Consider the following 111159-nt stretch of genomic DNA (forward strand, 5'->3'; position numbering starts at 1 on the left):
CCTTCGGAAACTGGCCAAGATTTTTCCGGCACCGCAGCAAATGCGCAAAGCCTGACAAAAAAGGCGCTCGCGCGCCCTTCACCACCAAGTTTTCTGCGTCAGCAACACGGTGTTTTTCAACAGAATCGGTGGGAAGCCGTCATTCGCTGCAATGGCGAGGCGAATTTGTGAGCAAGGTGCGAGCCGACATTCAGATCTGCCCGTTAACGGCTTGCGCTCTGCGATGTCGCATGACTGCCACGCGCCCGGACTGGATCTAAATCTGCTCTCGCGGCCTGCTGATCATGCGCCACGGAGACCTCACCCGGAGGCATGGCCTCACATGAAGAAGTTCTTCGTCATATTCGGGCGTTGGTTTACAATGCCTTGATCGGAGAGCTGGGAAGGAGGATTCGCATGATCACAAAAACTTCAATGGCAGCCGTCTGTCTTGCTGCCTTCGCGTCTCCGGCTTTTTCAAGCTTGTGCGATCTAAATGCACAGGATGAGGAAGATGGGGGTTATGGCCATGTTCACGGCGAATCCAGGTCGACCCCACGAACGCATTTCCGGTGGGGCAGCGACGTCGATGATTATGATCTGCGCGGTATCCGGACCAGCCGCGCCTGGTACTACATCGAAAATCTGCACGACAAGAAACTGGCCTTCAATTGGCGCAAGCCGGGTGTCGAAATCATTGTCCGAAACGCTTTGCACGGCCGATCTTACGACCCGCCGTATGAAGACTGTCAGAAACGCTACGGCACCTTTGGTTTTGAAGCAACCGCCCCAATCTGGACAAGCAATGACGGTCGGAAACCCGCGTCTGCCTATGTCCCGATTGACCAAACCTTGGTTAGTCCAGCAGCCCCTTTCGAAGGAGACGCCCCGTCTGGCGGGAACGGCAGCAACTCGGAACCCGCCGTTTTTGGAACCGAGTTGGTGCATCCGGACGAGTTGCAGGAAGGCCGGTACGAAGGCGCCCGGGTCATCCTTGTCTACCGTGACGACGCACTGGAGCTCGAACTCGCATCAGGCCCGCGCGGTTACCTCGGATTTCAGCCGGAGGCACTTCACATCTCCGAAAAGCAGTTTCTGGCAGCCGCGAAAGAGCACGGCATAAAAGTCGTCGGAACACGAAAACTTCAAGACTTCTTTGAGACATACGAAAGCTTCTCGGAAGTCGTGGAGGAAGGCGTCCTCGCGGGAGTCGAGAACACGCAATTCTGGTTCGTCGACACTTCCGAAAATGTCGTACTCGAATTTCCGTACCGCACCGACACAATGGCAGCTTTCACAGCGATCTCTCCGGAACCGCCGAGCAAGAGTGCCATCTTGCTGGTGAATGAGGACATGCAGCTGATTTCTGCTGGACCGCTCGAGGCTCCCTTTTTTCAGTAGGAGCATATTTCTGTGCCTGCCATATTCGATCTCCTGAGTGGTCTTCCCGGCAAGCTTCTCCTTATTGGAAGCGTCGTATCGGCGATCCTGACGTTGTTGTTAAACTTCACAATTCCTGCTCTCGGTCTACAGTTCCTCGCAATCTCTGTGATCATCAGCCTCGTCACAAGTGCATGCGGTGCCTTCCTTTGGGTCCTCGCCGAACTGGGGAGGCCATGGATACGCGTGGTTTTCGGAGTTGTAGCTGTGATTGTGGTGGTGGTCTGTGTTTGGCAACTGGTTGAAGCTTCGGGTGCTGAACCTGGCGAGGGTCTGGAGGGCCGCCTTTATCTCATACTCGGCTTCTTCTTTCTTGGTTTCGGGGTCGTCGTAGAGGGCGGAGGGCTGCTGGTCAGCGGATCGCCTCGCCCTAATTGAGGTGGCGATGGCTTGCGGGAGCGGCGGCGAATAGCCCGCGTCGCCCGCCAAGTAAGTTCCCTCGGAAAGCCCATCTCGCCTCACGTTGATGGCCCGGCCTCTACCGACTCAATCCGGCCGTCATCGAATTGCCAGAGCCGCATGACCGGAAGTGCAGCGAAGTTGCCGCTTGCCCACTGAAAATGTCGCGGAACGCATAAAAAGGCCGGTCCGGCGAAGCCGCGGCGCAGCGCTGACGCATTGCATGAACGGCAGCTCAGGGCCGATAGCGGCCATACCGAACTCCCCTCGCCCGGAATCAAGGCGCGCTTTGCGCGCCGCCGGGCAGCGCCCGACCGCCCATCGCACCAGAGGTGCGCTGGTTAACGGCGGCGCGCCTTTGGCGCGACGGGCGGGCGCTTTTGCGGCGTTGTGCTTCGCGTGGACGTTCGACGGGTGTGGCGGGATAAAGTGCCACGTCCGGGCGTCGGTGCGCCCGCCCGTTTTGCCGGAGGCAAACCTTTGGTTTGACGGTCGGGCGCTGCCCGGCGGGGGTGGCGCTGCCCGGCGGTGGGGCGTGGTGGGCAGGATGCCCACCCTACGGGGGCGCCCTCACGCGCGCGCGCGCTGGGCGCCTTCCTTGATGGCGGCGCGGAGCTTGCGGTCGAGCGCGGTCTGCTTGGCCTCGGAGTAGAATTTCAGGCCGAACATGTCCTTCACGTAGAACGTGTCCACCACCTGCTCTCCATAGGTCGCGATCACGGCGCTGGCGATATAGACGTTGTTCGCCGCCAGCGTGCGGGTCAGGTCATGGAGCAGGCCGGGGCGGTCGCGGGTGTCGACCTCGATGATGGTGTAGATCTCGGACCCTTCGTTGTCGAAGGTGATGTGCGTGGGCACCCGGAAGGCGCGTTCGCGCTTGCGGATCTTGTCGCGCGATTCGATGGCGTCGCGCGCCACGACCTCGCCGGTGAGGGTGCGGAAGATGGTCTTGCGCAGGCGGGGCAGGCGGGCCTCCTCGAAGGGGCTGCCCTCGGCGTCCTGGATCCAGAACACGGCGGTGGCGTAGCCGTCCTTGGAGGTATAGGTGCGCGCGTCGACCACGTTGGCGCCCACCAGCGCCAGCGCCCCGGCGAGCCGCGAGAAGATGCCGGGATGGTCGGCCATCACGAAACAGGCGCGGGTGGCGTCGCGATCCTCGTCCGGGTGCAGGTCGATGCCGATCTCGTCCGTGCAATCGGGGCGGTCAAGGTCGCGCAGCAGGCGGGCGAAGATGGCGTGCGCGGTGACGTGCAGCCCCTGCCAGTAGGGCGGGTAATGGCGGGCGGTTTCGTGTTTGAGGGCCTTCGCGCTCCAACCCTTGAGCGCGGCGCGCAGGTTGCGCTTGGCGTCCGAGCCGCGCTGTTCGCGGTTGATGTCCTCGAGCCCGTTCTCCAGCGCGTGCAGCGTCTGGCGGTAGAGCGCGCGCAGAAGCGACGCCTTCCAGTTGTTCCAGGTGCCGGGGCCGACACCGCGGATATCGCAGACGGTGAGCACGCAGAGCAGGTCGAGCCGCTGCTTGGTCCGCACCGCCTTGGCGAAGTCGCGCACGGTGCGCGGATCGGCGATGTCGCGCTTCTGCGCCATGTCCGACATCAGGAGGTGATAGCGCACCAGCCATTCCACGGTGTCGACCTCGCGCGGCTTGAGCCCCAGCCGCGCCGCCACCTTGCGCGCGATCTGCGCCCCGAGGATCGAGTGATCCTCCGCCCGCCCCTTGCCGATGTCGTGCAGCAGGAGCGCGACATAGAGCACCCGGCGGTTCACCCCGCGCTCGAGGATCGAGGAGGCGATGGGCAGTTCCTCGACCAGCTTGCCGCGCTCGATCCGGCTCAGGTGGCTGATGCACTGGATGGTGTGTTCGTCCACCGTGTAGTGGTGGTACATGTTGAACTGCATCATCGCGACGATGGGTTCGAATTCCGGCAGGAACGCGGAGAGCACGCCGAGCTCGTTCATCCGCCGCAGGGCGCGTTCGGGGTTGCCGTGCTTCAGCAGCAGCCCGAGGAACAGCTTCGCCGCCACCGGGTCGGCGCGGAAATCGTCGTCGATCAGGTCGAGGTTCGCGGTGACCAGCAGCATCGCGTCGGGGTGGATCAGCAGACCGGTGCGCAGCCCCTCCTCGAAGATGCGCAACAGGTTGAGCCGGTCCGACAGGAATGCCGCGTCGTCGACGATGGCGAGCCGGCCGTTGACCTCGCTGTAGCCGTCCTTGAGCTTCTTCTTGCGGCGGAACAGGCGTTGCAGCAGGGGTTCGGATTTGACGTGCGCGGCCTCGAGCTTGGTCAGGAAGATGCGGGTGAGGTCGCCGACGGACGTGGCGTGACGGAAGTAGTCCTGCATGAAATGCTCGACCCCGCGGCGCCCGGCGCGGTCCTTGTAGCCCATGCGATCGGCGACCTCGACCTGGAGATCGAAGGTCAGCTTGTCATTGGGCCGCCCGGTGATCAGGTGCAGCTGGCAGCGCACCGCCCAGAGGAAATTCTCGGCCTCGGCGAAGAGATCGAACTCCTCGCGGGTGAACATGCCGAGCGCCACGAGTTCCGCCGAGGAGGTGACGCGGTGCAGGTACTTGGCGATCCAGAACAGCGATTGCAGGTCGCGCAAGCCGCCCTTGCCCTCCTTCACGTTGGGTTCGACCATGTAGCGCTGGCCGCCCTGTTTCTCGTGGCGGGCGTCGCGTTCCTCGAGCTTGGCCTCGGTGAATTCGCGCACGCTCGACTTGAAGAGGTCGTGCCAGAGCCGGTGGGTGAGCTCCCCCGCGAGCCGCGCGTCGCCGGTGACGCGCCGGTTTTCCAGAAGCGCCGTGCGGATGGTGAAATCCTCTTCGGCGAGGCGCAGGCAGTCGGGGATGGTGCGGCTGGCGTGGCCGACCGTGAGCCGCAGATCCCACAGGATGTAGAGCATCGATTCGATCACGCTCTCGGCCCAGCTGGTGATCTTCCACGGCGTGAGAAAGAGCAGGTCGATATCCGACTGGGGCGCCATTTCGCCGCGCCCGTAGCCGCCGACGGCGAGGACCGACAGACGCTCGCCCCCGGTGGGCGTCGGGTTCGGGTGCAGCCGCCCGGTCGCGAGCTCATAGGTGGCGCCGACGATGCGATCCATGAGCCAGGCGTAGCTGCGGATCGCGGCGCGCGCCGCGAGCGGGCGTTCGGCGAGCGCGGCGGCGATGGCGGCGCGGCCGCGCGCCATCTCGGCGCCGAGCACCTCGACAGCGTGCCGACGTATCGCGGCGGCGTCCGCGTCATCGTCCGGCGCGAGCTCCGCCGCGACCCTTTCGACGTCGAAAATGTCGGCGGCGGGGCGGATCAGGGTCGGCGCGTCTTCGGGAGGCGCGGGCGCGAGGGCGCGGTCGGCGGGCTGGGTCAGAACCCGGCTCCGCCGAAGCCCTTCGGCGCGGGGTCGAGGATCACCACGCGGTTATCGCGGATGGTGGCCACGGCCAGGCCGCGCTGGCTGGTCCCGTCCTTCCGCAGACGGAACACGCCGCCGGTGCCCTGGAAGCCGGCCGACTGGGTCAGGCTGGCGCGCGACAGGGCGTCGCGCCGCCCGCTCTTGGCCAATGCGCCGACGGCGGCGATCCCGTCATAGGCAAGCCCGGCGAGCGCGTGCGGATACCTGCCGTTGGCGGCCTGGAAGCGGGTTTCGAACGTCCGGGATTTCCCCTGGTCGGGCATCGCGAACCAGCCGCCCTGCACGCCGGGCAGTTCGAGCGTCTGGGGCGGTTCGTCCCAGCGCGAGAGGCCGATATACTGGATGTCGCCGGGCGCGAGGCCGTTCTCGGGGAGCATCTGCGTGAAGAGCGGCAGCGCCCCGGCGGTGTTCGCGGTCATGAAGAGCGCGTCCGCGTTGGCGCTGCGCACGGCGGACGTGACGCGCGGAACGGCGGCCACGACCCCCTCCTGCGAGAACTGGTAGGGCACGTTGGCGACGACGCTGGCGCCGGCGTCCGACGCGGCCTTGGCGATGGCGTCCCGGCCGAGTTCGCCGGCGACGTTGCTGGAATGGACGGTCACGACGCGCCGCTTGCCGTTGCGCACGGCGTAGTCCATCAGCCGGCGCGCGGTGTCGTCGAAGGTCTGGCCGAGCACGAAGAGATTGCCCCCCGCGACGGTCGGGTTGTTGGAAAAGGCCAGCACGTTCACGCCCTTGTTCGCGACCGCGACCGCCGCGACATTGGCGGATTGGGCGTGCAGCGGGCCGACGATGATCCGGGCGCCGTCGGAGACCGCGTCGAGCGCGGCCTGCTGCGCCCCCGCGGCCTGTCCGAAGGTGTCATAGACGCGCAGATCGATCCTGACCCCCTCGAGATCCGCCACGGCGAGACGCGCCGCCGCCTCGAGATCGCGCGCGAGCGCGGCCTCCTGCGCGCCGGAGGCCCCGAGCGGCGCCAGAAGCGCCACGGGCACGGGCGCGTCCGGCTGGATCGGCTGGCCGCCGCCGCCGCCGGTGTTCAGCGAGACGTCCCCGCAGGCGGCGAGGACGAGCGCTCCGAGCAGGAGGCACAGATGCCGGAGCAGCTTGCGGGGGGTGGGCAAAACAGCGAACATGTGGGAATTCTCACTTCTCGGGGTTGGGCGGATGGACCGCGTGGGGTTCTGGAAGGATAATAAACGTCATGCGATGCGGGTCCAGAGGTGATTGACGACAGGCGGAAACTGGCGGGCGGGCTCTATCTCGTGGCGACTCCGATCGGGGCGGCGCGCGACATCACGCTGCGCGCGCTCGACATCCTCGGGGCGGCGGATGTGCTGGCGGCGGAGGATACGCGCTCCTTGCGAAAGCTGATGGAGATCCACGGCGTCGCGCTTGGGCAGAGGCCGCTGATCGCCTATCACGATCACAATGGCGCGCGGGTGCGGCCCCGCCTGATCGAGGCGCTGGGCGCGGGAAAATCAGTCGCTTACGCCTCGGAGGCGGGCACGCCGATGGTCGCCGACCCGGGCTTTGACCTCGTGCGGGCGGCGATCGAGGAGGGTTATCCGCTGGTCTCGGCGCCGGGCCCGTCGGCGGCGATCACCGCGCTGACGCTGTCGGGCCTGCCGACCGACCGGTTCCTGTTCGCCGGGTTCCTGCCGGGCGCGGCGGGCCAGCGAAAAACCGCCCTGTCGGAACTGGCGGACGCGCCGGCGACGCTGGTGTTCTACGAATCGCCCAAGCGCGCGGCGGCGATGCTGCGCGACGCGGCCGAAGTGCTGGGGGCGGACCGGCAGGCGGCGCTGGCGCGCGAACTGACCAAGAAATTCGAGGAGGTCCTGCGCGGCACGCTGGGCGAGCTGGCCGCGGAGATCGCCGGCAATCCGCGCAAGGGCGAGATGGTCGTGCTGGTGGATCGGGCGGGGAAGGGGACTGTTAACTTCGATGATGTAGAACGGGCGCTGAAGGCGGTGATCGGTGATATGTCGGTGCGGGACGCGGCCGACGCGGTTTCGCGTGATCTGGGGCTGAAGCGGCGGCAGGTCTACCAGGCCGCGCTGCGGCTGAACGCCGAGAGGACGGAGAAGGATGATGACGATGGTGCTTCTTGATCCGGTTGACGGGCGGCGCGCGCCGCCCGTGGCGCGCCGCGCGCGCGGCAGGCGGGCCTATAACAGCGGCCTTGCGGCGGAGGAGCGCGCAGTCGCGCTCTACACGGCGGCCGGTTTGCGCCTGCTCGAGCGGCGCTGGCGCGGGGCGAGCGGGGAAATCGACCTGATCCTCGCGGATGGCGATGAGATCGTCTTTGCCGAGGTCAAGCAGGCCCGCACGCATGACGCGGCCATCGCCAGCCTGCGCCCGGAGCAGATGCGCCGCATCCACGCCGCCGGGTCGGAATACCTGGAGCGCTGCCCGAATGGCCAGTTGAGCGAGGTGCGTTTCGACCTGGCCGTGGTGGACGGCGCGGGGCGCTGCGATATCATGGAGGGCGCGTTTTCGCATTTCTGAATTGCGCCCGAACCGGCCTTGGCGCATGTAGGCGTGACAGGATTGCGGGGGAGACCCATGAAAGTTGCGTTCCAGATGGACCCGATCGGGCCGGTAGATATCGACGCGGACAGCACCTTCCGCCTGGCCGAGGAGGCGCAGGCGCGCGGGCATGAGATGTTCTATTACCTGCCCGAGCACCTGGCCTATGACGAGGGGCGGGTCACGGCGCGGGGGCGGCCGCTTCGGGTGCAGCGGGTGCGGGGCGATCACGCGATCCTGGGCGAGGAAACGGTTGTCGATCTCGGCGAGTTCGACGTGGTCTGGCTGCGCCAGGATCCGCCGTTCGACATGTTCTACATCACCACCACGCATCTGCTCGACCGGCTGGCGCCCGGCACGCTGGTGGTCAACGATCCGTTCTGGGTGCGCAATTTCCCCGAGAAGCTGCTGATCCTCGACTTCCCCGAGCTCATGCCGCCGACCACCATCGCGCGCGACCTGGACACGATTCGCGCGTTCAAGGACCGGCATGGCGACGTCATCCTGAAGCCGCTCTACGGCAACGGCGGGGCGGGGGTGTTCCTGCTGAGCGAGACGGACCGCAACCTCGCCTCGCTGCACGAGCTGTTCACCGGCTTCAGCCGCGAGCCGCTGATCGTGCAGAAATTCCTGCCGGACGTGGCGCGCGGCGACAAGCGGGTGATCCTCGTCGATGGCGAGGCCGTGGGCGCGATCAACCGGGTTCCCGCCAAGGGCGAGACGCGCTCGAACATGCATGTCGGCGGGCGCGCCGAGAAGATCGCGCTGAGCGAGCGCGACCGCGAGATCTGCGCGCGGATCGGCCCGCGCCTGCGCGAGAAGGGGCAGGTTTTCGTCGGCATTGACGTGATCGGCGACTACCTGACCGAGATCAACGTGACCTCGCCCACCGGCATACAGGAGCTCGAGCGGTTCGACGGGATAAACGTCGCCGCGAAGATCTGGGAGGCCATCGAGGCGCGGCGCGCATGAGCCGCCGCGCGGCGCTGCTGCGATTCTGGCTGCGGCGCACCGAAAAGCGCCGACTGCGCCGCGTGCAGGATCCCGCGCGCCTGCGCCGCGGTTTCGAGGCCAGGGCGCGGCTGTTCTTCCGCCCCGCGCGCGGCGCGCGGTATCGCGCGATCCGCCCCGGCGACGGGGTGGAGGCGCTCGAAGTGACGCCGGAGCGGTTGCGGGGCGAGGCGATCGTGCTGTTCCTGCACGGGGGCGCCTATGTCTTTGGCTCGCCGCATACGCACAAGGCGATGCTGTCGCGTCTCGCGGTCCTCGCGGGGGTGCGCGCGGTGTTGCCGTGGTATCGTCTCGCGCCCGAGCACCCGTTTCCGGCCGCGCTGGAGGATGCGCTGGCGGCCTATCGCGCGGTGATGGATCATCCCGGCGGGGTGGTCCTTGGCGGGGACAGCGCGGGGGGCGGGCTTGCCCTCGCGCTGCTGGCGCGGATCAGAGCGCTGGGATTGCCGTCGCCGCGGGGCTGTTTCGCGTTCTCGCCGCTGACCGACATGACCTTCGGTGGGGAGAGCATCCGCGCCAATGCCGAGAGCGACGTCCTGCTGCCCGCCGAGCGGGCGGGCGACATGGCGGCGATGTACCTGGCCGGCGCCCCGGCCGAAGATTCGCGGGCCTCGCCGCTCAACGCGGATTTCACCGGCGCGCCGCCGGTCTGGCTGACGGCGAGCGACAGCGAGATCCTGGCTGACGATACGCGCCGCATGGCCGCGCGCCTGCTGGAGCAGGGCGTCGACGTCACCTGCGTGATCGAGCGCGACCTGCCGCATGTCTGGCCCCTGTTCCAGACGTTCCTGCCCGAAGCGCGCCAGACCCTGGCCGAGCTGGCAGGCTGGATCACATCTCTTTCGCGCCTGTAATGCGGTAGCTCACGGCCTCGGCGACATGCGGGCGGCGCACCTCTGCGGAGCCGTCCAGATCGGCGATGGTCCGCGCCACGCGCAGCACGCGGTGGTAGCCGCGCGCCGAGAGGCCGAAACGTTCGGCGACCTTCAGCAGCAGCGCGCGCCCCTCCGCGTCGGGGCTGGCCACGCTGTCGAGCAGCGCGCCTTCGGCGTCGGCGTTGAGCCGCGCGGGCCCGGCGTCGGCGAAGCGTGCGGCCTGCACGTCGCGCGCCGCCGCCACCCGCGCTGCCGCCTCGGCCGAGCTGTCGCCCGAGGGGGGCAGGTCGAGGTCGGTGAACTCGACCGGCGGCACCTCGACGCGCAGGTCGATGCGGTCCATCAGCGGGCCGCTGACCCGCCCGAGGTAATCTTCGCCGCAGGCCGGGGCGCGCGCGCAGGCGCGGGTGGGATCGCTCAGGTAGCCGCATTTGCAGGGGTTCGCGGCGGCGATCAGCATGAAGCGGCAGGGATAGGTCACATGCGCGTTGGCGCGCGCGATCATCACCTCGCCGGTCTCAATCGGCTGGCGCAGGGTCTCGAGCACGGTGCGGGAAAACTCGGGGAATTCGTCCATGAAGAGCACGCCGTTATGCGCGAGGCTGATCTCGCCGGGCGCGGCGCGGCGCCCGCCGCCGACGATTGCGGCCATCGAGGCGGTGTGGTGTGGTTCGCGAAACGGGCGGGCGCGATTGATGCCGCCCTCATCCAGCAGCCCGGCGAGCGAGTGGATCATCGAGGTTTCCAGCGCCTCGCGCGCGTCCAGGGGGGGCAGGATGCCCGGCAGGCGCGCGGCCAGCATGGATTTGCCCGAGCCGGGCGTGCCGACCATCATTAGGTGGTGGCGCCCGGCGGCGGCGATCTCGAGCGCGCGCTTGGCGCGTTCCTGTCCCTTGACGTCGCGCAGGTCGCGTCCGCCGGGCAGCGGCAGCACCTCGCCCGGTTCGGCCGGGGGCAGGGGCGACTGGCCGGTATAGTGGCGCACAACGTCGGCGAGGCTGGCCGCGCCGATCACATGGGCGGCGCCGACCCAGGCCGCCTCGGCCCCCGAGAGATGCGGACAGAGGAGGGTGCGCTCCTCCGCGGCGGCGGCCATCGCGGCGGGCAGGGCGCCGACCACGGGGACCAGCGAGCCGTCAAGCGACAGTTCGCCCAGCGAGGTGGTGCCTTCGACGGCGTCCTTCGGGATGATCTCGAGCGCGGCCAGCAGGGCGAGCGCGATGGGCAGATCGAAATGGCTGCCCTCCTTGGGCAGATCGGCGGGGCTGAGATTGACGGTGATCCGCTTGCTGGGCAGGGCGATGGCCATCGAGGTCAGCGCCGTGCGCACCCGGTCGCGCGCCTCGCTCACGGCCTTGTCGGGCAGCCCGACGAGCGAGAAGGCCGGCACGCCGGCGGTGACGGCGCATTGCACCTCGACCTGCCGGGCCTCCACGCCCTCGAAGGCGACCGTGTAGGCGCGCGCCACCATGTCTTTTCTCCCCGGAGCCGATCAAGGTTAACGGTATCGCGGCAGAGATTTAGGAATGGTTAACGCCGGCGAGCGGGCGCGCTCAGACCATGCGGTCGACCATCATCTTCTTGATCTCGGCGATCGCCTTGGCGGGGTTCAAGCCCTTGGGACAGGTCTTGGTGCAGTTCATGATCGTGTGGCAGCGGTAGAGCTTGAACGGATCCTCGAGATCGTCCAGCCGTTCGCCGGTGGCTTCGTCGCGGGAATCGATGATCCAGCGATAGGCGTGCAGCAGCGTGGCCGGTCCCAGGAACCGGTCGGCGTTCCACCAGTAGCTCGGGCAGGCGGTCGAACAGCAGGCGCACATGACGCATTCATAAAGCCCGTCGAGCTTTTCGCGGTCCTCGATGGATTGCTTCCATTCCCGCTGGGGCGGGTTGGTCTCGGTCTGCAGCCAGGGCTTGATGGACGCGTGTTGCGCGTACCAATGCGTGAGGTCGGGGATCAGGTCGCGCACGACGGGCATGTGGGGCAGCGGGTAGATCTTCACGTCGCCCTTGATCTCGTCCATGCCGTAGATGCAGGCGAGCGTGTTGATCCCGTCGATATTCATCGCGCAGGAGCCGCAGATGCCTTCGCGGCAGGAGCGGCGGAAGGCCAGCGTCGGGTCGATGTCGGTCTTGATCTTGATCAGCGCGTCGAGAACCATCGGGCCGCAATCGTCCATGTCGACGAAATAGGTGTCCATCCGCGGGTTGTCGTCGTCATCCGGCGTCCAGCGATAGATGCTGAACTTGCGCAGGTTGGCGGCGCCCTCGGGCTTGGGCCATGTCTTGCCGGTGGTGATGCGGCTGTTCCTGGGAAGGGTGAGTTGAACCATGAGCGTCTACTCCTTCAGTTGCCCATCAGCGCGAGGCTGTTGCGGGCGATACATTCCACGGCCTCGGGGCGCTGCGCGATGGCGATCACGTCCCGTGCGGTCTCATCCGTCACGCCGGAGACGGAGGCCCGGGCGATCGACAGGATCTCGCCCGCGCTCGCGGCGTCGATGATGCAGTCGGTCACCGGCGCGGCGTTGACGCCCGGGAACCGCTGTTGCACCACGCCGTTCACGACCGTCTTGGCCCGGTCGCGCGCGATGGCGTCGGCCGCGTCGTTGGCCGCCGTGCAGCCGGTCGCGGCCAGCAGCGCCGCGAGCGCGGACGCGGGCGCGAGGCGCATCAGAACGTCCGCGCCTTCGGCGCGATCTTATTGAGCGGGATGCCGCCCTGTTTTTCGGTGGTCAGCGGATCCTCGATGATCGGGCGGTAGCTGAGCTCAACGTCGTTGCCGTGCACGCGGGCGATGGTGTGGACGCGCCAGTTCTCGTCGTCGCGCTCCTCGTAATCCTCGTGCGCGTGGGCGCCGCGGCTTTCGTGGCGGGCCTCGGCGCCGTAGATCGTGGCGAGCGCGTTGGGCATGAGGTTGGTCAGCTCCAGCGTCTCCATCAGGTCGGTGTTCCACACGAGGCTGCGGTCGGTGACGTGCAGGTCGTCCAGCTTGGCGGCGATGTCGTGCATCTTGTCGATGCCCTCGGCGAGCGTCTTGGAGGTGCGGAACACGGCGGCGTCGGCCTGCATGGTCTTCTGCATCTCGGTGCGCAGCTCGGCCGTGGGCGTGCCGCCCTTGGCGTGGCGGATGCCGTCGAAGCGGTCGAAGATCTTGTCGATCTGCGCGGCGTCGGCGTCCGGCGCGGCGCTGTCGCGGTCGATCACCTCGCCGGCGCGGATCGCGGCGGCGCGGCCGAACACCACGAGGTCGATAAGCGAGTTCGACCCCAGCCGGTTCGCCCCGTGGACCGAGGCGCAGCCCGCTTCGCCCACGGCCATGAGGCCGGGCACGATGGCGTTGGGGTCGTCAGCAGTCGGGTTCAGCGCCTCGCCCCAGTGGTTGGTCGGGATGCCGCCCATGTTGTAATGCACGGTGGGCAGGACCGGGATCGGCTCCTTGGTCACGTCGACGCCGGCGAAGATGCGCGCGGATTCGGAAATGCCGGGCAGGCGCAGGTGCAGCGCCTCGGCGGGCAGGTGGCTGAGGTTCAGGTGGATGTGATCGCCGTCCTTGCCCACGCCGCGCCCCTCGCGGATTTCCATCGTCATCGACCGGCTGACGTAGTCGCGCGGCGCCAGATCCTTGTATTGCGGGGCGTAGCGTTCCATGAAGCGCTCGCCCTCGGAGTTGGTGAGGTAGCCGCCCTCGCCGCGCGCGCCCTCGGTGATGAGACAGCCGGCGCCGTAGATGCCGGTGGGGTGGAACTGCACGAATTCCATGTCCTGAAGCGGCAGCCCGGCGCGCGCGACCATGCCGCCGCCGTCGCCGGTGCAGGTATGCGCGGAGGTGGCGGAAAAGAACGCGCGGCCATAGCCGCCGGTGGCCAGCACGACCATCTTGGCGTTGAAGACGTGCATCGTGCCGTCGTCGAGCTTCCAGCAGACGACGCCGGTGCAGGCGCCGTCGTCGGATATCACGAGGTCGATGGCGAAGTATTCGATGTAGAATTCGGCCTTCTGCTTGAGGCTCTGGCCGTAGAGCGTGTGCAGGATCGCGTGTCCCGTCCGGTCGGCGGCGGCGCAGGTGCGCTGCACGGGCGGGCCTTCGCCGAATTCGGTGGTGTGCCCGCCGAAGGGGCGCTGGTAGATCTTGCCCTCTTCGGTGCGCGAGAAGGGCACGCCGTAATGTTCGAGCTCGTAAACCGCCTTGGGCGCCTCGCGGGCGAGGTATTCCATCGCGTCGGTGTCGCCGAGCCAGTCGCCGCCCTTGACGGTGTCATACATGTGCCACTGCCAGTTGTCCGGCCCCATGTTGGAGAGCGACGCGGCGATGCCGCCCTGCGCGGCCACGGTGTGAGAGCGGGTCGGGAACACCTTGGTCACGCAGGCGGTGCGCAGCCCCTGTTCGGCCATGCCAAGCGTCGCCCGCAGCCCGGCGCCGCCGGCGCCCACCACGACCACGTCGTAATCATGCGTCTCGTATTCGTATTCGGCCATCGGATCGTTCCTCAAATCGCGATTTTCGCAAGGGCGAACAGGCCGGTGGCCGTCGCGCCGTAGGTCAGCACCGTCACGCTCATGATGAGCACCTTGCGCGTGGAGCCGCGCCAGTAATCCTCGATCATCATGATCGCGCCCTTGCGGAAATGTTCGAGCCCGACGAACAGCACCAGCCCGGTCAGGATCGCCACGGCGGGGTGCGAGAAGGTGGCCAGCACCTCTTCGCGCGTGCCGCCGAGCGTGCTGCCGAAGATGTAGAGGAAGGTCGGCACGATCAGCGCGAGGCCGACCGCGCTCATGGTCATGTACCAGTGATGCTCGGTCCCGGAGCCGGCGGCGCCGCGCCCCTTGGCGAGCTTGCGGGGGGTGATGAAACGCATGGCGTGCCTCCTCAGATGATGATGAGCGTCAGGATGGTCAGCACGACCGACCCGATGACGCAGGCCCAGCCCAGCCGCTCGGCGGTGACGATGTCCATGCCGCGCGCGGCGTCGAAGAGCAGATGCCGCAGACCGGCGAGGTAGTGATACCAGATCGCCCAGAGCGAGAGGGTGAACACCAGGTCGCCGAACCAGGAGGTGACGAAGGCGTTGGCGGTCTCGAAATATTCCGGCCCGGTCGCCGCGGCCAGCAGCCACCACACGATGAGCAGCACGGCCACGATCAGCCCGTTGCCGGTGATCCGCGTCAGGATCGAGGACATCGAGGTCATCTGCGGGCGGTAATACGGCCCGATCATGAATGGTGATAGCGGACGTTCGGTCTGGTTCGCATCGGACATGGGCGTGTTTCCCTTCCTCTGGCTGGCGGCGGCTGGCCTCCCGCGGGGGCGCCGCCGGGGATCGGCTGGCCTTATGTGACCTGTTTTAGCGCGGCTGTCACGCAAGCGCACCCCCAAACGCCGGAAATCTGCGGGCTTTGCCGGCGCGCGGGAAAGTCGCGATCGCGCCCGTGACGGCGCAACCGCGCGGCGCGGGATCAGGTGGGGACGAGCGCCCAGTAGTCGAGGTCGAGCAGCACGTCGGGCAGGTATTTCCCGTCCGCGTCGCGCAATTCGCCCGGCGCGCCGCCCTTGGTCGCCACCAGCCGCAGGCGCAGCGCGCCGACGCCCGGCGCGGCGGTTTCGGCGCGGTCCAGCACCTCGGACCAGGCGCGCACGGTGTCGCCCGCGAAGCAGGGGTTGGCGTGGGCGCCGCCGTTCAGCCCCGCGATCATCTGCGCGTTGGCCAGCCCGTTGAAGCTGAGCGCCCGCGCGAGCGAGATGACGTGCCCGCCATAGATCAGCCGCCTGCCGCCCTCGCGCGCGGTGGCGTCGAAATGCACTTTCGCGGTGTTCTGCCACAGGCGGGTGGCCATCATGTGTTCGGCTTCCTCGATGGTGACGCCGTCGACATGGTCGATCACCTCGCCGGGCGCGTAATCGCCCCAGCGGTGCGGTTCGCCCGCCAGCGCGAAATCGTAGCCGGTGAAGTCGAGCCCCTCGGGGATGACGAGATCGCCCGCCGCGAGCGCGGGTTTCAGTTCGGGGATCACCGGGGCGGGCGCGTCGCCGCCGGTTTCGCGTTTGCGCACCATGACCCAGCGGACGTAGTCGAGCACGACCTCGTCCTTCTGGTTGCGCCCCTCGGTGCGCACCCAGACGACGCCCGATTTGCCGTTCGAGTTCTGTTTCAGCCCGATCACCTCGGACGTCGCCGAGAGCGTGTCGCCCGGCCAGACCGGGCGCAGCCAGCGCCCCTCGGCATAGCCCAGGTTCGCCAGCGCGTTGAGCGAGATATCCGGCACGGTCTTGCCGAAAACGACGTGGAACGCGGCGAGGTCGTCGAGCGGCGCGGCGGGCAGCCCGCAGGCGCGGGCGAATTCGTCCGAGGAGGCCAGCGCGTGCCGCGCGGGGTAGAGCGCATGGTAAAGCGCGCGTTCGCCCGCCCCGACGGTGCGCGGGACCGCGTGGGGGATCACCTCGCCCGGTTGGTAATCCTCGAAGAAGCGGCCCGGGTTGGTCTTGGTCATCACTGCGCCCTGAGCTTCGTGTCCGGGGTATATTCGCCCGGCGCGTCCTTGATGACGGCCTGCCCGCAGCGCATGGCGCCGCTGAGGGGATCATGGGCGTAGGTCGGGCTGCCGTAAAGCTCCCAGCCCTTGTTCAGCGCCTCGGTCACCTTGTGGCAGAAGGCCGAGCTGTCCTCAGCGGTCAGGAGTCGGTAGAGTTTCATGGCGGTCACCCGAAGACTGGATAGCCGAGCGCGTAATGCGCGGCGGCGATTGCGAGATAGACGACGATCGCGGCGATCAGGACGATGATTTCCTTGCGCTTCGATGCGGGCGGGGGCGGGGTCCAGTGCGGCTGCGCCCGGTTGATGAGGATCACCTCGGCCACGGCCCAGGCCAGCAGCCCGCCGAACAGGATGAACGAAGGCGTGTCGCCGTTGACCAAAAGGTGCGCCAGCGCCCAGACCTTGACCGCGCCAAGCATCGGGTGGCGCATCCGCCGCGCCAGCGCCGTCTTTGCGCCGGCGACGGCGAAGAGGTAGACCGACAGAAGCATCAGCAGGTTGTTCAGCCCCACCATCGCCGGCGTGCGGCCCCAGAAATAGGCGCCGTCGGCCATGCGGTAGCCGATCACCATCAGCGCCACGCTGCCCAGCACGGCGAGCGCGACGGCCCCGCGCCCCGCGTCGCCCATGCTTTCGCGCGCGGCCGGGGCGAGGCGCTTGAAGAGATGGGCCGCGGCCCAGAGCGCGACGCCGAGGATCAGCAGGAGCGTTCCCATGCTCAGCCCTCCAACGTCGCGATGGCGTCGGCGCGGGCCAGCGTGCGGCGCGCGGTGACGACGTGCAGGTTCTCGACGATGGCGCCGTCGACCACGGCGACGCCGCCGCCCGCGGCCTCGAACGCCTCGATCTGGCGGCGGGCGAGGTCGATCTCGGCCTCGTCCGGGGCGAAGGCCGCGTTGGCGATGGCGAGCTGGGCGGGGTGGATCAGCGTCTTGCCGTCGAAGCCGAGGTCGCGGCCCTGTTCGCATTCGCTCGCGAGCCCGTTCTCGTCGCGGAACTTGTTGTAGACCCCGTCGATGGCCGGGATCCGCGCGGCGCGGGCGGCCAGCACGATCTGTTGCAGCGACAGCATCAGCGGCAGCCGGTCGGCGCGCGCGCGGCAGCCGAGTTCGCGCGCGAGGTCGTTGGTGCCCGCGACCAGTCCGCCCACGCGCGGATGCGCGGCGATGGCGCGCGCGTTCATGATGCTCTGCGCAGTTTCCATCATCACCCAGACGCCCATGCGGGCGGGCAGCAGTTCAACCAGCCGGTCCACGTCCGAGGGCGCGTCGACCTTGGGCAGCAGGATCGCGTCCGCGTCCGCGTCGGCCAGCGCGCGCGCGTCGTCGAGCCCCCAGTCGGTGGTGAGCGCGTTGATCCGCACGATGCGGAACCGCTTGCCATAGCCGCCCTGGCCGAGCGCGGCGGCCAGTGTCTCGCGCGCGCCGGCCTTGGCGTCCGGCGCGACGGCGTCCTCGAGATCGAAGATGATCGCGTCCGTGGGCAGATCGCGCGCCTTGTCGAGCGCGCGGTCCTTCGCGCCGGGGATGTAGAGCACCGAACGGTAGGGATGGCTGGCCGCGTCCATGCGCCTCTCCTTGCTGTGGCGGGTGTGATGGTTGCGCAGCCATGCCATCATTGCCCCGCCCGGTTCAAGTCCCTTCGCGGCGCGGGGCGGCGTCAGAGGGCCCGGAACCCGCGGCGTGATCTTTCCGCACGGGAAAATTCAGCAGAAACAGCGCGGCGCCGGGCGGGCGACGAAAAATGTGGAGCCGCGGGGAACCCGATCCCGCCGGCGGCGTTGCCAATGCAGACCGGGGCAAGAGCCTCGGCGACAGATTGAACCAGATGTATGAGGGTGACAATGAAACGTTTTCTGACAACGACCGCGATTGTTCTCGCGATGGGTTCGGCGGGTTTCGCCGACACCGACGGCAACATGAACTGGGATACGCCGGTCGAATCCTCGGCAGGCCAGTTCTATGGCTCGGAACTGATCGGGATGCGGGTGTACCGCAGCGATCAGGACTTTGAATCCGGCGCGGCGGTGGAAGCCGGCGCCAACGAGAACTGGGATGACATCGGCGAGGTCAACGACATCATCATCAGCAAGGACGGCAATGTCGACGCCGTCATTCTCGGGATCGGCGGGTTCCTCGGCATGGGCGAGCGCGACGTCGCCATCCGCATGGACCAAATCCGGGTCGTGCGCGAGAATGACGACCAGGACGATCGTTTCCTGGTGGTGAAGGCAACGCGCGAGAACCTCGAGTCGATTCCGGAGTATGAGCGCCGTGCGGGCGTGGATGACGAGTCCATGACCAACAACCAGAACAACGCGCAGGACGACGACGCCGTGACGGCCGAGCAGAACGCCGACCAGAACAACGCGCAGGACGACAACGTCGCGATGGACGATGACAACGCCGCGATGAACGAGGAGTCCGTGGCCAACGAGACCACCCAGGCCAACGACAACACGGTTGAGCCGCTCGCGATGAACCGTCCCCAAGTCCAGCGCGAAGGTTACACCGAAGTGCCGTTGGAAGAGGCCGACAGCCTCAATACCGAGGACCTGACCGGCACGAGCGTCTATGGCGCGAATGACGAGGACATCGGCGAGGTTTCCGAACTTATCGTCGAGAACGGCAAGATCACTCGGGCCGTGATCGACGTGGGCGGTTTCCTCGGGCTTGGCGAAAAGCCGGTGGCCGTCGACTTCAGCAAGCTGCAGGTCATGCGGCAGGGCGAGGACGGATCGCTCGTGGTCTATATGGACGCGACCGAAGAGACGCTCGAGTCGCAGCCTGAATACGAAGGCTAAGCCGAACCCCTATGACCATTTCGAGGGCCGCCCGTCGAGGGCGGCCCTTTCGCGTTTCAGGCGTTTTCGCAATTCGTTGAAGCACGGCGAAAGTGGAAATATTCGCTTTGCTATCTTCAGCTGAAGAGCAACAGGTTCTTGCTGTCCTTCTCGGCAACCGCTTCTTTCGACGGCGGAATGCCCTCTACGTCTGCTTCTTCCTGCGTGCGGCAAAAGCGAAGAGCCCCAGTCCGCCTAAGAGCAGCGGAAAGCCTGCGGGGAGCGGAACGGGCGCAATGGGGTTTTGACTTTGAGAAACATAACCACCGCTTGCGTTATCACCGTGTAATCCAAGGTAGAAAATACTGAATGGATCAACAGAACCAGACACAAGTTCCATCCGAACAAATAAAGGATCTGTTGCCGGTAGCGAGAAATTAGAGCCAAAGATAAACCCAGAGAAGCCTGAATAATCACCAGATGAGGTTCCAATATTATCTATCGAAGCTATGTTGCTAGCGCCAAGATCTGACCCAAAGCTGAAATTGAAAAAAGCAGCATTGAAAACGTTCCGCGCATCAGAACCGGTAGCACCCGCAATTGGATCCGCCCCAAAGGATCCACGTACGTCCGTTAACGAAACTAACCCTTCGAATTTAAAGTCTAATGTCAGGTCAGTTACCGCATCGGCCGTAGCGCCCCACGAAGTGACCGGCAGCGCTGCCACAGCGGCAGCAAGCGCAATTTTCTTGAGAGCCTTGAAAATATTCATTTGAGAGTCTCCAACGCATCTGAACGGATTATGAACGTATGGACACTGCACCAGACCACATCGCTGAGTCAAAAGATTCCGGTTAAACGAGAGGGCTTCTGACATTCTCTGCTTTTTGGATAGGGCATACCTACCGGCAGATGTGCAGCAGTTTATACGCGGTCTTTCAGCTCATGGGGCCTGCGCAAGCCGGGCCGCCCATGCCGCGCGGGCGCGGCATCGCGGCTTGCGCGTCACCCGCGGAGTGCGATAGCACAAGGCGCAAATTCATCCATCCGGAGTTAGACTCATGGCCAGACCCAAGATCGCCCTCATCGGCGCAGGACAGATCGGCGGCACGCTCGCCCATCTCGTCGCGCTCAAGGAACTGGGCGATGTCGTCCTGTTCGACATTGCCGAAGGCACCCCCGAAGGCAAGGCTCTCGACATTTCCGAGTCCGGCCCTGCCGGGGGGTTCGACGCCACGCTGAAGGGCACGCAGTCCTATGCCGACATCGCCGGCGCGGATGTCTGCATTGTCACCGCCGGGGTTCCGCGCAAGCCGGGGATGAGCCGCGACGATCTGCTGGGCATCAACCTCAAGGTCATGAAAGCCGTCGGCGAGGGCATCCGCGACCATGCGCCGGACGCCTTCGTGATCTGCATCACCAACCCGCTCGACGCGATGGTGTGGGCGTTGCGCCAGTATTCCGGCCTGCCCCATGAGAAGGTCTGCGGGATGGCGGGGGTTCTCGATTCCGGGCGGTTCCGGCATTTCCTGAGCCTAGAGTTCGGGGTGAGCATGCGCGACGTTTCGGCCTTTGTCCTTGGCGGGCATGGCGACACGATGGTGCCGCTCACGCGCTATTCGACCGTGGCGGGCATCCCGCTGCCGGACCTCGTGAAGATGGGCTGGACGACGCAGGAGAAGCTCGACGCGATCGTGCAGCGCACCCGCGACGGCGGCGCGGAGATCGTCGGCCTGCTGAAGACCGGGAGCGCCTATTACGCGCCGGCGACCTCGGCGATCGAGATGGCCGAGGCTTACCTGAAGGATCAGAAGCGCGTGCTGCCCTGCGCGGCGCATGTGGACGGGGCCTATGGGCTTGACGGGTTCTACGTGGGCGTGCCCACGGTGATCGGCGCCGGCGGCATCGAGCGGGTGATCGAGATCGCGATGAACAAGGACGAACAGGCCATGTTCGACAAGTCGGTCGACGCGGTGAAGGGCCTCGTCAAGGCGTGCAAGGAAATCGACGGCGCGCTGGGCTGACGCGAGCGCACAGGAGACGGGGCCGGCCATTTCCGGCCGGCCCTTGCGCCGGGGTCCGCGGTTGCGCGCGACAGCCGGTGAATGCAGCCGGGCCGCGTCGCTACCGCGTAGGCTGTAGCTATTGATCTGGTAGCCCTCTCTTTGTATTATGTAACACACTTAAGACCCATTGCCGGACGATCTGACCCGAAAGAGGCCGGGGGTTCGGTAATTTCAAGTTACTTCATTTACATCCAGGGGAGAGAATCAATGATAAGCAGGGTAATTGCGGCGGCGCTCGTCGCCGGCCTGGCCGCCACGGGGGCCGGCGCGGCGACGCTCGATTTCGTGGCCGAAGCGTTTGGAGATGAACGCGGCGTCGCCGACGGCACCACGATCAACAATGTCAATACCGGCTTCCTGAACGTGACCTTCAGCTCGTCGCATTTCGCCTATTTCGACGATCTGTCGGGCGGAAAACCGGCGGGTCTGGGCGTGTGCAAGGTTCTGACTGGCGACGCACAATGCAAACCGAGCAGTGACGACAACGTCACCAGCGGCGAAAGCGTCACGCTGACATTCGACACGATGGTCGATCTCCTGGGCTTGTCCTTCTTCAATGCCGATCACAATCCCGTCTCGGCCACGGATACGCTCAGGATCGGGACCGATCTCATGGCGATCGGCGAGACGACGTTCGGTGCTGCCTCCGCCGCGACCTTCAGCGGCATCACCAGCATCACGTTCGCTTACGGCGGCAGCAGCGCCAACCAGTTCTATGTCGCGGGCGCGACGGCCACCCCGGTCCCGATTCCGGCCTCGCTGCCGCTTCTTGTCGGCGGGCTGGGCCTGATGGGCTGGGTCGCGCGGCGGCGCAGGAAGGCCTGACGCCGGCGGCGCCGCCCTGACAGGGCGGCGTCCTTCATCGCCCGCGCCCGGCCTGCGCCCTGGCCGCGGCGTATGATGCGCGTCTCCGACCGGGTTGTGTCCCGGGAGGTTCCGAAGGATAACTTCGGGGTCTTCTTGTCGGATGGGGCGGGGTAGCGATGATCAGGACGCTTGCATGGATGCTGGTCGCGGCTTTGGTCGCGGCGACGGGCGGTTGCGCCACGGTGAAGCCCGGCGGCGGGCCGGACGACGTCGCCGCGCTGGCGGCGGAGATCCGGGCGCTGGGTCCGGAGGTCGCGCCCGATGAGGCCGAGCGGGCGGCGCGGATCGCCTATGGCTATTCGCTGCAACTCGCCCGGGAATACGGCGTCACCGATCCGCCGCTGGTTCACAACGCCAAGGTCATTCACGGCCTGCGCGAGCGGGGCCTGTGCAACGACTGGACCGAGGATCTGAGCAAGCGCCTGAAGCAGGAGCGTTTCCGCACATTGACGGTGCATTGGGCCATCTCGCCGCCCAAGCCGTTCCGGATCATCCATCATTCGGTCGTCATCAGCCGGCGCGGCGGGACGATCGAAGAGGGGATCGTGCTTGACCCGTGGCGCCATGGCGGCGCGCTTTACTGGGCGCGCACGCCGAAAGACGACCATTATGACTGGCGCCCGCGCATGGAGGTGCGCGAAGAACTGGTGAAGGGGCGCGTGACGACCGGAGGCTGAGGCCGGCGCGGCATGATCAGGGCAGGTGGCGCTTGCAGTAGGCCATTCTGCTTGTCCTCGGGTCGGAACTGTAGCGAATGTCCTGCGCGCCTTGTCCACGGTGTTCCGCTGCGCGCCGCTCAGTTGGCCTGTTCGGGATCTTCTTCCGGGTCGGGCGCGGCGTCGCCGTTGGCCTCGGACTCCGCCGCTTCGGCGCCTTCGGGCGCGTCGTCCTGCGGATTGGCGGTGGCGTCCTGCGCGTCGGTTGCGGACTGGTCAGCCGGCTGGTCCTGCGGAGTGTCGGCGTTGGGCGTCTGACTTGGGTCGTCGCGGGTCGTGTCGGCGGCGTCATTTTGAGCCTCGCCCCCGGACTCCGTCGCGTTCGGGGAAGTCCCGCCGTCGTTCCCATTGTCTGTGCCGGCGTCTTCGGACGCCTCGCCCTGGGGCTCTGCGCGCTCTGCACCGGCGGAGGAATTTTCGCCTTCCTGCGTGGCCGCGCTGGCGCCATCGGTCTCGTTCAACTCCGCGATGCGCTGTTCGATCTGCAACAGGCGGTCGCTGCGGGTCTTGACCTCTTCGGTCAGCCGCGTGACGAGGTCCTGCACATCGGCGCGCTGCTTGCTGGCCGCCGCGACGTCCTCTTTCAATTGGGTCCGGCGCGTCTGCATGTCGGCGATTTCGCCCTCGAGCGCGTCATGCCGCGCGGTCATCTGTTCGAGCTCGCTCGAGCGGGCCTGGAAGTTCTCGCGCAGCTTCGCGTCCCTCTCGGTCGCCTCGGCGACGCGTTCCTGGGCCTCGGCCAGCTTGTCGGTGAGCGCGGCGTTTTCCTCGGTGAGCTTCGCCTGGGTTTCGCGCAATTCGTTTTCCTGCTGGCGCGCCTCTTCCAGCCGCGCGCTGACCTTGGCCAGTTCGTCGGTCTGCGCGGCGATCTGGTCGTCCAGCGTCTTCTTGCGCTCCTCGAAGCCGGCGATCTCCTCGCGCAGCGGGCTGGCCTCGTCCTCGAGCCTGCTCAGCTTTTCCTCGCCGGCGGCGATGTCGCTGGAGAGCTGATCATGCGTGGCCTGGAGATCGGCGACGGCCGGCTCCAGGTCGTCCAGCTTCGCGCGGGCCTCATCTTCCTGGGTCTTCAGGTCGTCGAGCTTCGGTTGCAGTTCTCCGATCCGGGTCCTGACCTCGTCGAGCGAGCCGGTGCTTTCCTCGTAGCTGGCGACCTCGCTGTTGAGGTTGTCGACCGTGGCGGTCATCTGGGTTTCGACCTTCGATTTCGTCACGGCGAAATAGGCCGCGCCGAGCCAGCCGATCACGGCGATGATCGTGATGATCGCCAGTTTCATTGTGGAATTGTCGCGGCCGTCGCCCTGCGCCATCTGTCGATTCTCCCTGTCCAGTTCGCCCCGGGGGGCATCCGTTTCGCTGACGAACGCCGCGCCGCGCCGATTGGTTCCGCACGCGGCGCAGGTTCGCGCGGGGCGACCGGAAACGCGGCTGATTCTGCCGGTTCGGGGTGCGCGCGCATTTGTGATCACACGAAACGGGCTGTGATCACAAATGCGGGCAATATGGAGCAAATGCCGAAAACTGTGAGAAAGCCGTTTAACCTCGGCCCGATCTTGTGGGTATAGTCGGCGCAACCGAACCCAAGGCGGAGACTGCCCAGATGAACATCCACGAATACCAGGCCAAGTCGCTCCTGCGGTCCTACGGGGCGCCGGTGTCGGACGGGCGCGTCGTGTTGCGCGCGGAAGAGGCCAAGACGGCGGCGGGCGAGATGGATGGCCCGCTCTGGGTGGTCAAGGCGCAGATCCACGCGGGCGGGCGCGGCAAGGGCAAGTTCAAGGAACCCGGCGCCGGCGAACAGGGGGGCGTGCGTCTCGCCAAATCGGTCGAGGAGGCCGCGGACGAGGCCAAGCGGATGCTGGGCCGCACGCTCATCACCAAGCAGACCGGCCCGGAGGGCAAGCAGGTCAACCGCATCTATATCGAGGACGGCAGCGGCATCGAGACGGAGTTCTACCTTGCCCTGCTGGTGGACCGGCAGACCAGCCGGGTGAGCTTTGTCGCCTCGACCGAGGGCGGCATGGACATCGAGGAGGTCGCCGCCAGCACGCCCGAGAAGATCCTGAGCTTCTCGGTCGATCCCGCGACCGGCTACCAGCCGTTCCACGGGCGGCGCATCGCCTTCAACCTCGGGCTTTCAGGCGCGCAGGTGAAGCAATGCGTGCGGCTGATGGGCATCCTCTACAAGATGTTCATCGAGAAGGACATGGAGATGCTCGAGATCAACCCGCTGATCGTCACCGACAAGGGCGATCTGAAATGTCTCGACGCGAAGATGGGGTTCGATTCCAACGCGCTCTATCGCCATTCGGACATCAACGAATTGCGCGACACGACCGAGGAGGACCCCAAGGAGTTGGAGGCGTCGAAATACGACCTCAACTACATCGCGCTGGACGGCGAGATCGGCTGCATGGTGAACGGCGCGGGCCTTGCCATGGCGACGATGGACATCATCAAGCTCTACGGCGCGGAGCCGGCCAACTTCCTTGACGTGGGGGGCGGAGCCACCAAGGAGAAGGTGACCGAGGCGTTCAAGATCATCACCTCCGACCCGCATGTGAAGGGGATACTCGTCAACATCTTCGGCGGCATCATGCGCTGCGACGTGATCGCCGAAGGCGTGGTGGCGGCCGTGAAGGAGGTGGGTCTCAAGGTGCCGCTGGTGGTGCGGCTGGAGGGCACCAACGTGAAGAAGGGCAAGGAGATCCTCAACAATTCGGACGTGGACGTGATCGCGGCGGACGATCTGAAGGACGGCGCGCAGAAGATCGTGAAGGCGGTGAAGGGGTGAGACGCGATCCGGCGCAGCCGATGAAAGGTCCGGGGGACCTTTCGAGCGTCGAACGGGCGGAGCCCCGGGCCGGCCGGAGCCCGCGCGGCATTCCGGGCGGACGAACCTCGTGACGGCGTCTCGGGACCGGGACGCGCGGACCTGCGCCGCGCCGGGGACAGATTGGAGAACGCGATCATGCACATGACGATCAAGGCGGGCGGCGTCGCGCTTCTGGCGCTCGGGCTTTCGGGCTGCGGCTGGTTCGGCGCCGACTTCCCGGTGCGCAACGGCCCGCAGAGCGAGCCGCACGTGACCTATGCGACCTCGGGGCAGGTGGCGGAGCGGATGGTGACGCAGAGTTCCGCCGCGGGCGCCGGCGCGCAGGCGGTTTGCGGCGCGCAAAGCGCGGCGGCGGCAGAGCGCGCGGCCGCCGCCACCGGGCGGTTCGGCGCTCCGCTGAGGACCAATCCGGATGGGGATGGCGCGCGCGGCGCGCTGTTCAACGACCATTCCGGCACGGCGGTGATGATCACCAGCGGGCCGGGCGGCTATGAGTGCATGTGGTCCGGTCCACAGGGCGTATCGACATGGCGCAACGGCGCGCCCGCCTGAGCGGCGGCAAGGGAAATTCATGAAAAGGGGGCCGCGGCGCCCGAACAGGAGACGGAAGACACATGGCGGTATTGATCGACGAAAACACCCGCGTGATCTGTCAGGGCCTCACCGGCAGTCAGGGCACGTTCCACACCGAGCAGGCCATCGCCTACGGCACGAAGATGGTCGGCGGCGTGACGCCCGGCAAGGGCGGGCAGACGCATCTCGACCTGCCGGTGTTCAACTCGGTTCACGAGGCGCGGGCGGAGACGCAGGCGAACGCGTCCGTGATCTACGTCCCGCCGCCCTTCGCCGCCGATTCCATCCTCGAGGCGATCGACGCGGAGATGGAGGTCATCATCTGCATCACCGAAGGCATCCCCGTTCTCGACATGATGCGCGTGAAGCGGGCGCTGGAAGGCTCCAAATCCCGTCTTGTGGGCCCCAACTGCCCCGGCGTCATCACGCCCGATGCGTGCAAGATCGGCATCATGCCGGGCCATATCCACAAGCGCGGCTCCTGCGGGGTTCTGTCCCGTTCCGGCACGCTGACCTACGAGGCGGTGAAGCAGACCACCGATCTCGGGCTCGGGCAGTCGACCGCCGTGGGGATCGGGGGCGACCCGATCAAGGGGACCGAGCATATCGACGTGCTGGAATGGTTCCTCGCCGACGACGAGACCGAGAGCATCATCATGATCGGCGAGATCGGCGGGCAGGCCGAGGAGGACGCCGCGCAGTTCCTCATCGACGAGAAGAAGGCGGGCCGCTGGAAGCCCGTCGCCGGGTTCATCGCCGGGCGCACCGCGCCGCCGGGCCGGCGCATGGGCCACGCGGGCGCCATCGTCGCCGGCGGCAAGGGCGGCGCCGAGGACAAGATCGAGGCGATGCGCAAGGCCGGCATCGTCGTCGCCGACAGTCCCGCGGGGCTTGGCGAGGCGGTGATGGAGGCGATCGGATGAGAAGAGCCAGAACGCGCCGCGCCCTGCCGGGCGCCAGCCAAGTCACGAACCGCTCCGGGCGGACAGAGCAGCCGAAACCCGACTGACCGACGACCAGACCGAAAGGACGCAACGACATGGGATTCCCCGAAGCCGTAAAAACCTGCCTCACCCAGAAATACGTTCAGTTCAGCGGCCGGGCCTCGCGCCCGGAATACTGGTGGTTCTTCCTCGCCTACGTGCTTGGCGCGATCATAGCGTCCTTCCTGGGCAGCATCGTCTACCTCCTTTATATCCTCGCCGTGATCGTGCCGGTCACCGCCGCGGGGTACCGTCGGTTGCAGGATACCGGGCGGCCGGGGTGGTATATCTTCATCCCCGTCGCCGTGGGGCTGATCAGCATGTTCCTGATGCCCGCCGCGCCGGTGGTGGAGGACGGGCAGCTCACCAGCGCGCCCAGCATGGGGAGCATGGGGCTGATGGCCATTTTGGGCATCGTGCAACTGGTGCTGGCGGTGATCTACATCTGGTGGCTGACCCGCCCCTCTGACCCCGAGACCAACGCCTACGGCCCGCCGCCCGCCGCATGACGCGGCCGGCGGCGCCGGCGCACCAAGAACGTTCCGATACTGATGGGCCGCGGCCCGCATGAGGTAAGCAAATGACCAACCAATCCCCCAACGACGAGTTTCACGCGTCCAGCTTCATGCAGGGGCAGAACGCCGAGTATCTCGAACAGCTCTACGCGCGCTACGCGGGCGACCCGGACGCCGTGGACGAGGCATGGCGCGCGTTCTTTTCGCAGTTGGGCGATGATGATCGCGCGGTCCAGCAAGAGGCCGCCGGGCCAAGCTGGGCGCGGCCCGACTGGCCGCCGATGCCCGAGGACGACCTGACCGGCGCGCTGACCGGCGAATGGCCGGACGAGCCCGGCCCGGCGGAGGTCGGCAAGAAGATCGCCGGCAAGGCGCATGAGAAGGGCGTCGAGGTCAGCGACGAGGTGATCCAGCGCGCGGTGCTCGATTCGGTGCGCGCGCTGATGCTGATCCGCGCCTATCGCATCCGCGGGCACCTGGTGGCCGATCTCGATCCGCTGGGCCTGCGCGACCAGCCCTATCGCCCCGAGCTCGACCCGAAATCCTACGGCTTCACCGATGCGGACATGGACCGCCCGATCTTCATCGACAACGTTCTGGGCCTTCAGATCGCCTCGGTGCGCGAGATCCTGGAGCTGGTGCGGCGCACCTACTGCGGCACCTTCGCGCTGCAATACATGCATATCTCGGACCCCGACGAGGCCAACTGGCTCAAGGAGCGGATCGAGGGTTACGGCAAGGAGATCGGCTTTACCCGCGAGGGCCGCAAGGCGATCCTGAACAAGCTGGTCGAGGCCGAGGGGCTCGAGAAATTCCTGCATGTGAAATACATGGGCACCAAGCGGTTCGGCCTTGACGGGGGCGAGTCGCTGATCCCGGCGATGGAGCAGATCATCAAGCGCGGCGGCAGCCTTGGCGTCGAGGAGATCATCATCGGCATGCCCCACCGCGGGCGGCTGTCGGTGCTGGCCAACGTGATGGGCAAGCCCTACCGCGCGATTTTCCACGAATTCCAGGGCGGCAGCTTCAAGCCCGAGGACGTGGACGGCTCGGGCGACGTGAAATACCACCTCGGCGCCTCGTCCGACCGCGAGTTCGACGGCAACGAGGTGCACCTGTCGCTGACCGCGAATCCCAGCCATCTGGAGGCGGTGAACCCCGTCGTGCTGGGCAAGGCGCGGGCCAAGCAGGACCAGCTCAACGACGAGGACCGCACCAAGGTGCTGCCGATCCTGCTGCATGGCGACGCGGCATTCGCCGGGCAGGGCGTGGTGGCCGAGTGTTTCGGCCTTTCCGGCCTCAAGGGGCACCGCACCGGCGGCACGATGCATATCGTGGTGAACAACCAGATCGGGTTCACCACCGCGCCGCATTTCAGCCGCTCGAGCCCCTATCCCACGGATATCGCGCTGATGGTCGAGGCGCCCATATTCCACGTCAACGGCGACGACCCCGAGGCGGTCGTGCACGCCGCGCGCGTGGCCACGGAGTTCCGGCAGAAGTTCCACAAGGACGTGGTGATCGACATCATCTGCTATCGCCGCTTCGGCCATAACGAGGGGGATGAGCCGATGTTCACCAATCCCCTCATGTACAAGAAGATCAAGAAGCAGAAGACCACGCTCAGCCTCTATACCGAGCGGCTGGTCAATGACGGGCTGATCCCCGAGGGCGAGGTCGAGGACATGAAGGCCGCGTTCCAGTCCCACCTTTCGGACGAGTTCGAGGCCGGCGCCAACTACAAGCCGAACAAGGCCGACTGGCTTGACGGCAAGTGGTCCCATCTCGACCGCGACAATGAGGACTACCAACGCGGGCCGACGGCGATCGAGAAGGAGACCTTCGAGGAGATCGGCCGCGCCATCACCACCGCGCCCGAGGGCTTTCCGCTGCACAAGACGGTGCAGCGCTTGCTCGAGACCAAGGCGCGCATGTTCGAGACTGGCGAGGGGTTCGACTGGGCAACCGGCGAGGCGCTTGCCTTCGGCTCGCTCATGACCGAGGGCTTTCCGGTGCGCCTCGCCGGGCAGGACAGCGCGCGGGGCACCTTCAGCCAGCGCCATTCCGCGCTGATCAACCAGGACACCGAAGAGCGCTACTATCCGCTCAACCACGTCCGCGAGGGGCAGGGGCGCTACGAGGTCATCGATTCGATGCTCAGCGAATACGCGGTGCTGGGGTTCGAATATGGCTATTCGCTCGCCGAGCCGAACGCGCTCACGTTGTGGGAGGCGCAGTTCGGCGATTTCGCCAACGGCGCGCAGATCATGTTCGACCAGTTCATCTCGTCGGGGGAATCCAAGTGGCTGCGCATGTCCGGGCTGACCTGCCTGCTGCCCCACGGCTACGAGGGGCAGGGGCCGGAACACTCCTCCGCGCGGCTCGAGCGGTTCCTGACCATGTGCGGGCAGGACAACTGGATCGTCGCCAACTGCACGACGCCGGCCAACTATTTCCACATCCTGCGCCGGCAGCTTCACCGGACCTTCCGCAAGCCGCTGATCCTTATGACGCCGAAATCGCTCTTGCGGCACAAGCTGGCGGTCAGCAAGGCCGAGGAATTCATCACCGGGTCGAGCTTTCACCGGGTGCTGTGGGATGACGCGCAATACGGCAATTCCGAAACCGAGCTGGCGCCCGACGACAAGATCCGGCGCGTGGTGATGTGTTCGGGCAAGGTCTATTACGATCTGCTGGAGGAACGCGACGCGCGCGGCATCGATGATATCTACCTGATGCGCTATGAGCAGTTCTATCCCTTCCCCGCCCAGTCCTCGGTGAAGGAGCTGGAGCGGTTCAAGCAGGCCGAGATGGTCTGGTGCCAGGAAGAGCCGAAGAACCAGGGCGCATGGTCCTTCATCGAGCCCAACATCGAATGGGTGCTGGGGCGCATCAAGGCCAAGCACACCCGCCCGGTCTATGTCGGCCGCGCCGCCGCCGCCTCGCCTGCGACGGGGCTCGCCTCGCAGCACAAAGCACAACAATCCGCGCTGGTCGACGCCGCGCTGACGATCGAAGGGAAATAAGCCATGTCCACCGAAGTACGCGTCCCCACGCTGGGCGAATCCGTGACCGAAGCCACCGTCGCCACCTGGTTCAAGAAACCCGGCGACGCGGTCGAGGCCGACGAGATGCTCTGTGAGCTGGAAACCGACAAGGTCACCGTCGAGGTGCCCGCCCCCGCCGCAGGCAGGATGGGCGAGATCGTCGCGGCCGAGGGCGAGACGGTGGGCGTCAACGCCCTGCTGGCCACCATCGAGGAAGGGGCGGGCGCCTCTGGCGGCGGCAAGGAGGACGACGGCGACGGCAAGACCGTCTCAAGCGCCGGCGGCAAGCCGACGAAGGCGGGCGAGCAGCCGGAAAGCGGCGGCAACGTCGATGTGATGGTGCCCACGCTGGGCGAATCCGTGACCGAGGCGACGGTTTCGACCTGGTTCAAGAAGGTCGGCGACGATGTGAGCCAGGACGAGATGCTCTGCGAACTGGAGACCGACAAGGTTTCGGTCGAGGTGCCCGCGCCCGCCGCCGGCACGATCACCGAGATACTTGCCAAGGAGGGCGACACCGTGCAGGCCGACGGCAGGCTCGCCGTGCTTTCGGGGGCCGCCGACGGAGCGGTCGAGCCCTCCACGCGCGAGACGCCGAAGGAGGAGGACGACGCGCCGGCCGAACCCGCCGCCGAGCGCAAGGGCGAGGACGCCCCCGCCGCCAAGAAGGCGATGGCCGAGGCCGGGCTCAGCCCCGGTCAGGTCGTTGGCAGCGGCAGGGACGGGCGCATCATGAAGGAGGACGTCTCCAAGGCGCTTGCCGCGGGCAAGAGCGCCGCATCCCCGGGCGCGGAATCCGCCCCGGCCGCGCCGGCGGAGACCCCGCGCGCACCGGCCCCGGCCGAGGACGCCGCGCGCGAGGAACGGGTCAAGATGACCCGCCTGCGCCAGACCATCGCGCGCCGCCTGAAGGAAAGCCAGAACACCGCCGCCATGCTGACCACCTACAACGAGGTCGACATGAGCGCGGTGATGGCGCTGCGCAGCCAGTACAAGGAAGAGTTCGCGAAGAAACACGGCGTCAAGCTTGGCTTCATGTCCTTCTTCACCAAGGCCTGCTGCCACGCGCTGAACGAGGTGCCCGAGGTCAACGCCGAGATCGACGGCACCGACGTGGTCTACAAGAACTTCGTGCATATGGGCATCGCCACCGGCACGCCCACGGGGCTGGTCGTGCCGGTGATCCGCGACGCCGATTCCATGAGCTTCGCCGCCATCGAGAAGGCCATCGCCGAGAAAGGCGCCCGCGCCCGCGACGGCAAGCTCTCCATGGCCGAGATGCAGGGCGGCACGTTCACCATTTCCAACGGCGGCGTCTATGGTTCGCTCATGTCCTCGCCGATCCTGAACCCGCCGCAATCGGGGATCCTCGGCATGCACAAGATCCAGGAGCGCCCGGTCGTGGTGGACGGCGAGATCGTGATCCGCCCGATGATGTATCTGGCGCTCAGCTACGATCACCGGATCGTGGACGGCAAGGGGGCGGTGACGTTCCTCGTGCGGGTGAAGGACGCGCTGGAGGATCCGCGGCGGTTGCTGATGGATTTGTGAGGGGGCGGTGGGTTGGAAACCCACCCTACGCCACCCCGTAGGGTGGGGTTTCACCCCACCATGCCATCGCGACCGCTCTGCCGCACGCGTCCACGCCGGGCTGAAGCCCGGCCTACGCGAGACCCGTAGGGCGGGCTTCAGCCCGCTATCGACGAAAGGACGCCGCCATGACCCCTGAACTCACCGCCCTTACCCTCGCCGCGCTCCTGCAAGTGGTGCAATACGCCCTCATGGCGGTCCCCGCCAATCTCGAACTCGGGCCGGGCAAGACGCTTTCGCCGCGCGATCCCGAGCGCATGGAAAGGCCGCTGGAGCAGCAGGTCAGCCCGCGCACCGGGCGGCTCTTTCGCGCGCTCAACAACCATTTCGAGGGGCTGATCCTGTTCACCATCGCCTGCGTCGTCGTCACGCTCGCGGGCCAGTCCACCGCCCTCACCGCCGCCTGCGCGTGGCTCTATCTGGTCGCGCGCGTGCTCTATGTGCCGGCCTACGCCTTCGGCCTCGTGCCGTGGCGTTCGCTGATCTGGGCGGTGGGGTTCGGCGCGACCGTGCTGATGCTTCTCGCGGCGCTGTTCTGACCGTTCAATGTTCCCAAAATACTCGGATCCGACCCATGCGGCCGGGCGCCGCGCCCCGCGTTCCGGTTGACCCCGAGGCCAATCAGGGTCAGTTTGCGCAGACTCCAAACACTAGAGGGGATGAACCCAATGGCCTCCTATGACGTGATCGTAATCGGCTCCGGCCCCGGTGGGTATGTCGCCGCCATCCGCTGCGCGCAACTGGGTTTGAAAACCGCCTGCGTCGAGGGGCGCGAGACGCTGGGCGGCACCTGTCTCAACGTTGGCTGCATCCCCTCCAAGGCGCTGTTGCACGCCTCGCACATGCTGCACGAGGCCGAGGAGAATTTCGCCAAGATGGGCCTCAAGGGCAAGTCGCCGTCGGTCGACTGGAAGCAGATGCTGTCCTACAAGGACGACACCATCGGCCAGAACACCAAGGGCATCGAATTCCTGTTCAAGAAGAACAAGATCGACTGGCTCAAGGGGTGGGGATCGATCCCGGAGGCGGGCAAGGTCAAGGTCGGGGACGACACCCACGAGGCGAAGAACATCATCGTCGCCACCGGCTCTGAGCCCGCCGCGCTCAAGGGGGTCGAGGTTGACGAGAAGGTCGTCGTCACTTCCACCGGCGCGCTGGAGCTCGGCAAGGTGCCGAAGAAGCTGGTGGTGATCGGCGCGGGGGTGATCGGGCTCGAGCTCGGCTCGGTCTATGCGCGGCTGGGGTCCGAGGTGACGGTGGTGGAGTTCCTCGACCACATCACGCCGGGCATGGACGCAGAGGTGCAGAAGACGCTGCAGCGCACGCTCAAGAAACAGGGGCTCAAGTTCATCATGGGCGCCGCCGTGCAGAAGACCGAGGCGACCAAGACCAAGGCCAAGGTGCATTACAAGCTGCGCAAGGACGATAGCGAAGAGGTGCTCGACGCCGATGTCGTGCTGGTTTCCACCGGGCGCCGGCCCTACACGGACGGGCTCGGCCTGTCCGAGTTGGGCGTCGAGATGAGCGACAAGGGCCAGGTCAAGACCGATGAGCACTGGCGGACCAACGTGAAGGGCATCTACGCCATCGGCGACGCGATCGACGGTCCCATGCTCGCCCACAAGGCCGAGGACGAGGGCATGGCCGCCGCCGAGGTGATCGCGGGCAGGCATGGCCACGTCAATTACGGCGTGATCCCGTCGGTGATCTACACCCATCCCGAGGTCGCCGCCGTGGGCAAGACCGAAGCGGAGCTGAAGGACGAGGGCCGCGCATACAAGGTCGGCAAGTTCCCCTTCATGGGCAACGCGCGCGCCAAGGCGATGTTCGCGGGCGATGGTTTCGTGAAGCTGATCGCCGACAAGGAGACCGACCGCATCCTTGGCTGTCACATTATCGGCCCCGGCGCGGGCGATCTGATCCACGAGGTCTGCGTCGCGATGGAATTCGGCGCCTCGGCGGAGGATCTGGCGCTGACCTGCCACGCGCATCCGACCTTCTCGGAGGCGGTCCGCGAGGCGGCGCTGGCCTGCGGCGACGGGGCGATTCACGCCTGAGCGGGCGCGGCGCGCGGGCCGGTTTCAGTCCAGGCCGCGCGCCTCTTCCTCCTGTTCCAGCACGAAACCGGCCTCGGTCATGAGCGCGTCCGACGCGCTCTCGACCTCGGTTTCCAGTTGTTTCATGAACCCGGCCTTGTCGAGCCCGGCGGGGATGCGCGGGAGGAATTCGACCACCGCGAGGCCCGGCTTGCGCATGATCCCCTTGCGCGGCCAGAACACGCCGACATTCGTGGCGACCGGCACGCAATCCTGCCCCAGTTCCTGGTAGAGTACGCTCGAGCCGACCTTGTAGGGCGCCTTCACCCCCGGCGCGATGCGGGTGCCCTGCGAATAGATGATGAGCTGCCCCGGCGCCTGCGCGCCGCGCGCGACGTCCTTGACCATCTTCTTGATCGCCTGGCTGCGCTTGCCCCGGTCGACCGGGACGCAGCCGATGCGCAGCGCGTACTGGCCGATCACCGGCGCGTACATCAGTTCGCGCTTCATGATGAACTTGCCCGCCGGGACCGAGCCGAAGATCAGGATGATGTCGAGAAAGGATTGATGCTTGGCCGCGATCAGCACCTCGTCGGTCGGTGGCGTTCCGCGCACCTCGGTGCGCAGTCCGACCATCCACCGGGCGGTCCAGCGCACCCAGACGCACCACGCCTTGCACGCCGCGCGCGCGCCGCGGCGGCTGAACAGCGCCCAGGGCAGGAACAGGATGCCGAGCACCCCCATCATCGCGTAGATCTGCACGACGAAGACCAGCGAACGGAGCCATTGCAGCGCGTGCGTCACGACATTTCCCCCAGCGTCCGGCGCGCCGCCGCGCGGGTGGCGAGGAAGGCGACCAGCGCGGCCAGCGGCGGGATCAGCGGCGGCCAGAGCCAGCCCCAGCCCCGGAAGCCGAGCCCGGTGAGGAAGCCGCCGCCGACCTCCGCGCTGGGCAGGAGCGCGATCGCCACGCAGCCGAGCAGGGTTCCCACCGCCGCGCCGGTCAGCGCGCGCAGGGTGAAGCGGCGCACGAAGGCCCGCGCGATGTAGCGGTCGCGCGCCCCCACGAGGCGCAGCACCCCGATCACCTGCGCGTTGGCCGCCAGCGCCGCGCCCGCCGCCAGCGTGATCATCGCCGCCACCGTCGCCGCGATCAGCCCGAGCGAGACCCAGCCCAGCATGCGCAGTCGCGACGCCGCGCGCACCAGCGGCGCGCGCCAGCGGGTGTGATCGTCAAGCACCGCGCCCGGCGCCTCGGCGGAGAGGCGCAGCCGCAACCCGGCGGCGTCATAGCCCGCGCCCTCCTCGATCACCTCGATCAGCCGGGGGATCGGCAGGCTTTCCACCGGCAGGTCTGGGCCGAACCAGGGTTCGAGCAGCGCGCGTTGCTCGTCATCCGAGAGCGCGCGGGCCGAGGCGACGCCGGGCGTGGTTTCCAGCACCCGCAGCGCGGCCTCGGTCTGGGCGGCCATCTGCCCCTCGGGGGCCGAGATGCGCAGCGTGGACGAGCGCGCCAGCTCCTCCCCCCAGCGGTCGGCGAGCCGCGACGTCGCCAGCGACAGCGCCAGCGCGAACACGGCGAGGAACGCCATCGCCGCGGCGGCGAACAGCGTGAGCGAGGCGGTGAAGCCGGTGGGCGGCACGACCCGGTCGGCCTGGCTGTCGCCTTTCATCAGGGTGCGCAGATCGCTGAGCCGGGGTTTCACAGGTCGGCCCCCGCCAGTTGCAGACGCCGGTTCGAGATGCGCAGCACGCGGGCCTGCACATGCGGCTTGGCCGCGCGGATCAGCGCAAGGTCGTGAGTGGCGATCATGATCGTCTTGCCCATGCGGTTCAGCTCGACCAGCAGGCGCATCAGGCGTTGGGACATGTCCCAGTCGACGTTGCCGGTGGGTTCGTCCGCGAGGATCGCGTCGGGCGACATGATGACCGCGCGGGCGAGCGCGGCGCGCTGGCGCTCCCCGCCCGAGAGTTCGGGGGGCAGGGCGTCGGCGCGGGCGGTCAGGCCGACCCATTCGGTCAGTTCCCTGAGGTTGTCCTGCTCCGCCGCGGCGTCGCGGTCGGAAACGGTGAGCGGCAGCGCGATGTTCTCGGCGACGCTCAGGTGGTTGAGGAACTGGCAGTCCTGGTGAACCACGCCGATCCGGCGGCGGGCGAGGGCAATGTCGTCGCGGCCCATGGCGCGCACGTCCTGCCCGAAGAGATGCACGAAGCCGGCCGTGGGTATCAGCGCGCCGTAGCAGAGCTTGAGCAGCGTGGTCTTGCCCGCGCCCGAGGGGCCGGTCAGGAAGTGGAACGATCCGGGCTGGAGCTTCAGCGTGATGTCGCTGAGCAATTCGGCCCCGCCATAGCTGTAGGCGACGTTTTCCAGCTCGATCACGCAAGGCCCCTTTTCCGATCCGCCCCCTGAATGCCCGAGCGCGAGCGCGCTTGCAATCGCGTGCGCGCATTTCCTTTGCTCTTTTCGGGCGGTCCGTTACACCTTATGCTAAGGGAAAACCCGTGCCGGCCCGCATTGCGGCGCAGGCGGAGAAGGAACCGGACGAGGCTAGTGGGGTGATCGAATGAGGCTGACCTGCCCGAATTGCGGGGCGCAATACGAGATCCCCGATGACGTTCTTCCCGAGACCGGGCGCGATGTCCAGTGCTCAAATTGCGGCGATACGTGGTTTCAGCATCATCCCGATCATGACCCCGCCAAAGAGGCCGAGCCTGCCGAATTCGCCCGCGCCCCGGCCCCGGATGCGCCGCAGGACGCCCCACAGGGGGCGGATGACGACGCGCATGCGCAAGGTGATGCGCCGGGGCCGGCCGCCGCCACGCCGACCGGCTCGCCGCGCCGGGAACTCGACCCCGAGGTGAGCAGCGTGCTGCGCGAGGAGGCCGAGCGCGAGGCGCGGGCGCGGGCGCGCGAGGCCGGCAATCTTGAATCCCAGCCCGAACTGGGGCTGGACGACGGCGCGGAGGACATGGACCGGCGCAGCCGCGAGGCCCGCGCCCGCATGGCGCGTCTGCGCGGCGAACCCGATCCGGCGCCGGATGGCGACGCAGCGGCGGCGGGCGGCGAGATCGACCCGACATCGCGCCGCGGCCTGTTGCCCGATATCGAGGAGATCAATTCGTCCCTGCGCAACGAAGAGAGCGCGGCCGACGCCGACGCCATGCAGGACGCCTATCCCGAGGCGCCCGACCCGGCGCAGGCGGGCGGCGGTTTTCGGCGCGGCTTCCTGCTGGTCGTGGCGCTGGCGGTGATCCTGCTGCTGCTTTACGTCTTCGCGCCGCAGATCGGGCGCGCGGTGCCGGCGCTGTCGGATGTCATGAACGAGTACGTCATCGTGGTGAATGACGGGCGGCGCTGGCTTGACGGGCAGGCGGCGGCGCTGATGCTCTGGCTTGACGGGATGGCCTCCTCCGCCCCCGCCGCGGAGGGGAGCTGACCGCAAGGCGGTCGCCCCGGTCCCATGCAATGACCCGTCCCGTGGTTTCACAGTCGCTCGCCCCGGTGTTGCTGACCTTTCTCTCGGCGATCTTCTGGGGCCTGTGGTGGATTCCGATGCGCTACCTCGGGGCCCAGGGGCTTTCGGGGGCGCAGGCGCCGATCCTGACCAACCTCGGCGCCAGCATCGCGATCGGGGCGTGGCTGATCGCGACGCGCCGCCCGGTGCGGCTGAACCGGCGGGCGCTGGCCGGGGCGGCGCTGGTCGGGGGCGCGCTGACGTTCTACTCGATCTCGCTGGGGATCACGGACGTGTTGCGCGCGATCCTGCTCTTCTACCTCGCGCCGGCCTGGAGCAAGGTCATCGAATGGGCCGTGCTGGGGCAGCGCTGGCGGCATTCGGCCACTCTGACGCTGCTCATGGCGCTGATGGGCGCGTTCCTCGTGCTTGGCGGCGACGTGTCGCTGGCGGGGGTCGGGCTGGGCGACGGGGTCGCGATCCTCTCGGGCCTGTGCTGGGCCGTCGGCGCGACCTTTCTCTTTACCGAGGGGCGCGCGCCGGCGGGGGCGGTCACGTTGGCGACGCTGCTGTTCAGCGTGCTGATCGCGGCCGGGTTCATGGTGGTCGTCGGGGATGCGCTGCCGGCGGCGCCGGACCCGATGGTGCTGTCGACCGGGCTCGGGCTCGGGGCGGTCTATATCCTGCCGGTGATGTTTCTCACGCTCTGGAGCGCGCAGCGCCTGTCGCCGGCGCTGCTGAGCTTTCTCTTCACGCTGGAAATCCTGTCGGGCGTCATATCGGGCGCGGTGCTGCTGGATGAGCGGTTCGGCGCGGCGCAGGTCGCGGGGGCGGCGCTGATCCTTGCCGCGGCGCTGATCGAGGTGATCCTGGCGCTGCGCGCAAGGCCGGTCCGGCCCGCCTGAGGCCGGGTGCGGGAGCCGAGTATTCGGGGAACATTGAACGTCAGGGATCGCGCGGCGCGGCGGCGCGGCGCAGGCGGTCGTTGATGGCGCGCCCGAGGCCGGTTTCGGGGATCGGGGCGACGGCGATGCCGCGCGCGCCTTCGGCGTCGAGGCGGTGGAGCATGGCGAAGAGGTTGGCGGCGGCCTCGGTCAGATCGCCGGTGGGCGAGAGGTTGCGATCGGCCTCCATGCGCCCGAAGCCGAGCAGCGTCTCGCCGGGTTCGGCCGCGTCCGCGTTCAGCCGCACGCCCGCGCGCGGCGCGTAATGCGAGGCGAGCTGCCCCGGCGCGGTGATGGCGGCGTTGGCGGCGGCGCGCGGCAACGCGTGGCCCAGCGCCGCCTCGAGCGCCTCTGCGGGCAGGCCGCCGGGGCGCAGCAGGGTGGGGGCGCCGGTCAGGCCGAGGATGGTGGATTCGACGCCCACCGGGCAGGGCCCGCCGTCGAGGATGGCGTCGATGCGCCCGCCGAGACCCGCGGCCACATGCGCCGCGCGGGTCGGGCTGATTCGCCCCGAGCGGTTGGCCGAGGGCGCGGCGACGGGCCGGTCGAGCGCGCGCAACAGCGCCTGCGCGACCGGGTGGTCGGGCGCGCGCAGCGCCACGCTGTCCTGTCCGGCGCTGACCAGCGGGCTGAGCCTGTGGCCCGCGCGCAGCGGCAGCACCAGCGTCAGCGGCCCCGGCCAGAAGGCGGCCGCCAGCCGGTCGGCGGTGTCCGACCATTCGCCGAAGCGCCGGGCCATCCCTGCATCCGCCACGTGCACGATCAGGGGATTGAACGCGGGCCGGTCCTTGGCCGCGAAGATGCCCGCCACCGCGCGCCCCTGCGTCGCGTCGCCGCCGAGGCCATAGACCGTTTCGGTCGGAAAGGAGACCAGCGCGCCCTGCGCCAGCAGCGCGGCCGCGCGTTCGATCCCGGCGGCGTCGGGGGCGAGCGTTTCGGTCTGCAGGGTATCGGCCAAGGGCGGGTGATCCTCTGACGCCGCGTTCTGCTTGATGGCGTCGCGCGGCGCGATAGGTTACGAAGACTTCGATGCGTCAGTAGCGCGCGCGCCCGGCAAAGCCAAGGCCGCGCGGCCAAGGAGACCCGGATGCCCTATCGCGCCCCGCTGGACGAATACCGCCTGCTTCTCGATCACGTGGTCGGCTTTGACCGGGTCGCGGCGACCGATCGCTTCGCGGAGGCGACGCCGGACGTGACCGCCGCGATCCTCAGCGAGGCGGGGCGCATGTGCGAGGACGTGCTCGCCCCGCTGCAACGCGCGGGCGATCTGCATCCAGCAAAGCTCGAGAACGGGATCGTGCGCACCAGCCCGGGTTTCGCCGAAGGCTACAAGGCCATCGCCGAGGGCGGCTGGGTGTCGATCAGCGCCCCGCCCGAGCATGGCGGCATGGGCCTGCCTATGACGCTCACCACCGCCGTCAACGAGATGATGAGCGCCGCCTGCCTGTCGCTGCAACTGAACCCGCTGATGACGCAGGGCCAGATCGAGGCGCTCGATCATCACGCCAGCGACGCGTTGAAGGCGATCTACCTGCCGAAACTGGTGAGCGGCGAATGGTCCGGCACCATGAACCTGACCGAATCGCAGGCCGGCAGCGATGTCGGCGCGCTGCGCACGCGGGCCGAACCGATCGGCGACGGCGCCTACGCGATCACCGGGCAGAAGATCTATATCAGCTGGGGCGACAACGACTTTACCGCGAATGTCTGCCACCTCGTTCTTGCGCGGCTGCCCGACGGCAAGCCGGGGACCAAGGGGATCAGCCTGTTTCTCGTGCCGAAGTTCATCCCCGACGCGGATGGCGAACCCGGCGAGCGCAACGCGCTGAGCGTGGTCAGCCTCGAGCACAAGATGGGCCTGCACGGCAGCCCCACGGCGGTGATGCAGTATGACGGCGCGACCGGCTGGCTGGTGGGCGAAGAGCATGACGGGATGCGCGCGATGTTCACCATGATGAACAACGCCCGCCTTGGCGTCGGCGGCGAGGGGATCGGCGCGGCGGAAGGCGCCTACCAGCACGCGCTGGCCCATGCGCGCGAGCGGGTGCAGGGGCGCAGCCCGGTGGAGGGCGGGACCGGGACGATCATAGATCACGCCGACGTGCGCCGGATGCTGCTGGAGATGAAGGCCGAGATCTTCGCCGCGCGCGCCATCGCGCTGGCCTGCGCCGTGGCCATCGACATGCAGACCGCCACCGATGACGCGGCATGGGCGGCGCGGGCGGCGCTGCTTACCCCCATCGCTAAGGCGTTCGGCACGGCGACCGGCATGTCGGTCGCCGAGACCGGCATACAGGTGCATGGCGGCATGGGCTATATCGAGGAAACCGGCGCCGCGCAGTTCTACCGCGACGTGCGGGTCACGGCGATCTACGAGGGCGCCAACGGCATCCAGGCGATGGACCTGGTCGGGCGCAAGATGATGGACGGGGGCGATGCGGCGCTTGCCCTGCTCGATGAACTGGAGGCGCGCGGCAGGGACGCGCGAGGGGCGCTGGCCGATCTGGCCGAACCGGTGCTGGCCGCGTCAAGCGCGCTGCGCGAAGGCGTCGAATGGCTGGCGGGGCAGACGGAGATGAACGCGCGTTTCGCGGGCGCCGCGCCGTTCCTGCGCGCCTTTGCGCGGGTGCTGGGCGGGCATTACCACCTGGCCGCCGCGATGGCGTGCGGCGAGGGCAGCGCGCAGGCGGCGCTGGCGCGGGTCTACATCATGCGGATGCTGCCCGAACACGCCGCGCTGCTGGCGGCGGCGCGGCAGGGCGCGGCGGATCTCTACGCGCTAGACGTCGAGGACATGGCGCGATGAACGACGCCGCCCATACCGGCCTGCGCTATCCCTGGCCCGAACCGCCCGCGGAGGGCGAGGCGTGCGAGGTCGCGCCCGGCGTGCTCTGGCTGCGGCTGCCGCTGCCGATGGCGCTCGATCACGTCAACGTCTATGCGCTCGACGAGGGCGACGGCTGGACGGTCGTGGATACGGGGGTGAAATCGCGCCGCGCCGTCGCGCTGTGGGAGCGGTTGCTGGCCGGGCCGTTGCAGGGACGCCCGGTAAAGCGCGTGGTGCTGACGCATCACCATCCCGATCATATCGGCATGGCCGGCTGGCTGATGGAGCGTTTCGACGCGGAGCTGGTCGCGACGCGCACCGCCTGGCTGATGGCGCGGATGCTGATCCTCGACGTGGAGGAGCGCCCGACGCCGCAGGCGCTCGCCTTCTGGCGGGCGGCGGGGATGGATGCGGAGACTTTCGCCCGGCGCAAGGACGAGCGGCCCTTCAACTTCGCCGACATCTGCGCGCCGCTGCCGGTGGGCTACACGAGGCTGCGCGAGGGCGACGCGTTCGCCGCGGCGGGGCGGACATGGGACGTGCGCGTGGGCAATGGCCATGCGCCCGAGCACCTGACGCTCTGGAGTCGCGACGACGGGCTGGTGATCGCGGGCGACCAGATCATCGCCTCGATCAGCCCCAATATCGGCGTCTACCCGACCGAGCCCGAGGCCGACCCACTGGCCGGATGGCTCGACTCCTGCGCACGGTTCCGCGCGCTGGCGCGGTCCGATCACGTCGTGCTGTCGGGGCACAAGCTGCCCTTTACCGGGCTGGCGCTGCGGATGCGCCAACTGATCGACAACCACCACGGCGCGCTGGCGCGGCTGATGGAGCGTCTCGGCGAACCGCGCACGGCAGCGGAGTGTTTCCCGCCGCTCTTCAAGCGCCGGATCGATCAGGGGACATACGGGCTCGCGCTGGTGGAGGCGGTTGCACATCTCAACCATCTGCATCAGGCTGGGCGCATCGAGCGCAGCGCGCGGGCGGACGGCGCGTGGCTCTGGCGGCGCAGGGAGTGAGCGATGGACGACGAGATCAGGACCACTGCCGAGGCGCAGGAGAACGCCGCGCTGCCGCGCTGCCACGAGGTTCACGCCGACCCGGACACACCCCACGCGGACAGCGGCGCGCCCGCCGCGCTGACGCGCGAGCCGGTCGAGAAGAAGAGCCCGGCGCAATGGGCCTACGAGCGGCTGATCCTCTATATCCGCAACTTCGAGAAGACGTTGGACAACGAACACGAGGTCGCCATGGGGTTCACCGGCGGCGACGCGGGCGTTCTGCGCATCGAAGGCATGGGGTATTTCGACCCGGACATCGTGACCTTCTACGGCAGCGATCCGGCGGGCGGCAAGACGCAGCTGGTGCAGCATGTCACGCAGCTGAGCGTGCTGCTGCGCGCCGTGCCCAAGCCCGAGCCCGAGGCTGCGCCGACGCGGATCGGTTTCCGGCTCGCCGCGGACCTCGACAGGGGCTGAACGCCCGGCCCTTTGGGCGTGACAGCCTTTCGCAAATCGGCTAAGCGGGTCGGGAAAACCGCGGCATGGCGACCATGCCGCCACCGGATCGGGACAGGAGGGAATCGGAGACATGGCTGAGCATGAACACGGCGATATGCGCATCGAGGATCACGAAAAGACGTTCGACGGCTTCCTTGCCTGGATGATCCGGGGGGCGATCGTGTCGATCGTGGCGCTGATCTTCCTTGCGATCTTCAACAGCTGATCCGCACGCGGCCGATCCCGCCCGAGAGGAGTTTTTCCCGATGCGCCTCCTGATTCTCGCGTTCATCGCGCTTGCGACGCTGGCCGGTTGCGGCGGCGGGAAAGAGGTCTGGGCCACCAAGGAGGCGGTGGAGCGCGTCGCCTATCGCGCCGAGGGGCCGCCGCGGCTGACGCTGTTCACCATGATCAACAACAACACCGGCGCGGGCGCGCATACCTCGCTGATGATCAACGGGTCGCAGCGGGTGATCTGGGATCCGGCCGGGTCGTTTCACCATGAAACCATCCCGGAACGCAACGACCTGCTCTACGGGATCACGCCGCAGGTGGCGGATGTCTACACCCGCTATCACGCGCGCAAGACCTATCGCGTGCGCATCCAGACGCTCGACGTGAGCCCCGAGCTCGCCGAGCGGGCGATCACGCTGGCGCGCGAGGCCGGGCCGGTGGGGCAGGCGCAATGCGCGCTGGTCACGTCGAAGATCATGGCGCAGCTCTTTCCGGGCAAGATCAGCTCGGGCTGGTTCCCCAACAAGCTCGCCGATCAGTTCGCGCGCATCCCCGGCGTCAGCGAACAGGTGCTGCACGAATACGACAGCGACGACAATTCCAAGGTGCTCGCGCAGTGGACGCCTGAACGAGGGTAAGCCCCGAAGTTGCGCGCGCCGCGCCAGCGGTTGCGCCGAGCGCGGAGCGAGACCTCCGGCGAGCGTATTTTCCGGCTAGAAGAAGCAGGGGGCGCAGCGCCCCGGGGGCATCCGCCGCGCGATTGGCGGCGGATGCGGGCGGCGTCAGCCGAACACCTTGGTCAGCGCGTTGTCGGTCGCGGTGATGATTTCGTCGATGTCGTCCTTCGTGGCGATCAGCGCGGGCGAATAGCACAGCGTGTTGTTGAACCCCGGAAGCGAGCGGTTGGTCGCGCCGATGATGACGCCCTGCGCGTTGCAGTCGGCGACGACCGCGCCCACGGCCTTCTCCGCGACTGGTTCCTTGCTGGTCCGGTCGCTGACCAGTTCGGCGCCGAGGAACAGCCCCTTGCCGCGCACGTCGCCGATGACCTCGTGCTTGTCCATCAGCGCGTGAAGCTGGTCGAGCATGTAGTCGCCCATCCTGGTGGTGTTTTCGAGCAGGCCCTCGCGTTCGATGATCTCCATATTGGCGAGCGCGGCCGCCGGCCCGGCGGTGCAGCCTCCGAAGGTCGAGATGTCGCGGAAGTAGTTCATCGGGTCATCTGCGTCGTCCGAGAACATCTCGAAGACGCGCTCGTTCGTCACGCAGCAGGCGATGGCGGCGTAGCCCGAGGCGACGCCCTTGGCCATGGTCACGAAATCGGGTTCGACCCCGTAATGCTGGTAGCCGAACCAGTGGGTTCCGGTGCGCCCGACGCCGCAGACCACCTCGTCGATATGCAGCAGGATGTCGTATTTGCGGCAGATTTCCTGCACGCGGGGCCAGTAGCCTTCGGGCGGGCAGATGACGCCGCCGCCGGCGGTGACGGGTTCGAGGCAGAGCGCGCCCACGGTGTCCGGCCCCTCGGCGAGGATCACCTCCTCGATCGCGTCCGCCGCGCGCTTGCCGTATTCCTCGCCCGAGAGATCCCATTGCGCGCGGTATTCGAGGCAGTGCGGCACGCGCACGAAGCCGGGCGCGAAGGGGCCGTATTGCGCGTTGCGCTCGTCCTGGCCGCCGGCCGAGAGCGCGCCGATCGTGGTGCCGTGGTAATCGCGCTCGCGGTAGAGGATCTTGTGTTTCTTGCCGCCGTAACGCTTGTGCGCGATCTGGCGGACCATCTTGAACGCCTTTTCGTTCGCCTCCGAGCCGGAGTTGGTGAAATAGACGCGGCTCAGGCCCGGCATCTTGGAGATCAGTTTCTCCGAGAACATCGCGCCGGGGATCGACCCGGTGGAGCCGGCGAAATAGGGCAGCTGGATCAGCTGGTCGCGCACGGCGTTGGCGATTTCCTCGCGCCCGTAGCCGACGTTGACGGTCCAGACGCCGCCCGAAACCGCGTCGAGATGCTCCTTGCCCTTCTGGTCCCAGACGCGCATGCCCTTGCCTTCGACGATGATGCGCGGGTCGGCCTTGGGGTCCGGGCCGGTCCAGGGGGCGTGCTGGATCAGGTGGTGCCACACATGGGCGCGGTCGGCATCGACGACCTTCTCGATATCATTGTCCAGAAACTTGCCGTCCATGACTTATCCTCCATCAGACAGGGCGCCGGGCGCAGAGTCGGGCCGGGCGGGTGTTCTTTCGCATTTCATCATACCACCTTTGACCGGTCCGGAGCGATAGCGCCAGATCAAAGCAAGATTAGGTCCAGATTGAGCGGTGCACAGCGCCATGCACATGCATTTCAAGAAATTTCTTTTCCGAAAATCCGAAAAGGCCGGCGGGCGCGGCACAAAAACATTGATCGGTCAGGCGTTTTCCGGTCCGATGGGCGCTCAAGACGTCGCCGGATCACAGGTCCGGTGACGAATTCGCGAGAATCACCGCGCAAGACGGGGGGTCTCGGGCTTGCTTGCCAAGCGCACACACCAACGGGAGAAACAAACAATGACATTCAAATCCAGGCTACTGTCCGCTGCCGCCGGCGCCGCCGCCCTCGTCGGGGCCGGCGGTGCGTATGCGGAGGACATCACGGTCGGCTATTTCCTCGAATGGCCGATGCCGTTCCAGTACGCCAAGGCGACCGGCATGTATGACGAGGCGCTCGACGCCACCGTGACGTGGCGCGCGTTCGGGGCCGGAACGGAAATGTCCGCCGCGATGGCGTCGGGCGACGTGCAGATCTCGGTCAGCCAGGGCGTGCCGCCCTTCGTCGTCGCCGCCTCCAGCGGCCAGGACATCCAGATCGTCGACGTCGCCGTCAGCTATTCGGACAACGACAATTGCGTCGTCGCGGAGGCGCTCGAGATCGACAAGGACAGCGCCGACGAACTGGCCGGCAAGAAGGTCGCCGTGCCGCTGGGAACGGCCGCGCATTACAATTTCCTCAAGCAGATGGAGCATTTCGGCGTCGATCCCGCCGAGATGGAAGTCGTCAACATGAACCCGCCCGAAGGGTCCGCGGCGCTGGCGCAGGGCGCGGTCGACATGTTCTGCGGCTGGGGCGGCAGCCTGCGGCGCGCGCTCGAGCACGGCAATGTCCTCCTGACCGGGGAGGAGAAGGAGGAACTGGGCATTCTCGTCTTCGACGTGACCTCTGCCCCCGCCAGCTATGTCGCGGAGAACGCCGAGCAGCTGGCCACCTTCCTGGCGGTGACGGCCAAGGCGAACGCGATGTGGAACAGCGGCGAGCATACCGACGAGATGCTGCCCGTGATCGCCAAGGACGCGGGCATGGACCTCGACGCGACCAAGGCGACGATCTCGACCTTCGTCTTCCCCTCGACCGAGGAGCAGCTGGGCGACAAATGGCTGGGCAGCGGCGCGCCGGCCTTCATGAAGGGTGTGGCGGACGTCTTTGTGCAGGCCGGCAGCATCGATGCCGCGCTCGACACCTACGAGGACGCGGTCAACACCGGGCCGCTGGAGGCGGCGCAATCGGAAATGTGATCGCCGCAGGTCGGCGGGGCGGGTTCGGGGCGCGTGCGCTCCGGGCCCGCGTTGCCGTGCGACAGGGCAAACACGGAAGGGGGCGATGAATGTCCACTTTGAACATCGAGCATCTTTCGATGCGTTTCGACCTGCCCAATGGCGGGTATGTGCAGGCGCTCGAGGATGTGACGCTTGAACTGAAGAGCGGTGAACTGATGAGCGTGCTGGGACCGTCGGGTTGCGGCAAGACGACGCTTCTGAACATCGTGGCCGGGTTCCTGGCGCCGACCGAGGGGCGCATCGTGCTGAACGGGCACGAGGTCACCGGGCCGGACGCCGAGCGCGGCATGGTGTTCCAGCAGGGCGCGTTGTTCGAATGGATGAGCGTGCGCGACAACGTGAGCTTCGGCCCCCGGATGAAGGGGCAGAGGCGCGCCGAGTACGCCGCCAATGTCGATCACCTGCTGGAAATCGTGGGCCTGCGCGATTTCAAGGAAAAGTCGGTCTACGAACTCTCGGGCGGGATGCAGCAGCGCGTGGCGCTGGCGCGCTGTCTCGCCAATGACCCGGACGTGATCCTGATGGACGAGCCGCTCGGCGCGCTCGACGCGCTGACGCGCGAGAAGATGCAGGGACTGGTGCTGAAGCTCTGGAAGGAGACGGGCAAGACCATCATCCTCATCACCCATTCGGTCGAGGAGGCGCTGCTGCTGGGCGAACGCCTGCTGGTGATGGCGCCGCGCCCGGGCCGCATCCACCGCGAATACAGCCTGCCCTTCGCCGACATGGGCGTCGGCAAGGACCTGCGCGAAGTGAAGAAACATCCCGAGTTCGCCGAAAAGCGCGAGGAGATCCTGTCGATGATCTGGGACATGGAAGAGGAAATCATGGGGCGCACCGAGGAGGCGGGCGCATGATCATCCTTGTCATCTATATCGCCGTCTTCGTCCTGTCCTTCCTGGTGGTGCGCTGGGGCGTCAAGCGTGTCCTGCAGGCCCGGCGCGATTTCACCTCGCTCAAGACGGTGACGTTCGGGGACGAAAGCGCGGTGCGCCCGGACCGCTGGGCGAGCGTGATCAGCGTGGTGACGATCTTCCTGCTCTGGGGGGCGTTCACCGGGTCGAAATGGGTTCCGATCCACGCGCCGGGGCCGTTCGTCGGGGATACGGCGTTCACCTATACCGCCGAAGCCGAGGATGGCAGCCGCGACGACGCCACGGTGCATGTGCACGTCTTCCGCGTGGGCGAGGAGGCCGCCGAGCGCGAGGTTCCACCCGGCGAGGGCTTTGCCAAGGACGACAGCGTGAGCGTGGGGGCGTGGCGCTCCACTCTCGTGCGGGTGGACAGGAACGACGAGTTGACCCGCAAGGACGGCGCCAATGTGGTGGCCGTCGACGGCCAGCCCATCACGCCGGGGGGCGAGGTCACGACGGACGCGGGGCGGATCGCGATGACGGCCAAGGGGTCGCTCAACTACGCGCCGCCCACGGGCATGCAGATGGAGCCGATCTGGCTGCCCCCGCCCGAGGCGGTGGTCGCGCGGTTTTTCGAGGTGTCGCGCGAGGGTTACCAGAACTTCACCCTGTGGGAGCATCTCTACTGGTCGCTGTTCCGGGTGATCGTGGGTTTCGTGCTGGGCGCGCTGGTGGGGATTCCGCTGGGCTTCGCGATGGGGCTGAGCAACTGGTTCCGCGGCTGGTTCGACCCGATCGTCGAATTCATGAGGCCGGTGCCGCCGCTCGCTCTCATCCCGCTGGTCATCATCTGGGCGGGCATCGGCGAGACCGGCAAGATCATTTTGCTGTTCCTCGCCGCGCTCTGGATCATGACGATCGCGGCGCGCGCCGGCGTGTCGGGCGTGGCGATCTCCAAGGTGCACGCCGCCTATTCGCTGGGCGCGAGCAGGTGGCAGATCCTGCGCCACGTCATCATGCCCAACTCGCTGCCCGAGATCTTTACCGGCGCGCGGGTCGCGATGGGGGTCTGTTGGGGCACGGTGGTGGCCGCCGAACTGGTCGCGGCGGAAAAGGGCGCCGGCATGATGATCATGGTCGCCTCGCGCTTTCAGCTGACGGATATCGTCATCATGGGGATCATCCTGATCGGCGTCATCGGTTATGGCATCGACATCCTGATGCGCAAGGCCGAGGCCTGGCTGGTGCCGTGGAAGGGACGGGTCTGAGAAAACTCTGTGGATTTTCTGCGCGCCGCCGCGGCCGGAACGGCTGTGGCGGGGCGGTGCGCCGTGAGTATTTTCAGAAAGATGAAAGCCCTGTGGATCAGCGCCCGTCGTAGCCTTCCTTCTGGGCGTTGTAGAGTTGCGCGTAGAGGCCGCCCTGCGCCAGCAGATCGGCGTGCCGGCCCTTTTCGACCAGCCGGCCCTGTTCGAGCACGAAGATGTGGTCGGCGTCCGCGACCGAGGACAGGCGGTGCGCGACGACGATGGTTGTCTTGCCCTTCGTGAGCCGGTCGAGCGCGGACTTGATGCGCGCCTCGGTCGCCTGGTCGAGCGCCGAGGTGGCCTCGTCCAGAAGCAGGATCGGCGCGTCCATCAGGAAGGCGCGGGCGATGGCGATGCGCTGCTTCTGCCCGCCCGAGAGCTGCGCGCCCTTGGGGCCGACGGGCGCGTCGCCCCGGCGGCGGACCAGTTCGGCGATCTCGGCGTTCTCGGCGGCCTGCCAGACCTCGGCGTCGGTGGCGTCGGGGTTCACGTAGCGGATGTTTTCCCAGATCGAGTTGTTGAAGATCACGATGTCCTGCGCCACCACCGAATAGGCGGCGCGCAGCGCGCGCAATTGCAGCCGATCGATGGGCTGTCCGCCGATGGTGATGCGCCCGCCCTGCACGTCGTAGAGCCGCGAGAGCAGCGACAGCACCGTCGTCTTGCCCGACCCGGTGGAGCCGACGATGGCCGACACCTTGCCGCCCGCGAGGGTCATGTCGAGCCCTTCGAAAAGCGGCTGATCGGGGCTGTAGGCGAAGCTCACGTTCTCCAGCACGATATCGCCGCCGGTGTCGAATTCGGCCACTGCATCGGGCGCGTCGCGGATCGTCGGGACCTCGTCATAGAGGCGGCGGATGCGTTCGAGCAGCACCATGTTCGATTGCAGCCCGCCGAAGAATTGCGCCAGCAGGCGCGCGGGGTCGAAGACCATCACCATGCCGAGCAGGAAGGTGATGATCCCGGCGCCGTCCACGTCGAAGGAGGGCGAGATGACCATGTAGCCGCCCAGCCCGATCACCAGCACGTAGACGAAGGCCGAACTGAGGTCGATCGACGGCATGACCAGCGCCTGGGTGATCTGCACCCGGTTCATCAGGTCGCGGATATGGCCGGTGCCCTTCATCAGGCGGTCGGTCTCGACCTGCTCCTGGCTGGCGATCTTGACGGTGCGCATGCCGTTCACCGTTTCCTCGATCCCGTTCATGTAATCGGCGAGCTCGGTCTCGGCCTCGCCCTGCGTCACTTTCACCCGGTCGGATACGTAGTTCATGGTCCAGATGATGAAGGGCAGCACCACCACGGCGGTGCCGAACAGGATCGGGTTCTTGTAGATGAGATAGCCCGACACGATGACGACCGTCACCGCGTCGCGCACCGCGTTGGCGATCGCCTGGCCGACGAACACGCCGAGCGCCTGCGTCTGCGAGACCAGCCGCTGAATGATCTCGCCGGACTTGGTGCGCTCGAAATAGGCGAGGTCGAGCGACATGAGGTGATTGATCAGGTCGCGGCGCATCTGGTAGATCGCGTCGTTGCTGACCCAGACCGTGACCCGCGGCACGAGGTAGGACATAAGCCCGCGCGTCGCGAAGAGCAGGAAGACGAAGGCGCAGATCCGCGCCAGTTCCGCGACCGAGCCGCTTTCGAAGATGACGCGCAGCCCGCTTTCGGTCATCGCGAGGAACTGCTGGTAGACCAGCCCCTGTATCAGGATCATGCCCAGCACCAGCAGCAGCCAGGGGGATTTGCGCCGCAGGTAGCGCGACCAGAGCCAGCGCAGGTTCTCGCGGTCGCGCGGGGAATAGAGCGGCGCGCGTTTCTTCGGCTTCTTCATCGGCGCATACCCGTGGCTGGTGGCGGTCGTCGTCCGCTCTTAACCGCTTTGGCCGGGAAGCTGAATGCCGATCCGCGCGATCCCGCCGCGCGCCTCAGTCCCAACAGCTGACCAGCACGGTCATGCCGGCGGCCCGGTCCGACAGTTCCGCGGGCGCGAGCTGGCGGCCGCCATTGGCCACCGCCGTGCGCACGCCGGCGTCCGAGAGCAGCCTTTGCAGCGTTTGCGCGTTGACCGCGAAGGCCACGCCCTCGGGAAGCTTGCGGCCGTCCTCGGCGGGGGGCAGCAGCATGCCGAGCACCTCGCCGCCGGAATCGAGCACCGGCCCGCCCGCGTCGCCCTCGAGCGGCTCGAGCGCGAGGCGGCTGATCCCCGTCTCGCCGTTCAGGCCGCGCAGATCCTCGAGCGCGCCATAGGTCAGCGACGGCGCGCCCAGCACCCCGCCATAGGAATAGCCCGAGACCGCCACGTCCGACTTGAGCCGCGCCGGCCCCTGCCGGAACGCGGCCACGTTCATCGGGGCGAGCGTCGCGCGCGGGCGCAGCAGCGCGACCCCGTTTTCGGGATCCTGCGCCGCCACGTCCGCCTCGAAATCGTCCTCGATGGTGATGCGGCCGCAGCTCTCGACCACCCCGGCGGTGGTCAGGACCATGCCGTTCGCATCGACGTAAAAACCCGTGCGCGACAGGATCGGCTTGCGGATCTCGAGCCCCGACACGAGGTCGACGCTTTGCGCGTCATTCGCCCCCGCCGCCGGGTCCAGCACGCCGTCGGTGCGGGTGAAGCTGTTCTGCATCTCCGTCAGGATGCGCGTGCGGCGCTCCTCGTCGCCGGCCGGCCAGACGAGGGTAAAGCCCTTGATCCGCCCGTTCTTCAGGCTGGCCTCGGTATGGGAGACGATGCGCGCGCTTTCCCCGACGAGGGTAAAGCTGTTCGACTTGCGCTCGCGCGGGCCGTCCGGGGGCACGATGGCGAGCGTCTGCATGATGTCGTAGAGGCCGAAGAGCGTGTTCTGGTCGCCCTCCTGGCTGATCATCAGCACGCGGGCCGGAATGTCGCCGGTGGCGTCGAAATGGGCGAAGGGCGGTTCGTACTTGGTGAACTTCACCACGCCGGTGGGCACGATCATCTCGATCCCCATCTTCGGATCGCTGACCGCGGCAAGGCCCATGCCGTCCAGCACCGCGTTATACTGGCCCAGCAGTTCGGCGCGCTGTTTCGTGGTCAGAACGCCGGTCGGCTCATGGTTGTTGGCCTCCTGCCAGCCGGCCATCGAGCTGCGCGTGCCGCGCCCGAAGGCGGCGTCGATCCGCCCCTGGTAGAAGCCCGCCCATTGCAGCGCGACCTGGAGCGCGGCGCGTTCGTCGCGGGTCAGGCGAGCCTCGCTCGCGCGGGCCTCGCGCGGGGTTTCGTCGGCGGCTTCGGGTTCGGGCGGGATCACCTCGGCGACCTCGGGCTGTGTGACCTCGGGTTGCGTGATCTCGGGAGGGCTGTCGCTTTCGCCCTGCTCGGGCAGGGCGGTTTCCGGCTGCGTCGCCTCGGCGGCGGCGGAGAGCTGATCAAGCCCGATGGGCCAGATCTGGCGCTCGTAATCGGCGGCGGTGGCGATGTAGCTGTCCCGCGGGATGCGCCCCTGCGCGCGCAGCCGGCGCAGCGTCGTCTGCGCATCCTCGCGCGTGTAGGGGCCAAGGGCGACGCCATACCACCCCGAGCCGAGATAGAAGCCGTTGACGTCCGTCAACTGGGCCGCGCGGCGCTGGAGCGCCTCGTTGATCGCGTTCAGGCTGGGCTGCGCCTCGATCTGCACCCAGACGATGTCCTGGTCCGAGGCCGCCTGCTGCGCGCCCGCCGCGTGAACGGCCATGAAAAACATGCAGGCCGCAGCCAGAAATCTCCGTATCATCAATCGTGTTACCTTTGCCTGTCGCGTTTCCGGTCCGGTTTCGGCAGTCTTACCAAATCTGCGGCCATATGCACCACAAATGTTGACCCAACCGGCGTTCCCGGCGCAATTGACCCCCGGTATCGCAGGCCGTAGGTAGGGCGGGCGATTTCAGGGGGCGACCATGGCCGAGCAAAGCACCAGACCGCGCAGTTTCCAGGAGATATTGCTGCGCCTGCAAACCTACTGGGCCGGGCAGGGCTGCGCCGTGCTGCAACCCTATGACATGGAGGTCGGCGCGGGCACCTTCCACCCGGCGACGACGCTGCGCTCGCTTGGCCCGGTTGCATGGTCGGCGGCCTATGTGCAGCCCTCGCGGCGGCCCACCGACGGACGCTATGGCGAGAACCCGAACCGCCTTCAGCATTATTACCAGTACCAGGTGCTCATCAAGCCGTCGCCGCCCGATCTGCAATCGCTCTATCTCGGCTCGCTTCCGGCGATCGGGATCGACATGGACCTGCACGACATCCGTTTCGTCGAGGACGACTGGGAAAGCCCGACGCTGGGCGCCTGGGGGCTTGGCTGGGAGGTGTGGTGCGACGGGATGGAGGTGAGCCAGTTCACCTATTTCCAGCAGGTCGGCGGGCATGACTGCCACCCCGTCAGCGGAGAGCTGACCTACGGGCTGGAGCGGCTGGCGATGTACGTGCTGGGCGTCGATCACGTGATGGACATGCCCTATAACGACCCCGCCGCGCCGATCCCGCTGCGTTACGGCGACGTGTTCCGCCAAACCGAGCAGGAATATTCGCGCTGGAACTTCGACGTGGCCGACACTGCGATGCTGTTCGATCATTTCGAAGAGGCCGAGGCCGAGTGCCGCGCCATCCTCGCCGCGCCCGAGACCGATCCCAAGACGGGGAAGCGCATCGTCATGGCCCATCCCGCCTATGACCAGTGCATCAAGGCCAGCCACATCTTCAACCTGCTGGACGCGCGCGGCGTGATCTCGGTCACCGAGCGGCAGGCCTATATCGGGCGCGTGCGCGCGCTGGCCAAGGCCTGCGCCGACGCGTTCGTGAAGACCGAGGCCGGCGGATGGGCGGCATGAGGCCGGCGCGCATCCAGGGGCGCATTTGATGGGCAAGATCCTCACCTTCCTGATCCTCGCCTGCGCGCTCGTCGCGGGCGGAGTGATGTATTACCTCCAGGTCTATTACTACTACGAGGAGGTGCAGCCCGACGGCGTCGATGACGTGATGCTGACCCCTCTCGTCACCGGTGAGCCGGAGGCGATCGCATACGAGGATTTCCGCGCCATCGACGCCGAAAGCTCTCCGATCCGCTACCGCGCCTGCTTTACCACGCCGCAGTCGCCCGCCGCGCTGGCCGACGTTTACCAGCCCGCGAAGGACGCCGTGCCGCTGGTCGCGCCCGGCTGGTTCTCCTGTTTCGACGCCGCCGAGATCGGCGCGGCGCTCGAGGCGGGCCGCGCGCGCGCCTTCCTGGGCGCCGAGAACATCCATTACGGCATCGACCGCATTGTCGCCGTCCACGAGGACGGGCGCGGCTGGGCGTGGCAGCAGATCAACCATTGCGGCGAGATCGTCTTTGACGGCGCCCCGGCCCCGCCCGAATGTCCGCCGCCGCCCGACTGAGCGCGCCCGTCCCCGGGCCTTCCTGGCCCGGATAGCCCAGGGTGGACGCGGCGGCGCCAAGCCAGTATCCACGCGCACGATCCCAACACGGATAACAACCCCATGCCCGACCTGCTGATCGAACTTTTTTCCGAGGAAATCCCGGCCCGGATGCAGGTCCGCGCCGCCGCCGACCTGCGCGCGCGCATGACCGACGCGCTGGTCGAGGCGGGGCTGACCTACGCGGGCGCCGCCGCGTTCTCGACCCCGCGCCGCCTGGCGCTGACGGTGCAGGGGCTTCTCGCCGAGAGCCCGACCACGCATGAGGAGCGCAAAGGCCCGCGCACGGATGCGCCGGAGAAGGCGATAGAAGGCTTCCTGCGCGGCGCCGGGGTCGCGCGCGAGGATCTGGAGGTGCGTTCCGAGAAGAAGGGCGACGTTTACTACGCGCGCATCACCCGCCCCGGCCGCCCGGCCGAGGCGATCATCGCCGAGGCGCTGGAGGACGTCATCCGCTATTTCCCCTGGCCCAAGTCCATGCGCTGGGGCGCGGGCAGCCTGCGCTGGGTGCGCCCGCTGCATTCGATCCTCTGCATCCTGACAGACGATGCGGGCGAGGCGCGGGTCGTTCCGCTCGAGATCGACGGAATCAGCGCGGGCGACGAGACCGAGGGGCATCGCTTCATGGCGCCGGGCAGGGTGCGCGTGACCTCCTTCGATCACTACCGGGCGACGCTGGCCAAGCGGCACGTGATCCTCGACGCCGAAGAGCGCGCGGACATGATCTGGCAGGACGCGACCAACCAGGCGTTCGGCTCGGGGCTCGAGTTGGTCGAGGACCGCGGATTGCTGGCCGAGGTGGCCGGGCTGGTCGAATGGCCCGTGGTGCTGATGGGCGGGATCGAGGCGGAGTTCCTCGACCTGCCGCCGGAGGTGCTGCAAACGTCGATGAAGGAACATCAGAAGTTCTTTTCCGTGCGCAACCCGAAAACGGGCCGGATCGAGAAGTTCGTCACCGTCGCCAACCGCGAAACCGCCGATGGCGGCGCGACCATCCTCGCCGGCAACCAGAAGGTGCTTTCCGCGCGGCTGTCGGACGCCAAGTTCTTCTGGGAGAACGACCTGCGCATCGCCGAAACCGGCGGGCAGGCGTGGCTGGATGCGCTGGCGGACGTGACATTCCATAACAAACTGGGCAGCCAGGCCGAGCGGATCGAGCGCATCGCCGCCCTCGCGCGCGAAATCGCCCCCAAAGTGGGGACCGATCCGGACCTCGCCGAACAGGCCGCGCGCTGGGCCAAGGCGGATCTGAGTTCGGAAATGGTCTATGAATTCCCCGAATTGCAGGGGTTGATGGGGCGCTACTACGCTGAGGCGGCCGGGATGCCCGCCGAAGTCGCCGCCGCCGCGCAAGAGCATTACTCGCCGCTTGGTCCGAGCGATACGGTGCCGAGCGCGCCGGTATCCGTGGCCGTGGCATTGGCGGACAAGCTGGATTTGCTGACGGGGTTCTGGGCGATCGACGAGAAGCCCACAGGGTCGAAGGATCCGTTTGCGTTGAGGCGGGCGGCGCTGGGGGTCATTCGGTTGGTGGTGGAGAATGATCTGCGTGCCCCAATGGCTTACGCTTTGCCTTTTGGTTTCGAAGCCCACGGACTTGCCATGAGCATTTTTGATCCGCGTCTCTTCTTTAAATCCTATGATGGTTTGAAAATAGTGGCCGCGTTAGATTTTATGCCGGTTGATAAAGAGACCTGCGATCAATTGACTGCACACGGAGTTGACCACAAGGATTTGCGTGGCGCGCATCTTTCATACGCCAACCTTCTCGTCTTCTTCCACGACCGTCTCAAGGTATACCTCAAGGACCAAGCTATCCGCCATGACGTGATCGACGCCTGCATCGCCATGGACGGCAACGACGACCTCGCCCTTCTGGTCAAGCGCGCCACGGCGCTCAGCGATTTCCTCAAGACCGACGACGGCGAGAACCTGCTGCAAGGGTTCAAGCGCGCCAACAACCTGTTGACGCAGGCCGAGGAAAAGGACGGGGTCGAATATTCCTACGGCGCGGACGTGAAATTCGCCGAAACGGACGAGGAACGCGCGCTGTTCGCCGCGCTGGACGCGCAGGAACCAGTGATCCGCGCCGCGCTGGAAGCCGAGGATTTCGCCGCTGCGATGTCCGGCATGGCCGCCCTGCGCGCGCCCATCGACGCCTTCTTCGAGGCGGTGCAGATCAACACCGACGCGCAGGTCGTGCGGCGCAACCGGCTGAACCTGCTGAGCCGCATCCGCCGCATCTGCCTCGAGGCGGCGGATTTGACGCGGGTCGAGGGGTAGCGCCGGGCGGTCGTCAGGCCGCGAGGACGGCCTGACGATCGCGCGGCGGCGCGCAAGGCGCGGCTTGATTCCGCGCGGGCGCGCAATGCCGAATCCACGCAGCAAACCCTTGCCAAGTCGCGCGCGCGCCTTATGCTGCGCGCAAAACAAAGGGTGCCGCAGTGCAGCAAGACGACCCGCAGATCACGCTGATCACGCCCGCCGCGCCGATCGCGGCGCGCACCCATGGCGGGCGGGCCAAGTGCCTGCAACGGCTGGTGCGGCTCGACCTGCCGGTGCCGCGGACCGTCGCGCTTTCCTTCGACGCCGTGCACGCCATCGCCGCGGGCGACATGCCCGATCTCGACGCGCTGCTGGCGCTGCTGGGCGACAGCGCGCCCCTGTGCGTGCGCCCGTCCTCGGAAGAGCCGGACTGGGGCGGGCCGCGGGCGATCCTGAACATCGGCATGACCGAGGCGCGCCGCGCCGCGCTCGCCCCGCGCATCGGGGAGGCGGCGGCGGCGCGGCTCTACCTGCGCTTCGTGCAGGCCTACGCGGTGGACGTGGCGCGGCTGGACGCCGACATCTTCGATGACGTCTCCGACGATCCCGCCGAGGGGCTGAAAGAGGCGCTCGCCGCCTACGAGGACGAGGCCGAGGAGCCGTTCCCGCAGAACCCCACCGTGCAACTGGCCGAGGTGCTGCGCTCCATGGCGCGCGCCTGGGAGGGCACGACCGCGCGTCTTCTGCGCACCGCCAAGGGGGCGCCGGCGGATGCGGGGCTTGGCCTTGTCGTGCAGGAGATGGTGATCGGGCTGGGGCGCGGCGAATGCGGCTCGGGCGTGATGCAGTTGGTGGACAGCGCCACCGGCGCGCGTCAGATCACCGGGCGTTACCTGAGCCAGAGCCAGGGGCGCGACGCGCTGAGCGGGGGGGCGGACGCGCTTTATCTCGAGCGCGATCCGCGCGGTCCCTCGCTCGAGGAGCTCGCCCCGGAGGCGTTTGCGCAGCTCAAGGAATACACCGCGCTGATGCGCACGCGGCTGCGCCAGGAGATGCAGGCCGAGTTCACCATCGAGAACGGGCGGCTCTATCTGCTCGACGGGGTGCGCGTTGCGCGCAACGCCCGCGCCGCCGTGGGCATCGCCGTTGCGCTGGCGCAGGACGGGATCATCCCGCGCGAGGAGGCGCTGATGCGGGTCGAGCCGCGCGCGCTCAACGAGCTTCTGCACCGGCAGGTCGACCCCGAGGCGCCGCGCGACGTGCTGGCCCGCGGCATCGCCGCCAGCCCCGGCGCGGCGTCCGGGCGGATCGTGTTCACCTCGAGCGAGGCGCAGGCGTCGCACGCGCGCGGCGAGCCCTGCGTTCTGGTCCGGCGCGAGACGAGTTCCGAGGACGTGCGCGGCATGCACGCCGCCGTCGCCGTGCTGACCGAGCGCGGCGGCATGACCAGCCACGCGGCGGTGATCGGCCGGGGCATCGGTCTGCCTTGCGTCGTCGGCGCCTCCGAGATGCGGTTCCAGACCGGCAAGCGGCAGCTGACCGCGCCGGATGGCCGCGTGCTGCGCGAGGGCGACGAGATCACCGTCGACGGCACGAACGGGGAAATCCTGATGGGCCGCGCGCCGCTGCTGGACGCCGGGGAGGACGACAGTTTCCGCGTGCTGATGGAATGGGCGGACGAGACCCGCGACCTCGCCATCCGGGCCAATGCCGACACGCCGACCGACGCGCTGGTCGCGCGCAACTTCAAGGCGCAGGGGATCGGGCTGTGCCGCACCGAGCACATGTTCTTCGAGGAAGGCCGCCTGCGCGTCATGCGCGAGATGATCTTCGCCAATTCCAGCACCGACCGCGCCGCCGCGCTCGAGCGGCTGCTGCCCATGCAGCGCGAGGATTTCGCCGATCTCTTCCGCATCATGCAGGGACAACCGGTCTGCATCCGCCTGTTCGACCCGCCGCTGCATGAATTCCTGCCGTCCGACCGCGCCGGGCATCGCGAACTGGCCGAGGCGCTCGACCTGCCGCTGAGCCAGGTCACCCGCCGGGTCGAGGCGCTGGGCGAATACAACCCGATGCTGGGCATGCGCGGCGTGCGGCTGGGCATCACCGTGCCCGAGATCTACGAGATGCAGGTGCGCGCGATCTTCGAGGCGACGCTGCTGGTCGCCGGCGAAGGGGTCGAGATCGTGCCCGAGATCATGATCCCGCTGGTCAGCGCCAGCCGCGAGGTCGAACTGGTCAAGGCCCGCGTCGACGCCGTCGCCGCCGCCGTGCGCAGCGAGACCGGGCAGGCGTTCGATTTCCGCCTGGGCGTGATGGTGGAGACGCCGCGCGCGGCGCTGCGCGCGGGCGATATCGCGCCGCAGGTGTCCTTTCTGAGCTACGGGACCAATGACCTCACGCAGATGACCTACGGGCTCAGCCGCGACGACGCGGGGCGGTTCATGTCCGAATACGTCCGCCAGGGCGTCTATCCCGAGGACCCGTTCCATTCGCTCGATACCGACGGGGTCGGAGAGCTGCTGAGCATCGGAGCCGAGCGCGGCCGCGCCGCCCATCCGGGCCTGACCCTGTCGATCTGCGGAGAGCATGGCGGGAACCCCGAATCGATTGCCTTCTGCCGGACGGCGGGATTCGATTATGTTTCATGTTCCCCTTTCCGCGTTCCGGTGGCGCGGCTGGCCGCCGCGCAGCACGCCGTGCGGGACAAGATCGGGTAGGGCCGCCGCGCCCGTTCCACCAGATGCGGCGCGCGCGCCTATGGTTGCGCCTTGTTTCAAAGGCGCAAAAGGCCCCGGGGTGGACGATTTGAGCCAAATTCGATAGATGGCCCGGATGCTGGGGGACCGTCCCTCGTCACCGAAAGAGGCGCATCATGCTTCGTATCTTATTCGCTTTCCTGCTCGCCCTGGGCAATCCGGCCGTTGCGGACACGGCGCTGGACCGTTTGCTGGGGCAGGAGCAACGCGCGCTCGGCGCGATGTCCGAAACCCGCCTGGCCAGCTATCTCGAGATGCCCGAAACCGGGTTCGCCTATTCCCGCGACTGGCTCAGTACGCAAAAGCCGATCAAGGCCGGCGGAGCGCAGTGGCGCTGCCTGGCCGAGGCGCTCTACTTCGAGGCCCGCGGCGAGAGCGTCAAGGGCCAGTTCGCCGTCGCCGAGGTCATCATGAACCGCGTCGACAGCGCCAACTACCCCAATACCGTCTGCGGCGTCATCAAGCAGGGGACGGGCCGCAAGTACGGCTGCCAGTTCACCTATACCTGCGACGGCCACAAGGAAGTCATCACCGAGCCGCGCGCCTTCGAGCAGGTTGGCAAGATCGCGCGGATCATGGTCGACGGCGCGGAACGGCCGCTGACCCACGGCGCCACCCATTACCACACCCGTGCGGTAAGCCCGCGCTGGTCGCGGACCTTCCCGCGCACCGCCGCCATCGGCCAGCACTATTTCTATCGCCAGCCCACGCGGGTCTCGCAAAACTGACGCGCCGCGAATTGCGCAGCGCCGCGCGGCATGCTAGGGCGCGCCGGTATGGGCCGGGCGCCCCATGACCTGCGGAGCGACGCGATGACCAAGGAGATCAGGCTGGCCTTCGAGCATCCCGACGCCCGCGCCGACGCTACCGCGCCTGACGGCCCGCTGGACCGGATTTCGCTGCGCGACCACATCGTCGAGGTCGAGATCGGCGCCTTCCAGTCCGAGCGCGGCACGACGCAGCGCATCCGCTTCAACGTGGTGGTCGAGGTGCGCCCGCTGTCCGATCCGGTCGATGACGACGTGGACCGCATCCTGAGCTACGACCGCGTGACCGAAGCGATCGCCGCCGAGCTGGCCGAGGAACGGCTGAACCTGCTCGAGACGCTGGCGGACCGCATCGCCACGCGCATCCTGCAGGAACCGCAGGCGGTGCGCACCTTCGTGCGCATCGAGAAGCTCGACCGCGGCCCCGGCGCGCTGGGGGTGGAGATCGTGCGTTCGGTCGACGATCTCAAGACCAAGCCGGTGAACGCACAGGCCGATTCGGGGCCGCATCCGCATGTCGTCTACCTGACCAACGCCGCCGTGAAGTCGGCCAATCTCGGCCGTTGGCTCGACCAGCTCGAGGCGCGGGCGGAGCCGGTGATTCTCTGCGTGGGGCGCGCCGACGCGCCCGCCCCGCAGACCGGGCACCGCATGACGCAGCGCCGTGTCGATCTGCTCGCCATCGAGCAGAACGCATGGGTGCTCGCCGGGCGCGACGACCGCTGCGTCGTGGTCGATACGCGCACCGAGCTCGACTGGGCGATGAAGAATGGCCAGATCAGCGTCTGGGCGCCTTCCAAGATCGTGCTCGACGCGGTGGACGGCCCCACCGTCGGGCCGGGCGATCCGGTCGCGCTCGCCGCGTGGTTCGCGGGGCATATCGAGGCCTCGGACCTGCTGTTGATCGGCGAAGCCCCGCCCGACGGCCCGGCCCCGGTGCCGGTGCTGGTGCAGGACATCGCGCAATCGGGGCTGTGATGGGGACGCGCATGGGCCAACGCTACTACCGCCCCATCGCCTCTATCGACCATGCGCGGCCCGAGGGCGCGCTGCCGCTTGCCGGGGGTTGGGCGTGGTTCGACCGGGTCGAGGAAATGCGCCGCGACGGGCCTGCGCGCCTCATCCCGGCCAAATCCGCGCCTGCCGAGGCGCTCGAGCGGCTGACCGCGCCGAGGGACGCCATCGCCGGGATCGGGATGGACGCGCCGCGGCTCATGGGGATCCTGAACGTGACGCCCGACAGTTTCTCGGACGGGGGGCGGCATCACGCCTTCGACGCCGCAGTGGCGCATGCAAGCGCGATGGCCGAGGCGGGCGCGGACATCATCGACGTGGGCGGGGAATCGACCCGCCCCGGCGCGCAACCGGTGCCCGAGGCGCAGGAGATCGAGCGCACCGCGCCGGTGATCGAGGCCATTCGCGCGGCGCTCGACGTGCCGATCTCCATCGACACGCGCAAGGAGAGGGTCGCGCGCGCCGCGGTGGAGGCCGGCGCGAACCTCGTCAACGACGTGGCCGCGTTTACCTATGATCCGGCGCTTGCGCCGTTCTGCGCGCAAGCGGGGCTGCCGGTCTGCGTGATGCATGCGCAGGGGGATCCGGCGACGATGCAGGACGATCCGCGGTACGATGACGTCACGCTCGACGTCTATGATTTCCTCGCCGAGCGGGTCGAGGCGCTGGTCGCGCTCGGTATCCCGCGCGCGCGGATCGTGGTCGATCCCGGCATCGGGTTCGGAAAGACGCGGACGCATAACCTGACGCTCATCCGGCGCCTGTCGCTGTTTCACGGGCTGGGCTGCCCGATCCTGCTGGGCGCGTCGCGCAAGCGGTTCATCGGCGATATCGGCGGCACGCCCGAGGCGGCGGACCGCGTTCCCGGCTCCATCGCCGTGGCGCTGGCGGGGATCGCGCAGGGGGTGCAGATCGCCCGCGTGCATGACGTGGCCGAAACCCGCGCCGCGCTCGCGCTCTGGCGGGCGGTCACCGGCTGAGCGTCACCCGAGCGGCTGGCGCGGCACGTGCGGCGGGCGCTTGCCCGCCTTGCCCCGCCCGAAGAGCCGCGCCAGCGCCCCCGCCTGGCTGAGCGCGAGGCCAGACAAGATCAGCAGCAGCGCCCAGATCAGCCCCGGCGGCAGCTCTTCGCCCAGAAGCATGACGCCGAAGATCACCGACCAGATCGGCACCTGGTAGTTGACGAGGCTCATGAACACCGGCCCGGCGTCGCGGATAACCTGAACCAGCAGCATCTGCGCCACGCCGGTGGGCAACACCCCGAGATAGAGCAGCGCCGCGAGCGCCAGCCAGGGCACGTCCGAAGGCCACCCCTCGGCCCAGAGCGCATAGGGCGTGAAGGTCAGCGCCGCGATGGTCAGGGCCGCCGCCGAGAGCGACAGCATTTCGACCTTGGGACACAGCCGCGTAACGATCGTGCCCACCGCGTAGCAGCCCGAGGCGCTGATGCAGGCGATCCGCGCGATGTTCTCGAGGTTTTCTCCGGTCGCCGCAAAGGCCGCCGGGCCGATCAGCACCATCACCCCGACCGTGCCGATCAGGAACCCGATCCCGCGCCGCAGCGTCAGCCGGTCGCCGGGCACGAAGACATGCGCCAGCGGCAGCACGAAGAGCGGCACCACCGCCATGCACACCCCGGCAAAGCCCGAGGCGACATATTGCTGGCCCCAGCTCAGCAGGAAAAATGGCAGCGCGTTGGAAAAAAGGCCCATCAAGACCGCGCAGAACCAGATCGTCGCCGCGTTCGGGCCGCGCCGGCGCGGCAGGCCGACCCCGCGCAGATGCGCCAGCAGCAGCAGGAACGCCGCGCCCAGCGACAGCCGCGCCGCGACCAGGATCAGCGGCCCCACCCCGGTAAGCGCGACCGACACCGCCATGAACGAGCCGCCCCAGATCATGCCGAGGGTCGCGATCTTGAGCCAGTTGATCGGGCGGATCGTGGTCATGGGGGTCCTTCGGGCCGGGCGGGGCGCGCGCCGCGCCCGGAAGTGGTGACCGCGCGACCCCGGAAATGCAAGGCCCGGCGCGCATCACCTGCGCGCCGGGCCGGTTTCATCGCCGCTGCAGGGCTCAGTTCTTGGACTGGTCCACCAGCTTGCCGGCGCTGATCCAGGGCATCATGTCGCGCAGCTTGCGCCCGACTTCCTCGATCTGGTGCTCGTCGTTCATCCGGCGCGTGCCCTTGAAGAACGGCTGGCCGACGGCGTTCTCCTGCATGAAGTCACGCACGAATTTGCCCGACTGGATGTCGTGCAGGATCGCCTTCATCTCCTTCTTGGTGCGCTCGCGGGGAAGCACGCGCGGGCCGGAGACATATTCGCCATACTCGGCCGTGTTGGAGATCGAGTAGTTCATGTTGGCGATGCCGCCCTCGTAGATGAGATCGACGATCAGCTTCACCTCGTGCAGGCACTCGAAATAGGCCATTTCGGGGGCGTAGCCCGCCTCGACCAGCGTCTCGAAGCCCATGCGGATGAGTTCCACGAGGCCGCCGCAGAGCACCGCCTGTTCGCCGAAGAGATCCGTTTCGCATTCCTCGCGGAAGTTGGTTTCGATGATGCCCGAACGCCCGCCGCCGATGGCCGAGCAGTAGGAAAGGCCCAGCTCCAGCGCCTTGCCGGAGGCGTCGGTGTCCACGGCGACAAGGCAGGGCACGCCGCCGCCCTTGACGTATTCGCCGCGCACGGTGTGGCCCGGCCCCTTGGGCGCCATCATGATGACGTCGATGCCGTCCTTGGGTTCGATCAGGCCGAAATGCACGTTGAGCCCGTGGGCGAAGGCGATGGCCGCGCCCTCGCGGATGTTGTCATGGACGTATTTGCGGTAGGTTTCGGCCTGCAATTCATCGGGCATGGTGAACATGATGAGATCGGCCCACGCCGCGGCCTCGGCGATGCCCATCACCTTCAGCCCTTCGCCCTCGGCCTTTTTCGCGCTGGGCGAGCCTTCGCGCAGCGCGACGACGAGGTTCTTGGCGCCCGAATCGCGCAGGTTGAGCGCATGGGCGTGGCCCTGGCTGCCATAGCCGAGGATCGCCACCTTCTTGTCCTTGATGAGATTGATGTCGCAATCGCGGTCGTAGTAAACGCGCATTTCGTCGTCCTCCGGTTTAAGATTGAAGGGAATTTAGGCGATATCATTGCGATAATAGGCGCATAACGCATTTCATTACCGGATATTATTGGGTAATCATAACCAAGAAAAAGCTAGAGCGATAAAATCATGCTTGACGAGACGGACCGCCGCATCCTGCGCCAGTACCAGCACGACCCGGGCATGGGCCCCGCCGAACTGGCCGAGCGGGCCGCGGTGACGCCGGCGACCTGCGCCCGGCGGCTCGAGCGGATGCGCGCGGCGGGGATCATCCGCGCCAACCGCGCGGTGATCGACTGGCGCGCGCTGGGTTACGAGGTCGAGGTCAGCCTGCGCGTCGCTTTGGACAAGACCCAGCCGCGCGCCTTCGACGAATTCACCGCGGCCGCCCGCGAGGTCCCGGAGGTGGTCGAGATCCAGACGTTCCTGGGCCGGGTCGATCTGCGGCTCTACGTGATCGCGCGGGACATGGCGCATTACCAGCACCTCTATCGCAGCGCGATCCTGCCCCTGCCGCATATCGCCGACATCGAGGCCCTGATGCATGTCGCGCGGATCAAGTCGGACGAGGTGCTGCCGGTATGACCGAACTCGACGACACCGACCGGCGCATCCTGCGCGCGTTGGTCGCGGACGCCACGCAGAGCGCCAGCGCGCTGGGCCGCAGGCTTGGCCTGTCGCAGCCCGCGGTCTGGCGGCGGATCAGGCGGTTGCGCAGCGAGGGGGTGATCGCGGGCCAGCGGCTCGACCTCGACCGCGAACGGCTGGGCTTTGGCGTTACCGTCTTTCTCGGGGTCAAGCTGGCCACCAAGGGGCGGGTGAGCCTCGACGATTTCGAGCGCGCGGTGAGCGCCATCCCCGAGGTGCAGACGGTCGAGCATATCCTCGGGCTCTTCGATTACCGTCTGCGCGTCGTCGCCCGCGACATCGCCGATTTCGAGCGCGTTCTGCGCCGGCGGATCATGACGCTGCCCGGCGTCGGCGACGTCGAGGCAAACGTGCTGCTGAGCGAAGAACGCAGGCCGGGGCCGATAGGCTGAGGTGGCTGGCAAATCGCCGCACGGCGCGGTAGCCATGAGGCGAACCAGAACAGGAGATGACCCGATGACCGCCCTTCTCGATACCGTGGACCCCGATGGCCTGCAGGAATTCTCGGTGGTGTTCACCGACCGTTCGCTCAACCACATGTCGGCGCGGTTCCAGAAGGTGATGCGCGACATTTCCGACATGCTGCGCGAGGTCTACAACGCCGATGCGGTCGCGCTTGTCCCCGGTGGCGGCACCTACGCGATGGAGGCGGTCGCGCGCCAGTTCGCGACCGACGCCCATGCGCTCGTCGTGCGCAACGGGCAGTTTTCCTACCGCTGGAGCCAGATTTTCGACGCCGGGCGGTTCACCTCGGAGACGACCGTCTGCATGGCGCGCCAGACCGGCAACGGCGTGCAGGCGCCCTTTGCCCCGGCGCCGATCGAGGACGTGACCGCGAAGATCCGCGAAAGCAGGCCGGACGTGGTGTTCGCGCCGCATGTCGAAACATCGGCGGGGATCATCCTGCCGGACGATTACATCACCGCGCTGGCCGACGCCGCGCATGAGGTCGGCGCGCTGATGGTGCTGGACGCCATCGCCTCGGGCTGCGCCTGGGTCGACATGAAGGCGACCGGGGTGGATGTGCTGATCTCGGCGCCGCAGAAGGGCTGGTCGGCCTCGCCCTCGGCCGGGCTGGTGATGATGAACGACCGCGCGGCCGAGCGTCTGGAGGCGACGACATCCTCGAGCTTCGCCATCGACCTGAAGAAATGGCGCCAGATCATGAAGGCCTACGAGGACGGAGAATTCGCCTATCACGCGACCATGCCGACCGACGCGCTGCTGGTGTTCCGCGACACCATGCAGGAAACCAGGGAGTATGGTTTCGAGCGGCTGCGCGAGGCGCAATGGGCGCTGGGCGACGGGGTGCGCGCCATGCTGGCCGCGCGCGGCGTGCGTTCGGTCGCCGCCGAGGGGTTCGGGGCGCCGGGCGTCGTGGTGGGCTATACCGACGATCCCGAGATCCAGAGCGGCAGGAAATTCGCCGCTGAGGGGATGCAGATTGCGGCGGGCGTGCCGCTGCAATGCGATGAGCCGGAGGGATATCGCAGTTTCCGCCTGGGGCTGTTCGGGCTGGACAAGCTCTATGACGTGCCAGGCACGCTGGCGCGGCTGGAGGCGGTTCTCGACAAGGTGTTCTAGGCGGCCACTCGTCCAGCCCTTGCGGGCTGTCCTCGTATGGGCCGCGGCGACAGCCCGTCAGGGATGAAGGAGCGGCGTGGTCAGCCGCGCGCGCCGAGCCCCATCCGCATCAGCCGGCGGCGCACCGGCGCCAGCGCATGCAGCGCATTGAGCCCCATCGCGCGCGCGTCCCGCAGGGGGCGCGCCTGGACCATCGACGCACGGTTGAGCAGGTCGATCCCCGCCACCCGCGCGCGCACATCCAGATGCCGGGCGCGGTGATAGGCGTCCAGCATCGCCCGGTCGCCCAGCCGCTCCGGCGCGGCGATGGCGAGGTCGCGCAGCGCGCGCATGTCCGCGAGGCTCATGTTCAGCCCCTGCGCGCCGATGGGCGGGACCACATGCGCCGCCTCGGCGACCAGCGCCACGCGCTCGGCCGTCATGCGCTCGGCCAACTGGCTTATGATCGGCCAGACCGTGCGCTGCGAGGCGAGCGTGAGCGGCCCGAAGAGGTGGCAACTGCGTTCGCTCATCTCCGCTTCGAAGGCGGGGGCGTCCAACGCGGCAAGGCGGCGGATCTCGGGGCCGCGCTCCATCCAGATCACGGCGGAGGAGGGCAGGCCGTCATGATCCGGCAGCGGCACCAGCGTGAAGGGGCCGCCAGTGCGGTGGATCTCGGTCGAGACATTTCCGTGCGGGATCGGGTGGGTGACGGCGAAGGCCAGCGCCTTCTGCCCGTAGCGCGTGACCCTCGCGCCGATTCCCGCCGCCCGCCGCACGGGCGAGTTGCGCCCATCCGCGGCGATCACCAGCCGGGCGCGCAGGCGGCTGCCGTCCGACAGGCTGACGCGCGCCTCTTTCTCACGGGTCACGAGGTCGGTCGTGCCGACGCCCGGCCTGAATTCGACCTGGGGATGTCTGTCCAGATGCGCGACCATTTCGCGCCGCAAGAGCCAGTTGGGGAGGTTCCAGCCAAAGGGCTGGTCCGAGAGTTCACCCGATACGAATTCGCGGATCATGCGCGGCGCGGCGGTGTCGCCGCCCGCGTCGACGATCCGCATGACCGAAAGCGGCGCGGCGTGATCCGCGAGCCTGTCCCAGAGTCCCGCCTGTTCGAGCAGAGTGCGCGCAGGTTGCAGGAAGGCCGTGCTGCGCAGGTCCGCCCCGTCGGCGTCGCGTGTGGTCACCGGCGGCGCCGGGTCCACGCACAGGACCGAGAAGCCCGCCGTTCCGAACACCGCCGCAGCGGTCAGCCCCGCCACGCCGCCGCCCGAGATCAGGATGTCAACGCCCGTCATGCGTGTCTCCGCCGTGTTTTGGCCGCCGGGGTTGGGGCGCTATCTGCCGGTGCAGATCAGGATGAAGCTTCCGAACACGACCGGCACCAGCGCCACCGCCGGCAGATATAGTCCGGGCAGCCCCCAGACGGCAAAGCAGAGGCCCCACGCGACGATTCCGAGAATGACGGCGATCAGCGTGGTCCGGGCCTGCCGCGCCTCGGTTTCGTCAACGGCGGTCGGTGCGCCGCTGTCCGCGGTTGTTTCGGTAAGCGTCATGGGTTCCGGTCCTTTTCGTGGCCATTCTATCAGGGCTTACCTAAGCCGTGCAAACCCGCTGCGCCGCGCGCGAATTGACGCATCCCCCGCGCGTCAGAGCAGCCGCGCGAGAAACGTTGCGAGGTCGTCCGTGTGGTGGTGAATGTGCGGCGCAGGCGCGGGGGCGGGGGCGACATGCACCGTGCGCAGCCCGAGCGCGTGCGGCGCGGCGAGGTTGCGCGGGTCGTCCTCGAACATCGCCGCCTGCGCGCCGCGCAGCCCGTCGCGGGCGAAGACCGCGTCGAAGGCCGCGCGCTCGGGCTTGGGGAGGTAGCCGGCGTGCTCCACGCCGTAGACGGCGTCGAAGACCCCGCCGAGGCCGCGCGCCGCCAGCACCCGCTCGGCATAGGCGGCGGTGGCGTTGGTGTAGACGATCCGCCGCCCCGGCAGCGCGCGCAGTTGCGCGGCCAGCGCGGGGTCGGGTTCCAGCGCGTCGAAGGAGATATCGTGAACATGGGCGAGATACGGCCCCGGCTCGACCCCGTGATCGCGCATCAACCCTGCGAGCGTCGTTCCATACGTGCGCCAGTATTGCAGCCGCAGGCGGTCCGCCTCGGCGTGATCCAGCCCGAGCGCGTCCATGACAAAGCGCGTCATGCGGAGCTCGATCTGGTCGAAGAGCCGCGCGCCGGGCGGGTAGAGCGTGTTGTCGAGGTCAAATACCCACGACGTCACGTGGGCAAAGGCGTGTTTGGGCATGCGCGCATCCTATCGCGGCGACCGGCGCGCCGAAAGCGCCGTTTGGCGGGGCGGGAAATCGGCAATTCAGCTTTGCCGCGAAACCCGGTAGGGTCGCGGTCACCGGGACGCGCTGCAAGGAGGGCGCCGATGAAATCCGCACAGACCGACGCCTATTCGCTGATCCTCGAGGCGATCGACGTCGGCATCTTCAAACCCGGCGACCGGCTGGTCGAGAGCGACCTCGCCGAGCGGTTCGGCGTGTCGCGCACCCCCATCCGCGAGGCGTTGCAGCGGCTTGAGACGCAGTCGCTGCTGACCCGCGACGGGCGCAGCCTGATCGTGGCCTCGCTCGATCACAACCAGATGGCCGAGCTCTACGCCGTGCGCGCCGAGCTCGAGGGACTCGCGGCGAGCCTTGCGGCGCGGCACGCCTCGCCCGAGGAGGTCGCCGTGCTGCGCGACATGGTCGAGCAGGACCGCGCCCTGGTGGGCCGACCCGACGCGATGGCGCGCGCCAACCGGCGGTTTCACAAGCAGGTTCATCTTGCCTCGCACAACCGCTTCCTCGTGCAGCAGCTCGACCTCGTGCATCGCTCCATGGCGCTGATGGCGACCACCTCGCTTGCCGCAGAGGGGCGCGATTCGACCGCGATCAAGGAACATGACGCCATCGTCAGGGCGATCGAGGCGGGCGATGACGCGGCGGCGCGCGCCGCGCTCTGCGCGCATATCTCAAAAGCGTTCGTGACGCGCCTGAAGTTGGATTCCGGCGAGGTCAAATCGACGCTTTAGCGCGCCCTTCGCCGAAGCGCGCGCATGGGCGAGCGAATGGCCGTGGCTCGTCTTGTCCCAGAAGAAGGGCGCGAAGACGAGTTCATACAGCGCCTTGTAGGCCGCGACCGTCCCGAGCGGCGTGTAGAAATGCATCGTCGGCGCCCAGGCCATCAGGTGTCGGTGATAGCGGCCCGACACCGCGATCAGGTAGATCGCGATGTTGAGCAGCTCCACCGCCAGGAACAGCCGCCCCAACCCGACCAGCACGCCACGGCCCAGGAGCGGATCGAGCGGATGCGGCAGCCCCAGCAGCACCAGCCAGAAGGACCACAGGAACGGCGCGAGGAAGAACTGCGACAGCGCGGCGACGAAATGCGCCTGGAATCCCCAGAATTTCCACGGCCCCAGTTGCGACAGGAGCAGCCGGGGCCGGCGCATGTGCACGAGGTATGTCGTCATGTAGCCCTTGAGCCAGCGCGAGCGTTGCTTGACCCAGGGCCAGACGCGGCAGTTGGCCTCCTCGCCGGTGACGGTGCCGATGATCTCCGTGCGATAGCCGTGCCGCGCGAGGCGGAAGCCGAGATCGGCGTCCTCGGTCACGTTATGCGCGTCCCAGCCGCCCAGTTCCTCGAGCGCGTCGCGCCGGAAATAGAGCGTCGTGCCGCCCAGCGGGATCGCCAGCCCCATACGCGCGAGGCCCGGCAGCATGACGCGGAACCAGGCGGCGTATTCGATCGTAAAACAGCGCGCCAGCCAATTCTGGCGCGGGTTGTAGTAATCAAGAATGCCTTGCAGGCAGACCACGTCCGGCGGCGCCGCCTGGAATCGGCGGGCGACCTGGGTGATCTGGTCGGGGTCGGGGCTGTCCTCGGCGTCGAAGATGCCGATGATGTCGCCCTCGCAGAAGTCGAGCGCATAGTTCATCGCGCGCGGTTTCGTGCGCGGCTGTCCGTCCGGCACGATCACCGCGCGCATCCACGGCGGCAGGTCGATCTCGGCCAGGGTCTGCTGCGTCATGCGGTCGTTCTCCTCGAGCACGAGCACCACGTCGAGCAGGCATTTCGGATAGCTGAGCCGCGTCAGCCGGGTGATGAGCGCATGCGCGATCTCGGTCTCGCGGAAGAGCGGGACGAGGACGGACACCTTGGGCAGCTTCTGCGTGGCCGAAGCGTGCGGACGGTCGTCCTCGACCCGGCCCAGCGTCATGCGCGCGATGAGCGCGCTGGCGCGCAGCCCGAAGGACACGATGAGCGTGAGCGCGGCCCAGCCGGCGAAGACGGCGAAGACGGCGGTGGGGAAAAGCAGCGTCAGCACCAGCCCCGCCGCCATCGCGGCCAGCGTGATCGCCAGCCGCCGGTAGGGCGTGTTGCGCCAGGTGCGGAAGCTCTCGGCCTCGGGGACGCGGGCCTGCGCGGCGTATGTCAGCGTGGCCCGGTTGAGGTTCGCGACCTCTGCCTGGATGGTGTGGCGCGGGGCGATTGTCAGCGGCAGGTCGGCCATTCCCTCGGGCAGCGCGGTTTGGAGCGCGCGCCGGCTCTCGGGGTCGGCGACGGCGATCCGCTCGATCCCGTCGGGGCCGCTCAGCGGCACTGCCGCGTGTTTCAGCAGGTGCCGGGGATCGGTCCCCGGAACCGCGCGTGCGCCGCGCGCCAGTTCATCGGCGCCGATCACCGTGGCGTCCGCGCGCCGGGCCTGCGCCGCCATCAGTTCCGCAGGGTTGACCAGCCCCTCGGCGTCGAGCACGCGAGCCAGCGGCGCGTCGCAGTGATCCTGCACCATCTGCGCCAGCGTGGCGTCGTCGTGCGACAAGACGCCGGCGCGCACGAGATCGCGCCCCAGATCGCCGAGCGCGCCGGCAGAGTCCCGGAACTGCGCGTCCAGCTGCCGCAATTCTGAAACACCCATAGGATAGCCTTCGTCGGTTAATGCGCCGACGAGTTTCGGTCATATGGGTTAACGATGTGTAAATGGAAGGTTAACCAACGGTTAACCCCGCGGCGTCACCCCGCCATCGACTCCACGAAGCGTTCGAACAGGTAATAGCTGTCCTGCGGGCCGGGACTGGCCTCGGGGTGGTGCTGCACCGAGAAGACCGGGCGGTCCTGCAGGCGGATGCCGCAGTTCGACCCGTCAAAGAGCGACACGTGCGTTTCGGCCACGCCGGTGGGAAGGCTCTGGCCGTCGACCGCGAAGCCGTGGTTCATCGAGGTGATCTCGACCTTGCCGGTCTCCATGTCCTTGACCGGGTGGTTCGCGCCGTGGTGACCGTGGTTCATCTTGACCGTGCGCGCCCCCAGCGCCAGGGCGAGCATCTGGTGCCCGAGGCAGATGCCGAAGACCGGCAGATTCGCCTCGAGTATGCCGCTGATCGCGGGCACCGCGTATTCGCCCGTGGCCGCCGGGTCGCCGGGGCCGTTCGAGAGGAACACGCCGTCGGGATCATGCGCGAGCACCTCGTCGGCGGTCGCCGTCGCGGGCAGCACCGTCACTTCGCAGCCCGCGCTGGCGAGACAGCGCAGGATGTTGCGTTTCGCGCCGTAGTCGACCGCAACGACCTTGTGCCGCGGGTTCGTCTGGCGCGCGTATCCGTCGGGCCAGGCCCAGCGCATCTCGTCCCAGCGGTAGGACTGGGCGCAGCTCACCACGCGCGCGAGGTCCATTCCCACCAGCCCATTGAAGCCGCGCGCCTTCTCGATCAGCGCGGCCACGTCGAAATTGCCGTCCGGGTCATGCGCAAGGGCGGCGTGCGGCGCGCCCTGCTGGCGGATCGCGCGCGTCAGGCGGCGGGTGTCGACGCCGCCGATGGCGATGCGCCCGCGCCGCGCCAGCCAGTGCTGAAGCGTCTGCGTGCTGCGCCAGTTGCTTGGCGCGGTGGGGTCCCACTTGACGACCATGCCCTCGGCGAAGGGCTCGGCGGTTTCGTCATCCTCGGGGTTCACCCCGGTATTGCCGATATGCGGGAAGGTGAAGGTCACGATCTGCCCGGCATAGCTCGGGTCGGTCATGATCTCCTGGTAGCCGGTCATCGCGGTGTTGAAGCACAGTTCCGCCACCGTCACGCCCGTCGCGCCGAAGCCGCGCCCGTAAAACACCGTCCCGTCGGCGAGAGCGAGGCAGGCGGTGGGGTGGTTCGGGGGGGTATCTGCCATGCGATGCTCTCCGGGCGCTGAAGCGGGCGACAAATCTGCGCTTGTCTAGGCGCGCGCCCCGGCAGGGTCAAGGGCCGGACCGGGGCGGGCGCGACCGTCACGCCAGCGGCACGAGGTTGTTGCAAGCGGCGTTGAGACTATATAAATGCCCATGCTCATGGCCGCCCCGCCGGATGGATGGCGCGCGGCGCGAAGTCAGGCGCATGATGCGCGCAGACCCCGAGGATGAACATATCATGACATTGCGAGAACGTGTTGGCGCGTCGCTCAAGACGGCCATGAAGGAAAAGGACGTCAGCCGGCTGGCCACGCTGCGGCTGATCAACGCCGCGATCAAGGATCAGGACATCGCCGCGCGCGCGCAGGGCAACGAGGATGGCGTGGGCGATGCGGAGGTCCTGGCGATTCTCGGCAAGATGACCAAGCAGCGCCACGAATCGATGCGCGCCTACGAGGAGGGCGGGCGCATCGACCTTGCCGAGCGCGAGCGCGAGGAGGTCAAGGTGATCGAGGAATTCCTGCCCCGCCAACTGAGCGGCGAGGAGGTCGAGGAGGCGGTCGAGCAGGCCATCGCCGAGACCGGCGCCAGCTCGATCCGCGACATGGGCAAGGTCATGGGCCAGCTCAAGCAAAACTATGCCGGGCAGATGGATTTCGGCGCCGTCGGTCCGCGGATCAAGGACCGGCTCTGCAGCGGCGGCTGAGCCGCCGCTCGTCTAACGGGTCGCGCGCGCTCGTGACAGTTCCCGCAGCAATTCGGAATAGAGCGCCTTGCGCTCGTCCTCGGAGAGAAACGCGCCGATCTCGACCTCGCGCCCCGCGCCCCTGAGCGTGAGGTAATGCGGCACCGGGCCTCCGGTCGGATACATGTCGACCTGCGCCCAGTAGCTGTTGCAGTCCCACTCGCGCACCTCGCCCCGCGGGTCGGTACGGGTCAGGTGAATCGCTTCGGCGTCGATGGTCAGCGCCTCGTGCACCCGGCCGCTGGCGTATGAGCGTTTGAGCGCCCACCAGAGCCCCGCCACCGCCAGCGCGAGGAACGGCAGCAACCCCCAGAGCAGGGCGGTGCCCAGCAGCGGGAACAGCGGCAAGGAGATCATCGCCGCGGTCAGCGCCATGAACCCCGCGAAGCCGCGCCGCGGCAGCGATCTGTAGGGCCAGAGATCGAGCCGCGCGACCTTGGAGCCGACGGCGGGCGGGGACCATTCGTAGGGCATGCGCGAGTATCTAAAGCGTTTCGACCGGCCGAAAAGTGCCGCATCGCGTGGCCGAGGTCAAACCGCCCCGGCGGCGCGTGATCCGCTTATGTGCGCCGGGGCGCGCGCATTTTCACCCGTTGCGCGCTCAAAGGCCGGGGCGTGCCCCCGACCCCCGGCGGATTTCCGGCGGAGCCCCCATTCCGCCGGCCCGCGGATCGTGCTAGGCCCGCGTCATGAGCACCCTGCCCACACGCGACGAGATCCTGCAATGGATTTCGGACAACCCGACGCTGACCTCCAAACGCGACATCGCCCGCGCCTTCGGCGTCAAGGGCGCGGCGCGGATCGATCTCAAGCGCATCCTGCGAGAGCTCGAGGCCGAGGGCCATCTCGAGAAGCGCCGCAAGAGCTACCGCGATCCCGATCGCCTGCCGCCGGTGAGCGTGTTGCAGGTGGGCGAGGTGACGCCCGATGGCGACCTGACGGCGCGCCCGATGGAATGGCAGGGCGAGGGGCCGGAGCCGCTGATCCTGCTGATCCCGCGCGCGGGGGAGCCGGCGCTTGCGCCGGGCGACCGCATCCTCGCCCGGCTGAGCGAGGTGAAGAACGAGCCGCACGCCTATGAGGGGCGGCTGATCCGGCGTATCGGGATCAACCCGCGAAAACTGCTCGGCGTCTTTCGCAAGACCTCGGAAGGCGGGCGCATTCAGCCCGTTGACAAGGGCCAGGACCGCGAATGGCGCGTCGACGAGAAATCGACCGGCGGGGCGAAGGACGGTGAGCTGGTCGAGGCCGAGCAATTCGGCCCCAAGGACCGCATGGGCCTTCCGCGCGCGCGCGTCTTGCAGCGCCTGGGCGACCCGAGCGCGCCGCGCGCCGTGTCGCTGATCGCGATCCACCAGCACGGCATCCCCGACGATTTCCCCGACGCGGCGATCACAGAGGCCGACGCGATGAAGCCCGCGGGCCTCAAGGGGCGCACGGACCTGCGTCATCTGCCGCTCGTCACCATCGACCCGTCGGACGCGCGCGACCACGACGACGCCTGTTTCGCCCATGCCGACGACGACCCCAATAACGAGGGCGGCCACGTGATCTGGGTCGCCATTGCCGACGTCGCGCATTACGTGACCCCGGGAAGCGCGCTCGACCGGGAGGCGCGCAAGCGCGGCAACTCGAGCTATTTCCCCGACCGCGTGGTTCCGATGCTGCCGGACCGGCTGTCGGGCGATCTCTGTTCGCTGCACGAGGGCGTGCCGCGCGCCTGCATCGCGGTGCGGATGGTGGTGAACGAACAGGGCGAGAAGATCGGCCAGGACTTCGTCCGCGGGCTCATGCGATCGGCCGCGTCGCTGAACTACCGCGAGGTGCAGGCGGCGATGGACGGCGCCCCGAACGAGAAATGCGCGCCCCTCATGGACGAGGTGATCGCGCCGCTCTACGCCGCTTACGAGGCGCTGAAGCGGGCGCGCCGGTACCGCCAGCCGCTTGATCTAGAACTGCCCGAACGCAAGGTGGAGCTGAGCGAGGAAGGCAAGGTGCTGAGCGTGAGCTTTGCAGAGCGGCTGGACGCGCACAAGCTGATCGAAGAATTCATGGTGCTGGCTAACGTCGCCGCCGCCGAGGTGCTGACGGCGAAGAAATCGCCGCTTCTCTTCCGCGTCCATGAGGAGCCGACCGAGGAAAAGCTCGACACGCTGCGCGACGCGGCCGAGGTGGCTGGGCTGACGCTGGCGCGTGGGCAGGTGCTCAAGACGCATCACCTCAACGCGCTCTTGCGGGGCGCGGCGGGCACGGAACATGCCGAGCAGATCAACATGTCCACCCTGCGCGCCATGACGCAGGCCTATTACGCGCCGTCGAATTTCGGGCATTTCGGCCTCGCGCTGCGAGCCTACGCGCATTTCACCTCGCCGATCCGGCGTTACGCCGACCTTGTCGTGCACCGCGCGCTCATCTCCGCGCATGGCTGGGGCGACGACGGGCTGCCGCCGGACGCCGAGGACCGGCTCGAGGCGACGGCGGAGCATATCTCGGAGACCGAGCGCCGCTCGATGATGGCCGAGCGCGACACCAATGACCGCTACCTCGCCGCGTTCCTGAGCGAACGGGTGGGCGAGGAATTCACCGGGCGGATCAGCGGCGTGGCGCGGTTCGGCGTTTTCGTGCGGCTGGACGAAACCGGGGCCGACGGGCTGATCCCGATCCGCAACCTCGGACGCGAGTACTTCCACTTCGACGCCGAGAGCGCGACGCTCATGGGCGCCGATTCGGGCCGGGTGATCGGGCTGGGCCAGCGCGTGACCGTGCGGCTGGCCGAGGCGGCGCCGGTGACGGGGGGGATCGCGCTCGACCTCGTCAGCGTCGAGGGCAAGGCGGTCGCGCGCGGCCCCTCCAAGGGCCGCGGCAAGCCGCCCAAACGCAAGCTGGGCGCGGCGAAGAAGAAGGCGGCGAAGGCCCGCAAGAAGGTGAAGCGCAGCCGCAAGTGACGGGCGCGGCGCAAGACTATTCCAAATAGTCCTGCCAAAACTCTTCGAAGAGTTTTGGCCGTCACGCCGGGCCGGTCACCCGGTTCACATGTCCCATCTTGCGGCCCGGCTTCACCTCGGCCTTGCCATAGAGATGAAGCGCGGCGTTCCCTTCCCGCGCGAGTGCCGGCACGCGGTCCATGTCGTCGCCGATCAGGTTCTCCATCACCACGTTCGAATGCCGCGCGCCATCGGCCAGCGGCCAGCCGGCGACGGCGCGGATGTGCTGCTCGAACTGGTCCACCGCGCAGCCGTTCTGCGTCCAGTGGCCCGAGTTGTGCACGCGCGGGGCGATCTCGTTCACGATCAGGCCGCCGGGCGTGACGAACAATTCCACGCCCATCACGCCGACATAATCCAGCTTGTTCAGGATCTTTGCCGCCAGCAGCACCGCGTCGGCGCGCTGCGCGGCGCCAAGGCGCGCGGGCACGGTGGTGGTGCGCAGGATGCCGCCCTCGTGGACGTTCTCGCCCGGATCGAAACAGGCCACGTCGCCGCCGAGACCCCGCGCCGCGATGACGGAAACCTCGTGGCTGAACTCGATGAACCCCTCGTAGATCGCCGACGCGCCCTGCATCGCGGCGAGCGCGCCCTCCGCGTCGCCCGGCGCGCGCAGACGCGCCTGCCCCTTGCCGTCATAGCCGAAGCGCCGGGTCTTGAGGATCGCGGGCAGGCCGATCTCGTCGATGCTCTGCGCGAGGTCGACCGCGTCATCCACCGCCGCGAAGGGCGCGGTGGCGAGGCCGAGATCGGTCAGGAACGCCTTTTCGACCAGCCGGTCCTGGCTCACCCGGAGCGCGTTGCGACCGGGGCGGACGGGTTTCAGCGGTTCGAGGATGTCGAGCGCGGAAGTCGGGATGTTCTCGAATTCGTAGGTGATGACGTCGGCGGCGGCGGCGAAATCGCGCAGCGCGTCCGCGTCTTCATACTCGGAACGGAAATGGTTGTTGGCGACGTGGCTTGCGGGGCAGTCGCCGCCGGGCTCGAAGATGCAGGTCCTGAACCCCAGCCGCGCGGCGGCGACCGAGAGCATCCGGCCCAGCTGGCCGCCGCCCAGGATGCCGATTGTGGCGCCGGGTGCGAGCGGCTCAGTCATCGCGCGGCTCCTCGGGGATCGAGGCCGAGAGCGCGGCGCGCCAGGCGTCGAGCCGCCGCGCCAGCGCGGCGTCCCCGTTGGCGAGGATCGCGGCGGCCAGCAGCCCGGCATTGGCGGCTCCCGCCGCGCCGATCGCCATCGTCGCGACCGGGTAGCCGCGCGGCATCTGCACGATCGAATAGAGACTGTCGACCCCCGAGAGCGCCCGCGTCTCGATCGGCACGCCGATCACCGGCACGCGGGTCTTGGACGCCATCATGCCCGGCAGATGCGCCGCCCCGCCCGCGCCCGCGATGATCGCGCCCAGGCCGCGATCCGCCGCCTCGGCCCCGTAGGACCAGAGCCGGTCCGGCGTGCGGTGCGCCGAGACGATTCGCGTCTCGAAACCCACGCCGAGCGCATCGAGGATCTCCGCGGCCTCTTTCATGGTGGGCCAGTCCGACTGGCTGCCCATGATGATTCCCACGCTGATATCCGCCATGCCGCGCCCCCTGTCCTGAGGGGCGCACTATACGCATCACATGAGGCTAGGCAATGATGTCCGGCAACAGCCGGTCCTCTATGTAGGCGATCATGTCCTTGAGGCGCAGTTTCTGCTGCTTCAGCCGCTTGACGGTGAGCGGATCGCGCGCGCCGCGCTCTTCCAGCGCGGAAATCGCGTCGTCAAGATCGCGGTGCTGGCGGCGGAACTCCTCGAGCTCCACGCGCAGCACCTCGTCCGACTTCATCGACAGATCGCCAAATGCGTTCATGGCCCAAGGAGCCCCCAAAACCGCTGTGGCCCTTAATATAGAGGCTCGCGCGGTTTTCGCATAGCCCCCGCGCGCCGCCCTTGCGCGGCCCCGAAAGGGCGCCCATATTCATTGGCGAAGGCGGGTCGCCGTAACGGGGCCCTGTCTGAACGGACGGTCGCTTAATCGCAAGGACGAGTCGATGACGAAACTGACCCTGGGGGCGCACCCCTACATGCTGGGCTTCGAACAGCTCGAGCGGCTGCTGGAACGCAGCGCCAAGTCTGGAAACGAGGGGTATCCGCCCTTCAACATCGAACAGACCAGCGAGAATTCCTATCGCATCACCCTGGCCGTCGCCGGGTTTTCGGAGACCGAGCTGTCGGTCACCGTGGAGGACCGCCAACTGGTCATCCGCGGACGGCAGGCAGAGGACGATGGCGGGCGCATCTTTCTGCACCGCGGCATCGCCGGACGGCAGTTCCAGCGGTCCTTCGTTCTCGCCGACGGAGTCGAGGTGGGCGAGGCGATCATGGAAAACGGTCTGCTGCATGTCGATCTCACGCGCGCACAGCCGGAAACGGTCGTGCAGACCATCCAGATCAACAAGCCGTCAAGGGGAAAGGAGTAACGTCATGGACACGAACTACGATTTCGGCGCGGGCGACGAGAACCGCATCGCCTATATCCGGTCGGTCGACGTGGCCGAGCTGCCTTCGGAGATCCGGTCGCAGGTCCAGGGGCTGGGAACGATCTACGCGGTCCACAGCGCCGAGGGCGAACGGCTCGCGCTGGTGCGCGACCGCAAGCTGGCCTTCGCGCTGGCGCGCCAGCACGACCTTCTGCCGGTGACGGTGCATTGACGGCGCAGTCTGCGTTGAGGGAGTTTCCCGGGCGCAGGCGCGCTTGAGGTCGCGAACCTGGCGCAACACGTACTTGTCGATGCAAATGCTTGCGAGGCCGCGGGTGACGCGGCCTCTGGATAGGGCCGTTGAGGCCACCGGCCGAATCTTCAGTCATGAAACGCTAAGACAAACGGCGCATTGTAGCTGTACCGCGTCAGCATAATTCCCCATTCCAGACGGTCCGGGCGTCCCGGCGGGCCCGCCGGGAAGGGCCGGCGCGATTGGCGCCGGCCTTTGGGCTTGTTTCATTTCGCACCAGGGCGGCCGGCGCATCCAATTTTTCCGCTCAACCTACGATTCAGGTGAAGATTTCGCTGCATCCACATGCTATAGAACGCAAAACAAGAAAACGAGACGGTCATGAGCAGCACCCCCAAGATGGATGCAAAACTGCGCGAGCGGATCATCAGTCAGCCCGATGTCATCCTTGAAGATCAGGATCTTATGCGCGCGCTCATTGCCGCCAACGAGCGCGCGATGGGCGGCAATATCGTCGATCTGCGCGGCATCGCGATGGACCGGCTCGAGGCGCGGCTGGACCGGCTCGAGGATACGCATCGCTCGGTGATCGCGGCGGCCTATGACAACCTCGCGGGGACGAATCAGGTGCATCGCGCGATCCTGCGGATGCTCGACCCGGCGGAGTTCGAGGCGTTCCTGCGCGACCTGGGCGGCGAGGTGGCGCACATCCTGCGGGTCGACGCGATTCGGCTGGTGCTCGAATCCGTGCAGAACGACGAGGACCCGGCGGTCAAGCGTCTGGACGACGTGCTGACCGTGGCCGAACCCGGTTTCGTCGAGCGATACCTTACCGGCGGGCGCAACACCGGCCAGCGGCAGGTCACACTGCGGCAGGTGCACGAGAGCGCCGGCCATCTCTTTGGCGGCGACGCGCCCTTTATCCGCTCGGAGGCGTGCCTGCGGCTCGATTTCGGCGAGGGGCGCCTGCCCGGCATGCTGGTGATGGGGGCCGAGGATCCGCACCAGTTCAGCCCGCAGCAGGGAACCGACCTACTGGCGTTCTTCGCGGGCGTCTTCGAACGCTCCATGCGGCGCTGGCTGTCATGATCTCGCCCGCCGCGCGGGACGCCCTCGCGGGCTGGCTCGCCGCGGAACGCGCGCTCAAGGGGGCGGCGGAGAACACCATCGCGGCCTATACGCGCGACGTGGCGGATTTTCTCGCCTTCATGACCCTGCACAAGGGCGGGCAACAGGGGCTGTCGCCGCTCGCGCGGATCGGCACGGCGGACATGCGCGCCTGGATGGCGCATACCCGCGGGGACGATGTCGGGCCGCGCTCGCTTGCCCGCAAGCTGTCGGCCGTCAAGTCCTTCTATCGCTGGCTGAGCGAGCGCGAGGGGTTCGAGCCGACTGCCGTGCTCGCCACGCGCTCGCCGCGGTTCCAGCGCAAGCTGCCCCGCCCGCTGAGCGAGGACGCGGCGCGCGACGTGCTGGATCAAGCGCCGATGCAGTCGCTCACGCCGTGGATTGCGGCGCGCGACGGGGCGGTGGTGACGCTGCTCTACGGTTGCGGGTTGCGCATCTCCGAGGCGCTGGCGCTCTCGGGGGGCGATCTGCCGCTGGGCGAGGCGCTGCGCATCATCGGCAAGGGCGGCAAGGAGCGCATCGTGCCGGTACTGCCCGCCGCGCGCACGGCCGTGGCGAATTACGCGCGTCATTGCCCCTTCGACCTTGGCCCCGATACGCCGCTCTTCTACGGCGCGCGCGGCGGCCGGCTGTCGCCGCGCCTGGTGCAGAAGGTGATGGAGCGGGTGCGCATGCAGCTTGGCCTGCCCGCCACCGCGACGCCGCACGCGATGCGCCACAGCTTCGCCACACACCTGCTGAACGCGGGCGGCGATCTGCGCGCGATCCAGGAACTGCTGGGCCACGCGTCCCTGTCGACGACGCAGGCCTATACGGGCGTGGACAGCGCGCGGCTCTGGGAGGTCTATCAGCGCGCGCACCCCAAAGCCTGATTGCCCGCGCCGGCCCAAGCCCCTATAGGGACGCCATGACACGTGAAATGAAAGCCCTCGCCGTTCACCTGTTCACCGCGACAGGCATCGTGTTCGCCATGTTGGCCATGCTGGCCGCGGCGGACGAGAAATGGGGGCTGATGTTCGTCTGGCTGGTCGTCGCCTTCGCCGTGGACGGGGCCGACGGCCCGCTGGCGCGCAAGTACGAGGTCGATCGCTATGCGCCGCGCTTTGACGGCGTGTTGCTCGACATGATCATCGATTTCATCACTTACGCCTTCATTCCCGCCTTCGCGCTGTTCAAGTCCGGCCTGCTTCCGGGCTGGACGGGATGGGCGGCGATCATCCTCATCACCTTCGCCAGCGCGATGTATTTCTGCGACAAGGGCATGAAGACCGCCGACAAGTCCTTTGAGGGGTTTCCCGGCTGCTGGAACATGGTGGTGCTGGTGCTGTTCGCGACCGAGCCGCCGTTCTGGTTCACGCTGGGGCTGGTCGCGGTGCTGGCCGTGGGGATGTTCCTGCCGCTGAAATTCGTGCATCCGGTGCGCACGAAACGCTGGCGCGCGATATCACTGCCGATGATCTTCGCCTGGACGTTCTTCGCGGGCTGGGCCGCATGGGTCGATTTCCACCCCGAAAGCTGGGCGCATTGGGGGCTGGTGGTGAGTTCCGTGTATCTGCTGTGCGCCGGGGTGGTGCAGCAGATCGTGCCCGAGCGGGGGTGAGGCCAAGACTTTTCAAAAAGTCTTGGCAATTCTCTTCTCAAAGAGAATTGGCGCTCAGATCAGGAGGCCGGCCGCGCCCTCGTGCCGCAGGAGCCACACTTTCGTCTCCACCCCGCCGGCGCCGGAAAATCCGCCAAGGCCGGTTGCGCCCAGCACCCTGTGACACGGGATCATGATCGGGATCGGGTTGCCGCCGCAGCCCGCGCCGACCGCCTGTGCGGGCGCGCCGAGTGCGCGGGCGATGTCGCCGTAGCTGCGGGTTTCGCCAAAGGGAATCGCGGCGATCTGCGCGCAGACATCGCGCTGGAAGCCGGAGCCTTCGACGCGCAGCGGCAGATCGAATTCCGTCAGCGCTCCATCGAAATAAGCGGTGAGCTGTCGGCGGGCCTCGTCCAGCTCTGGCGTGCTGTCCTCGGCATCGGCCGCGCCCCAGTCGAGCGCCGTGATCGCCCCGTCACGCGCGGTGATCGTGAGCCGACCCACCGGTGATGCGAACCCGGCGCAGGCCATTGGCTCAGGCCGAATGCGCGCCGTCGGCGAGGCCCTTGACGAAGCTCAGCACGTCCGCCGGGCTTTCACCTTCGCCGACCTTCGCCACGATGGCCGAGCCGACCACGGCGCCGTCGGCCACGCCGGCGATGGCGCGCGAGGTTTCCGGCGTGCGGATGCCGAAGCCGACGATCACCGGCAGGTCGGTCTGCGCCTTGATGCGCGCGACCTCGGGGCCGACATCGCCCGCCTCGGCGGCGGCGGCGCCGGTGATCCCGGTGATCGAGACGTAATAGACGAAACCGCTGGTGTTCTCGAGCACCTTTGGCAGGCGCGCGTCGTCGGTGGTGGGCGTGGCGAGGCGGATGAAGTTCAGCCCCGCCTCCTGCGCGGGGATGCAGAGTTCGTCATCCTCCTCGGGCGGCAGGTCGACCACGATCAGCCCATCGATCCCGGCCGCCTTCGCATCGGCCAGGAACCGCTTCACGCCGCGGCTGTAGATCGGGTTGTAATAGCCCATCAATACGATCGGCGTCGCGTCATTGTCCTTGCGGAACTCGGCCGCCAGGTCGAGCGTGCGTTGCAGCGTCATGCCCGATTTGAGCGCGCGCTGCCCGGCGATCTGGATCGTCGGGCCGTCGGCCATCGGGTCGGTGAAGGGCAGGCCCAGCTCGATGATGTCGACGCCGGCGGCGGGCAGGCCCTTGACCAGCTCGAGCGAGCGGTCGTAATCCGGATCGCCCGCCATGACATAGGCGACGAAAGCCTTTTTTCCGGCGGCTTTCAGGTCTGCGAACTTGGCGTCGATACGGCTCATGGCGTTGCTCCCGCATGTCTTTGGCAAGCGGTGTGCCGAATTCGCGGACCGAAGGCAAGTTGAGACCGCGGTGCGGTGAGTATTTGTGGAACATTGAAAGACGGTCAGGGCCGTGTGGCCTCCCGCGAAAAGCCGTGTTGCAGGACCGGTGCGAAACGGCTTAGAAGCCGCTGCAATCACCGGAAGGGATCGTCATGGGCTTCAAGATGGGAATCGTGGGTCTGCCGAATGTCGGCAAATCGACCCTGTTCAACGCGCTGACGCGCACCGCGGCGGCGCAGGCGGCGAATTTTCCGTTCTGCACGATCGAACCCAACGTGGGCGACGTGGCCGTGCCCGACGCGCGGCTCGAGAAGCTGGCCGAGATCGCGGGCAGCAAGCAGATCATCCCGACGCGCATGACATTCGTGGACATTGCCGGGCTGGTGAAGGGCGCGAGCCGGGGCGAGGGGCTCGGCAACCAGTTCCTCGCCAATATCCGCGAGGTGGACGCGATCGCCCACGTTCTGCGCTGTTTCGAGGACGGGGACGTGACCCACGTGGAGAACCGTGTCGACCCCGTGGCCGACGCAGAGACCATCGAGACGGAACTGATGCTCGCCGATATCGAAAGCATCGATAAGCGCCTTCAGAACATCGTGCGCAAGGTGCGCGGCGGCGACAAGGAGGCGGTTCAGCAGGAACGTCTGCTGCGCGCCGCGCTTGCAGCGCTCGAAGATGGCAAGCCGGCGCGCGTTGTCGATGTGGACGCCGAAGACATGCGCGCCTGGAAGCAGTTGCAACTGCTGACCACCAAGCCCGTGCTCTACGTCTGCAACGTGGGCGAGGAGGACGCGGCGGAGGGCAACGCTTTCTCGGCGCGGGTGGCCGAGATGGCGGCGGCGGAGGGCAACGCGCATGTCGTCATCAGCGCGCGGATCGAGGAGGAGATCAGCCAGCTCGACGCCGAGGAGGCGCAGATGTTCCTCGAGGAGATGGGCCTGCACGAGGCCGGGCTCGACCGGCTGATCCGGGCGGGCTATACGCTATTGCATCTCGAGACCTATTTCACCGTCGGCCCCAAGGAGGCGCGCGCCTGGACGATTCCCAGCGGCGCCACCGCGCCGAAGGCGGCCGGCGTGATCCACGGCGATTTCGAGAAGGGCTTCATTCGCGCGGAAACCATCGCCTACGACGATTTCGTCACGCTGGGCGGTGAGCAGGCGGCCAAGGAGGCGGGCAAGATGCGCGCCGAGGGCAAGGCTTATGTCGTGCGCGACGGCGACGTGCTGCATTTCCTCTTCAACACCTGAGCAGCGCGTCTCAATGCGTGTCGAGCGGCCCGGTTCCGGCGACGCGCCGGGCGCGGCGGCGCTCGGACACCGACATGGCGATCCCCGACGCCACGATGATGCCGATCCCGGTCCAGCCGAGCGCATCCGTGCTGTCGCCCCAGAGCAGCATGGCCCACAGGCTTGCGAAGATCAGGAACGCGTATTCGAACACCGCGACGAAGGATGACGTGCCGATCCGGTAGGCGTTGGCGATCAGCGTGACCGCGATAACCGCGCCCCCTGACTGGAGCGCGGTGAGCAGCAGGAAACGTGGAGTCGGCGTCACCCAGCCCTGGGTGATGAAGTCGGTCCGCGCCTCCGCTCCCGGCAGCACGGTGGTCACGCCCAGCATCACCGCGCCGATCGTTCCCATCGTCAGAAATATTCCGAAGGCCAGCGTCATCGCGCGCTCATTCGCGCAGAGATGCCGGGTCATCAGCACGCCCATGCCGTAGAACAGCCCCGCCCCCAGCGGCATCACCGACAACAAGGTGAGGTTCCCGACATCCGGGCGCAACAGCAGCAGCGCCCCGGCGAAACCGGCGACGATGGCGATCGCCTGGATCGGGCGAATCCGCACGCCCAGCAGCGCCGCCGACAGCAGCAGCACCCAGAGCGGCGCGCTGAACAGCCCGCCGCTGGCCTGCGCCACGGGCAGCGCCCCGAGGCATCCGAAATAGATCAGCAGCCCGCCCGCCACGGTCATGCTGCGCAGCGCCACGTATCGCGGCCGCACGGGTCGGATCGACCGGTTCGAGAGGCGCGCCGCAAGCAGCAGGAGCGGCAGCGCGATCAGCGCGCGAAAAACCTGGAACTGCCAGAGCCCCGCCTCCTGGCTGACCGCGTAGACGAAATTGTCCGTCAGGCTGAGGATCGCGGTGGCCGCAAGCGCCATGCACGCTGCCTGCGTGTCGCGACCGTTTTCCAATTTCCGCCCTCCTCTCGTCAGGCGGCCGACGTATCGCGCATCGCCTTCAACACACTCGCCAGGGAGCATACGGCGCCGCGTTGCAGATATTCCATAGCCCTCAGCGCCGCGTCATGCGCCTCGCGGCTGGATCCCGCGACGCAATCCTCGATCACCCGGCAGAAATAGTCGCCCTGGTGCCCGTCCACGAAGGTGTAATGCACGCAGACATCGGTGAGACCGCCGGTCAGTATCAGCGTCTGCACGCCGAGGCCGCGGAGCAGGATCTCCAGGTCGGTGCCGTAGAAGGCCGAGTAGCGCCGCTTGGACACGCGGTAGTCGTTCTCGCGCATCCCCATCTCCTCGCGCGCGAAATCGGTGAGCGGGTTGTCGTCGAGGCAGTGGATGTCCTCGTCCCCGTCAAGTTCGCGGCCGATGTCGCTGAGGTCGGCGCGGTGGATCTCCTGGATGAAGATCACCGGGATATGGGCCGCGCGCGCGGCGTCGATGGCGGTCCGCGCACGGGCCATGCGCTCGGCGTAGTCGGGCATGTGGGCGATCGCGCGCTTTTCGTCGGGGATCGGGGCGAAGGTCGATTTCTGTATGTCGATCACGATCAGCGCGGCTTTGCCCTCTATCAGCGCGCGGCGGTTTTCCTGTCCGTGCATCATCGCGTCGGCCTTCCCTCAGAGCCCGCCATGCACCGCCCGCCCGCCGACATAGGTGGCGACCACGGTGATGTCCTTGATCTCTGTGCTGTCGACCTCGAAGATGTCGCGGTCCAGCACGCAGAAGTCGCCCAGCATTCCGGGGATGAGCCGTCCCTTGAGGTGTTCCTCGCGCCCCGCGAAGGCGCCGAGCGTGGTGTAGCATTCCACCGCCTCATGCACGCTGATCGCCTGCGCGGGATCGAGACTGGCGCCCGAGGCGGTCACGCGGTTCACCAGTGAATGGATGCCGCGCATCGGGTTGGGATGGCAGACGGGCGAATCCGAATGGCCCGGCGCGATGACGCCTGCGTCGATCATCGCGCGGTGCGGCCACATATGCGTCATAGCCTCCGCGCCGCGGTTGCGGATATAGGCGTCGCCGAGGTCATAGGCGAATCCGGTCGCGGATGAGCAGATCACCTTCATGGCGCGCAGCCGCTCGAGGATCGCGGGGGTCACGTTGCAGCAATGCTCGACCCGCATCCGGTGATCGTCGCGGGGGTGCCGCTCGAGCGCGGCCTGGAACCCGTCGAGCACGAAGTCGATGCCGCGATCGCCCACCCCGTCCGCGCCCACCAGCAGTCCGGCGGCATGCGCGCGGGTCACGCGCTCGTTGAAATCGCCCTGTTCATAAAGAAGCATCCCGCGGTTGTCGTCCGGTTCTCCCAGCACCTTGTCGCCGATATAGGGCGTGTAATAGGCCGCCGTGCGCCCGCTGGTCGAACAATCCGGGCACCACTCCACGCCGGTGAGGCGCAGCCATTCGTCCCCGAACCCCGTGCGCCAGCCCGAGCGGATGATCGCGTCGATCAGATCGTCCTCGCGTCCGCTGGCCAGAAGCCCGACGCGCAGGCGCAGCCGGTCCGCCTCGCGCATCTTCTGGTAGGCTATGATCCCGTTGGTCGAGGCGAGGCTGTTGTGAACCGATGTGATGCCGTAACCCACAAAGCGTTCGAACACCTTGACCAGCCCGTCGGCGAACTGGGCGGGCGTGTAGGATTGCTGGATGTGGTTCACCACCACATGCGCCGCCGTCTCGCGCAGCAGGCCGGTCAGGCGTCCGGTTTCGGGGTCGCGGTCGAGCTTGCCGAAGGGCGGATCGCCGCTTTGCTCGTCAAAACCGACCGCGGCCAGCGCGGCGCTGTTCGCCAGCCCGATATGCCCGTCGCGCCGGTAGAGGAACATCGGATGATCCCCCGCCGCCGCGTCCATCTCATCGCGGGTGGGGTAGCCGCCCATCGCGATGTCGTCGAACCCGAAGCCGACGAACCATTCGCCGGGCGGCTTCGCCTTCACGTCTTGCGCGATCCGGCGCAGCAGCGCGTCCTTGTTCTGTTTGATCTCGGCCATGTCGAGCCAGCGGCCCAGCCGCGCGCCGTGCATGTCCGGGTGGCAATGGCTGTCGATCAGCCCCGGCAGGACGGTGCGCCCGCCGCAGTCGATCACCTGCGCGCGCGGGGCGAAATCGCGGATCTCCCGCGTGGTCCCGATGGCGGTGACGCGTCCTGACGCGAGCGCCATCGCCTCGCAGAAGCCCGCCTTGCGGTCCATGGTCGCGATCTTGGCGTTCAGAACGATCGTGTCGGCGGTCTGGCTCTGCATGTGGTTCTCTTCCCGCTGGTCAACCGGCCGGCGCCAGCATGTCGGCTTCCTGCACCTCGATCAGCGTCGGCGCGTCCCGATCCTGCGCCGCGACGAGCGCGGCCTTCAATTCGTTGAGCGTCGCGGGCCGCTCGGCGTGGCAACCGTAGGACCGGGCCAGCGCGGCGAAATCGGGATGGGTCGGATCGCAGGCGATCGGGTTCATGCCCGCGTCGCGGAAATTCATCGCGATCATCTCATAGGCGGCGTTGTTCCAGATCACGACGGCGACCGGCAGTTTCGCCTGGACCGCGGTCGACAGTTCGTTGATCGTGAACTGCACCCCGCCATCGCCCAGCAGCGCCACGATGGGCCGGTCGGGCGCGCCGAGCTTCGCGCCGAAGGCGGCGGGCAACGCATGGCCCAGCGTGCCGAACCCGGTCGCGGCGGTCGCGAAGCTGCGCGGCGCGGGCGGGTGGAAGTGGTCGGGCGCGGCATAGGCGGGCTGCACCGAATCCCCCACGAGGTAGAGATCCGGCAGCGCCTCGAGCATGGCGGCGTGAAAGGCGCCATAGCCGCGGTCGGGCAATTCCGCCATCGCGGCGTTTGCGCTCGCGGTGCGGTCTGCGCCGCCGTGCGCGCCCTTCTCGACCAGCGGCAGCAGGGCCGCGGCAAAGAGCGCCGCATCGGCATGGATGGCGATCGCCGGGCGCGCCATCCGCGTCAGTTGCGCGTTGTCGAGATCGACGCGGATCAGATCGCCCGTCCCAAGGTCCAGCATCTGCGCCGAGAGGGAGAAGTCATAATCCGTTTCGCCCAGTTCGGTGCCGATGGCGAGGATCGCGTCCGAGTCGCGCAAAAGCGCGCGCGCCGCCTCGGATCCGGGCCCGCCGCGCAGGTAGAGCGGATGATCCGGCGGCAGGATCCCCTTGGCGTTCTGGGTGAGCACGACCGGCGCGTCCAGCCGCTCGGCCAGTGCGCGCAAGTCGTCCGCCGCGTCCACCGCCCCGCCGCCGAGCGCCAGCGCCGGGCGCTTCGCGGCATTCAGACGCTCCGCCGCCGCGAGCAGCGCGCCCGGGTGCGGCGCGGGCCGGACGGGGGCGGGCCAGAGCACGGGTTCCACATGGCTCGCGTCGGCGGTGATGACGTCGAGCGGCACGGTGATATGCACCGGGCCGGGCCGTTCGGAGCGGAAGATCGAGAACGCCCGCGCCAACACGCGCGGCAGCTCATCGGGGCGCATCAGCACATGCGACCAGCGGCTGCATTGCTCCATCGCGCGCTCGAGGTGATGCACCTCGTGGAGACGCCCTTCGCCGAGGTTGCGGCTCGGCAGCGCGTTGTCGGCGGAAATCACGAGCATCGGTATGCTGTCCTGAAGCGCCTGACCCATCGCGGTCGCGATGTTGAGCGCGCCGGGCCCGCTTACCGTCATGCAGAGCGCGGGGCGTCCGGTGATCCGCGCATAACCGTCGGCCATGAAGCCCGCGCCCTGTTCGTGGCGCGGCGTCACGTGGCGGATACGTCCGCTTTGCAGCCCGCGATACATTTCGATCGTGTGCGTGCCGGGGATGCCGAAAGCGATGTCGATGCCGTATTCCGCCAGCATCTCCATGATGCGTTCGCCACAGGTTGTCATGATGCGCTGCTCCCCCGCTTGTGCCCTCAATGCCGACGGCAAGCTAGGCACAGCCCCCGCCAAAGGTCAATTCGGACGCGCGCCGAAGCCGCCGCGCGTCGCCGGGGCCGGGCAGGGGAGGAGAGGGGCGTCAGAAAGTCGCCCTTATCCCCGCGACAGAACCGAACCGGGGCGCGCGCGCGCCAGCGCCGCCGTGAGCATCCCGGCGATCGCCGCCTTGAGCGCGTCGCCGGGGACGAACACCGCGACCAGCAGCGCCGCCTCGCCCCAGGTCTTGCCCAGCACCAGCGCCATGCCGGTGATCCCGAAGGCGTAGAGCACGACCACCCCGCCGATCACCGACGCCACGCCCGCCGCCAGCGCCAGCGGCGCGCCGCGCCAGCGCTCGACGATCCAGCCGGTGACGAAGGCCGCCACGGGAAAGCCGACGAGGAACCCCGCCGTCGGCCCGGCGAACACGCCAAGCCCGCCGCGCCCGCCCGCCAGCAGCGGCAGGCCGAGCGCCACCAGCAGCAGGAACAGCAGCACCGCCAGCGCCCCGCGCCGCGCGCCCAGAACCGTGCCGCAAAGCATGACGCCAAGGCTCTGCGCGCTGATCGGCACGCCGAAGGCCAGCGTGACCTGCGGGATGAGCCCCAGCGCCGCGATGAGCGCGGCGAAAAGGGCGATGAGGGCGATGTTGCGTTCCATGTCGTTTCCTTGTTTTTGTCAGTGTCATATTCCGCCGCGCGCGCGGATCGCCTCGGCCACGTGGTCCGCGTCGTCGATCGCGAGAAGCGCGAAGGGCAGCACGATCCGCCAGCCCACCCGCCGGGGCGAGCGCGCGCGCCAGGATTGCGCCAGCAGTCCGCCCTTGTGGGCCAGCGCGGGCGTGAAGCGGATCACCAGCGCGACGCCGAGTTCGAGCGCGCGCGTACTGATCCCGAAGCGCCTGAGCGGCGCGGCCAGCCGCCGCAGAACGGCGATCATGTCGTCAAGCCGCGTCGTCATGGTCACGAGGTTGGCCAGCCCCACGGCGGTCACGAGCCGCAGCGCGATCACGAGGCCGGCCTCCGGCGTGCCGGTCCAGCCATGCCAGAGCGCGATCACCGCGAGAAACGGCCAGAGCACCAGCAACCGTCCGACCCCCGCACGCAGGAAGACGCGCCCCGGCGCGGCGTAGAGCGCCAGCATCCCGAGGAACGCCGCCGCGTGAAAGAGCGGCGCGCGCGCGGCGAAAAGCACCATCGTCGCCACGCAGAGCGCCGCCAGCTTGGCCCCGGCGGGCCAGCGGTGCGCGCGGGTCTCAACCGGCGAGGTCAGACAGATCATCGCGCCCCCCCGCCCGTCGCATTTCGGCCCCGTAAGCCGCCAGCACCCGCGCCGCGGGACCGTCCTGCTTGATGCGCCCCGCGTCCAGCCAGATCACCCGCTCATACCCCGTCAGCGCGTCCGGGTCGTGCGATACGTGCACGAGCGTCGCCGGCGCCGCGTCGAGATAGCGCCCAAGCTGCATCCGCGTCGGGATATCGAGCCCCGACAGCGGCTCATCCAGAAGGATCACCGCCGGCTCCATCGCCAGCACGGCCATCAGGCAGACCAGCTGTTTCTGTCCCTGCGACAGCGTGTGCACGGCGGCGCCGGCCCAATGCGCCTTGTCGAACCGTGAGAGGATCGCGGCGACGGCGCGGGCGGCCTCGGACTTGCTGCGCCCCTGCTGTGTGAGGCCAAAGGCGATCTCCTCCTCAATGGTGGGAAAGATGATCTGGTGATCGGGGTTCTGGAACAACATGCCGACCACGCCGACCGCGCGCTTGCGGTCGTGCGCCACATCCACGCCGCCCACCCGCGCCTGCCCGCGATCCGGCGCGATCAGCCCGGCGATGACGCGAATCAGCGTCGATTTGCCCGACCCGTTGCGCCCGACGATCCCGATCCGCCGCTCGGTTGCGGCCAGATCGACGCCGTCGAGCACGCGCCGCCCGTCCAGCGTCAGCGCGACGTCGCGCAGCTCGATCAAGGGGGCGTCTGGGGGCATGATACGGCTTTCGGTCAGGGCTGCGCTATCTACCCGCGTGCGGGGCCATCGGGCAAGGGGCGCGTGCATCTTGCCCTCGTCCGGCAAACGTCTAGGTTGGCGAAAACCGCCGCCCGGAGACCCCACATGGATCGCGCCGAGATCGTTCACGAGAATTTCCACAATCGCTGCCGGACGGGCGACCTCCCGCCGGGCCGCGCGCCGGGCGGAGGGCTCGGGCGCGCCGACGCCGCGCGGCTCTTTCGCGCGCAATGCCTGAGCCGCGCGCTCGACCGCACCAGCCGGGCGATGCAGAAGGCCGGGCAGGGGTTTTACACCATCGGCTCGAGCGGGCACGAGGGCATGGCGGCGGTGGCGCATGCGCTGCGCCCCGACGATATCGCGTTCCTGCACTACCGTGACGCGGCGTTCCAGATCGCCCGCGCCGACCAGGTTCCGGGCCAGTCGATCGCCTGGGACATGTTGCTGAGCTTCGCCTGCTCGAGCGAGGACCCGGTATCGGGCGGGCGGCACAAGGTCCTGGGGTCAAAGGCGCTGATGATCCCGCCGCAGACCTCGACCATCGCTTCGCACCTGCCCAAGGCGGTGGGCGCGGCCTATGGCATCGGTCTTGCGCGCCGCCGACCGCCCGAGCACCGCGCGCTCCCCGCCGACGGCATCGCGATGGCGAGCTTCGGGGACGCCTCGGCCAACCATTCGACCGCGCAGGGCGCGATCAACGCCGCCGGCTGGGCCAGCGTGCAATCCGCGCCGATGCCCCTCCTGCTGGTCTGCGAGGATAACGGCATCGGCATCTCGACCGAGACGCCGAAGGGCTGGATCGAGGCGTCAATGCGCCACCGCCCCGGCATCCGGTATTTCAGCGCCGACGGGCTGGATATGTATGACACCGCACGCGCCGCCGCCGAGGCCGCCGCTTACGTCCGCCGCCAGCGCAAGCCGGCGTTCCTGCATCTCACGATGGTGCGCCTTTACGGCCACGCGGGCGCGGACCTGCCCACGACCTACCTGCCCAAGGCGCAGGTCGAGGCGGAAGAGGCGAACGATCCGCTCCTGCATTCCGTACGGCTCATGGACGCCGCCGGGGTGATGACGCCGCAAGAGGCGCTCAAGGTCTATGACGAAACCTGCGACCGCGTGGCCCGCGTAGCGGCCGAGGCGGCGCAACGCCCGCGCCTGAAAACCGCCGCCGAGGTGATGGACACCATCATCCCGCCCAAGCGCCATTGCGCGCCGACCAACGGGCCGAGCGCCGAGGCGCGCGAGGCCGCCTTCGGCAGCGACATGAAGCAGATGGACCAACCGCAGCCGATGGTGCGGCTCATCAACTGGGCACTGACCGACCTGATGCTGGAACATGGCGAGATCACCCTCATGGGCGAGGACGTCGGCCGCAAGGGCGGCGTCTATGGCGTCACCAAGGCGCTGCACCAGCGCTTCGGCCCCGACCGGGTGATCGACACGCTGCTGGATGAACAATCCATTCTCGGCCTCGCCATCGGCCTCGCCCATAACGGGTTTCTGCCGATGCCGGAAATCCAGTTCCTCGCCTACCTGCACAACGCCGAGGACCAGTTGCGCGGCGAGGCGGCGACGCTGCCCTTCTTCTCGCGGGGGCAGTTCACCAACCCGATGGTGCTGCGCATCGCCGGGCTGGGCTATCAGAAGGGGTTCGGCGGGCATTTCCACAACGACAACTCGCTCGCCGTGCTGCGCGACATTCCGGGGATCATCATCGCCTGCCCGTCCTCGGGGGCGGATGCGGCATGCATGTTGCGCGAATGCGTGCGCCTTGCGCGCGAGGAACAGCGCGTGGTGGTGTTCATGGAGCCGATCGCGCTTTATCCGATGCGCGACCTGCTTGAAGCCGGGGATGGGGCGTGGATGGAGACCTACCCCGCCCCCGACCGGGTGATCGGGCTGGGCGAGGTGGGCGTGCATGGCGACGGGACCGACCTTGCCATCGTGACCTACGGCAACGGGCATTACCTGTCGCGCCAGGCGCAGGCGCGGCTGGCCGGCGACGGGGTGAACGCCCGCGTGATCGACATGCGCTGGATCGCGCCCTTGCCCGAGGACGCGCTCTTGCGGGCGGTCGAGGGCTGCGATGCGGTGCTCATCGTCGACGAATGCCGGCGCACCGGCGGGCAGGCCGAAGCCCTGATGGCGCTTTTCACCGAGAAGAGCGACCTGCCGCACGCGCGCCTCGTTGCCGAGGACAGCTTCATCGCGACCGGACCGGCCTATGGCGCGACCATGCCCTCGGCTGACGGGATATATGACGCAGCCCGAGCGCTGCTGGAGGACCGGACATGACCCGCCGCGCCGTCGTCATCTGCCCGGGCCGCGGGACCTACAACAAGGCGGAGATCGGCTATCTCGCCCGCCACCACGCCGGGCGGGTCGCGCCGCTCGACGCTGCGCGCGAGGCCGAAGGGCTCGATACGCTGACCGCGCTGGACGGGGCCGAGAGGTTCGCCCCCAAACTGCACTTGCGCGGGGATATCGCAGCCCCCCTGATCTACGCCTGTTCCGCGCTCGACGCAGGCGCGCTGGCCGAGGATATCGAGGTGGTCGCGGTCACGGGCAACTCGATGGGCTGGTATACCGCGTTGGCGGTGGGCGGCGCGCTGAGCCTCGTGGACGGTCTGCGCGTCACCACGACGATGGGACGGCTCATGCATGACGCGATGATCGGCGGGCAGTTGATCTATCCCTGCACCGATGCGGACTGGCGCGCGGACCCGAATCGGCGCGCCGCGCTGCTTGCCACGGTGGCCGAGATCGACGCGCGCGCGGACCATGTGCTGCGCCTGTCCATCGACCTCGGCGGGATGTTGGTGCTGGCGGGGAACGGGGCCGGGCTCGATGCGTTCGAATCGGATGTGCCGCGCGTGCAGGACCGCTTTCCGTTGCGCCTGCCGGGGCACGCGGCGTTTCATACCGACCTGCAGGCGCCGGTGGCCGAGGCCGGGCGCGCCGCACTCGGCGCGGACCTCTTCCACGCGCCCGCGATCCCGCTTATCGACGGGCGCGGCGCAATCTGGTGGCCCGAGGCGAGCGACCCGGCGGCGCTGCGCGCCTACACGCTTGGCCACCAAGTGACCGAGGCTTACGATTTCGCCCGCGCCATCGCGATTTCGGCGCGCGAATTCGCGCCCGATCTGTTCATCGTCACCGGCCCCGGCACGACGCTGGGCGGCGCGGTGGCGCAATCACTGATCGCCTGCGGCTGGGACGGGATGCAGGACAAACCCGCGTTCCAGACCTGGCAGGAGGATGGCCCGCGCCTCGTCTCGATGGGGCGCGAGGATCAGCGCGGGGTCGTGACGTAATTCTCTTTTTCAAAGAGAATTCCCAAGACTTTTCCATGAAAAGTCTTGGACGTCACACCTGACCCGGCAGCCAGAGAACGATCATCGGAAAGCTCACCAGCAGGGCGATGGTGATTGCGTCGGCGATGAAGAAGGGCGTGACGCCCTTGAACACGTCCTGCACGCTCAGATCCTCGCGCACGCCGGCCACCACGAAACAGTTGAGCCCGATGGGCGGGGTGATGAGGCAGAACTCGGCCATCTTGACCACCAGGATGCCGAACCAGATCGCGCACATCGGCCCCGACATGCCGAAGGTGCTGTCGGCGGCACTCACCAACTCGCCCCCGTTCAGCGCCATGACCGCCGGGTAGACCACCGGCAGCGTCAGCAGCAGCATCCCGATCGCGTCCATGAACATGCCCAGCACCGCGTAGGCCAGCAGGATGCAGACCAGGATCAGCATCGGCGACACGGTCAGCGAGGTGATCCAGTCCGCGAAGGCGCCCGGCAGGTCAGCGAACCCGAGGAAACGCACATAGACCAGCACGCCCCAGATGATGGTGAAGATCATCACCGAGAGCTTTGCGGTCTCGAGCAGCGCCGCCTTCAGTTCCGCCCAGCGCATCCCGCGCCAGACCGCCATGAGAAAGACGATGAAGGCGCCGATCGCGCCGCCCTCGGTCGGCGTGCCCCAGGCGTCGCCGCCGAAGGGGTTGTAGACGAAGAAGATGATCGTCACGACCACCAGCACGATGGGCAGCGCGGGCGGCAGCGCCACCAGCCGTTCGCGCCAGGTGAACCCGCCGACCGGCGGGCCGAACCCCTTGATCGTCAGCGCAAGCCCGATGATGAGCGCGCCGTAGACGAAGGCGGAAAACACCCCCGGCAGGAACCCGGCGAGCAGCAGCTTGCCCACGTCCTGTTCGACGATGATCGCATATATGACGAGGATCGCCGAGGGCGGGATGAGCGAGGCGAGCGTGCCGCCCGCCGCCACGACCCCGGCGGCGAATTTCTTGTCATAACCGATCTTCAGCATCTCCGGGATCGCGATCCGCGCGAAGACCGCGGCGGTGGCCACGGACGCGCCCGAAACCGCGGCGAACCCCGCGGTGGCGAAGACGGTCGACACCGCCAGCCCCCCCGGCACCCAGGCGATCCAGCGTTTCGCCGCCTCGAACAGCGCCTTGGTCAGCCCCGCGTAATAGGCGAGATAGCCGATCAGGATGAAGGTCGGGATGAGCGAGAGCGCCTGGCTCGACACCTTGGAATGGGGCACCTGTCCAGCGGTCTTCACCGCTACGGTCAGCGCCCAGAGGAAATCCTCGCCCGCATAGCCCTTCTTGGCCCAGAAGATCCAGATCAGCCCGATCAGCCCCGCGCCCGCGGCGGCGAAGGCCACGCGCATTCCGAGGATGACAAAGACCAGCATCCCGCCGGTGACCGCAAGGCCGATATCGATGGGTTCCATCGCGCCTATCCGTCCCGGCCGGACAGTTGCTCGGCCTCCATGCGCGCCTGCGTGGCCGCGTCCGTCACCAGCGGCACGGCGACGGGCGCGTCCGCGTTTCGCAGGAAGGCGCGGCCATAGCCCCAGAGTTGCAGCACCAGCCGCAGCGACAGCACCGCAAAGGCCACCGGCGCCAGCAGCTTGGCCGGCCAGAGCGGCAGGGCGATGTCCATGCTGCTGTCACGGCTCCAGAGCGGCGCGCCGAAGTCGAAACTGCGCGAGAAATGCGCCCAGCTGCCCCAGACCAGCAGAAGCATCAACGCCAACACCGCCAGCGTGGTGATGAACTCGGCCACCCAGAGCGCGCGACCCCTGAGCGCCCCGACGACGATATCCATGCGGATATGCCCGCCGTCGCGCTGGGTAAAGGAGATGCCCATGAAGGCGATCAGCGGCATCGCCTGCTCGATCCAGTCGACATAGCCCGGCAAGGGCTGGTTGAGGAAATTCCGCCCGGACACCGACACCACGGCAAGGATCATCAGGGCGAACACCGCCAGGCCGCTCAGCAGCGCCAGAACGCGTTCTAGCCGATAGAGCGCGCGGTCGATCCGGCTCAATCGGCTGTCATCGGTGATGATCGACGCGCTGCCTGCCATTCGCTCTCCTTCCATTTGGCGGCAACAGTCGAGTCACTGTAGATACTCGGCGTATGCCTATGTCTCTTGGGGCGTCAGTTGTACCGCAACCCGGCTGACAAAGGGGTCGGCCATGCTAGCTGCAAACGTCTTTGTCCTGACCACGAACGGAGGGTTGGCACCCTGCCCGTAGTCGACACTCCAGACTTGCCCCACATCTGGTATGAAGGGTGGCTGACTCCCGTCGAAAACGAACTCTTCATGGAATATCTGATCGCCATTCTGATCTCTGATGTCGACCTGAAGCACAAATTTCGATTCGGCTATCTCTTGGGGGCACATGTCACCGTGTCCTATCGCAAATGATCGCTTGCACCGTTCCGCGCACCGATCCGAGGCCTCGCGCATTCGAGCGCGGCGAGGCCCCCTGTGATGCTGAGGCGCGGAACGCTTAGACACCTACATGCCCTTCAGCTCTTTCAGCTTCGCGGTCACGAAATCATAGAGCTCCTGCCCCGGCAGACCGCGGGCGTTCATGTCCTCGATCCAGGCCTGCGCGGCGGGACCGGCGACCTTTTCCTCGAAGGCGGCAAGACTGTTGTCGTCAAAGCTCACCCGCTCGATCCCGCGCTCGTCAAGCGCCGGACCCCATTTCGCCATCGTGTTGTTCTCGTAGTTCTCGACGTAGTAATCCAGCGCCTCGTCGATGGAGCCGAGCAACGCCTCGCGATGCGCGTCGCTCAGGTCGTTCAGAGCATCGGTATTGGCGACCACGGGGCAGTTGACCGTTCCGGGGTTGAGGTTCGTGGTCCACCACTGCGCGTTCTCGATCGTGCCGAAGGACATGTGCGCGTGCGGGGCGAACGCCGCCGCCTTGATGACGCCGCTGTCGAGCGCCTGGCGCACCTCGGTCGCGGACATCGAGGTGGGCACCGCGCCGACCGCCTCCATCGCCTGTCCGATCCCGCCGGTGGCGCGCACGGTCAGCCCCTCGAAATCATCGAGGCTCTGCGGCGCGTCGCCAAGGCCCACGAGGTTGTATTGCGGCATCGGCGAGGGCATGAGGATCGTCGCGTTCCAGCGGGCGAGGTCCTCCTTGACCGCGGGCTGATCATAAAGCGCCATCGACAGCTCGCGCTCCTGCGCGAGCGTCTCGACCCCGAGGAAGGGCAGTTCGAGGACGGTGATCGTCGGGTTCTTGTCGCGGTGGTAGCCCGCGCAGAACTGCGCCATCTCGAAGGCGCCGATGGAAATCCCGTCGAGGTTCTCCTTGTTCTTGGACAGGCCGCCATAGCTGAGGTTGAGGGTGAATTCGCCGTTGGTCTTCTCGCTCACCAGCTCGGCGAGCTTCTCCACGTGTTCGGTGAACGCCCGCCGCTTGCCCCAGAGGGATACGTTCCATTCCGTCGCGAGCGCCTGGCCCGCAAAGGTCATCGCGACCGCGGCGGCGAAGCCGCATTTCCAGCATTGTTTCATCTGCCATCTCCCTGATGATCGTTTTTTCTGATCCCGACGATAGCCGACGACGCCGGATTGCAAAACCTGTTTTGACGGCGGCCCGGGTATTTCGCCTTCGGCGAGGATGTTTCTTGGCAAGAATAAAGACCGAGTTAACCTGAATCGGCCAAGGTGACGTTACGGTTCAGGCGGGGACGCCGATGACCGTGCATGGAGAAGGGCGAGACGCCTTTTTCGGGGAGGGACGGATGCCGTCCCCTCCTCCTGTTCTTGCTTCCAGATATCCTCGTCAAAGGCGAAACACCTGACCGGCGGCCGCGCGACGCGGCCCGATGTTATTTCCCCTTCCAGACGGGATCGCGCTTTTCGGCGAAGGCGCGCGCGCCCTCGAGCTGGTCCTCCGAGGAATAGAGCACATCGACGGTCGGATACTGCCGGCGCGCGATCTTGTTCATCGCGGTCTGGAAATCGCTTCCTTCGGCGTCGCGCACGATCTCCTTGATCGCGGCGTAGACCAGCGGCGGGCCGCTTGCCAGGTGATCGGCCAGGGCGCGGGCCTCCTCCATCAGCTTGCCCGCCGGGTGCACCTGGTTGATCACGCCCCAGCGCGCGGCCTCTTCCGCGTCGATCCAGCGGCCCGTCAGCAGCATCTCCATCGCGATGTGATAGGGGATGCGCTTGGGCAGCTTCACGCTCGCGGCGTCCGCGACGGTGCCGGAACGTATTTCGGGCAGCGCGAATTGCGCATGATCGGCGGCGAGGATGATATCCGCGCCGAGCGCCAGCTCCAGCCCGCCGCCGCAGCAGATGCCGTTCACCGCCGCGACGATCGGTTTGTTGAGATCGCGCAGCTCCTGAATTCCGCCGAAGCCGCCGACGCCGTAATCGCCATCGACCGCGTCACCCTCCGCCGCCGCCTTGAGATCCCAGCCGGGGCAGAAGAACTTTTCGCCCGCGCCGGTAACGATGGCGACGCGCAAGGCGTCGTCGTCGCGGAAATCGCGGAACACCTCGCCCATGATCCGGCTGGTGGCGAGGTCGATGGCGTTCGCCTTGGGCCGGTCGAGCGTCACCTCAAGCACGTGGCCGCGGGTCTCAGTGCGTATGGGACTGTCGGTCATGTCGTCTCTCCTGTCCTGATGAGCGCATCCGCGGCCACCGCGCTTGTCGGGGTGCAGATGAGCGGGTTGATCTCGACCTCCTCGAGCGGGCCGGCGTGGGCGGTGGCGTAGTCCTGCACCGCCATGACCGCCCTGATGATGGCGGCGCGGTCCGCGCCCGGCCCGCCCCGGTAGCTGTGCAAGAGCGGCGCGATGCGCAGGGAGTCGAGCGCGGCGTCGATCTCGGCCCCGGTGGCGGGCAGGAGCAGTTGCGCGGAATCCCGCAGGATCTCGGTCAGCACGCCGCCCGCGGCCAGGGTCAGAACATAGCCGTGCGCCGGGTCGCGCACCACCCCGATCAGCAGTTCGGCGACGCCGCCGGTCACCATTTCCTCCACCAGCCAGGAGGCCGCGTTCATGCCTTCGGCGGCGGCGATCGCCTCGGGCTCGGTCGCGAGGTTGACGGCGACCGCGCCCGCCTCGGTCTTGTGGGCGACGCCCTCGCCCTTCAGCACGACGGGCAGGCCCACCTCGCGCAGCGCGGCGGCAAGGCCGTCACGCGTTTCTGCGCGGGCGTGGCGCGGCACGTCGAGCCCATGCGCCCTGAGCGCCGCCTTGCTCTGCGCCTCGCTCAGCACTCGCGCCGGCCCGCCCTCACCCGGCAGCAGGAGCGGGGCCGGGGTGCCGGCGCGCGCGGCGGTCAGCGCCTCGACCGCCGCCAGCGCATCGTCGAGGCCCAGCATCGGTATGAGGCCGGCGGCGGCGATCTGCGCCGCCTTCGCCTCGGACAGGTTTTCGGGCAGGCTCGCCACGATGGCGACGGGCACGCCCGCGTCGCGCTGCGCCGCCGCGCCTGCGGCGATGGTGCAATCCCAGGCCGCGTCGCTGCACCGGTCGGTGCGCGGGTAGTCCACGATGAGACAGCCCAACGCGACATCGCCGCGCAGCGCGGCGGTGAAGGCCTGCGACATCTTCGCCACGTCATCCCAGATGAAGGTGTGATAATCCAAGGGGTTGGCCAGCGCCACCATCGGCCCCAGCGCGGCGCGCAGCCCCTCGTGCTGCACCGCGTCGAGCGGCGGGAAGACCACGTCGCGCCCCTCGGCGCTGTCGGCCATCAGGCTCGCCTCGCCGCCCGAGCAGGAGATCGACACCAACCGGTTCGACCGCAGAGGCCCCGCGAAATGCGCGAGCTTCAGCGTCTCGAGCATCATTGGCAGGCTGCTCACTTGCGCGATGCCGAGCCTGCGCAGGAGCGCCCGCGCGCCCGCGTCGCTCCCGGCGAGGGAGGCGGTGTGCGACACGGTGGCGGCGCGCGCCTGTTCGGAGCGGCCCGCCTTGAGCGCGACGACGGGCTTGCCCAGATCACGGGCGCGCGCGGCGAGCGCCTCGAAGGCGCGCAAGTCGCCGATCCCCTCGATATGCAGGCCTAGCGCGGTCACGCGGTCGTCCTCGATCAGCGCGCCGCCGATTTCGGCAAGCCCGATCTGCGCCTGGTTGCCGGCGGTCGCGACATAAGCGAGCGGCAATCCGCGCGCCTGCATGGTGAGGTTGATCGCGATGTTCGAGCTCTGCGTGATGAGCGCGACCCCGCGTTCCGCGCGCACCCCGCCGTGCTGGTCGGGCCAGAGGAGCGCGCCGTCGAGATAGTTGATGAAGCCATAGCAGTTCGGCCCGATGATCGGCATGTCGCCCGCCGCCGCCAGCAGCGCGTCCTGCATCCGCGTGCCGTCGCCGGTCTCGGCCTGCGCCTCGCGGAACCCGCTGGCGAAACAGACGGCCCCGCCCGCGCCCCGCGCCGCAAGCGCGCGCACCACGTCGATGGTCGCGGCCCGGTTGACGCCGATGAAGGTCGCGTCGGGCGCCTCCGGCAAATCGTTGACCGAGGCGAAGGCGGGCAGCCCGGCCACGTCCGAACGGGTCGGGTGCACCGGCCAGACAGGGCCGTCAAAACCCATCCCCTGGCACTGCGCGATTACCGACGCGCACCAGACTCCGCCGCCGACCACGGCGATGGAGCGGGGACGGATGAGGCGGGAGAGGTCACGGGTCATGTGAAACGGTCCACTACAAGAAGACTCTTTCGCCGCGCATCGGTCTCACGCACCCAGCGGTCGCAGCAATTCGCGGCTGATGATGTGACGCTGGATTTCGGAAGTGCCGTCCCAGATGCGTTCGACCCGCGCATCGCGCCAGAAGCGTTCGATCGGGAAGTCGTCCATCAGCCCCATGCCGCCGTAGATTTGCAGCGTCGCGTCGGTGACCCGGGCCAGCATCTCGGTCGCGTAGAGCTTGGCGCTCGCGATCTCGCGGTTGGCGGGCAGGCCCTGGTCGAGCCGCCAGGCCGAGGCCAGCGTGAGGAAATCCGCCGCGTCGATCTCGGTCACCATGTCGGCGAGTTGGAAGCCGACGCCCTGGAACTTGCCGATGGGCTGGCCGAACTGCTCGCGCTCGGCGGCGTAGGCGAGGCCCATCTCGAAGCAGCGGCGTGCGCGACCCACGGACATGGTGGCCACGGTGATGCGCGTCGCGTAGAGCCATTCGTTCATCACCGCGAATCCGCCGTCGACCTCGCCCAGCACCTGCGCGTCCGGCAGGCGGCAGTCGTCGAATTCCAGCACCATGTTCTTGTAACCGCGATGGCTGACAGAGTTGTAGCCGTCGCGGATGGTGAAGCCGGGCGTGCCGCGATCCACAAGGAAGGTGGTGATCCGCTTTTTCGGCCCCTTCGGCGTCTGATCCTCGCCGGTGGCGACGAAGACGATGATGAAATCGGCGTGATCCGCGCCCGAGATGAAGTGTTTCGTCCCGTTCAGCACCCAGTCTCCGCCGTCGCGCCGGGCCGAGCATTTCATGCCCCGCACGTCCGATCCGGCGCCCGGCTCAGTCATCGCCAGCGCGTCCATGCGTTCGCCGCGCACCGCCGGGAGCAGGTATTTCTCGCGCTGCTCGCCCTCGCAGGCCATCAGGATGTTCTGCGGGCGGCCGAAGAAATGGTTGAGCGCCATGCAGCCGCGGCCCAACTCGCGCTCGACCAGCGCGAATTCAAGATGCGAGAGGCCCGCGCCGCCCACCTCCTCGGGGAAGTTGCAGGCGTAAAAGCCGAGGTCCTGCGTCTTCTGCTTGATCCGCTCGGCCACCTCGGGGGGCACCTCGCCGGTGCGCTCGACCTCGGCCTCGTGCGGGTAGATCTCCTTCTCGACGAAGCTGCGCACGGTCGAGACGATCATCTCCTGTTCGTCGGTCAGTCCGAAATTCATCGTCTCACTCCTTGTGGGCGGCCGCGAAGGCGGCGATGCGCTTGGCGACCTCGGGGGTGGGCAGGCTGGTGCGGCGGGTCTTCATGTCGACATGCAGCATGAGCTGGTCGCTGGTCGCGAGCAGCGTGTCATCGCTGGTGCGGACCAGTTCGTGGAAGCAGCGCAGTTTCTTCCCCTCGCCATCGGTCACGCGGGTGCGCACCTCGACCGGTTCGCCGGCGTTGGCCTCGGCGAGGAACTTGATGGTGTTCTCGACGGTGAAGTAGCTGCCGCCGGCGGCGATGTAGTCCTCGCCCGCGCCGGCCACATCCATCACGATTTCCGCCGCGTCCGAGAATATCTGCCCGAAGCGGCCTTCGTTCATGTGCCCGTTCCGGTCGGTCCAGTCGACGGGCACGGTGCGGCGCACGGTAATCATCGGCGTCTCTTCCACCGGCGGCAGGTCCAGCGTCTTCTGGTGCGCCGCGATCAGGCGTCCGGCGGCGGCGCCCTGCTGCTTGAGCGCGCGCATCATCGCGATCAGGTTGTTGTCGCGCTTGCGCTCGAGCTCGCGGATGCTGAGATGGCCGGATTGCGCGTCAGACTGATCGGCGATCTTCTGCGCCAGTTCGTCGGTCAGTTCGGGTACGTCCATCAGCTTGGTCCAGGGCCATGCGAGGGCGGGGCCGAACTGGTCGATGAAATGCTTCATCCCCGCCTCGCCGCCGGCGACGCGGTAGGTCTCGAACAGGCCCATCTGCGCCCAGCGGATGCCGAACCCGTAGCGGATCGCGTTGTCGATCTCCTCGGTGGTGGCGATGTCGTCCTTGATGAGCCAGAGCGCCTCGCGCCAGACCGCCTCGAGGAAGCGGTCGGCGATATGGGCGTCGATCTCCTTGCGCACGCGCAGCGGAAAAAGGCCGACCGAGCGCAGCAGGTTGCTCGCGCGGTCTAGCAGGGCGGGGTCGCTGGCCTCTGTGCCGACCACCTCGATCAGCGGCAAGAGGTAGACCGGGTTGAACGGGTGGCAGACCATGATCTGGCCGGGACGGCTGGCGCCCTCCTGCAATTGGGACGGCTTGAAGCCGCTGGTCGAGGATCCGATCACCGCGCCCGCGTCGCAGGCGGCCTGGATCTCGGCAAAGACCTTGTGCTTGATGTCGAGCCGTTCCGGCACGCTTTCCTGGATCCACGCCGCGCCCTCGACCGCCTCGTCGATGCGATCGTGAAACGTCAGCGCGCCCTCGGCGGGCAGCGCCTGGTCGTAGAGCATGGGCAGCGCGTGACGGGCGTTGCCGAGCACCTCGCCGATCTTGCGTTCGGCCTCCGGGTCGGGGTCGAAGACGCGCACGTTCCAGCCGTTGAGCAGGAAGCGCGCGGCCCAGCCGCCGCCGATGACGCCGCCGCCGATGATGGTTGCCGTTTGGGTCATGTTCGGAATTCCGCCTTGGGGCGCCCTCAGGGCGCGTTGGTTTCGGTATGGCCATCGACCGCGATGATCTGGCCCGACATCTTGCTTGCCGCGGGGGAGGCGAGAAAGAGGAAGGTGTCCGCGAGGTCATCGACCGTGACCCATGTGCGCATGGAGACGCCGCGCACGTATTGCTCGCGCACGTCCGCCTCTGGCCGGCCCGAGGCCGCGGCCTCCATCGCGACGACGCGATCCATGCGCTCCCCCTCGACCGCGCCGGGGCAGACGGCGTTGACCCGCACGCCGGCGGGCCCAAGCTCCATCGCCAGCGTCTTGGTCAGCCCGACGAGCCCCCATTTCGCGCTGGCGTAGGGCGACCGGTAGGGGTGGCCCCACTGACCGGACGTGGACGAGGTGAGGATGATGCAACCCGATTCCTGCGCCCGCATCAGCCGCGCGGCCCAGCGGCAGGTCAGGAACGCGCCGTTGAGGTTGACGCCGATGCAGGCTTGCCAGTCGGCATAATCCAGATCCTCGATCCGCCCGGCCGGTCCGCCGGTGCCGGCATTGGCGCAGACCACGTCGACGCCGCCCCATTCCGATTCGACGCGGTCGAGAAAGGCGGCCATCTGCGCCTCGTCGGTGACGTCCGCGACCGCGGCGATCGCGCCGCGCAGCGCGTCGCCCATGCGCGCCACGGCGTCCGCGTCGGCGTCGCAGAGGGCCACGCGGTCGCCCTCGGCCGCGAAACGACGGGCAAGGCCAAGGCCAATTCCCGACGCGCCGCCGGTGATGAGGACGCGGCGGGTCATCCTTTGGGCGCCCGCTTGGTCAGGTTCAGCTTCTTGCGCACGTCCTCGGGACCGATCACGCGCGCGCCAAGGCGTTCGATGATCTCGACCGCGCGGGTGACGAGCTGGTGGTTCTCGGCCAGCACGCCCTTGTCGAGCATCAGGTTATCCTCGAGCCCGACGCGCACGTTCCCGCCCGCCAGCACCGCGGCGGCGACATAGGGCATCTGGTCGCGGCCCAGCGAAAACGCGGACCAGTTCCAGTCGGCGGGCACGTTGTTGACCATCGCCATGAAGGTGTTGAGGTCGTTGGGCGCGCCCCACGGCACGCCCATGCAAAGCTGCACGAGCGCGTCCGCCTCCAGCACGCCGTCCTTCACCAACTGCTTGGCGTACCAGAGATGGCCGGTGTCAAACGCCTCGATCTCGGGCTTGACGCCGAGTTCGGTCATCATCCGGCCCATCGCGGTCAACATGCCCGGCGTGTTGGTCATCACGTAGTCGGCTTCGGCAAAGTTCATCGTGCCGCAATCGAGCGTGCAGATCTCGGGCAGGCATTCGGCGACGTGGGCCACGCGCTCGGTCGCGCCCACCATGTCCGAGGCGGACTCGTTGATCGGCAGCGGCGATTCGGCGTCGCCGAACACCATGTCGCCGCCCATCCCGGCGGTGAGGTTCAGCACCACGTCGGTATCACTGGCGCGGATGCGGTCGGTGACCTCGCGGTAAAGTTTCACGTCGCGCGACGGCGCGCCGGTCTCGGGGTCGCGGACGTGGCAATGCACCACCGCCGCGCCCGCCTTGGCCGCGGCGATGGCGCTGTCGGCGATCTGTTCGGGGCTGCGGGGGACGTGCGGGCTGCGGTCCTGGGTGCCGCCGCCGCCGGTGACGGCGCAGGTGATGAAAACCTCGCGGTTCATGGTCAGGGGCATGGGTCGGTTTCCTCCGGTTCTGGTTCGCCGCCAACCTAGCCCGCTGGACGGTGGATGGCTCTTTCCGTATTGGACAATCATGATGCAGAAATGGACAAAAACCCCGGCAAGCCCCGTCACCATCGGGATCCTGATTTTCGACCGGTTCTCGAACCTCTGCCTGAGCAATTGCCTCGAACCGCTGCGCGCCGCCAACGACGTGGCGCGCGAGGCGCTCTTCGACTGGCGGATCGTCACGCCGGACGGCGCGCCGGCGCGATCGTCCAGCGACATCCAGGTGCTGCCGCATGGCGCGCTGCGCGACCTGCCGGAATGCGACTACCTGTTCGTCCACGCGAGCTATGACCACCTGCGCCACGATACGCCCGAAACCCGCCGCGCGCTGCGCGCCGCCGCGGGGCGGGCGGGGACGGTCGTCGGTCTCGATACCGCGCCCTGGCTGCTGGCGGCGGCGGGGCTGCTCGACGGGCGGCACGCGACGTTGCATTGGGACATGCTCGACGCGTTCGCCGAACGGTTCCTGAAGGTCGAAGTCGAGCGCGCGCGCGCCCTGCGCGACGGCCCGTTCGTGACCTGCGCGGGGGCGATGTCGGCGCTCGACCTCACGCTCGACCTGATCGCGCGGCACGCGGGAACGGCGACGCGGCTCGACGTGGAGGACCAGTTCATGCATTCGGGCGACCGCGGACCGGCGCAGGTCGTGCCGGAGGGCGACCCGCTGGTGCGCCGCGCGCTGGCGCTGATGCGCGAACACGTGGAGCGTCCGCTCCCCCTCTCCGCCGTGGCCCGGCGGCTCACTTGCCAGCCGCGCACGCTCGACCGGCGGTTCCGCCGCGCGCTCGGCGCGCCGCCCGGCGCCGTCTATCGCCACCTGCGACTGTCCGAAGCGCGCAAGCTGCTCGACGGGACGCAGCTCGGCATCGCCGAGATCGCGGTGCGCTGCGGCTACGATTCGCCCGCCGCGCTGGCCCGCGCGGTAAAGGCCCGCTACGGGCGCGCGCCCAGCGCGCTCCGGCAGAGCGGCTGAGGCGGGCAGGGCGGGCTCAGGTGGTTTCGTCCTCGAGGTGCATCTTCATGTCGACCAGCACCTTTTGCAGATGCGTCGTTTCGCGCAGCAGGCGCTTGGCTTCGTTCACCGTGATGCGGCCGTCCTCGATCGACTGCTGGTATTCGGCCATCAGCATCGCGAACCGCTGGCTGAGCGCGATCACGTCGCTGTTCACACCGCCCTTGCCGCGCGTGTTGCGGCGCGTCTCGTCGAAGTCGAGACCGATGCCCTTCAGCTCGGCCAGCGCGGCGGTGACGTGCGGATAGCTCGCGGCCTCTTCCAGCGCCGCCACCGCATCGACGGGCATGAAACGGTCCGCGTGTTCGGGATGCCCGGAATAGTAGCGCCCCAGCGTCGCCTTGGACTTGCCGGTCAGCTTGCAGGCCGGCTCGATGCCGACATCCTTGACCAGCGCCTCGGTGTGCTTCTTCAGGTAGCTCGCCATCGCCGTCATCTTCTCGCCCCTCGTGTTCCGGGGCGTCCCGACGCGGATACCCAAGACAGTTTTCCGAACAACCCGCCGAAATTCAAGACAAAAGACGTCGCAGCGCGGCGACGCGCCGGAACCAAGCCGCGCGTGCCGCGTTTTCCATAAGAACGCTTCGCCAGATCAGGGGGATTGCGCCATGGACCGTCTCGCCATTTTCATCGCCGTGATCGGCGGCAGTTCCATTGCCGGGGCGCTGGTGATCGCGGCGTTTTCGCTTGGATACTACGGATATTGGGTCATCGCGGCCTGCGTCATCGCGGGCCTCGTGATGGCGTGGCCGACCGGTTATCTCGTGGCGCGGCGGATCAAGCGCGAGGATCCCGCGTGGAACGAGAGGCGCAACGAGCCGAAGCCGGGGCTGAAGCGATAACCGGCTAGCCCGCCCGCTCGACCAGCACCGATCCCACGGAATACCCCGCCCCGAAGGAACAGATCAGCCCGAGATCACCGGGGGCGAGGTCGTTCGAGTATTTCGAGAACGCGATGATCGACCCCGCCGAAGAGGTGTTGGCATAGTCCTGAAGGATGTTCGGCTGTTCGTCCGGTTCGGGCGCGCGTCCCAGCACCTTGCGCCCGATGAAATCGTTCATCGCCTTGTTCGCCTGGTGCAGCCAGAGCCGTTTGAGGCTGTCGGCCGCCACGTTTTCCTCTGCGAGATGCGACAGGATGTGCTGGGAGACCAGCGGCAGCACCTCCTTGAAGACCTTTCGCCCATTCTGCATGAACTGCATGTCGCGCCGGTCCTCCATCTGGCCATGCGCGCGCCGCAGGAAGCCGTTGTTGTTGCGAATGTTGTTGGAGAACTGCGTCGCGCAGCGGGTGCTGCGTATGCGGAAATGCGCGCCCTGCGCCGCCTCCGCGGGTTCCAGCACCGACGCAGTGCAGACATCGCCGAAAATGAAATGACAGTCTCGGTCGCGCCATTCCAGATGGGCCGAACATATCTCGGGGTTGACCACCAGCGCGCAGCGCGCGGATCCGGCGCGGATCATGTCCGCCGCCGCCTGCATGCCGAAGGTGGCCGACGAACATGCCACGTTCATGTCGAAGGCGAACCCGCCCGCGCCCAGAAGCTGCTGGATCTCGACCGCGATCGCCGGATACGCGCGTTCGTGGTTCGAGGCCGCGCAGATCACGAGATCGACCTCTTCGGGGTCGCGGCCCGCCTGCGCGAGCGCGTCGCGACAGGCGGCCAGCGCCATTTCGGCCATGACCGATGGTTCCTCGTCGCTGCGCGGGCGCAGGCGCGGATGCATCACCTCGGGGTCCAGCACGCCGGATTTGTCCAGCACGTGACGGCGCTCGATGCCCGAGGCGTTGACGATGAATTCCGTGCTGGAATGGGCCTTGGCCCTGACCTCGCCCGCCGCGATTTCCGCGGCGTGCTCGGCGTTGAACCGGTCGGCATAGGCGTTAAAGGCCGCGACCAGTTCCGCGTTGGTGATGGTCTCCTCCGGCGTGAAGACCGCGGCGCCCGTGATGGCGGGGGAAGTCATGAGAAAGCTCCGAAGATGGGTCCGCGCAGATCATAGCACGCACGCGACGAGGTCAAGCGGAACCCCGCGTCGCACCGCCGCTCAATTGACGAGGTTCGGCGGCTCTTCGCCCGCGAAGAAGGCGCGCAGGTTCTCGACCGCCATCAGCCCCATCGCCTCGCGCACCTCGGTTGCGGCGGTGCCGAGATGCGGCAGAAGCACGGCGTTCTCCAGCGCGATCAGCGCGTCGGGCACCTTTGGCTCATGCTCGTAAACGTCGAGCCCGGCGCCCGCGATCCGCCCTTCGGTCAGCGCCGCGATCAGCGCCGCCTCGTCCACCACGTCGCCGCGCGAGACATTGATCAGATGCGCGTGCGGCTGCATCGCGCCCAGCACGCTCTCGCCGATCAGGCGATGCGTTTCGGCCCCCCCCGGCACGGCGATCACGACGAAATTGGCCTCTGCCGCCAGCGCCTCGGCGCTCTCCATCCGGCGCGCGTCGAAATCCAGCGTCTTCTCCGACCGGCTGACATAGAGCACGTCCATGCCGAAGCCAAAGCGGCAGCGCCGCGCCACCGCCTGCCCGATTCGCCCCATGCCGATGACGCCCACCGTCTTGCCGCTCATGTGCAAGCCAAGCATCTGCGTGGGGTGCCAGCCCTCCCACGCGCCCGCGCGCAGCATCCGCTCGCCCTCGCCGGCGCGGCGCGCGCTCATCAGCATCAGCGTCAGCGTGATATCCGCCGTCGCGTCGGTCACGGCGCCCGGCGTGTTGGTCACGCTGATCCCGCAGGCGCGCGCCGCGGCCACGTCGATATGGTTATATCCCACCCCGAAATTGGCGAGGACCCGGCAGCGGTGATGCCCGTCGCCGAAGATCTCCGCGTCGAACGCATCGCCCAGCGTCGGCAGAACCCCGTCGTAGAGCGCCAGCGCCGCGCGCATCTCGGCCGGTTTCATCGGTCCGGTGCTCTCGCGCGTCTCCACCTCGAAGTGGGCCTCGGCGGCGGCGACCACGCAGCCCGGAAGCGGGCGGGTCAGGAACACCCGTGTCAATGCATCCTCCCGCCTTCGGGAACCTCACGGTCCGGGCGCAAAAGCACGATCTCGCCATCCGCATCCGCCACGCCCAGCACCAGCACCTCGGACATGAAGGGGCCGATCTGGCGCGGCGGAAAGTTCACCACGCCGATCACCTGCCTGCCCGTCAGCGATTCGGGCGTGTAATGCGCGGTGATCTGCGCCGATGTCTTGCGCTCGCCGATGTCGGGGCCGAAATCGATCCACATCTTGATCGCGGGCTTGCGCGCCTCGGGGAACGGTTCAGCCCGCGTTACGCGCCCGACGCGGATATCGACCTTGAGGAAGTCGTCGAACGTGATCTCATCCGCCATGTTTCAGCTCCCGCGAACGCTCGGCCGCCGCCCCCACGGTGCGGATCATCAGCGGCGGCAACCCGTCCGAGGTGTCCATCAGCACCTTCAGTCCGGCCTGCGTGGTGCCGTTGGGGCTGGTCACGTTGACGCGCAGTTGCTCGGGCGTCTCCTCGGCGGCCTCGGCCAGCGCGCCGGCGCCCGCCACCGTGGCCTTGGCCAACTGCATCGCCATCTCGGGCGGCAGGCCCTGCGCCTCGCCGGCGCTGGCGAGGCACTCGATCATGTGAAAGACATAGGCCGGCCCGGAGCCCGAAACCCCGGTGACCGCGTCCATCTGGTCCTCGTGCTCCAGCCGCACCACCTGTCCCACCGCGCGCAACAGCGACTCGGCAAGATCGAGCTGCCCGGTGCCGGCGTGATCATTCCCGATGATGGCGGTGATCCCGCGGCCCACGGCGGCAGGCGTGTTGGGCATGGCCCGCACGATCGGGCTATCATCCCCCAGCGCCTCTTCGAACGCGGCGATCGACGTGCCCGCCGCGACCGACACGAACAGCGTGTCGCCACCCCCCATCGCCGCGATCGCGGGAAGGGCGTCGCCCATCATCTGCGGCTTGACCGCGATCAGCACGATCGCCGGGGCCTCGGGCAGATCCTCGTTGAGTCGCACGCCGACGCCTTGCAACCAGTCCGACGGCGCGGGGTCGATCACCCAGACCGAACCGGGCGGCAATCCGTCCGAAAGCCAGCCCTGCAACATCGCCGATCCCATCTTGCCGCAGCCGAGCAATACCAGCCCGCGTTCGGTGACATCGTTCATATCCATACCAGGTCCCTCCGCTTCACGCCCCAAGTCTTACGCGCGGCGATTCCGCGAGGCAACGCAAGATGGCGAAAGCGGCGATCTCCTGCGCCCCCGTCTTTCTTCTTGCGTCGAAATATCCCAAGGGAGGGTTGAATTTTCGTGAAAATTCAACGTGGGGGCCGGCCCCCTGTCTCGCGCTTGCGCGAGCACTGAAGATGCGTGTCGAAGACGCTCGATCGGGTCAGGCGTCAGGCGCGGCCAAAGGCCTCGGCGATGGCGACCTGCATCGCGTCGCGCGGCGCGCGGTCGCCCCAGACGACCAGTTGCAGCGCCGGGTAGTAGCGTTCCGCGCTGG

General features: G+C 67.8%; 108 protein-coding genes (1 of these 108 only partly in view). 52 read left to right on the plus strand and 56 right to left on the minus strand.

What is annotated here, in order from left to right; genetic code table 11:
- The first annotated feature begins 312 nt into the window (after positions 1-312).
- The gene (locus tag D6850_RS19195; protein WP_166433960.1) at positions 313-1380 is read left to right on the plus strand and encodes a hypothetical protein; all 1068 of its coding nucleotides are present in this window, start codon (positions 313-315) and stop codon (positions 1378-1380) included.
- A 12-nt stretch (positions 1381-1392) separates the two neighbouring features.
- Complete coding sequence (locus tag D6850_RS19200) at positions 1393-1797, plus strand: hypothetical protein (RefSeq protein ID WP_147438838.1); 405 nt, start codon at positions 1393-1395, stop codon at positions 1795-1797.
- Between the two features lie 591 nt (positions 1798-2388).
- Here the strand turns inward: D6850_RS19200 and D6850_RS00020 are convergent.
- Both D6850_RS00020 and D6850_RS00025 read right to left on the minus strand, forming a co-directional pair.
- Positions 2389-5187 carry a [protein-PII] uridylyltransferase gene (locus D6850_RS00020; protein WP_425452363.1) on the minus strand — a complete coding sequence of 933 codons (2799 nt, stop codon included), beginning with the start codon at positions 5185-5187 and terminating at the stop codon, positions 2389-2391.
- The gene (locus D6850_RS00025) at positions 5184-6368 is read right to left on the minus strand and encodes a penicillin-binding protein activator (RefSeq protein WP_121162920.1); all 1185 of its coding nucleotides are present in this window, start codon (positions 6366-6368) and stop codon (positions 5184-5186) included. The genes D6850_RS00020 and D6850_RS00025 overlap by 4 nt, the downstream gene beginning before the upstream one ends.
- Before the next feature lie 87 nt (positions 6369-6455).
- Here D6850_RS00025 and rsmI point away from each other — a divergent pair, with 87 nt between their 5' ends.
- Genes rsmI through D6850_RS00045 form a run of 4 tightly spaced genes read left to right on the plus strand, consistent with a single transcriptional unit; the run spans position 6456 to position 9629 of the window.
- Positions 6456-7346 (plus strand): 16S rRNA (cytidine(1402)-2'-O)-methyltransferase, encoded by an 891-nt coding sequence (gene rsmI / locus D6850_RS00030; RefSeq protein WP_121162921.1) that lies wholly within the window; start codon positions 6456-6458, stop codon positions 7344-7346.
- Entirely contained in the window at positions 7333-7743 is a 411-nt protein-coding gene (locus tag D6850_RS00035) for a YraN family protein (protein WP_245964055.1), read from the plus strand. Before rsmI ends, D6850_RS00035 begins: the two co-directional genes overlap by 14 nt.
- Before the next feature lie 57 nt (positions 7744-7800).
- Complete coding sequence (gshB, locus tag D6850_RS00040; protein WP_121162923.1) at positions 7801-8736, plus strand: glutathione synthase; 936 nt, start codon at positions 7801-7803, stop codon at positions 8734-8736.
- A complete protein-coding gene (locus tag D6850_RS00045) occupies positions 8733-9629 on the plus strand; it encodes an alpha/beta hydrolase (RefSeq protein WP_121162924.1) in 897 nt (298 codons plus the stop codon). Before gshB ends, D6850_RS00045 begins: the two co-directional genes overlap by 4 nt.
- Here D6850_RS00045 and D6850_RS00050 read toward each other — a convergent pair.
- From D6850_RS00050 to D6850_RS00095, 10 genes are all read right to left on the minus strand, one after another.
- On the minus strand, positions 9607-11121 hold the full coding sequence (locus tag D6850_RS00050; protein WP_121162925.1) for a YifB family Mg chelatase-like AAA ATPase: 1515 nt from the start codon (positions 11119-11121) through the stop codon (positions 9607-9609). The genes D6850_RS00045 and D6850_RS00050 overlap by 23 nt on opposite strands.
- Positions 11122-11203: 82 nt before the next feature.
- Entirely contained in the window at positions 11204-11983 is a 780-nt protein-coding gene (locus tag D6850_RS00055; protein ID WP_121162926.1) for a succinate dehydrogenase iron-sulfur subunit, read from the minus strand.
- A gap of 14 nt (positions 11984-11997) precedes the next feature.
- The gene (locus tag D6850_RS00060; protein WP_121162927.1) at positions 11998-12324 is read right to left on the minus strand and encodes a succinate dehydrogenase; all 327 of its coding nucleotides are present in this window, start codon (positions 12322-12324) and stop codon (positions 11998-12000) included.
- Positions 12324-14129, minus strand: a complete 1806-nt coding sequence (gene sdhA, locus D6850_RS00065) for a succinate dehydrogenase flavoprotein subunit (protein ID WP_121162928.1) — start codon at positions 14127-14129, stop codon at positions 12324-12326. The genes D6850_RS00060 and sdhA overlap by 1 nt, the downstream gene beginning before the upstream one ends.
- An 11-nt stretch (positions 14130-14140) precedes the next feature.
- On the minus strand, positions 14141-14512 hold the full coding sequence (gene sdhD, locus D6850_RS00070; RefSeq protein WP_121162929.1) for a succinate dehydrogenase, hydrophobic membrane anchor protein: 372 nt from the start codon (positions 14510-14512) through the stop codon (positions 14141-14143).
- An 11-nt stretch (positions 14513-14523) separates the two neighbouring features.
- On the minus strand, positions 14524-14913 hold the full coding sequence (gene sdhC / locus D6850_RS00075; protein ID WP_121162930.1) for a succinate dehydrogenase, cytochrome b556 subunit: 390 nt from the start codon (positions 14911-14913) through the stop codon (positions 14524-14526).
- A gap of 197 nt (positions 14914-15110) precedes the next feature.
- A complete protein-coding gene (locus tag D6850_RS00080; protein WP_121162931.1) occupies positions 15111-16142 on the minus strand; it encodes a MaoC family dehydratase in 1032 nt (343 codons plus the stop codon).
- Positions 16142-16345: a DUF1737 domain-containing protein gene (locus D6850_RS00085; RefSeq protein WP_121162932.1), complete on the minus strand. Its 204-nt coding sequence runs from the start codon at positions 16343-16345 to the stop codon at positions 16142-16144. The genes D6850_RS00080 and D6850_RS00085 overlap by 1 nt, the downstream gene beginning before the upstream one ends.
- Positions 16346-16350: 5 nt before the next feature.
- Complete coding sequence (locus D6850_RS00090; RefSeq protein ID WP_121162933.1) at positions 16351-16902, minus strand: NnrU family protein; 552 nt, start codon at positions 16900-16902, stop codon at positions 16351-16353.
- 2 nt (positions 16903-16904) lie between these two features.
- On the minus strand, positions 16905-17753 hold the full coding sequence (locus tag D6850_RS00095; protein WP_121164947.1) for an HpcH/HpaI aldolase/citrate lyase family protein: 849 nt from the start codon (positions 17751-17753) through the stop codon (positions 16905-16907).
- A 276-nt stretch (positions 17754-18029) separates the two neighbouring features.
- Between D6850_RS00095 and D6850_RS00100 the strand changes: the two genes are divergently transcribed.
- Complete coding sequence (locus D6850_RS00100) at positions 18030-18989, plus strand: PRC-barrel domain-containing protein (protein WP_121162934.1); 960 nt, start codon at positions 18030-18032, stop codon at positions 18987-18989.
- Between the two features lie 184 nt (positions 18990-19173).
- Here the strand turns inward: D6850_RS00100 and D6850_RS00105 are convergent, their stop codons facing one another.
- Entirely contained in the window at positions 19174-19740 is a 567-nt protein-coding gene (locus D6850_RS00105) for a VPLPA-CTERM sorting domain-containing protein (RefSeq protein ID WP_121162935.1), read from the minus strand.
- A gap of 289 nt (positions 19741-20029) precedes the next feature.
- Here D6850_RS00105 and mdh point away from each other — a divergent pair, with 289 nt between their 5' ends.
- The 3 genes from mdh to D6850_RS00120 all read left to right on the plus strand — a co-directional run bounded on the left by mdh (position 20030) and on the right by D6850_RS00120 (position 22578).
- Positions 20030-20992 carry a malate dehydrogenase gene (gene mdh, locus D6850_RS00110; RefSeq protein WP_121162936.1) on the plus strand — a complete coding sequence of 321 codons (963 nt, stop codon included), beginning with the start codon at positions 20030-20032 and terminating at the stop codon, positions 20990-20992.
- Positions 20993-21241: 249 nt separating this feature from the next.
- On the plus strand, positions 21242-21859 hold the full coding sequence (locus D6850_RS00115) for a hypothetical protein (RefSeq protein WP_121162937.1): 618 nt from the start codon (positions 21242-21244) through the stop codon (positions 21857-21859).
- A gap of 158 nt (positions 21860-22017) precedes the next feature.
- Positions 22018-22578 carry a hypothetical protein gene (locus D6850_RS00120; RefSeq protein WP_121162938.1) on the plus strand — a complete coding sequence of 187 codons (561 nt, stop codon included), beginning with the start codon at positions 22018-22020 and terminating at the stop codon, positions 22576-22578.
- 119 nt (positions 22579-22697) lie between these two features.
- Here D6850_RS00120 and D6850_RS00125 read toward each other — a convergent pair whose 3' ends face one another.
- Positions 22698-23924, minus strand: a complete 1227-nt coding sequence (locus D6850_RS00125) for a hypothetical protein (RefSeq protein ID WP_121162939.1) — start codon at positions 23922-23924, stop codon at positions 22698-22700.
- A gap of 290 nt (positions 23925-24214) precedes the next feature.
- Here D6850_RS00125 and sucC point away from each other — a divergent pair, with 290 nt between their 5' ends.
- The 8 genes from sucC to lpdA all read left to right on the plus strand — a co-directional run bounded on the left by sucC (position 24215) and on the right by lpdA (position 34215).
- Entirely contained in the window at positions 24215-25408 is a 1194-nt protein-coding gene (gene sucC, locus D6850_RS00130; protein WP_121162940.1) for an ADP-forming succinate--CoA ligase subunit beta, read from the plus strand.
- 162 nt (positions 25409-25570) lie between these two features.
- Positions 25571-26002, plus strand: coding sequence for a hypothetical protein (locus D6850_RS00135; protein WP_121162941.1), 432 nt, complete (start codon positions 25571-25573; stop codon positions 26000-26002).
- A gap of 62 nt (positions 26003-26064) precedes the next feature.
- Entirely contained in the window at positions 26065-26946 is an 882-nt protein-coding gene (gene sucD / locus D6850_RS00140) for a succinate--CoA ligase subunit alpha (RefSeq protein WP_121162942.1), read from the plus strand.
- Positions 26947-27062: 116 nt separating this feature from the next.
- Positions 27063-27515 carry a DUF805 domain-containing protein gene (locus tag D6850_RS00145; protein WP_121162943.1) on the plus strand — a complete coding sequence of 151 codons (453 nt, stop codon included), beginning with the start codon at positions 27063-27065 and terminating at the stop codon, positions 27513-27515.
- A gap of 71 nt (positions 27516-27586) precedes the next feature.
- Entirely contained in the window at positions 27587-30547 is a 2961-nt protein-coding gene (locus D6850_RS00150; protein WP_121162944.1) for a 2-oxoglutarate dehydrogenase E1 component, read from the plus strand.
- Between the two features lie 3 nt (positions 30548-30550).
- The gene (gene odhB / locus D6850_RS00155; protein WP_121162945.1) at positions 30551-32119 is read left to right on the plus strand and encodes a 2-oxoglutarate dehydrogenase complex dihydrolipoyllysine-residue succinyltransferase; all 1569 of its coding nucleotides are present in this window, start codon (positions 30551-30553) and stop codon (positions 32117-32119) included.
- Positions 32120-32286: 167 nt separating this feature from the next.
- The gene (locus tag D6850_RS00160) at positions 32287-32697 is read left to right on the plus strand and encodes an MAPEG family protein (RefSeq protein WP_121162946.1); all 411 of its coding nucleotides are present in this window, start codon (positions 32287-32289) and stop codon (positions 32695-32697) included.
- A 129-nt stretch (positions 32698-32826) separates the two neighbouring features.
- Positions 32827-34215 (plus strand): dihydrolipoyl dehydrogenase, encoded by a 1389-nt coding sequence (lpdA, locus tag D6850_RS00165; RefSeq protein ID WP_121162947.1) that lies wholly within the window; start codon positions 32827-32829, stop codon positions 34213-34215.
- A gap of 24 nt (positions 34216-34239) precedes the next feature.
- Here the strand turns inward: lpdA and D6850_RS00170 are convergent, their stop codons facing one another.
- From D6850_RS00170 to D6850_RS00180, 3 genes are read right to left on the minus strand one after another with little or no spacing between them, the layout of a single operon-like run.
- A complete protein-coding gene (locus D6850_RS00170) occupies positions 34240-34998 on the minus strand; it encodes a lysophospholipid acyltransferase family protein (RefSeq protein WP_121162948.1) in 759 nt (252 codons plus the stop codon).
- Positions 34995-35867 (minus strand): cell division protein FtsX, encoded by an 873-nt coding sequence (locus tag D6850_RS00175; RefSeq protein WP_121164949.1) that lies wholly within the window; start codon positions 35865-35867, stop codon positions 34995-34997. The genes D6850_RS00170 and D6850_RS00175 overlap by 4 nt, the downstream gene beginning before the upstream one ends.
- A gap of 29 nt (positions 35868-35896) precedes the next feature.
- A complete protein-coding gene (locus D6850_RS00180; protein WP_121162949.1) occupies positions 35897-36574 on the minus strand; it encodes a cell division ATP-binding protein FtsE in 678 nt (225 codons plus the stop codon).
- A 184-nt stretch (positions 36575-36758) separates the two neighbouring features.
- Between D6850_RS00180 and D6850_RS00185 the strand changes: the two genes are divergently transcribed.
- Entirely contained in the window at positions 36759-37631 is an 873-nt protein-coding gene (locus tag D6850_RS00185) for a zinc-ribbon domain-containing protein (RefSeq protein WP_121162950.1), read from the plus strand.
- 29 nt (positions 37632-37660) lie between these two features.
- Positions 37661-38554: a DMT family transporter gene (locus D6850_RS00190; protein WP_121162951.1), complete on the plus strand. Its 894-nt coding sequence runs from the start codon at positions 37661-37663 to the stop codon at positions 38552-38554.
- Positions 38555-38594: 40 nt separating this feature from the next.
- Here D6850_RS00190 and D6850_RS00195 read toward each other — a convergent pair whose 3' ends face one another.
- Complete coding sequence (locus D6850_RS00195; protein WP_121162952.1) at positions 38595-39551, minus strand: L-threonylcarbamoyladenylate synthase; 957 nt, start codon at positions 39549-39551, stop codon at positions 38595-38597.
- Positions 39552-39680: 129 nt separating this feature from the next.
- Here D6850_RS00195 and D6850_RS00200 point away from each other — a divergent pair, with 129 nt between their 5' ends.
- From D6850_RS00200 to D6850_RS00220, 5 genes are all read left to right on the plus strand, one after another.
- Positions 39681-41399, plus strand: a complete 1719-nt coding sequence (locus tag D6850_RS00200; RefSeq protein ID WP_121162953.1) for an acyl-CoA dehydrogenase — start codon at positions 39681-39683, stop codon at positions 41397-41399.
- Positions 41396-42442 (plus strand): MBL fold metallo-hydrolase, encoded by a 1047-nt coding sequence (locus D6850_RS00205; RefSeq protein ID WP_121162954.1) that lies wholly within the window; start codon positions 41396-41398, stop codon positions 42440-42442. The genes D6850_RS00200 and D6850_RS00205 overlap by 4 nt, the downstream gene beginning before the upstream one ends.
- 3 nt (positions 42443-42445) lie before the next feature.
- Positions 42446-42901 (plus strand): DUF6173 family protein, encoded by a 456-nt coding sequence (locus tag D6850_RS00210; RefSeq protein ID WP_121162955.1) that lies wholly within the window; start codon positions 42446-42448, stop codon positions 42899-42901.
- Between the two features lie 112 nt (positions 42902-43013).
- The gene (locus D6850_RS00215) at positions 43014-43148 is read left to right on the plus strand and encodes an aa3-type cytochrome c oxidase subunit IV (RefSeq protein ID WP_121162956.1); all 135 of its coding nucleotides are present in this window, start codon (positions 43014-43016) and stop codon (positions 43146-43148) included.
- 40 nt (positions 43149-43188) lie between these two features.
- On the plus strand, positions 43189-43794 hold the full coding sequence (locus D6850_RS00220) for a hypothetical protein (protein ID WP_121162957.1): 606 nt from the start codon (positions 43189-43191) through the stop codon (positions 43792-43794).
- A gap of 144 nt (positions 43795-43938) precedes the next feature.
- On the opposite strand, the gene D6850_RS00225 is transcribed toward D6850_RS00220, so the two are convergent.
- Entirely contained in the window at positions 43939-45339 is a 1401-nt protein-coding gene (locus D6850_RS00225) for an aminotransferase family protein (RefSeq protein ID WP_121162958.1), read from the minus strand.
- Positions 45340-45487: 148 nt separating this feature from the next.
- Here D6850_RS00225 and D6850_RS19810 point away from each other — a divergent pair, with 148 nt between their 5' ends.
- From D6850_RS19810 to D6850_RS00240, 4 genes are all read left to right on the plus strand, one after another.
- The gene (locus D6850_RS19810; protein ID WP_281272548.1) at positions 45488-45622 is read left to right on the plus strand and encodes a hypothetical protein; all 135 of its coding nucleotides are present in this window, start codon (positions 45488-45490) and stop codon (positions 45620-45622) included.
- An 81-nt stretch (positions 45623-45703) separates the two neighbouring features.
- A complete protein-coding gene (locus D6850_RS00230) occupies positions 45704-46705 on the plus strand; it encodes a taurine ABC transporter substrate-binding protein (RefSeq protein ID WP_121162959.1) in 1002 nt (333 codons plus the stop codon).
- An 89-nt stretch (positions 46706-46794) separates the two neighbouring features.
- On the plus strand, positions 46795-47604 hold the full coding sequence (locus tag D6850_RS00235; RefSeq protein WP_121162960.1) for a taurine ABC transporter ATP-binding protein: 810 nt from the start codon (positions 46795-46797) through the stop codon (positions 47602-47604).
- Positions 47601-48869 carry an ABC transporter permease gene (locus D6850_RS00240; RefSeq protein ID WP_121162961.1) on the plus strand — a complete coding sequence of 423 codons (1269 nt, stop codon included), beginning with the start codon at positions 47601-47603 and terminating at the stop codon, positions 48867-48869. The genes D6850_RS00235 and D6850_RS00240 overlap by 4 nt, the downstream gene beginning before the upstream one ends.
- 97 nt (positions 48870-48966) lie before the next feature.
- Here D6850_RS00240 and D6850_RS00245 read toward each other — a convergent pair whose 3' ends face one another.
- Both D6850_RS00245 and D6850_RS00250 read right to left on the minus strand, forming a co-directional pair.
- Positions 48967-50745: an ABC transporter ATP-binding protein gene (locus D6850_RS00245; RefSeq protein WP_121162962.1), complete on the minus strand. Its 1779-nt coding sequence runs from the start codon at positions 50743-50745 to the stop codon at positions 48967-48969.
- 94 nt (positions 50746-50839) lie between these two features.
- Positions 50840-52618 carry a trypsin-like peptidase domain-containing protein gene (locus D6850_RS00250; protein ID WP_342769516.1) on the minus strand — a complete coding sequence of 593 codons (1779 nt, stop codon included), beginning with the start codon at positions 52616-52618 and terminating at the stop codon, positions 50840-50842.
- 193 nt (positions 52619-52811) lie between these two features.
- On the opposite strand from D6850_RS00250, the gene D6850_RS00255 reads away from it, so the two are divergent.
- The 7 genes from D6850_RS00255 (at position 52812) to folP (ending at position 62112) form a co-directional block, all read left to right on the plus strand.
- Positions 52812-53741, plus strand: coding sequence for a glycine--tRNA ligase subunit alpha (locus tag D6850_RS00255; RefSeq protein WP_121162964.1), 930 nt, complete (start codon positions 52812-52814; stop codon positions 53739-53741).
- Between the two features lie 28 nt (positions 53742-53769).
- Entirely contained in the window at positions 53770-54288 is a 519-nt protein-coding gene (locus D6850_RS00260) for a DUF6446 family protein (RefSeq protein WP_121162965.1), read from the plus strand.
- A gap of 102 nt (positions 54289-54390) precedes the next feature.
- On the plus strand, positions 54391-56610 hold the full coding sequence (gene glyS / locus D6850_RS00265; RefSeq protein ID WP_121162966.1) for a glycine--tRNA ligase subunit beta: 2220 nt from the start codon (positions 54391-54393) through the stop codon (positions 56608-56610).
- A 161-nt stretch (positions 56611-56771) separates the two neighbouring features.
- Positions 56772-59312, plus strand: coding sequence for a putative PEP-binding protein (locus D6850_RS00270; RefSeq protein WP_121162967.1), 2541 nt, complete (start codon positions 56772-56774; stop codon positions 59310-59312).
- A 155-nt stretch (positions 59313-59467) separates the two neighbouring features.
- The gene (locus tag D6850_RS00275) at positions 59468-60079 is read left to right on the plus strand and encodes a cell wall hydrolase (RefSeq protein WP_121162968.1); all 612 of its coding nucleotides are present in this window, start codon (positions 59468-59470) and stop codon (positions 60077-60079) included.
- A gap of 84 nt (positions 60080-60163) precedes the next feature.
- Complete coding sequence (locus D6850_RS00280; protein ID WP_121164951.1) at positions 60164-61096, plus strand: dihydroneopterin aldolase; 933 nt, start codon at positions 60164-60166, stop codon at positions 61094-61096.
- A gap of 11 nt (positions 61097-61107) precedes the next feature.
- On the plus strand, positions 61108-62112 hold the full coding sequence (gene folP / locus D6850_RS00285) for a dihydropteroate synthase (protein WP_121164953.1): 1005 nt from the start codon (positions 61108-61110) through the stop codon (positions 62110-62112).
- Positions 62113-62115: 3 nt separating this feature from the next.
- Here folP and D6850_RS00290 read toward each other — a convergent pair whose 3' ends face one another.
- Together D6850_RS00290 and ilvC are read right to left on the minus strand one after the other, a co-directional pair.
- Entirely contained in the window at positions 62116-63078 is a 963-nt protein-coding gene (locus D6850_RS00290) for a DMT family transporter (protein ID WP_121162969.1), read from the minus strand.
- Between the two features lie 124 nt (positions 63079-63202).
- Complete coding sequence (gene ilvC / locus D6850_RS00295; RefSeq protein WP_121162970.1) at positions 63203-64225, minus strand: ketol-acid reductoisomerase; 1023 nt, start codon at positions 64223-64225, stop codon at positions 63203-63205.
- A 129-nt stretch (positions 64226-64354) separates the two neighbouring features.
- Between ilvC and D6850_RS00300 the strand changes: the two genes are divergently transcribed.
- The 3 genes from D6850_RS00300 (at position 64355) to D6850_RS00310 (ending at position 66457) form a co-directional block, all read left to right on the plus strand.
- Entirely contained in the window at positions 64355-64810 is a 456-nt protein-coding gene (locus D6850_RS00300) for an Lrp/AsnC family transcriptional regulator (RefSeq protein WP_121162971.1), read from the plus strand.
- The gene (locus D6850_RS00305) at positions 64807-65265 is read left to right on the plus strand and encodes an Lrp/AsnC family transcriptional regulator (protein WP_121162972.1); all 459 of its coding nucleotides are present in this window, start codon (positions 64807-64809) and stop codon (positions 65263-65265) included. The genes D6850_RS00300 and D6850_RS00305 overlap by 4 nt, the downstream gene beginning before the upstream one ends.
- A 64-nt stretch (positions 65266-65329) precedes the next feature.
- Positions 65330-66457 carry an aminotransferase class V-fold PLP-dependent enzyme gene (locus D6850_RS00310; RefSeq protein ID WP_121162973.1) on the plus strand — a complete coding sequence of 376 codons (1128 nt, stop codon included), beginning with the start codon at positions 65330-65332 and terminating at the stop codon, positions 66455-66457.
- An 80-nt stretch (positions 66458-66537) separates the two neighbouring features.
- Here D6850_RS00310 and D6850_RS00315 read toward each other — a convergent pair whose 3' ends face one another.
- The 3 genes from D6850_RS00315 to D6850_RS00325 all read right to left on the minus strand — a co-directional run bounded on the left by D6850_RS00315 (position 66538) and on the right by D6850_RS00325 (position 68730).
- Complete coding sequence (locus D6850_RS00315) at positions 66538-67734, minus strand: UbiH/UbiF family hydroxylase (RefSeq protein ID WP_121162974.1); 1197 nt, start codon at positions 67732-67734, stop codon at positions 66538-66540.
- A 39-nt stretch (positions 67735-67773) separates the two neighbouring features.
- Positions 67774-67992, minus strand: a complete 219-nt coding sequence (locus D6850_RS00320) for a hypothetical protein (RefSeq protein WP_121162975.1) — start codon at positions 67990-67992, stop codon at positions 67774-67776.
- Between the two features lie 93 nt (positions 67993-68085).
- Positions 68086-68730: a pyrimidine 5'-nucleotidase gene (locus tag D6850_RS00325; RefSeq protein ID WP_121162976.1), complete on the minus strand. Its 645-nt coding sequence runs from the start codon at positions 68728-68730 to the stop codon at positions 68086-68088.
- A 129-nt stretch (positions 68731-68859) separates the two neighbouring features.
- Here D6850_RS00325 and D6850_RS00330 point away from each other — a divergent pair, with 129 nt between their 5' ends.
- Positions 68860-69504: a GntR family transcriptional regulator gene (locus tag D6850_RS00330; RefSeq protein ID WP_121162977.1), complete on the plus strand. Its 645-nt coding sequence runs from the start codon at positions 68860-68862 to the stop codon at positions 69502-69504.
- On the opposite strand, the gene D6850_RS00335 is transcribed toward D6850_RS00330, so the two are convergent.
- Both D6850_RS00335 and carA read right to left on the minus strand, forming a co-directional pair.
- Entirely contained in the window at positions 69445-71391 is a 1947-nt protein-coding gene (locus D6850_RS00335) for a glycosyltransferase (RefSeq protein WP_121162978.1), read from the minus strand. The genes D6850_RS00330 and D6850_RS00335 overlap by 60 nt on opposite strands.
- 95 nt (positions 71392-71486) lie before the next feature.
- Entirely contained in the window at positions 71487-72635 is a 1149-nt protein-coding gene (gene carA, locus D6850_RS00340; protein ID WP_121162979.1) for a glutamine-hydrolyzing carbamoyl-phosphate synthase small subunit, read from the minus strand.
- Between the two features lie 236 nt (positions 72636-72871).
- Here carA and D6850_RS00345 point away from each other — a divergent pair, with 236 nt between their 5' ends.
- Positions 72872-73339, plus strand: coding sequence for a GatB/YqeY domain-containing protein (locus D6850_RS00345; protein ID WP_121164954.1), 468 nt, complete (start codon positions 72872-72874; stop codon positions 73337-73339).
- A gap of 12 nt (positions 73340-73351) precedes the next feature.
- Here D6850_RS00345 and D6850_RS00350 read toward each other — a convergent pair whose 3' ends face one another.
- Entirely contained in the window at positions 73352-73852 is a 501-nt protein-coding gene (locus tag D6850_RS00350; protein WP_121162980.1) for a DUF2244 domain-containing protein, read from the minus strand.
- 215 nt (positions 73853-74067) lie between these two features.
- Between D6850_RS00350 and rnr the strand changes: the two genes are divergently transcribed.
- Complete coding sequence (gene rnr / locus D6850_RS00355; protein WP_121162981.1) at positions 74068-76323, plus strand: ribonuclease R; 2256 nt, start codon at positions 74068-74070, stop codon at positions 76321-76323.
- Between the two features lie 61 nt (positions 76324-76384).
- Here the strand turns inward: rnr and D6850_RS00360 are convergent, their stop codons facing one another.
- From D6850_RS00360 to D6850_RS00370, 3 genes are read right to left on the minus strand one after another with little or no spacing between them, the layout of a single operon-like run.
- Positions 76385-77458 (minus strand): 5-(carboxyamino)imidazole ribonucleotide synthase, encoded by a 1074-nt coding sequence (locus D6850_RS00360; RefSeq protein ID WP_121162982.1) that lies wholly within the window; start codon positions 77456-77458, stop codon positions 76385-76387.
- Complete coding sequence (gene purE, locus D6850_RS00365; protein WP_121162983.1) at positions 77451-77939, minus strand: 5-(carboxyamino)imidazole ribonucleotide mutase; 489 nt, start codon at positions 77937-77939, stop codon at positions 77451-77453. Before purE ends, D6850_RS00360 begins: the two co-directional genes overlap by 8 nt.
- 46 nt (positions 77940-77985) lie before the next feature.
- Complete coding sequence (locus D6850_RS00370) at positions 77986-78210, minus strand: YdcH family protein (protein WP_121162984.1); 225 nt, start codon at positions 78208-78210, stop codon at positions 77986-77988.
- A 181-nt stretch (positions 78211-78391) separates the two neighbouring features.
- Here D6850_RS00370 and D6850_RS00375 point away from each other — a divergent pair, with 181 nt between their 5' ends.
- The 5 genes from D6850_RS00375 to D6850_RS00395 all read left to right on the plus strand — a co-directional run bounded on the left by D6850_RS00375 (position 78392) and on the right by D6850_RS00395 (position 81801).
- Positions 78392-78820, plus strand: coding sequence for an Hsp20 family protein (locus D6850_RS00375; RefSeq protein ID WP_121162985.1), 429 nt, complete (start codon positions 78392-78394; stop codon positions 78818-78820).
- Between the two features lie 4 nt (positions 78821-78824).
- Entirely contained in the window at positions 78825-79052 is a 228-nt protein-coding gene (locus D6850_RS00380; RefSeq protein WP_121162986.1) for a DUF1150 family protein, read from the plus strand.
- A gap of 402 nt (positions 79053-79454) precedes the next feature.
- Positions 79455-80162: a DUF484 family protein gene (locus D6850_RS00385; protein ID WP_121164957.1), complete on the plus strand. Its 708-nt coding sequence runs from the start codon at positions 79455-79457 to the stop codon at positions 80160-80162.
- Positions 80159-81073: a tyrosine recombinase XerC gene (locus tag D6850_RS00390; protein ID WP_206019183.1), complete on the plus strand. Its 915-nt coding sequence runs from the start codon at positions 80159-80161 to the stop codon at positions 81071-81073. Before D6850_RS00385 ends, D6850_RS00390 begins: the two co-directional genes overlap by 4 nt.
- A gap of 35 nt (positions 81074-81108) precedes the next feature.
- Positions 81109-81801 carry a CDP-alcohol phosphatidyltransferase family protein gene (locus tag D6850_RS00395; protein ID WP_121162987.1) on the plus strand — a complete coding sequence of 231 codons (693 nt, stop codon included), beginning with the start codon at positions 81109-81111 and terminating at the stop codon, positions 81799-81801.
- A gap of 54 nt (positions 81802-81855) precedes the next feature.
- On the opposite strand, the gene D6850_RS00400 is transcribed toward D6850_RS00395, so the two are convergent.
- On the minus strand, positions 81856-82311 hold the full coding sequence (locus D6850_RS00400) for a methylated-DNA--[protein]-cysteine S-methyltransferase (RefSeq protein ID WP_121162988.1): 456 nt from the start codon (positions 82309-82311) through the stop codon (positions 81856-81858).
- A gap of 4 nt (positions 82312-82315) precedes the next feature.
- Positions 82316-83107 (minus strand): tryptophan synthase subunit alpha, encoded by a 792-nt coding sequence (gene trpA / locus D6850_RS00405; protein WP_121162989.1) that lies wholly within the window; start codon positions 83105-83107, stop codon positions 82316-82318.
- Between the two features lie 194 nt (positions 83108-83301).
- On the opposite strand from trpA, the gene ychF reads away from it, so the two are divergent.
- Positions 83302-84399 (plus strand): redox-regulated ATPase YchF, encoded by a 1098-nt coding sequence (ychF, locus tag D6850_RS00410; protein ID WP_121162990.1) that lies wholly within the window; start codon positions 83302-83304, stop codon positions 84397-84399.
- 10 nt (positions 84400-84409) lie between these two features.
- On the opposite strand, the gene D6850_RS00415 is transcribed toward ychF, so the two are convergent.
- The 7 genes from D6850_RS00415 to D6850_RS00445 all read right to left on the minus strand — a co-directional run bounded on the left by D6850_RS00415 (position 84410) and on the right by D6850_RS00445 (position 91274).
- Positions 84410-85315 (minus strand): DMT family transporter, encoded by a 906-nt coding sequence (locus D6850_RS00415; RefSeq protein WP_166433961.1) that lies wholly within the window; start codon positions 85313-85315, stop codon positions 84410-84412.
- A gap of 50 nt (positions 85316-85365) precedes the next feature.
- On the minus strand, positions 85366-85998 hold the full coding sequence (locus tag D6850_RS00420) for a cysteine hydrolase family protein (protein ID WP_121162992.1): 633 nt from the start codon (positions 85996-85998) through the stop codon (positions 85366-85368).
- A 15-nt stretch (positions 85999-86013) separates the two neighbouring features.
- The gene (locus D6850_RS00425) at positions 86014-87639 is read right to left on the minus strand and encodes an amidohydrolase (RefSeq protein WP_121162993.1); all 1626 of its coding nucleotides are present in this window, start codon (positions 87637-87639) and stop codon (positions 86014-86016) included.
- A gap of 19 nt (positions 87640-87658) precedes the next feature.
- Positions 87659-89257: a 5-guanidino-2-oxopentanoate decarboxylase gene (locus D6850_RS00430; RefSeq protein WP_121162994.1), complete on the minus strand. Its 1599-nt coding sequence runs from the start codon at positions 89255-89257 to the stop codon at positions 87659-87661.
- 144 nt (positions 89258-89401) lie between these two features.
- Positions 89402-89947 (minus strand): biotin transporter BioY, encoded by a 546-nt coding sequence (locus D6850_RS00435; protein ID WP_121162995.1) that lies wholly within the window; start codon positions 89945-89947, stop codon positions 89402-89404.
- Between the two features lie 24 nt (positions 89948-89971).
- Positions 89972-90568, minus strand: a complete 597-nt coding sequence (locus D6850_RS00440; RefSeq protein WP_121162996.1) for an energy-coupling factor transporter transmembrane component T family protein — start codon at positions 90566-90568, stop codon at positions 89972-89974.
- Positions 90543-91274 (minus strand): energy-coupling factor ABC transporter ATP-binding protein, encoded by a 732-nt coding sequence (locus D6850_RS00445; RefSeq protein WP_121162997.1) that lies wholly within the window; start codon positions 91272-91274, stop codon positions 90543-90545. The genes D6850_RS00440 and D6850_RS00445 overlap by 26 nt, the downstream gene beginning before the upstream one ends.
- A 126-nt stretch (positions 91275-91400) precedes the next feature.
- On the opposite strand from D6850_RS00445, the gene D6850_RS00450 reads away from it, so the two are divergent.
- Both D6850_RS00450 and D6850_RS00455 read left to right on the plus strand, forming a co-directional pair.
- A complete protein-coding gene (locus D6850_RS00450; RefSeq protein WP_121162998.1) occupies positions 91401-93590 on the plus strand; it encodes a thiamine pyrophosphate-dependent enzyme in 2190 nt (729 codons plus the stop codon).
- Positions 93587-94609, plus strand: coding sequence for an ACP S-malonyltransferase (locus tag D6850_RS00455; RefSeq protein ID WP_121162999.1), 1023 nt, complete (start codon positions 93587-93589; stop codon positions 94607-94609). The genes D6850_RS00450 and D6850_RS00455 overlap by 4 nt, the downstream gene beginning before the upstream one ends.
- 52 nt (positions 94610-94661) lie before the next feature.
- On the opposite strand, the gene D6850_RS00460 is transcribed toward D6850_RS00455, so the two are convergent.
- The 9 genes from D6850_RS00460 to bcoG all read right to left on the minus strand — a co-directional run bounded on the left by D6850_RS00460 (position 94662) and on the right by bcoG (position 105610).
- Positions 94662-96062, minus strand: a complete 1401-nt coding sequence (locus D6850_RS00460) for a TRAP transporter large permease (RefSeq protein ID WP_121163000.1) — start codon at positions 96060-96062, stop codon at positions 94662-94664.
- A 5-nt stretch (positions 96063-96067) separates the two neighbouring features.
- Complete coding sequence (locus D6850_RS00465; protein WP_121163001.1) at positions 96068-96700, minus strand: TRAP transporter small permease subunit; 633 nt, start codon at positions 96698-96700, stop codon at positions 96068-96070.
- A gap of 438 nt (positions 96701-97138) precedes the next feature.
- Entirely contained in the window at positions 97139-98155 is a 1017-nt protein-coding gene (locus D6850_RS00470) for a C4-dicarboxylate TRAP transporter substrate-binding protein (protein WP_121163002.1), read from the minus strand.
- Positions 98156-98472: 317 nt separating this feature from the next.
- On the minus strand, positions 98473-99258 hold the full coding sequence (locus tag D6850_RS00475; RefSeq protein WP_121163003.1) for a carnitinyl-CoA dehydratase: 786 nt from the start codon (positions 99256-99258) through the stop codon (positions 98473-98475).
- Positions 99255-101291 carry an acetate--CoA ligase family protein gene (locus D6850_RS00480; protein WP_121163004.1) on the minus strand — a complete coding sequence of 679 codons (2037 nt, stop codon included), beginning with the start codon at positions 101289-101291 and terminating at the stop codon, positions 99255-99257. The genes D6850_RS00475 and D6850_RS00480 overlap by 4 nt, the downstream gene beginning before the upstream one ends.
- A 45-nt stretch (positions 101292-101336) precedes the next feature.
- The gene (locus D6850_RS00485; protein ID WP_121163005.1) at positions 101337-102497 is read right to left on the minus strand and encodes an acyl-CoA dehydrogenase family protein; all 1161 of its coding nucleotides are present in this window, start codon (positions 102495-102497) and stop codon (positions 101337-101339) included.
- A gap of 4 nt (positions 102498-102501) precedes the next feature.
- A complete protein-coding gene (locus D6850_RS00490) occupies positions 102502-103908 on the minus strand; it encodes a carnitine 3-dehydrogenase (protein WP_121163006.1) in 1407 nt (468 codons plus the stop codon).
- Positions 103909-103934: 26 nt separating this feature from the next.
- The gene (locus tag D6850_RS00495) at positions 103935-104699 is read right to left on the minus strand and encodes an SDR family oxidoreductase (RefSeq protein WP_121163007.1); all 765 of its coding nucleotides are present in this window, start codon (positions 104697-104699) and stop codon (positions 103935-103937) included.
- Positions 104696-105610 carry a 3-dehydrocarnitine:acetyl-CoA trimethylamine transferase BcoG gene (bcoG, locus tag D6850_RS00500; protein ID WP_121163008.1) on the minus strand — a complete coding sequence of 305 codons (915 nt, stop codon included), beginning with the start codon at positions 105608-105610 and terminating at the stop codon, positions 104696-104698. Before bcoG ends, D6850_RS00495 begins: the two co-directional genes overlap by 4 nt.
- A 79-nt stretch (positions 105611-105689) precedes the next feature.
- Between bcoG and D6850_RS00505 the strand changes: the two genes are divergently transcribed.
- On the plus strand, positions 105690-106637 hold the full coding sequence (locus tag D6850_RS00505) for a GlxA family transcriptional regulator (RefSeq protein WP_245964056.1): 948 nt from the start codon (positions 105690-105692) through the stop codon (positions 106635-106637).
- A 16-nt stretch (positions 106638-106653) separates the two neighbouring features.
- Here D6850_RS00505 and D6850_RS00510 read toward each other — a convergent pair whose 3' ends face one another.
- Positions 106654-107112 carry a hypothetical protein gene (locus tag D6850_RS00510; RefSeq protein ID WP_121163009.1) on the minus strand — a complete coding sequence of 153 codons (459 nt, stop codon included), beginning with the start codon at positions 107110-107112 and terminating at the stop codon, positions 106654-106656.
- 172 nt (positions 107113-107284) lie between these two features.
- Here D6850_RS00510 and D6850_RS00515 point away from each other — a divergent pair, with 172 nt between their 5' ends.
- Positions 107285-107518, plus strand: a complete 234-nt coding sequence (locus tag D6850_RS00515; protein ID WP_121163010.1) for a hypothetical protein — start codon at positions 107285-107287, stop codon at positions 107516-107518.
- Positions 107519-107522: 4 nt separating this feature from the next.
- Here the strand turns inward: D6850_RS00515 and D6850_RS00520 are convergent, their stop codons facing one another.
- The 5 genes from D6850_RS00520 to D6850_RS00540 all read right to left on the minus strand — a co-directional run.
- Complete coding sequence (locus tag D6850_RS00520) at positions 107523-108644, minus strand: beta-ketoacyl-ACP synthase III (RefSeq protein WP_121163011.1); 1122 nt, start codon at positions 108642-108644, stop codon at positions 107523-107525.
- A gap of 81 nt (positions 108645-108725) precedes the next feature.
- Complete coding sequence (locus D6850_RS00525) at positions 108726-109679, minus strand: 2-hydroxyacid dehydrogenase (protein ID WP_121163012.1); 954 nt, start codon at positions 109677-109679, stop codon at positions 108726-108728.
- Positions 109676-110017 carry a tRNA-binding protein gene (locus D6850_RS00530; protein WP_121163013.1) on the minus strand — a complete coding sequence of 114 codons (342 nt, stop codon included), beginning with the start codon at positions 110015-110017 and terminating at the stop codon, positions 109676-109678. The genes D6850_RS00525 and D6850_RS00530 overlap by 4 nt, the downstream gene beginning before the upstream one ends.
- Positions 110007-110825: a pyrroline-5-carboxylate reductase gene (proC, locus tag D6850_RS00535; RefSeq protein ID WP_121163014.1), complete on the minus strand. Its 819-nt coding sequence runs from the start codon at positions 110823-110825 to the stop codon at positions 110007-110009. The genes D6850_RS00530 and proC overlap by 11 nt, the downstream gene beginning before the upstream one ends.
- A 227-nt stretch (positions 110826-111052) precedes the next feature.
- Positions 111053-111159, minus strand: partial view of a type III secretion system chaperone family protein gene (locus D6850_RS00540; RefSeq protein WP_121163015.1) — the 3' end only. The gene runs 394 nt beyond the window's last position; 107 of the gene's 501 nt are visible here — the last part of the coding sequence; its start codon lies off the right edge, out of view; it ends in the stop codon at positions 111053-111055.

The sequence above is a fragment of the Roseovarius spongiae genome, from assembly GCF_003651245.1.
Lineage (GTDB): Bacteria > Pseudomonadota > Alphaproteobacteria > Rhodobacterales > Rhodobacteraceae > Roseovarius > Roseovarius spongiae.

What these genes read in the sequence shown, in the direction of transcription:
- D6850_RS00095 (WP_121164947.1), bottom strand. Translation starts at nt 17,753, where the DNA reads ATGGACGCGGCCAGCCATCCCTACCGTTCGGTGCTCTACATCCCCGGC.
- D6850_RS00055 (WP_121162926.1), bottom strand. Translation starts at nt 11,983, where the DNA reads ATGGTTCAACTCACCCTTCCCAGGAACAGCCGCATCACCACCGGCAAG.
- proC (WP_121163014.1), bottom strand. Translation starts at nt 110,825, where the DNA reads ATGGATATGAACGATGTCACCGAACGCGGGCTGGTATTGCTCGGCTGC.
- D6850_RS00495 (WP_121163007.1), bottom strand. Translation starts at nt 104,699, where the DNA reads ATGACCCGCCGCGTCCTCATCACCGGCGGCGCGTCGGGAATTGGCCTT.
- D6850_RS00240 (WP_121162961.1), top strand. Translation starts at nt 47,601, where the DNA reads ATGATCATCCTTGTCATCTATATCGCCGTCTTCGTCCTGTCCTTCCTG.
- D6850_RS00455 (WP_121162999.1), top strand. Translation starts at nt 93,587, where the DNA reads ATGACCCGCCGCGCCGTCGTCATCTGCCCGGGCCGCGGGACCTACAAC.
- D6850_RS00435 (WP_121162995.1), bottom strand. Translation starts at nt 89,947, where the DNA reads ATGGAACGCAACATCGCCCTCATCGCCCTTTTCGCCGCGCTCATCGCG.
- D6850_RS00520 (WP_121163011.1), bottom strand. Translation starts at nt 108,644, where the DNA reads ATGACTTCCCCCGCCATCACGGGCGCCGCGGTCTTCACGCCGGAGGAG.
- D6850_RS00440 (WP_121162996.1), bottom strand. Translation starts at nt 90,568, where the DNA reads ATGATCTGTCTGACCTCGCCGGTTGAGACCCGCGCGCACCGCTGGCCC.
- D6850_RS00505 (WP_245964056.1), top strand. Translation starts at nt 105,690, where the DNA reads ATGATGCAGAAATGGACAAAAACCCCGGCAAGCCCCGTCACCATCGGG.
- D6850_RS00090 (WP_121162933.1), bottom strand. Translation starts at nt 16,902, where the DNA reads ATGGGAACGCTCCTGCTGATCCTCGGCGTCGCGCTCTGGGCCGCGGCC.
- D6850_RS00105 (WP_121162935.1), bottom strand. Translation starts at nt 19,740, where the DNA reads ATGAATATTTTCAAGGCTCTCAAGAAAATTGCGCTTGCTGCCGCTGTG.
- D6850_RS00260 (WP_121162965.1), top strand. Translation starts at nt 53,770, where the DNA reads ATGGGCAAGATCCTCACCTTCCTGATCCTCGCCTGCGCGCTCGTCGCG.
- gshB (WP_121162923.1), top strand. Translation starts at nt 7,801, where the DNA reads ATGAAAGTTGCGTTCCAGATGGACCCGATCGGGCCGGTAGATATCGAC.
- D6850_RS00310 (WP_121162973.1), top strand. Translation starts at nt 65,330, where the DNA reads ATGACCGCCCTTCTCGATACCGTGGACCCCGATGGCCTGCAGGAATTC.
- D6850_RS00210 (WP_121162955.1), top strand. Translation starts at nt 42,446, where the DNA reads ATGGACGACGAGATCAGGACCACTGCCGAGGCGCAGGAGAACGCCGCG.
- D6850_RS00370 (WP_121162984.1), bottom strand. Translation starts at nt 78,210, where the DNA reads ATGAACGCATTTGGCGATCTGTCGATGAAGTCGGACGAGGTGCTGCGC.
- D6850_RS00245 (WP_121162962.1), bottom strand. Translation starts at nt 50,745, where the DNA reads ATGAAGAAGCCGAAGAAACGCGCGCCGCTCTATTCCCCGCGCGACCGC.
- carA (WP_121162979.1), bottom strand. Translation starts at nt 72,635, where the DNA reads ATGGCAGATACCCCCCCGAACCACCCCACCGCCTGCCTCGCTCTCGCC.
- D6850_RS00465 (WP_121163001.1), bottom strand. Translation starts at nt 96,700, where the DNA reads ATGGCAGGCAGCGCGTCGATCATCACCGATGACAGCCGATTGAGCCGG.
- D6850_RS00225 (WP_121162958.1), bottom strand. Translation starts at nt 45,339, where the DNA reads ATGGACGGCAAGTTTCTGGACAATGATATCGAGAAGGTCGTCGATGCC.
- D6850_RS00450 (WP_121162998.1), top strand. Translation starts at nt 91,401, where the DNA reads ATGGATCGCGCCGAGATCGTTCACGAGAATTTCCACAATCGCTGCCGG.
- D6850_RS00380 (WP_121162986.1), top strand. Translation starts at nt 78,825, where the DNA reads ATGGACACGAACTACGATTTCGGCGCGGGCGACGAGAACCGCATCGCC.
- D6850_RS00485 (WP_121163005.1), bottom strand. Translation starts at nt 102,497, where the DNA reads ATGAATTTCGGACTGACCGACGAACAGGAGATGATCGTCTCGACCGTG.
- rnr (WP_121162981.1), top strand. Translation starts at nt 74,068, where the DNA reads ATGAGCACCCTGCCCACACGCGACGAGATCCTGCAATGGATTTCGGAC.
- D6850_RS00145 (WP_121162943.1), top strand. Translation starts at nt 27,063, where the DNA reads ATGGGATTCCCCGAAGCCGTAAAAACCTGCCTCACCCAGAAATACGTT.
- bcoG (WP_121163008.1), bottom strand. Translation starts at nt 105,610, where the DNA reads ATGCCCCTGACCATGAACCGCGAGGTTTTCATCACCTGCGCCGTCACC.
- sdhD (WP_121162929.1), bottom strand. Translation starts at nt 14,512, where the DNA reads ATGCGTTTCATCACCCCCCGCAAGCTCGCCAAGGGGCGCGGCGCCGCC.
- ychF (WP_121162990.1), top strand. Translation starts at nt 83,302, where the DNA reads ATGGGCTTCAAGATGGGAATCGTGGGTCTGCCGAATGTCGGCAAATCG.
- D6850_RS00235 (WP_121162960.1), top strand. Translation starts at nt 46,795, where the DNA reads ATGTCCACTTTGAACATCGAGCATCTTTCGATGCGTTTCGACCTGCCC.
- D6850_RS00460 (WP_121163000.1), bottom strand. Translation starts at nt 96,062, where the DNA reads ATGGAACCCATCGATATCGGCCTTGCGGTCACCGGCGGGATGCTGGTC.
- sdhA (WP_121162928.1), bottom strand. Translation starts at nt 14,129, where the DNA reads ATGGCCGAATACGAATACGAGACGCATGATTACGACGTGGTCGTGGTG.
- D6850_RS19810 (WP_281272548.1), top strand. Translation starts at nt 45,488, where the DNA reads ATGCACATGCATTTCAAGAAATTTCTTTTCCGAAAATCCGAAAAGGCC.
- D6850_RS00275 (WP_121162968.1), top strand. Translation starts at nt 59,468, where the DNA reads ATGCTTCGTATCTTATTCGCTTTCCTGCTCGCCCTGGGCAATCCGGCC.
- D6850_RS00200 (WP_121162953.1), top strand. Translation starts at nt 39,681, where the DNA reads ATGCCCTATCGCGCCCCGCTGGACGAATACCGCCTGCTTCTCGATCAC.
- D6850_RS00490 (WP_121163006.1), bottom strand. Translation starts at nt 103,908, where the DNA reads ATGACCCAAACGGCAACCATCATCGGCGGCGGCGTCATCGGCGGCGGC.
- D6850_RS00390 (WP_206019183.1), top strand. Translation starts at nt 80,159, where the DNA reads ATGATCTCGCCCGCCGCGCGGGACGCCCTCGCGGGCTGGCTCGCCGCG.
- D6850_RS00395 (WP_121162987.1), top strand. Translation starts at nt 81,109, where the DNA reads ATGACACGTGAAATGAAAGCCCTCGCCGTTCACCTGTTCACCGCGACA.
- D6850_RS00220 (WP_121162957.1), top strand. Translation starts at nt 43,189, where the DNA reads ATGCGCCTCCTGATTCTCGCGTTCATCGCGCTTGCGACGCTGGCCGGT.
- D6850_RS00300 (WP_121162971.1), top strand. Translation starts at nt 64,355, where the DNA reads ATGCTTGACGAGACGGACCGCCGCATCCTGCGCCAGTACCAGCACGAC.
- D6850_RS00035 (WP_245964055.1), top strand. Translation starts at nt 7,333, where the DNA reads ATGGTGCTTCTTGATCCGGTTGACGGGCGGCGCGCGCCGCCCGTGGCG.
- D6850_RS00335 (WP_121162978.1), bottom strand. Translation starts at nt 71,391, where the DNA reads ATGGGTGTTTCAGAATTGCGGCAGCTGGACGCGCAGTTCCGGGACTCT.
- purE (WP_121162983.1), bottom strand. Translation starts at nt 77,939, where the DNA reads ATGGCGGATATCAGCGTGGGAATCATCATGGGCAGCCAGTCGGACTGG.
- D6850_RS00290 (WP_121162969.1), bottom strand. Translation starts at nt 63,078, where the DNA reads ATGACCACGATCCGCCCGATCAACTGGCTCAAGATCGCGACCCTCGGC.
- sucD (WP_121162942.1), top strand. Translation starts at nt 26,065, where the DNA reads ATGGCGGTATTGATCGACGAAAACACCCGCGTGATCTGTCAGGGCCTC.
- D6850_RS19195 (WP_166433960.1), top strand. Translation starts at nt 313, where the DNA reads ATGGCCTCACATGAAGAAGTTCTTCGTCATATTCGGGCGTTGGTTTAC.
- D6850_RS00385 (WP_121164957.1), top strand. Translation starts at nt 79,455, where the DNA reads ATGAGCAGCACCCCCAAGATGGATGCAAAACTGCGCGAGCGGATCATC.
- D6850_RS00050 (WP_121162925.1), bottom strand. Translation starts at nt 11,121, where the DNA reads ATGGTGGCGCGCGCCTACACGGTCGCCTTCGAGGGCGTGGAGGCCCGG.
- D6850_RS00320 (WP_121162975.1), bottom strand. Translation starts at nt 67,992, where the DNA reads ATGACGCTTACCGAAACAACCGCGGACAGCGGCGCACCGACCGCCGTT.
- D6850_RS00045 (WP_121162924.1), top strand. Translation starts at nt 8,733, where the DNA reads ATGAGCCGCCGCGCGGCGCTGCTGCGATTCTGGCTGCGGCGCACCGAA.
- D6850_RS00515 (WP_121163010.1), top strand. Translation starts at nt 107,285, where the DNA reads ATGGACCGTCTCGCCATTTTCATCGCCGTGATCGGCGGCAGTTCCATT.
- D6850_RS00350 (WP_121162980.1), bottom strand. Translation starts at nt 73,852, where the DNA reads ATGCCCTACGAATGGTCCCCGCCCGCCGTCGGCTCCAAGGTCGCGCGG.
- D6850_RS00125 (WP_121162939.1), bottom strand. Translation starts at nt 23,924, where the DNA reads ATGGCGCAGGGCGACGGCCGCGACAATTCCACAATGAAACTGGCGATC.
- D6850_RS00510 (WP_121163009.1), bottom strand. Translation starts at nt 107,112, where the DNA reads ATGACGGCGATGGCGAGCTACCTGAAGAAGCACACCGAGGCGCTGGTC.
- D6850_RS00305 (WP_121162972.1), top strand. Translation starts at nt 64,807, where the DNA reads ATGACCGAACTCGACGACACCGACCGGCGCATCCTGCGCGCGTTGGTC.
- D6850_RS00470 (WP_121163002.1), bottom strand. Translation starts at nt 98,155, where the DNA reads ATGAAACAATGCTGGAAATGCGGCTTCGCCGCCGCGGTCGCGATGACC.
- D6850_RS00530 (WP_121163013.1), bottom strand. Translation starts at nt 110,017, where the DNA reads ATGGCGGATGAGATCACGTTCGACGACTTCCTCAAGGTCGATATCCGC.
- trpA (WP_121162989.1), bottom strand. Translation starts at nt 83,107, where the DNA reads ATGAGCCGTATCGACGCCAAGTTCGCAGACCTGAAAGCCGCCGGAAAA.
- D6850_RS00360 (WP_121162982.1), bottom strand. Translation starts at nt 77,458, where the DNA reads ATGACTGAGCCGCTCGCACCCGGCGCCACAATCGGCATCCTGGGCGGC.
- D6850_RS00190 (WP_121162951.1), top strand. Translation starts at nt 37,661, where the DNA reads ATGACCCGTCCCGTGGTTTCACAGTCGCTCGCCCCGGTGTTGCTGACC.
- D6850_RS00205 (WP_121162954.1), top strand. Translation starts at nt 41,396, where the DNA reads ATGAACGACGCCGCCCATACCGGCCTGCGCTATCCCTGGCCCGAACCG.
- D6850_RS00445 (WP_121162997.1), bottom strand. Translation starts at nt 91,274, where the DNA reads ATGCCCCCAGACGCCCCCTTGATCGAGCTGCGCGACGTCGCGCTGACG.
- D6850_RS00400 (WP_121162988.1), bottom strand. Translation starts at nt 82,311, where the DNA reads ATGGCCTGCGCCGGGTTCGCATCACCGGTGGGTCGGCTCACGATCACC.
- glyS (WP_121162966.1), top strand. Translation starts at nt 54,391, where the DNA reads ATGCCCGACCTGCTGATCGAACTTTTTTCCGAGGAAATCCCGGCCCGG.
- sdhC (WP_121162930.1), bottom strand. Translation starts at nt 14,913, where the DNA reads ATGTCCGATGCGAACCAGACCGAACGTCCGCTATCACCATTCATGATC.
- D6850_RS00160 (WP_121162946.1), top strand. Translation starts at nt 32,287, where the DNA reads ATGACCCCTGAACTCACCGCCCTTACCCTCGCCGCGCTCCTGCAAGTG.
- D6850_RS00185 (WP_121162950.1), top strand. Translation starts at nt 36,759, where the DNA reads ATGAGGCTGACCTGCCCGAATTGCGGGGCGCAATACGAGATCCCCGAT.
- D6850_RS00315 (WP_121162974.1), bottom strand. Translation starts at nt 67,734, where the DNA reads ATGACGGGCGTTGACATCCTGATCTCGGGCGGCGGCGTGGCGGGGCTG.
- D6850_RS00120 (WP_121162938.1), top strand. Translation starts at nt 22,018, where the DNA reads ATGATCAGGACGCTTGCATGGATGCTGGTCGCGGCTTTGGTCGCGGCG.
- ilvC (WP_121162970.1), bottom strand. Translation starts at nt 64,225, where the DNA reads ATGCGCGTTTACTACGACCGCGATTGCGACATCAATCTCATCAAGGAC.
- D6850_RS00115 (WP_121162937.1), top strand. Translation starts at nt 21,242, where the DNA reads ATGATAAGCAGGGTAATTGCGGCGGCGCTCGTCGCCGGCCTGGCCGCC.
- D6850_RS00175 (WP_121164949.1), bottom strand. Translation starts at nt 35,867, where the DNA reads ATGAAAGGCGACAGCCAGGCCGACCGGGTCGTGCCGCCCACCGGCTTC.
- D6850_RS00085 (WP_121162932.1), bottom strand. Translation starts at nt 16,345, where the DNA reads ATGAAACTCTACCGACTCCTGACCGCTGAGGACAGCTCGGCCTTCTGC.
- D6850_RS00060 (WP_121162927.1), bottom strand. Translation starts at nt 12,324, where the DNA reads ATGCGCCTCGCGCCCGCGTCCGCGCTCGCGGCGCTGCTGGCCGCGACC.
- folP (WP_121164953.1), top strand. Translation starts at nt 61,108, where the DNA reads ATGGGCCAACGCTACTACCGCCCCATCGCCTCTATCGACCATGCGCGG.
- D6850_RS00480 (WP_121163004.1), bottom strand. Translation starts at nt 101,291, where the DNA reads ATGACCCGTGACCTCTCCCGCCTCATCCGTCCCCGCTCCATCGCCGTG.
- D6850_RS00345 (WP_121164954.1), top strand. Translation starts at nt 72,872, where the DNA reads ATGACATTGCGAGAACGTGTTGGCGCGTCGCTCAAGACGGCCATGAAG.
- D6850_RS00100 (WP_121162934.1), top strand. Translation starts at nt 18,030, where the DNA reads ATGAAACGTTTTCTGACAACGACCGCGATTGTTCTCGCGATGGGTTCG.
- D6850_RS00250 (WP_342769516.1), bottom strand. Translation starts at nt 52,618, where the DNA reads ATGTTTTTCATGGCCGTTCACGCGGCGGGCGCGCAGCAGGCGGCCTCG.
- D6850_RS00375 (WP_121162985.1), top strand. Translation starts at nt 78,392, where the DNA reads ATGACGAAACTGACCCTGGGGGCGCACCCCTACATGCTGGGCTTCGAA.
- D6850_RS00415 (WP_166433961.1), bottom strand. Translation starts at nt 85,315, where the DNA reads ATGGCGCTTGCGGCCACCGCGATCCTCAGCCTGACGGACAATTTCGTC.
- sucC (WP_121162940.1), top strand. Translation starts at nt 24,215, where the DNA reads ATGAACATCCACGAATACCAGGCCAAGTCGCTCCTGCGGTCCTACGGG.
- D6850_RS00025 (WP_121162920.1), bottom strand. Translation starts at nt 6,368, where the DNA reads ATGTTCGCTGTTTTGCCCACCCCCCGCAAGCTGCTCCGGCATCTGTGC.
- D6850_RS00420 (WP_121162992.1), bottom strand. Translation starts at nt 85,998, where the DNA reads ATGATGCACGGACAGGAAAACCGCCGCGCGCTGATAGAGGGCAAAGCC.
- D6850_RS00150 (WP_121162944.1), top strand. Translation starts at nt 27,587, where the DNA reads ATGACCAACCAATCCCCCAACGACGAGTTTCACGCGTCCAGCTTCATG.
- D6850_RS00330 (WP_121162977.1), top strand. Translation starts at nt 68,860, where the DNA reads ATGAAATCCGCACAGACCGACGCCTATTCGCTGATCCTCGAGGCGATC.
- D6850_RS00475 (WP_121163003.1), bottom strand. Translation starts at nt 99,258, where the DNA reads ATGACCGACAGTCCCATACGCACTGAGACCCGCGGCCACGTGCTTGAG.
- mdh (WP_121162936.1), top strand. Translation starts at nt 20,030, where the DNA reads ATGGCCAGACCCAAGATCGCCCTCATCGGCGCAGGACAGATCGGCGGC.
- odhB (WP_121162945.1), top strand. Translation starts at nt 30,551, where the DNA reads ATGTCCACCGAAGTACGCGTCCCCACGCTGGGCGAATCCGTGACCGAA.
- D6850_RS00255 (WP_121162964.1), top strand. Translation starts at nt 52,812, where the DNA reads ATGGCCGAGCAAAGCACCAGACCGCGCAGTTTCCAGGAGATATTGCTG.
- D6850_RS00280 (WP_121164951.1), top strand. Translation starts at nt 60,164, where the DNA reads ATGACCAAGGAGATCAGGCTGGCCTTCGAGCATCCCGACGCCCGCGCC.
- D6850_RS00325 (WP_121162976.1), bottom strand. Translation starts at nt 68,730, where the DNA reads ATGCCCAAACACGCCTTTGCCCACGTGACGTCGTGGGTATTTGACCTC.
- lpdA (WP_121162947.1), top strand. Translation starts at nt 32,827, where the DNA reads ATGGCCTCCTATGACGTGATCGTAATCGGCTCCGGCCCCGGTGGGTAT.
- D6850_RS00080 (WP_121162931.1), bottom strand. Translation starts at nt 16,142, where the DNA reads ATGACCAAGACCAACCCGGGCCGCTTCTTCGAGGATTACCAACCGGGC.
- D6850_RS00230 (WP_121162959.1), top strand. Translation starts at nt 45,704, where the DNA reads ATGACATTCAAATCCAGGCTACTGTCCGCTGCCGCCGGCGCCGCCGCC.
- D6850_RS00215 (WP_121162956.1), top strand. Translation starts at nt 43,014, where the DNA reads ATGGCTGAGCATGAACACGGCGATATGCGCATCGAGGATCACGAAAAG.
- D6850_RS00425 (WP_121162993.1), bottom strand. Translation starts at nt 87,639, where the DNA reads ATGCAGAGCCAGACCGCCGACACGATCGTTCTGAACGCCAAGATCGCG.
- D6850_RS00430 (WP_121162994.1), bottom strand. Translation starts at nt 89,257, where the DNA reads ATGACAACCTGTGGCGAACGCATCATGGAGATGCTGGCGGAATACGGC.